Here is a 114,461-nt window from a genome sequence, read left to right on the forward strand (position 1 = left end):
CTGCGCCGCATTGAAGTGGGCGACCAGCCGTATGCCGCCAAGGACGAGGCCATCCACTATGTAGACGCCATGCCGGACGGGATGTACCGCCAGTACACCTCCATCCAGGAATGCAAATCCGTTATCACCACGCCGTCGGCCGGCCAGCGCCTGCTCGATACGGGCTTCTACAATATCACCGGGCTGGCCTGGTCCGGGCGGGGCAAGATCAAGCGCGTGGACGTGTCCGCCGACGGCGGCCGCAACTGGCGCACGGCGCGCCTGGAGTCGCCGGTGCTGTCCAAGTGCCTGACGCGCTTCAATATCGACTGGACCTGGGACGGCGCGCCGGCCGTGCTGCAAGCGCGCGCCATCGACGAAACCGGCTATGTGCAGCCGAAGATCAACGAGCTACGTGCTGTACGCGGCACGCGCTCCATTTATCACAACAACGCCATCCAGTCGTGGCAAGTGGCTGTGTCCGGGGAGGTGTCGAATGTCCAGGTTTATTAAAGCCGCCGTGGCGCTGCTGTGCGCCGCCGCTTCATGCACGCTGCTGGCCGCGCCGCCCTATGCCAACGTTGGCCGCAGCGCCACGCCGCAGGAAGTGGCTGCGTGGGATATCGACGTGCGGCCGGACTTCAAGGGCCTGCCCAAGGGTTCGGGCAGCGTGGTCAAAGGCATGGAAGTCTGGGAGGGCAAGTGCGCTTCCTGCCACGGCACGTTTGGCGAATCCAACGAGGTGTTTACGCCAATTGTGGGCGGCACAAGCAAGGAAGATGTCAAGTCCGGCCGCGTGGCGTCGCTGCGCGACAACAAGCAACCGCAGCGCACCACCATGATGAAGGTGGCAACCGTCTCCACACTGTGGGACTATATCAACCGCGCCATGCCGTGGACCGCGCCCAAGAGCCTGACCACCGAGGAGGTGTACGCGGTAACCGCCTACATCCTGAACCTGGCGGAAGTGGTGCCGGACGATTTTGTACTGTCGGATAAGAATATCGCCGACGTGCAGGCGCGCATGCCGAACCGGAACGGCATGACGCAGGCGCATGGCATGTGGGACGTGAAGGGCAAGGCCGACGTGCGCAGCACGGCCTGCATGAGCAACTGCGGCGACGTCAAGCTGCGCTCGGAACTGCCTGCGGCGGCGCGCAATGTGCATGGCGATCTGTCGGCGCAGAACCGCAGCTTTGGCGCGGTGCGCGGCGTGGACACCACGCAGCCCGCGCCGACGGCGGCGCTGGCCGGCAAGGCGCCCGTGGCTGGCGCTGGCGCCCCGGCTTCCGCTGCTGCCTCCGCTGTGGTTGCCGCGGCGCCCGCAAAGGCGAATGCTGGCGCTGGCGCTGGCGCTGGTGCGCAGGCGCTGGCCAGGCAGAACGCCTGTATGGCTTGCCACGGCGTGGGCAACAAGATTGTCGGCCCTGCGCTGCGCGACATCGCGGCCAAGTACAAGGGCGACGCGGGTGCGGCGCAGCGCCTGGCAGGCAAGGTGAAGGCGGGCAGTTCCGGCGCCTGGGGACCGGTTCCCATGCCGGCGCAGGCCCATTTGAAGGACGAGGACATTGCAGCAATCGTCGGCTGGATACTGGACGGCGCGAAATAAGCGCAATCAGTTAGCAGCCGGATTTATAACAACGGAGACAACTATGAATCAGAACCGACGTGATGCCCTGCGCATCGCTTCCATCTTCGGCCTCGCGGTGACGGCCGGCCTGCTCAAGCCGAGCGACGTGTTCGCGGCCGACTGGCAGGCGAGCATGTTCGACGCCAAATCGCTGGACGCGGCCTTGAAAGCCATGGGCGGCGACTCCTTCGGCGCCAGCGCCGACGTGGCCATCACCGGCCCGGACATCGCCGAAAACGGCGCCGTGGTGCCGGTGTCGGTGTCGAGCAATGTGCCGAACACCGAGATGATCGCCATCCTGGTTGAAAAGAACCCCAATCCGCTGTCGGCCAGCTTCAAGATCCCGGCCGGCACCGAGGCCGCCGTGAGCACCCGCGTCAAGATGGGCGGCACCTCGAACGTGCACGCGCTGGTCAAGGCGGACGGCAAGTGGTTCGTCGCCAGCAAGGAAATCAAGGTCACCCTCGGCGGCTGCGGCGGCTGATTAACCCAATATAAGGAAGACATCATGGGCAATCCAATGCGCATCCGCGCCAACGCCACCGGCGACACGGTGGAAGTAAAAGTACTGATACGCCACGACATGGAAACCGGCCAGCGCAAGGACGCGGCCGGCCAGGCCGTGCCCGCGCACTTCATCCAGACCCTGGTCGCCACCTGCAAGGACAAGGTTGTGCTGGACGCGCAATTTGGCACCTCCATCTCCAAAGATCCCTTCCTGTCCTTCAAGTTCAAGGGCGGCGCCAAGGGCGACAAGGTCGCCATCAAATGGACCGACAACAAGGGCGACAGCCGCACCGACGAAGTAGTGGTCGCCTGACCGGGCAGCGGCAAAAACAAGACCAGCAACATCAGCAACACCAGCAAGTGGCGCAGACCACCCACCTGACAAGAAACGGAGATGCAATGAAACGAACGAGCTCCTGCCTGATGGCCGCACTGGCCCTGTCCGCGCTGGGCACAGCCCTGGCGCAGACATCGGCCACCGATGAAATCGCGAAGTACCGCCAGCTGCTGGCCGACGGCAATCCCGCCGAACTGTGGGAGATGCGCGGCGAGGAACTGTGGAACAAGAAGGACGGCCCGCGCGAGGCCACGCTGGAAAAGTGCGACCTGGGCAAGGGGCCGGGTGTGCTGAAGGGCGCCTACGTTGAATTGCCGCGCTACTTCAAGGACGTGAACAAGGTGATGGACCTGGAGCAGCGGCTGGTGCACTGCCGCGTCACCCTGCAGGGGCTGACGCTGGAGCAGGCCACCAAGACGCCGTTCGGCTCCACCGCCAACCAGTCCGATATCGAGGCGCTGGTGTCCTACATCACCGCCCAGTCCAAGGGCATGAAAATGGCCGTCTCCACGCGCCACCCGCAGGAAAAGGCGGCTTACGAAATCGGCAAGAAGATGTTCTTCTACCGTGGCGGCGCGCACGACTTCGCCTGCGCCACCTGCCACTCGGCGAACGGCCAGCGCATCCGGCTGCAGGAGCTGCCGAATATCCTGAACAAGTCCAACGCGCAGGCGGCTTACACCACCTGGCCGGCGTACCGCGTGTCGCAGGGCGAGGTGCGCACCATGCAGCACCGCCTCAACGACTGCTTCCGCCAGCAGCGCTTCCCCGAGCCGGTGTACGGCTCGGACCTCATCACCGCGCTGACCATGTTCCTGGCCAAGAACGCCGACGGCGGCACCTACAACGCACCAGCGCTGAAGCGCTAAGGAGACCAGCATGATCCATAGCGTGAAACACAGTGTATTGATGCTGGCGTCCGCAGCCGCCCTCGGACTGGCGGCCCAGCCGGCGCTGGCAGCCGACTACGGCAAGCAGGCGCACGAGCTGATGAAGGCGGACTTCCGCTCCAAAGGCCCGGCCACCGTGGAGGGCGTGCTGCAGCAGGACGAGGCGCAGCGCCTGTGCAGCGAATATCCGTCGCAGGACAAGCGGCCCAAGAAGCTGGCGGCCAAACTGGAGGCCGACCAGCTCAAGCTGGTGAAGTATCCGTCCGACGACAAATTCCTCGGACGCTGGCAGGAAGGCGAGAAAATTGCGCAGAGCGGCCGTGGCATGCAGTCCTCCGACAAGGTGGGCTCGCCGAACGGCGGCAATTGCTACGCCTGCCACCAGTTGAGCAAGCAGGAAATCTCGTTCGGCAACATCGGCCCGTCGCTGTACCAGTACGGCAAGCTGCGCGGCCAGAGCGAAGCGATATTGAAATACACCTGGGCCAAGGTGTACAACTCGCAGGCCTACAACGCCTGCTCCAATATGCCGCGCTTCGGCCACAAGGGCATCCTCGACGAACAGCAGCTGAAAGACGTGATGGCGCTGCTGCTGGACCCGGATTCCCCGGTCAACAAGGACTGACGGCATGGGCATGAATCGACGCGACTTCGTCCAGGTGCTGGGCATCGCCGCCGCCGGCGGCATGGCGATCAATTCCCGTGGCGCGCTGGCGGCGCAGTCGGCCGACGTGCTGTACAAGCTGCCGCGCTACGGCAATGTGCACTTCATGCACTTCACCGACTGCCACGCGCAGCTCAAGCCGGTCTACTTCCGCGAGCCCAGCGTGAACCTGGGCCTGGGCGACGCGCAGGGCAAGATGCCGCACCTGGTGGGCGACCACCTGCTGCGCGCGGTGGGCGTGCAGCCGAACACGCCGGAAGCCTATGCCTTCAGCAGCCTCAATTTTGAACGCGCCGCAGCGACCTACGGCAAGGTGGGCGGCTTCGCGCACCTGGCTACGCTGGTCAAGCGCGTCAGGGCATCGCGTCCCGGCGCTCTGCTGCTGGACGGCGGCGACACCTGGCAAGGCTCGGCCACCGCGCTGTGGACCAAGGGCCAGGACATGGTGGACGCCTGCCTGGCGCTGGGCGTGGACGTCATGACGGCGCATTGGGAAATGACGCTGGGCGACAAGCGGGTGCAGGAAATCGTCGACAAGGACTTCAAGGGCAAGGTGGATTTCGTCGCACAGAATATCAAGACGAATGACTTCGGCGACCAGGTGTTCAGCCCCTACACCATGAAGGAGATGAACGGCGTGCAGGTGGCCGTGATAGGCCAGGCCTTCCCGTACACGCCCATCGCCAACCCGCGCCACTTTATTCCCGACTGGAGCTTCGGCATCCAGGAGGAGAATATGCAGAAGACCGTGGACGAGGCGCGCGCCAAGGGCGCCAAGGTGGTGGTGGTGCTGTCGCATAACGGCATGGACGTGGACTTGAAGATGGCTTCGCGCGTGCGCGGCATCGACGCCATCATGGGCGGGCATACGCACGATGGCATGCCTGCGCCTGTCATCGTCAGCAACGGCGGCGGCAAGACGCTGGTGACCAACGCCGGCAGCAACAGCAAGTTCCTCGGCGTGCTGGATTTCGACGTGCGCGGCGGCCAGGTGCAGGGCTACCAGTACAAGCTGATGCCGGTGTTCTCGAACATTCTGCCGGCGGACAAGGAAATGGACGCGCTGATCAGTCGCATCCGCGCGCCGTATGAAGGCAAGCTGAATGAGCGGCTGGCGGTCACTGAGGGCACCTTGTACCGCCGGGGCAATTTCAACGGCAGCTTCGACCAGCTGATCGTGGACGCGCTGATGGACGTCAAGCAGGCGGAAATCGCGTTCTCGCCTGGCTTCCGCTGGGGCACGTCGCTGCTGCCGAACAGCCCTGTACTGATGGAGCACCTGATGGACCAGACCGCCACCACGTATTCGCACACCACGGTGTCCGAGTTGAGCGGGGCGACCATCAAGACCATCATGGAGGACGTGGCGGACAATCTGTTCAATCCGGACCCGTACTACCAGCAGGGCGGGGACATGGTGAGGGTAGGGGGCATGACCTATGCCATCGACCCGAATGCGAAGATGGGCGGGCGGATACAGGACATGCGCCTGAACGGCAAGCCGATCGACGCGGCCAAGGTGTACAAGGTGGCCGGCTGGGCGCCGGTGGCCGAGGGCGCCAGCGGCGAGCCGGTGTGGGACGTGGTGGCGACCTGGCTGCGCAGCCAGAAGACGGTCAAGCCGCGCAAACTGAACGCGCCGCGCCTGATCGGGGTACAGGGCAATCCGGGCTTGCTGTCATGATGCGGAAGCTGGCGGCCTGGGTGCTGGCTTGCCTGCTGATGGCGTCTGCCGTCGGCGCGCATGCCGCCGCCAGCCTGCCGGCTTTCAAAACGCTTGAAGGCAAGGTGGTGAAGCCTGGCAGTTTGGCGGGCAAGACGACGGTGGTTGCGCTCTTTTCCAGCACCTGCCCGTTCTGCGCGAACGAGGCGCCCAAGCTGCAGAAGCTGTACCGGGAAAACCGGCAGGTGCTTGAGGTTGTCGCCGTCAATATCGAGGCGGGCGATCCTGCGCAGGCGGCCAAGGCCGCCGCGTGGGTGAAGCGGTTCGGGCTGACCCATCCGGTTACGCTGGACTACCGGGCCTTCGAGGCCGTGCTTGGCAAGCTCAAAGGCATTCCGGCGCTGTATGTGTTCGACCGGCAGGGCAAGCTCGCAAGGAGCGAAATAGGCGAGATGCTCGATGAGGATTTCGACGATATCGCGCGGGACGCGCAGCGTGCCGCCACCGCAGCCGCCCATGCGAATGAACCAGCGGTCCCGCTTGCGTCCGACCTGCGGCGTGACGCGCAGCTTGCGGCGCGTGCGGGCCTGCCGCTGGCGCTGTTCTTCACGCTGCCGGACTGCCGCCATTGCCACACCGTTCGCCACAGCTACCTGGCCCCTTTGCCGGGCAGCGCCTACGTCATCCGGGAAATTGAAGTCAGCGGCAGCCGCGCCGTGACCGCGCTCGATGGCGCATCTGTCACCCATGCCGCGCTGGCCAAGCGCTTCGGCGTCCAGTTTGCGCCGACCGTGCTGTTTGTCGGCCCCTCCGGCGAGGAGCTCGCGCCGCCGCTGAAGGGCGGCGACACCGCCGGCATGTACGGCGCCTACCTGGACGCTCGTTTCGCCACCGCCAGGCAGGCTATCAGCGCCTCCGCCACTCCCGCCAAGGAAGGAAAAGCCCCATGAAGAACGCCATCGCCAGCATGCTGGCCGCCGCAGTCCTGCTGGGCGCACACGCGACCGCATCGGCCAGCGATGCCAGCTACGCCATCCGTCTGATGACGCCGGAAACCGCGCTCAAGGCCGCGTCGGCAGCGCTGGCGTCCTGCCGCAGCGCCGGTTTCCAGGTGGCCGTGGCCGTGGTGGACCGCAGCGGCTTGATCCAGGCCGTGCTGCGCGACCGCTTTGCCGGCGCGCACACGCCGGAGACTGCCATCAACAAAGCCTGGACCGCCGCCAGCTTCAAAATGAACACCACTGCACTGGCGCAGGCCACGCAGTCCGGCTCCGCGTCGAGCGGCATCCGCCAGATACCGCGCGTGACGGCGGTGGGCGGGGGCTTGCTGATCGAGGCTGCGGGCGCGCCATACGGCGCCATCGGCGTCTCCGGCGCCCCGGCCGGGGATCTTGACGACAAATGCGCCCGCGCAGGGCTGGACGCCGTCCTGGATGACCTGAATCTCTGATTGCGCCGCGCAGCGCTTGCGCAGTTCGCGTCCAGCCACTATTCTCGCTGTTTGTTTGCCAGATAAGGGCGCGGCCATGCGCAGCACCATCCGAATCCATGCCATTTGCCTGGCCGCCGCTTGCTGCCTGGCCGCCGCCGCGTGTACAACCGCTACGGTCACGACCGGCGCCGCAGCCGTGCCGGCGCCACAATCCGCCAGCCAGGCCGCCGGCATCACCTGGGCACGCAAGGTGCAGCCCGGCGTGACGGTGACCGAAATCGAAGAAGCCTTCGCCAGCGTCGCTGCGGAGGACAATATCCGTGCGGTGGGCGAACTGGCGCTGTCCAGGGAGCTGGAACTGCGCTCCGGCCAGCCCGGCAAATTCCTCAAGGTCTATTCCTATTGCGACCCGGCCGCAGCCCGCCTCATGGTCGACTTCAATCCCAGCATGTCTGCGCTGCTGCCATGCCGGATCTCGGTGGTCGAGCAGGAGGACGGCCTGTGGATCTACACCATGAATATGGATATGCTGATCGGCATGCAGGGCACGATGCCGCCGCCGGTTGCCGAGACCGCGCGGCGCGTGCGCGCCAGCATCCTGAAAATGCTGGACCGCGGAGCGCGCGGCGAATTCTGACGGGAGCCACTACATGTATATTCCAGCCCACTTTGACGAGTCCCGCCCGGAAGTGCTGCACGACTTTATCCGCCAGCATCCCTTCGGCATGCTGGTGACGCACGGCGCGGCGGGGCTGGACGCCAACCACCTGCCGTTCGAACTCGACCCGGCAGGCGGCGAAAAAGGCGTGCTGGCCGCGCACGTGGCGCGCGCTAACCCGGTCTGGCGGGAATTGTCCGGCGGCGGCGAGGTACTGGTGGTTTTCCGCGCGGGCGACGCCTACATCTCGCCCAACTGGTATCCCAGCAAGCAGGAAACCCACAAACAGGTGCCGACCTGGAATTACATGGTGGTCCATGTCCACGGCAGGGTAACGGTGCGGGATGACGAGCGTTTTGTGCGCGGCGTGGTCGGGCGCCTGACCCGCACCCATGAAGCCAGCCAGCCCCAGCCCTGGAAGATGGCCGACGCCCCGAAAGACTATCTGGAGCAGATGCTCAAGGCCATTGTCGGCCTGGAGATAGAAATCACCCGCATCGAAGGCAAGTACAAGCTCAGCCAGAATAAGGATGTCAAAGACATAAGTTCAGCGGCCGCAGCGCTCCAGGCGCAGGGCGAGCAGCTGGTCAGCGCCGCCATGCTGGCCGCCGTCAAGGACTAGGACAGGCGGCCAAAGGTCAGGAACAGCCACGCCGCAGTAATCACCACCATGCCGGAAATGGTGACGCAGGACCAGGTGAAGAACCAGGCCGACAGCAAAGTGGCCTGCAGGGCGCGCTCGAACAGGAAGCCCAGCGCGAAATCGAAGGCCGCCACGACGGACCAGCGCCGCAGATACACCGGCAGGTAGCGGCTCATAAACCGGTTGTGCTGCAGCGCGGCGTGCCGTTCAAACAGATTGCGGGCGGCGCTCACGTCCCTGAATAGCCAGTCAAAGAACATGAAGCGATAGAGCAGGGTCCGGAAGGGCATCGCAGGACTTGCGGCTTCCTCTTGCTGCGGCGCGTCATTAGACATGTGTCCTCCAATGCAATCAAGTTCGGCATCTGTCGACCATGGCTCCAGCGTATCACGAAGCTGGCCGCTGCCGGGGTGCGGAAGCCAACATATCCGGTCGGCAGTTGCGAATTTGCGCTACCGTATTAAATATTGCCCATTTAGCCACTATTGCCGGGATGGCGGCGATTCTGATCCAGCTCCAAGGCGGGAACCCGCCTCCGGCACCCGCGCCGCGCTTGCCAAAAACCCCGTTTTCAGAGTAGAATTTCGGGTTGCTTGAATTTGGTTTTTGAGCAACGTAATAAATCCTTAATTTTTTAAACGCGAATCCGGTCGCCAAGGGTGCCTGTCAAAGGGTGACTGATCGGATTCCAGACCCAAACCCTGGAGCTAATATGTCCGTAACTATGCGTGAAATGCTGGAAGCCGGTGTCCACTTCGGTCACCAAACCCGTTTCTGGAACCCAAAGATGGCTCCGTTCATCTTCGGCCACCGCAACAAAATCCACATCATCAACCTGGAAAAAACCATGGGCATGTACCAGGAGGCGATGAAGCACGTTCGCCAACTGGCATCGAGCCGTGGCACCATCCTGATGGTGGGCACCAAGCGTCAAGCGCGCGAAATCATCGCTGCTGAAGCGCAACGTGCTGGCGTTCCTTACGTTGACCAGCGTTGGCTGGGCGGCATGCTGACCAACTTCAAAACGATCAAGACCTCGATCAAGCGCCTGAAAGACATGGAAGCGCAAGTCGAAGACGGTTCCGTTGAGAAGCTGTCGAAAAAAGAAGCGCTGATGTTCAGCCGCGAGATGATCAAGCTGCAAAAATCCATCGGCGGTATCAAGGAAATGGGCGGCGTTCCTGACGCAATCTTCGTCGTGGACGTTGGCTACCATAAAGGCGCCATCACCGAAGCCGCTAAACTGGGCATCCCAGTTATCGGCGTGGTCGATACCAACCACTCCCCAGAAGGCGTAACCTACGTCATTCCAGGCAACGACGACTCCTCGAAAGCGATCACGCTGTACGCTCGCGGTGTTGCCGACGCTATCCTCGAAGGCCGCGCGAATTCGAGCGCCGACGTGCTGGAAACGATCAAGGCCGCAGCTGGCGACGAGTTCGTAGAAGTCAGCGAACAAGCCTAATTGGCCGCCTGCCGCAAGGCAGGCATCCAAGCAGCAAATCAGTAGTTTAAAAGGGGTGGCATCTGCTCCCCCTTTTTTTTAACGACAGCGTATGGGCGTGCCGGCTTGCGAGCCACCCCATACCACTCACCGAACACACAGGAGAATTACATGGCAGCTATTACTGCAGCGATGGTAGGCGAACTGCGCGCGAAAACCGACGCGCCTATGATGGAATGCAAAAAAGCTCTGACCGAAGCCGAAGGCAATATGGACAAAGCGGAAGAGCTGCTGCGCGTTAAGCTGGGCGGCAAGGCTTCCAAAGCATCGTCGCGCATCACCGCCGAAGGCGTGGTGGCAACTTACATCGCCAACGGCGTTGGCGCGCTGATCGAAGTGAACTCCGAGACCGACTTCGTTGCCAAGAACGACGACTTCCTGAACCTGGCCAACACCGCGGCCCGCCTGGTTGCTGAAAACAACCCAGCCACCGTGGAAGCCCTGCTGGCCCTGCCAGCCGGCGAAGGCAAGACCCTGGACGAAGTGCGTACCGCCCTGATCGGCAAAATCGGCGAAAACATGTCGATCCGCCGCTTCCAGCGTTTCGAAACCACCGCCAAGCTGGCGTCGTACCTGCACGGTACCCGCATCGGCGTGATGGTTGAGTTCGAAGGCGCGGACGACCAGGTAGGCAAAGACGTGGCCATGCACATCGCTGCAATGAAGCCAGTGTCGCTGTCGGCTGACCAGGTTCCTGCTGAACTGATCGAAAAAGAGCGTTCGGTTGCCCAGGCTAAGGCGGACGAAGATGCAGCCCAGGCCGCAGCCGCCGGCAAGCCAGCCCAGTCGGCTGACATCGTTGCCAAGCGTCTGGAAGGTTCGGTACAGAAGTTCCTGAAAGAAGTGTCCCTGCTGAACCAGGCCTTCGTCAAGAACGACAAGCAAACCATCGAAGCCATGCTGAAAGCCAACAACGCATCCGTGAAAGCGTTCACGATGTACGTGGTAGGCGAAGGCATCGAGAAGAAGGTGGACGATTTCGCTGCTGAAGTTGCAGCGCAAATGGCTGCCTCCAAAGGCGCATAATTAAAAGCGGGCCGCAAGGCCCGTTTTTTTAAGCCCAAACCACTCGCTGCCACGCAAGCGGGTGGTGCAGTAACCGGCGGTACAGGTATCATAATGTTACCAGCCGGCAGAACGACCCGAATAAACCCAACTAAGGAGCCCCAGCTCATGTCAAAACCAGCCTACAAGCGCGTCCTCCTCAAATTGTCCGGTGAAGCCCTGATGGGCGACGATGCCTACGGCATCAACCGCGGCACGATCGAGCGCATGGTGGCCGACGTGGCCGCTGTCGCGAACCTGGGCGTGGAAGTGGCGGTGGTGATCGGCGGCGGCAATATCTTCCGTGGCGTTGCGCCCGGCGCCCAAGGCATGGACCGCGCCACTGCGGATTACATGGGCATGCTGGCCACCGTGATGAACGCGCTGGCCCTGGGCGACGCGCTCAAGCACGCCGGCGTGACCGCGCGCGTGATGTCGGCCATCGGCATCGACCAGGTGGTCGAGCCCTATGTGCGCCCGAAAGCGCTGCAATACCTGGAAGAGGGCAAGGTTATCGTGTTCGCCGCAGGCACCGGCAACCCCTTCTTCACCACCGACACCGCCGCAGCCCTGCGCGGCTCGGAAATCAGCGCCGAAATCGTGCTGAAAGCCACCAAGGTGGATGGCATCTACACTGCCGACCCGAAAAAAGACCCGAACGCGACGCTGTACCATACCATTTCGTTCGATGAAGCCATCGCCAAGCACCTGCAAGTGATGGATGCCACCGCATTCGCACTGTGCCGCGACCAGAAATTGCCGATCAAAGTGTTCTCCATCACCAAGCCGGGCGCGCTGATGCGCGTGATTCTGGGCGAGGATGAGGGTACACTGGTTCACGTTTAATTATTTACCAAGATATACAGGAGCACAGCATGTCCGTAGCTGACGTTAAAAAGAACGCGCAAGACCGCATGATCAAGTCGATCGACACGCTCAAGGCCGACCTGGCCAAAGTGCGTACCGGCCGCGCCCACACCGGCATTCTCGACCACGTGATGGTGGAGTACTACGGCAACCCAACCCCGCTGAGCCAGGTGGCCAACCTGACGCTGGTGGATGCGCGCACCATCGGCGTGACGCCGTTCGAGAAGAAGATGGGCGCCACCATCGAGAAAGCCATCCGCGACGCGGACCTGGGCCTGAACCCGTCCTCGCAGGGCGACCAGATCCGCGTGCCGACCCCGGCCCTGACCGAAGAGCGCCGCAAGGAGATGGTCAAGCTGGTCAAGAGCGAAGGCGAAGACGCCAAGATCGCCGTGCGCAACATCCGCCGCGACGCCAACGAATCGCTGAAAAAGCTGGTGAAGGACAAGGCCATCTCGGAAGACGACGAGCGCCGCGGTTCGGACGACATCCAGAAGCTGACCGACAAGGCCATCGTCGACATCGACAAGCTGCTGGTGGAAAAAGAGAAAGAAGTGCTGACCGTTTAAGGCCAGGCTGCCAGCAGCCCGGTTAGTATCGATATAGGGGATGGGCCGCGCAAGGCGGCCTGTCCTCATTTATGGCGACACCTTTTTGGCTTTAGAGTTCATGAAATATTCGAGTTCGACGACTGCGGTTCCGGATGCGCCCAAGGTGCCCCGCCACGTTGCCATCATCATGGATGGCAATGGGCGCTGGGCCACCAAGCGCTTCCTGCCGCGTGTCGCCGGCCACGTCAAAGGCGTGGAAGCGGTGCGCAATGTGGTGGAGGGCTGCGCGCTGCGCGGCGTGGAATACGTGACCCTGTTCGCCTTCAGTTCCGAGAACTGGCGCCGGCCGGAGGAGGAGGTGTCGCTGCTGATGCGCCTGTTCGTCACCGCGCTCGAGCGCGAGGTGTCCAAGCTGCACGCCAACAACATCCGCCTGAAGGTGGTGGGCGACCTGAGCCGCTTCGACGAGAAGCTGCGCGGCATGATCTCCGCCGCCGAACGCAAGACCGCCAACAACACCCGCCTGACCGTCACCATCTGCGCCAACTACGGCGGCCGCTGGGACATCATGCAGGCGGTCGGCAAAATGGTGGCGGCCCATCCCGGCGCGGCCGACTTCAGCGAAGAACAGCTGGCGCCGCACCTGGCCATGGCCTACGCGCCCGAGCCGGACCTGTTCATCCGCACCGGCGGCGAGGAACGCATCTCCAACTTCCTGCTGTGGCAGCTGGCCTACACCGAGCTGTACTTCACCGACACCTATTGGCCCGATTTCACCATCGAGAGCCTGGACGCGGCCATCGCGTCTTACCAGAACCGGGAGCGCCGTTTCGGCCGCACCGGCGACCAACTGGCAGAAAAGACCACCTGATGCTGAAAACCCGCATTATCACCGCCGTCCTCCTGCTGGCCGTCCTGCTGCCGGTGCTGTTCTTCAACTACTACCCGGCCGTGGCCGTGGTGGTGCTGGCGTTCTTCGGCGCGGCGGTGTGGGAAAGCTTCCGCCTGTTCAAGTCGCCCCGTCCGCTGCTGTCGGCGGTGATCTGGGCGGCCGCCTTCGGCTACACCTTTTTGCTGCACGGCCTGACTGGCCCGGTCACGTTCTGGCTGCTGCTCGGCTTCGCCATCTGGCTGCTGCGCTTCACGCCCACGCTGTACACCGGCCTGCCGCCGCTGGAAGGCATGGGCAACACCATGCTCAGCCTGGTGTACCCGATCACGCTGGTGAGCTGCTTCGTCGCCATCCTGGCGCTGTACCTGAAGTCGCCGCTGTTCCTGATTTCCGCCATGGCGCTGGTGTGGATCGCCGACATCGGCGCCTACTTCAGCGGCAAGGCCTTCGGCAAGCGCAAGCTGGCGCCGTCGATTTCGCCGGGCAAGTCATGGGAAGGCGCCATCGGCGGCGCCATCGCTGTGGTGCTGCTGTCGGCGCTGACGGTGCTGCTGGCGCCGTCCGTGGGCTGGCTGCAGGGTACTTTCGTGGTCGACCTGCAGGCCAAACGCGGCTGGGGGCTGACGGTTGTTATCCTGGTGGTGATCTGCGCGTTCAGCGTGATCGGCGACCTGTTTGAATCCATGCTCAAGCGCCGCGCCGGCATCAAGGACAGCAGCAACCTGCTGCCGGGCCACGGTGGTGTGCTGGACCGTATCGACGCGCTGGTGCCGGTGCTGCCGCTGGCCGCGCTGATTGCTGGCTGGGCCTAACCCGCCAAAATTGGCCATAGACTGGGCCACAGAAGGAAGAAGTATGCAACGCATCACCATATTAGGCGCCACCGGCTCCATCGGCGTGTCCACGCTGGACGTGCTGGCGCGCCACCCCGGGCGCTACTCGGTCTACGCGCTGAGCGCGCACAGCCGCGTGGAGGAACTGGCTGCGCAGTGCGCGCAATTCAAGCCCGCGCGCGCCGTGGTCGGCACCGCCGCCGCCGCCGCCCAGCTGCAAGCGCTGCTGCAGGCGCAGGGCCTGCGCACCGAAGTCGAATACGGCGAGGCCGCCCTGTGCGCCATCGCCAGCGCCGCTGAAACCGACACCGTCATGGCCGCCATCGTCGGCGCCGCCGGCCTGGCGCCCACCTTGGCCGCCGCCCGCGCGGGCAAGAAGGTGCTGCTGGCGAACAAGGAAGCGCTGGTCATGTCCGGCCAGCTGTTCATGGACGCGGTGCACGAGAGCGGGGCGGTGCTGCTGCCCATAGACAGCGAACACAACGCCATCTTCCAGTGCCTGCCGCAGCACTACAGCCGCGTGCCGGGCGCCTCCGGCGTGACCAAGATCCTGCTGACCGCGTCCGGCGGCCCCTTCCTCAAGCGCGCCGTCGACACCCTGGACACGGTCACGCCCGACGAAGCCTGCAAGCACCCGAAATGGTCCATGGGCCGCAAGATTTCGGTCGACTCGGCCACCATGATGAACAAAGGCCTGGAAGTGATCGAGGCGCACTGGCTGTTCGGCGCCAGCGCCGAGCAGATCGAAGTGGTGATCCATCCGCAGTCCGTGGTGCACTCCATGGTCTCCTACAACGACGGCTCGGTGCTGGCTGAGCTGGGCAACCCCGACATGCGCACCCCGATCGCGCACGCGCTGGCCTACCCGGAGCGCATCGCCTCCGGCGTGGCGCAGCTGGACCTGGCGCAAGTGGGCACGCTGCAGTTCGAGCGCCCCGACTTTGTGCAGTTCCCCTGCCTGGCGCTGGCGTTCGACGCGCTCAAGGCCGGCGGTACCGCGCCCGCGCTGCTGAACGCGGCCAACGAGGTGGCGGTGGCCGCCTTCCTCGACAGCCGCATCGGCTTCCGCCAGATCGACCGCGTGATCGCGCAGGTAATGGACGAGCTGCCGCACGGCGCGGCCGCCAGCATCGCCGCCGTGATGGAGCAGGACGGCCTGGCGCGCGCCGCTGCCGAACGTATCATCACCGGCCTGCGCGCAAAATGAACCTGCTCACGACCCTGCTGGCTTTCGCGGTCGCGCTGGGATCGCTGATCATCTTCCATGAGCTGGGCCACTACTGGGTGGCGCGCTGGTGCGGCGTGAAAGTGCTGCGCTTCTCGGTCGGCATGGGCAAGGTGGTGTGGTCGCGCCGCATCGGCCCGGACCAGACCGAATGGGCCGTGTCCGCGCTGCCGCTGGGCGGCTACGTCAAGATGCTGGACAGCCGCGAGGCCGACACCGGCCCGCTGTCCGACGCCGACAAGCTGCGCGAATTCACGCGCCAGAACGTGTGGAAGCGCATCGCCATCGTGGCGGCCGGCCCGCTGGCCAACTTCCTGCTCGCCATTTTCCTGTTCGCGGGCCTGTACATGGCCGGCATCGCCGAACCTTCGTCCAAGATTGCGCCGCCCGCCAGCGACAGCGCGGCCTATGTGGCCGGCCTGCAGGGCGGCGACATCGTCACCGCCGTGAACGGCGAGCGGGTGCGCGTGTGGTCCGACCTGCGCTGGGCCGTGATCCAGGCCGCCATCGACAAGCGCGGCATGGAGCTGGACGTGGACCGCCCCGGCAGCGGACGCCGCACCCTGCGCGTGCCCGCCAGCGCCATGGACGGCATGGACCTGGAGTCCGACGTGGCCGGCAAGCTGGGCTTCGGCCTGGCGCGCCCGCCCGCGCTGCTGGGCGAGATCCTGCCGGGCAGCGCCGCCGAACGCGCCGGCCTGCGCAGCGGCGACCTGATTACCGCCATCGACGGCAAGCCGCTGCAGGACTGGGTGGACTTCATCACCGTGGTGCGCGCCTCGAACGGCAAAGCGCTGGCGATGCAGGGCCTGCGCGGCGGCCAGCCGTTCGAACTGAGCGTGACGCCGGAGGTGGAGCGTAAAGGATCTGTAACAGTCAGTAAGATCGGCGCTTACGCCGGACAGGGCCCGGATATGATCGAAGTGACCGCCGGGCCGGTGGAGGCGGTGGGCAAGGGCGCCGCCAAGGTGTGGGACACCAGCGTGCTGACCTTGAAAATGATAGGGAAAATGGTGGTGGGCGAGGTCTCGTGGAAGAATGTCACCGGTCCCATTACGATCGCCGATTATGCCGGGCAAACCGCGCGGATAGGCGCTGCCAGCTACCTGAGCTTCATCGCGTTTATTAGCATCAGTCTCGGGGTGATGAATTTGCTACCGATTCCCGTTCTTGATGGTGGACTTTTACTGTATTATTCGCTGGAAGTTTTAACCGGGCGTCCTGTGCCGGAGCGTTTCGGCGAGATAGCGCAGCGACTGGGCGTTGGCCTGCTGGTGACATTAATGGCACTGGCGGTATTTAACGACGTGGTGCGCCTGCTTTAAATGTAGTTCCGTGATTTGAGCCATTGAATACCGCCAATGAAATTATATTCTGACCGTTTTGCCTTGCCTTCCTTTCGCCGCAGCCTGATCGGCGCCGCCGCCCTGGCACTCTGCTCCGGCAGTGCGTTCGCCATCAATCCATTCGTCGTGAAGGACATCCGTGTCGAAGGCATCCAGCGCACGGAGGCAGGCACGGTGTTCAGCTACCTGCCTGTGCGCGTGGGCGAAACCTTCGACGACAAAAAGAGTGTGGCCGCCATCAAGGGCCTGTACGGTTCCGGCATCTTCAAGGACGTGCGCCTGGAGCAGGACGGCGACGTGCTGGTGGTGATCGTCGAGGAACGTCCCGCGATCGCCAAGGTGGATTTCACCGGCACCAAGGAATTTGAAAAAGACATGCTGGTCAAGGCGCTGAAGGACATCGGCGTGGGCGAAGCGAAGACTTTCGACAAAGCGTCGGTGGACCGCGCCGAGCAAGAACTCAAGCGCCAGTACCTGTCGCGCGGCCTGTACGGCGTGAAAGTGACCACCACCGTGACCCCGATCGAGCGCAACCGCGTCAACATCGTGTTCGCCGTGGACGAGGGCGAAATCGCCAAGATCAAGCAGATCAACATCGTCGGCAACAAGGCCTTCTCGGACAAGGAACTGCGCGAGAACCTGGCGCTCAACACCGGCGGCTGGTTCAGCTGGTACACCAAAGCCAACCAGTACTCCAAGACCAAGCTGACCGGCGACCTGGAATCGCTGAAGTCCTTCTATCTGAACCGCGGCTACATCGAGATGCAGGTCGAATCGACCCAGGTATCGATCACCCCGGACAAGAAGGACATCTACATCACCATCAACGTGAGCGAAGGCGAGAAGTACAAGGTCGCCGACTACAAGTTTGAAGGCGAGATGTTCGGCCGCGAAGACGAGCTGCGCCAGCTGGTGCTGCTGCGCAAAGGCGAAATCTATTCCGGCGAGCGCCTGACCGCCACCAACAAGCTGATCACCGACCGCCTGGGCACCTTCGGCTACGCCTTCGCCAACGTGAACGTGGACCCGCAGATCGACCGCGAAAAGCGTGAAGTGAGCTTCACCTTCCTGATCGACCCGGGCAAGCGCGCCTATGTGCGCCATATGAACATCGCCGGCAACACCAGCACCCGCGACGAGGTTATCCGCCGCGAGTTCCGCCAGTTCGAGTCGTCCTGGTACGACGCCAACAAGATCAAGCTGACCCGCGACCGCGTGGACCGCCTGGGCTACTTCAAGGACGTGACCATAGACACCCCCGAAGCGCAAGGCACTTCGGACCAGGTGGACGTGCAGCTGACCGTGGTGGAAAAACCGACCGGCAACTTCCAGATCGGCGGCGCGTTCTCGCAGGCGGAGAAGTTCACCTTCTCGGCGTCGATCCAGCAGGCCAACTTTGCCGGCTCGGGCAACACCGTCGGCATCAACCTGAACACCAGCAAGTACAGCCGCACCATCGAGTTCTCGAACACCAATCCGTACTACACGGATGATGGCGTGAGCCGCTCGTTCGACCTGTACATCCGCACGCTGAACCCGCCCGCGCTGAACATCGGTTCCTACACGATCAAACAGCACGGCGGCCGTATCAGCTGGGGTGTGCCGTTCTCGGAAGTGGACACCGTGTTCTTCGGCGCAGGCCTGGAACGCTCGTCCATCACCACCGACGAGACCAGCCCGATCCGCTACCAGGACTACGTGCGCGACATCACCGGCAATCCGGTGGGCACCGCCAAGACCATCGCCGTGCCGCTGACCGCCGCCTGGGCGCGCGACAGCCGCGACAGCGCCTTGACCCCGACCATCGGCCAGTACCAGCGCATCAACCTGGAACTGGACGTGGTGGGCCAGTCGAAATACTTCCGCGCCGTGTACGAGCACCAGCTGTTCAAGCCGCTGCACCCGAAAATCACGCTGGCCCTGAAGGGCGAGATCGACTACGGCCACGGCATCGGCGACAAGCCCTACCCTGTGTTCAAGAACTTCTACGGCGGCGGTATCGGTTCGGTGCGCGGCTACCTGAGCTCCTCGCTCGGTATCGTCGACACCCGCTATGGCGACGCCCTGGGCGGCGCCTCGCGCCTGATCGGCAATGCCGAACTGCAGATGCCGTTCCCTGGCTCCGGCCAGGACCGCAGCCTGCGCTGGTTCGGCTTCCTCGACGGCGGCCAGGTTTACCAGGAAGGCCAGAAGATGCGCATCTCCGAGCTGCGCTTCTCCACCGGCTTGGGCGTGAACTGGATTTCCCCGGTGGGCCCGCTGAAGTTGAGTTATGCTAAGCCTTTGAATGCCAAACCCGGCGACCGCCTGGAACGTTTCCAGTTCCAGATGGGTAACGGGTTCTAATACGGAGAAACACCTTGAAGACTGCTTCCGCTACCGCATCGGCCAAGGCCGCCAAATACCTTGCCGTGCTTGCACTCGGCTTGAGTGCTTTGGCGCCGGCGCAAGCGCAGTCGTCCAAGATTGCGTGGCTTAGCACCGAGCGGATTTACAACGAGTCGCGTCTGGCCAAACTGGCCGGCGACAAGCTGGCCGAGGAGTTCAAAGGACGCGAGAAAGCCATGCAGGACCTGGCCTCGCGCCTGAAAGCGGCCTCGGAGAAGCTGGAAAAAGAACTGCCCGCGCTGGGCGAAGCCGACCGCGTGAAGCGGCAGCGCGAGTACTTCGAGCTGGACAAGGAGTTCCAGCGCCGCCAGCGCGAGTTCCGCGAGGATTTGAACCAGCGCACCAATGAGGAGCGCGCCGTCATTTCCGACAAGGCGACCCTGATCATCAAGCAGCTGGCGCAGACCGAAGGCTTCGACATCGTGCTGCAGGACGCGGTATGGGCCAGCCCGCGCATCGACATCACCGAGAAGGTGCTGGCGGCGCTCGACAAAAACAAATAAACATAGATTGGAACACCCCGATGGGCACTCGACTAGGAGAATTGGTCGAACGCTTGGGCGGGCAGCTGGTAGGCGATGCGGCGCTGGAAGTATCCGGCATCGCGCCACTGGCGGACGCCGGCGTTTCGCACATCAGCTTTCTCAGCAATAGCAAATTCCGCGCGCAGGCCGGCCAGAGCAAGGCCGCCGCCCTGATCGTCTCCGCACAGGACGACGAGACCGTGGCCGCGACCTACCAGGGCGCGCGCATCATCGTCAAAAACCCCTATGTGTACTTCGCCCGCGCGGCGCAATACTTCGAGTCGCTGACGGCCATCGTGCCCGAGCCGGGCGTGCACGCCATGGCGGCGGTGCATGCCACGGCCAAGGTGGACCCGACGGCGCATATCGGCCCCTTCGTGACGGTGGAGGCGGGCGCGGTGATCGGCCCCGGCGCCGTGATCGACCACGGCTGCTTCGTCGGCCGCGACGCGCAGGTGGGCGAGGGCACGCACTTCTTTGCCAACGTGACTTTCCATGCGCGCTGCGTCATCGGCAAGCGCGGCATCATCCATTCGGGCGCCGTGATCGGCACCGACGGCTTCGGCTTCGCCAACGAGGGCGGCGTCTACATCAAGATCCCGCAGACCGGCCGCGTGGTCATCGGCGACGACGTGGACATCGGCGCCAACACCACGGTGGACCGCGGCGCGCTGGCCGACACCATTATCGAAGACGGCGTGAAGCTGGACAACCAGATCCAGATCGGCCACAACTGCGTGATCGGCGCGCACACCGCCATGGCCGGCTGCGTCGGCGTGGCGGGCAGCGCCGTCATCGGCAAATACTGCACCTTCGGCGGCGCCGCCATGGTGCTGGGCCACCTGAAAATCGTGGACGGCGTGCATGTCTCGTCCGGCAGCATGGTATCGCGCTCGATACTGGAGCCGGGCCAGTACACCGGCTTCTATCCGTTGGCAAAAAACGCCGATTGGGAAAAATCTGCCGCCATAGTCCGCAATTTGCCGGGAATGCGCGATAAAATCCGCGCGCTGGAAAAAAACATTAAAACTAAAGAATAATCATGACCACTACCGAATTGAACACCCCCAAGACGATGGATATCTGCGAGATCAAGGCCTACCTGCCGCACCGCTATCCGTTGCTGCTGGTTGACCGCGTTCTGAACTACGAAGAGAACAAGTCCATCACCGCCATCAAGAACGTCACCGTCAACGAAGAGTTCTTCAACGGCCACTTCCCGCACAAGCCTGTCATGCCGGGCGTGCTGATGATAGAAGCGATGGCGCAGACCGCCGCGCTGCTGTCGTTCAAGTCCATGGGCATCAAGCCGGACGAGAACTCGGTGGTCTACTTCGTCGGCATCGACGGCGCGCGCTTCAAGCGCCCGGTCGGCCCTGGCGACCAGCTGAAGATGGACGTGGAAATCCTGCGCGTATCGCGCGGCATCTGGAAATACAAGGCGGTCGGCAGCGTCGACGGCCAGACCGCGGTGGAAGCTGAACTGATGTGCACCATCCGCAGCACCGCCGACGCGAGCCAGCCAGCGGGGCAGTAATGAGCAACATTCACGCAACCGCCATCGTTGACCCGAAAGCGCAGCTCGACAGCAGCGTGACGGTCGGCCCGTACTCGGTGATCGGCCCGAATGTGAGCATCGCGGCAGGCACCAAGGTGGGACCGCATGTGGTAATCGAAGGCCACACCACCATAGGCCGCGACAACGTGCTGTTCCAGTTCTCGTCCATCGGCGCCGCGCCGCAGGACAAGAAATGGGCCGGCGAGCCGACCCGCCTGGAGATCGGCGACCGCAACACCATCCGCGAATTCTGCACCTTCAACACCGGCACGGTGCAGGACAAGGGCGTGACCCGGCTGGGCAACGACAACTGGATCTCGGCCTACGTCCACCTGGCGCACGACTGCGTGGTGGGCAACAACACCATCTTCTCGAACAACGCCCAGATCGCGGGCCACGTGGAGATAGGCGACTGGGTCATCATGAGCGGCTTCGCCAATGTGCACCAGTTCTGCAAGATCGGCGCGCACGCCTTCGTCGGCATGAGCACCAGCCTGACCCAGGACGTGCCGCCCTTCGTGCTGCTGAACGGTAATCCGGCGGCGGCGCACGGCGTCAATATCGAAGGCCTGAAACGCCGCGGCTTCACGCGCGAGCAGATCAACGCCATCCGCGCCGCCTACAAAACGCTGTATCGCTCCGGCCTCACGCTGGAGGAGGCCAAGGCTGCCATGATCGAACAGGAGAGTGCCCTGGCCGAGGACGTGGCAGTGCACGCGCGCGCCATGCGCGAGTTCCTCGATACGGCGAATCGTGGCATCGTCCGCTGACATATCGGTAGCCATCGTCGCCGGGGAACCGTCCGGCGACGTGCTGGCCGCGCGCCTGCTGTCCGGCCTGCGGCCGCAGCTGCCGCAGGCGCGCTTCCACGGCATTGGCGGCCCGGCGATGATGGAGCACGGCTTCGAGTCGCAGTGGCCCATGGACAAGCTGACCGTGCGCGGCCTGCTGGCCGTGATACCCCGCTACCGCGAAATCAAAGGCATACAGAACTCCCTGCGCGACCAGCTGCTGGCCCAGCGGCCGGACGTCTTCATCGGCGCCGACTACCCGGGCTTCAACCTGGGGCTGGAAATGCAGCTGAAGGCGGCCGGCATTCCCACCGTGCACTACATCGGGCCGCAGATCTGGGCCTGGCGCGGCGGGCGCATCAAGAAAATCATCAAGGCGGTGTCGCACATGCTGGTGGTGTTCCCCTTCGAGGAGGAAATCTACCGCAAGGCCGGCGTGCCGGTGAGCTATGTGGGCCATCCGCTGGCCGAGCTGGTGCCGCTGGTGCCGGACGAGGCGGGCGCGCGGCGCCTGCTGGGCCTGCCGGAAGTCGCCAACGTGGTCACCATCATGCCGGGCAGCCGCATGTCCGAGATCAAGTACAACACCGTTGCGTTCATGAAGGCGGCGCGTTTGCTGCAGAAGCGCGACCGTTCGCTGAAGTTCGTCGCGCCGATGGCGGGCGAGAAGCAGCGCCAGTACTTTTTGCAGCTGGTGGAGGAAGCCGGCCTGCAGGACGTGGAGATCAAGCTGCTCGACGGCCAGTCGCACACCGCCATTGCGGCGGCGGACGCGGTGATGGTCGCCTCCGGCACGGCGTCGCTGGAAGTGGCGCTGTTTAAAAAGCCGATGGTGATCGCTTACAAGATGATGGCGCTGGAATGGCAGATTTTGCGGCATTTTGGCTACCAGCCGTGGATAGGCCTGCCGAATATCCTGGCGCGCGACTTCCTGGTGCCGGAGCTGCTGCAGGACATGGCCAGCCCGGAAAACCTGGCCGAAGCCATGTGGCGCCAGCTGAGCGACGCGCCGCACCGCCTGCACCTGGCGGAGCGCTTTACAGAAATGCACCACAGCCTGCTGCGCAACAGCGCGCAGGAAAGCGCGGCGGCAGTCATGAAAGTATTGAAGAAATGAAGAACCAACAAGCCGGCCTGTTCGACGATCTGCCCCGTTCGCTGGAGGAAATCATCTGCGGCGTGGACGAGGCGGGGCGCGGACCGCTGGCCGGCCCGGTCTACGCCGCCGCCGTCATCCTGCATCCGGAGCGCCCGATCGAAGGCCTGCGCGACTCGAAGAAGCTGACCGAAGCCAAGCGCGACGCGCTGGCGCCGCTGATCAAGGCACAGGCGATGGCCTGGGCCATTGCCGAGGCGTCGGAAGCGGAAATCGACAAGATCAACATCCTGCAGGCGAGCATGCTGGCCATGAAGCGGGCCATCGAGGCGCTCAGCGTTTCGCCCACGCTGGCCCTGATCGACGGCAACCGCTGTCCCGTGCTGAAAATCCAGGCCATCGCCATTATCGGCGGCGACGACAAGGAAGACGCCATTTCGGCCGCCTCCATCCTGGCCAAGACCGCGCGCGACGCGGCGCTGGTGCAGCTGCACGCCGCCTATCCGCAGTACGCCTTCGACCAGCACAAGGGCTACGGCACCGCGCTGCACCTGGAGCGCCTGCGCGAGCACGGCCCTTCGCCGGTGCACCGCCGCTCCTTCGCGCCCGTGCGCGAACTGCTGTTTGTTAAAGATTTGCTATGAAAACCATCACCTCGCGCGACAACGCGCAATACAAAGACCTGAAGCACCTGGCCACCAGTTCGCAGGCCCGCAAAAAAGCCGGCCAGACGCTGCTGGACGGCGTGCACCTGTGCCAGGCCTACCTGGAACTGCGCGGCCTGCCGGTGCAGTGCATCGTCAGCGAAACTGCGCTGAAGAACCCGGAAGTGGCGGACATCGTCGGCAAAATCGAGCATCAGCGCGGCCATACCATCGCCTTGCCGGACGCGCTGTACAACGCCGTCAGCCAGGTTGAGCACGGCGTGGGCGTGATGTTCCAGATCGACACGCCGGAACGCGCCGTGCCGGACGCCATGACGGTGTCCGCCGTGCTGCTGGACAATGTGCAGGATCCCGGCAACGTGGGTTCCATCCTGCGCAGCGCGGCTGCGGCCGGCATCAAGCAGGTGTATTGCAGCGGCGGCACGGCATTCTGCTGGTCGCCGAAAGTGCTGCGCGCAGCCATGGGCGCGCACTTTGTGCTCGACATCTTTGAAAACGTGGACCTGGCGCCGCTCATGGCCGCCTCCAAAATCCCCACGCTGGCCACCAGCGGCTACGCCAGCACCCGGCTCTACGACGCCGACCTGAGCAAGCCGGTGGCATGGGTATTCGGCCATGAAGGGCAGGGTGTGGCGGACGATCTGCTGTCGCTGGCCACGCAAACCGTCGTCATTCCCCACTTGGGCCAGGTGGAGTCCCTGAACGTTGCCGCATGCGCGGCAGTATGCTTTTTCGAGCAAGTCAGGCAGAATCAGCAATAATTAAAAAGTTTCTCTGGAGCAGGCATGGACATCGCGCAGTTGCAGTTTCTGGTAGCTGAAGGGGAGCCCGGCCAGCGCCAGGCGCTGGTGGACATGCTGCGCCGGCTAGGCGCCACGCAGGTTGCCGACGCCCCGGACGGCCACGCCGCCCTGCGCCATCTCAGCACCGGCTTCGTTCCCGCAGTCAATATCGCCATTCTCGACCTGGCTTTGCCGGGCATGGATGCGCTGGAATTGATACGCCGGCTGGCCGAAGCGGGCAGCCGCGCCGGTATTATTGTTGCAGGCGCGCAAAAATCCGATGTGCTGTTCTCGGTGGAAACCATGGCCCAGGCCTATGGCGTCGATTTGCTCGGCGCCATCGCGAAACCGGTGGGCGAGCAGCGGCTGCAAACCCTTATCGGCAATTACAGTGTTCCCGGCGTATCCACGCAAGGCCAGGGCGGACCGAGTTTCGGTTTTGCCGAGGTGGGGCGCGGATTGCAGGCGCGTGAATTCGATCCTTTCTTCCAGCCCAAAATAGAATTGGAAACCGGCCAGGTAAAAGGGCTGGAAATGTTTGCCCGCTGGCGCCATCCCGAACTCGGCGTATTGGGGCCGGCCGCATTCATGCGCGCATTGGAAGAAAATGGCCGCATCGATTTTCTCGACTGGAGCATGATAGAGAAATCGGTCGCCGCCTGCCGTTCGCTGCACGATAAAGGCATTCCGATTTCCGTTTCCATTAATGTGGACCAGGCGACCCTGGCGCATCCGCAATTCGTGGCGCAAATGGAAGCCTGCCTCGCGCGCCACCGTATTCTGGCCGATTATATTACTTTTGAAATGACCGAGTCGGCTGTATTATCCGCCGAGCCGCATTTCCTGGAACGGCTGCTGCGCTTGCGCATGCAGGGTTTCGGATTGGCTATCGACGATTACGGCACGGGCCGATCCAATCTTCAATTGCTGGCGGCGGTGCCATTTACTGAATTGAAAATCGACCGCAGTTTTGTCGATGGCGCCTCCCGCAAGCGCGCCATTAGCACCGTGTTGAAATCCTGTTTAACCCTGGCGCGCAGCCTGGACCGCCGTTCGGTCGCAGTCGGCGTTGAAACCAAGCAGGATTGGGATTTCCTCCAAGGCCTGGGCTGCACCTATGCCCAGGGTTATTACATCGCAAAGCCTATGCCGGTCGAGGAATTCCCCGATTGGCTGAACGACTGGCGCCAGTTCTTCTGATTCCCAAGTAGTCCCAGGTATTGCCGGAGCGGCCGCAGAGATGCGGCCGCCGTCGTTTCATAGGCAGACTAAGCCAGTTTCTGGCTTGAACAAGCCAGTTTCGGGCGTGAGGGAGGCGCGAACGCAGACCCTGGCGGCGCTTGCGCGGCGTTTATGAATATCGATTTGGGGAGGGGGTATTGCGGAGAGTGCTGCTGAATGGCGCCGCCGGCTGCGGCGGCGCCTGGTAATGCGGATTAGTAATCGCGCCGGTTCGGCTTGATTTCTTGCAGTATGGTGGTCGAAATCTCTTCGATCGATTTGGTGGTGGAGGACAGCCAGCGTATGCCTTCGCGCTTCATCATCATTTCCGCTTCATTGACCTCGTAGCGGCAGTTTTCAATGGACGCATATTTACTGCCGGCGCGGCGCTCGTTACGGATTTCCGCCAGGCGTTCCGGCGTAATGGTCAGGCCGAATATCTTCGATTTGAATTCATACAGCGACGACGGCAGCTTGCCGCGCTCGAAATCGTCCGGAATCAGCGGGTAATTCGCCGCTTTAATTCCATATTGCATCGCCAAATACAAGCTGGTAGGAGTTTTTCCCGAACGCGACACGCCTACCAAAATAACATCCGCCGACGACAGGTTCTTATGCGACTGCCCGTCGTCGTGCGCCAGCGAGAAATTGATCGCCTCGATGCGGTTTTTATATTCTTCGCTGTCGACGATATTGTGCGAGCGGCCGATGGTGTGCGTCGACTTGACGCCCAATTCCTGTTCCAGCGGCGCAACGAAGGTCTGAATCAAATCCATGTGCATGCCGTTGCACTTGCGGATTACCTCGGACAGGTCGTTCTTTACCAGCGTGGAAAAGATAATCGGACGCTGGCCGTCGGCTGCTGCGGCTTCATTAATCTTGCGGGCCGCGTCATACGCCTTGTCCAGCGTATCGATAAAGGGCAGGCGGATCTGGCGGAAGCGCAGTTCAAACTGGGTCAGCACCGAGTGGCCGAAAGTTTCAGCGGTAATGCCGGTGCCGTCCGAGACGAAAAAGACGGTACGCGCGGCGGCGGGTAGGGGCGGACGTTGTTCTTGTGTCATGGGGGAGTGCTCAGAGCTATGTTGTGAATCGTCAATTTGCGCCGCAGGCTGTAGAATGCACAGCAACAGTAAGATTGTGCTGCACGATGCCAAGAATAACAAGAATCAATATCGGCCAGCCTGCGTCAAGATTTCTATCATCAGTAAGGGTGTCACTATGACTAACGCAGCATTGAAGGAGCAGCAGAACGGAGACGCAGTCTACGTTGCCTCGTTTGAAAACTTGCGCATGACGGATGTTGAATCCGTCGGCGGCAAGAACGCCTCCCTGGGCGAAATGATCAGCCAGCTGGCTGGCGCGGGCGTCCGGGTTCCGGGCGGCTTCGCAACGACGGCGCAAGCCTTCCGCGACTTCCTGTCGCACAGCATCGACGGCGGCAAGCCGCTGGCCGAGCGCATCGCCGACCGCCTGGACGGCCTGAATATCGACGACGTGCGCTCCCTGGCGCAAGCCGGCGCCGAAATCCGCCAATGGATCGTGGACACCCCGTTCCAGCCTCGCCTGCAGGCTGAAATCGAGCAGTTCTACGCCCGCCTGGTGGCCGACTCCGAAACCGAGATGTCCTTTGCCGTGCGCTCCTCCGCCACTGCGGAAGACTTGCCGGACGCGTCCTTCGCTGGCCAGCAGGAGTCCTTCCTGAACGTGGTCGGCATTGAAAACGTGCTGGACGCGATGAAGCACGTGTTCGCTTCCCTGTACAACGACCGCGCCATCTCCTACCGCGTGCACAAAGGCTTCACCCACGCCGAAGTGGCGCTGTCGGCCGGCGTGCAGCGCATGGTGCGCTCGGACGTGGGCGCCGCGGGCGTGATGTTCACCATCGACACCGAATCGGGCTTCAAGGACGTGGTCTTCATCACCTCCAGCTACGGCCTGGGCGAGACGGTGGTGCAGGGCGCGGTCAATCCGGACGAATTCTACGTGCACAAGCCTATGCTGGAGCAGGGCAAGTCGCCTGTGATCCGCCGCAACATCGGCTCCAAGCTGATCAAGATGGAATTCACCGCCGAAGCCAAAGCCGGCCGTTCCGTCAAGACCGTGGACGTGCCTATCGAAATGCGCAACCGCTACTCGCTGAACGACGCCGAAATCGTCGAACTGGCGAAGTACGCCGTCATCATCGAGAACCACTACCAGCGTCCAATGGACATCGAGTGGGGCAAGGACGGCCGCGACGGCAAGCTGTACATCCTGCAAGCGCGTCCGGAAACCGTGAAGTCGCAGCAGAAGGCCACCGACGCGCAGCAGCGCTTCAAGCTGAAATCCACCGGCACCGTGCTGACCTCCGGCCGCGCCATTGGCCAGAAGATCGGCGCCGGTCCCGTGCGCGTGATCCGCGACCCGTCCGAAATGGAGCGCGTGCAGCCGGGCGACGTGCTGGTGGCCGACATGACCGACCCGAACTGGGAACCGGTCATGAAGCGCGCTTCCGCCATCGTCACCAACCGTGGCGGCCGTACCTGCCACGCGGCGATTATCGCGCGTGAACTGGGCGTGCCTGCGGTGGTGGGCTGCGGCGACGCGACCGACATCCTGAAAGACGGCACCTTCGTGACCGTGTCCTGCGCCGAAGGCGACGAGGGCAAGATCTACGACGGCCTGCTGGAAACCGAAGTGTCGGAAGTGGCGCGCGGCGAACTGCCTGCGCTGAAAACGAAGATCATGCTGAACGTGGGCAACCCGCAACTGGCCTTCGACTTCCAGTCGGTGCCGAACGCCGGTGTGGGCCTGGCCCGCCTGGAGTTCATCATCAACAACAACATCGGCGTGCACCCGAAAGCCATCCTGGAATACCCGAACATCGACGCCGACCTGAAGAAGGCCGTGGAGTCGGTGGCGCGCGGCCACGCTTCGCCGAAGGCGTTCTACGTGGACAAGCTGGCCGAAGGCATCGCCACCATCGCCGCCGCGTTCTGGCCGAAGAAAGTCATCGTGCGCCTGTCGGACTTCAAGTCCAACGAGTACAAGAAGCTGATCGGCGGTTCGCGCTACGAGCCGGACGAGGAAAACCCGATGCTGGGCTTCCGTGGCGCGGCGCGCTACCTGTCGGCCGACTTCGCCGGCGCCTTCGAAATGGAATGCGCGGCCATGAAGCGCGTGCGCAACGACATGGGCCTGACCAACGTGGAAATCATGGTGCCCTTCGTGCGCACCCTGGGCCAGGCTGAGAAAGTCATCAACCTGCTGGCCGCCAACGGCCTGAAGCGCGGCGAAAACGGCCTGCGCGTCATCATGATGTGCGAAGTGCCTTCGAACGCCGTGCTGGCCGACCGCTTCCTGGAGTTCTTCGACGGCTTCTCCATCGGTTCCAACGACCTGACCCAGCTGACCCTGGGCCTGGACCGCGATTCCGGCATGGAACTGCTGGCGGCCGACTTCGACGAGCGCGATCCTGCCGTGCAGGCGCTGCTGTCGCTGGCCATCCAGGCTTGCCTGAAGCAGGGCAAGTACATCGGCATCTGCGGCCAGGGTCCTTCGGACCACCCCGAGCTGGCCGTGTGGCTGATGGAGCAGGGCATCGAATCGATGTCGCTGAATCCGGACTCGGTAATTGATACTTGGCAGAAACTGGCAGCATTGCAATAAAACAAGTTGACGTGAAGGCGATTTGAGTTAGACTGGAGTTATTGGAACGTTTAGCAAAAAATCATCAAAACCTTACACATTGCAGCAAGAACCCTCGTCGCCTTCGCAGGCAGCGGGGGTTTTTTATTTTTCACAACGAGGAGGCATCATGTCTGACTGGAGTATGTGGCTGCTGGCGGCGGGCGTGCTGGTGGTGCTGGAACTGCTCACCGGCACGTTCTACCTGCTGATGATCGCCATCGGCATGGCCACCGGCGCGGCGGCGGCGTTCGCGGGCGCGTCCGGCCCGCTGCAGACGGTGGTTGCCGCCGTGGTGGGCGTGCTGGCCACGGGGCTGCTGTACCGCAGCAAGTACGGCCGCCAGAGCGGTGTGGACGCGGCGCTGGACCCGAATGTGAACATGGACATCGGCCAGACCGTCAGCGTGCCGGCGTGGCAGGACGGCGTGGCGCGCGTGATGTACCGGGGCGCGCTGTGGGACGTGGAACTGGCGCCGGGCGCAGCGCCGCTGGCCGCGCCGGGGCTGTACACGATACGCGAAGTGCGGGGCAGCCGGCTGATCGTCGGCGCCTGAACCTTGAATCTGCTAGTCAACAACGTGGAGAATTAAATGGAAATCGGCATAGGCAACGTCAGCTTTGTCATCTTTATCCTGTCGCTGGTATTCGTCTTCAAGACCATCAACGTGGTGCCGCAGCAGCATGCCTGGGTGGTGGAACGGCTGGGCAAATACCACGCCACGCTGGGGCCGGGGCTGAACATCGTGGTGCCCTTCGTGGACCGCATCGCCTACAAGCACGTGCTCAAGGAGATCCCGCTCGATGTGCCGCCGCAGGTCTGCATCACGCGCGACAACACGCAGCTGCAAGTGGACGGCATACTCTACTTCCAGATCACCGACGCCATGCGCGCCTCCTACGGCTCGTCCAACTACATTTCCGCCATCACGCAGCTGGCGCAAACCACCTTGCGCTCGGTGATCGGCCGCATGGAGCTGGACAAGACCTTCGAGGAGCGCGAGCACATCAACACCGCCATCGTCAACGCCATCGACGAATCTGCCGCCAACTGGGGCGTGAAGGTGCTGCGCTACGAGATCAAGGATTTGACGCCGCCGGCCGAGATTTTGCACGCCATGCAGGCGCAGATCACGGCCGAGCGCGGCAAGCGCGCGCTGATTGCCGCCTCCGAAGGCCGCAAGCAGGAACAGATCAACATCGCCACCGGCGAGCGCGAGGCCTCGATTGCGCGCTCGGAAGGTGAAAAACAGGCAGCCATCAACCGCGCGCAGGGCGAAGCGGCGGCGATTATCGCCATCGCCGACGCCACCGCCGGCGCGCTGCGCGAAGTGGGGGCCGCCATCCAGTCCCCGGGCGGATCCGACGCGGTGAACCTGAAAGTGGCCGAGCAATACGTGGAAGCCTTCTCTAAACTGGCCAAGACCAACAACTCGCTGATCGTCCCCGCCAACCTGGGCGACATGAGCGGCCTGATCGCCACCGCGATGCAGGTGGTGAAGACGCAAAAGAGCTAGGCTCCCGGCCTGCTGTCCGTATTGGGCTGGCTGCTAGCGGTGTTTCTCTTATATCCCGAATCGTATATCGAACCCGCAGCCGCCGGCCCCGAGCCAGAGTTGCAGCAGCGCTGCCGGAAAGCGCTGAGCACCCAGCGCACCCCTTAGACGCAATGAATCCTGATTTCATGCTGGCCTGCTTTTTCGCCTTTGCGATATGTGAATGAGCAGGATTTCAGCTTGTCCGGGAGCGGCTTCGAGAGCGTGACTTCATTGTGGGTGCCGTAGCCGCACTCTAGCCACTTCCCGTTTGGAAAAGGTCTATCAAGGTCATACGTGTATGACCATTCCTGTTTGCCGGGCTTGCTGGTAAATTCAGCAAGATCCCCGCGCATTTCGGGCGGGCCGCTGATTGGGGCTGCAGAGTTTAGAAAGAGCTCGGATCTTAAGGTAGAGGTCCAGCCGGGGACCTGCGCCGTAGAGATGGAAATGGATAACGGGCAGCTGACCGGTACCGGCGCCGCGATGGCAGCGTGAGCCGTCGCGGCGACGAGGAGGCTGAAGATTGTCGGCGTGTTCATCGCACTCATTCGATTACAAAAAAGGCGTCGGCATTATCGCTTCCGTGGCGCACCCGCATATAGATGCACGAATGCGACACATTGATGCGAGCTAATTAGTTCCCCTTTGTTTCCCGGTTCGAAGCGAACCTGAGTCAGTTTGGGTCTCGGCGGGGCGGGCGGTTTTGGTGAAAGTCAATGAAGATGCTTGGTCTCTGTCTCCGTTTGACCGACGTCATGTGGTGAAGACACAAGGGCTTGACCGATAGCGGTCTGCCCGTTGGAGATGGCCATGCCGGCATGGGGCGCCGGCACAGCCTGGTAAGCCTATCTTATTGCGGAAGGCCTTCGACGATGCGGAAGTCGCGTTCGGCGCCGTCGCCCAGCGCTACCAGCGATGCCGCGTAAGCCGGACTGGCATACGCTTCACGTGCCGCTTCGATGGAGGGGAACTCGATCACCACCGTCAGTTGCTGCACGCCGTCCTCTTGCACCTCCGGCCGCGCGTTGAACACCAGCGCGCGTCCGCCGGCCGCTTCGATCGGTGGCCGCGCCAGTTCGGCGTAGGCCTTCACTTTCGCCTGGTCCGAGATCGACCGGTACGCGACTACCCAGTATGCTTTTTTCATGCTGCTCTCCTTACCATTTGCCGTTGTGGGCGCCGCCATCGACGCGCAGCACTTCGCCGCTGACTTGCTTGGCTTCCGTCAGGTACACCACGGCTTGCGCGATGTCTTCAATGCTGGCGGTTGCATTGTTCGGCGCCAGCGACTTCAGGAAGTCGGACGGGATGCCGCTGGTGAGCGGCGTGTCGACGATGCCGGGCGCAACCACGTTGACGCGGATGCCTTGCGGCGCGAACTCGGACGCCAGGCTGCGCGTCACGGCCTCGATGCCGCCCTTGGTGATCATTGGCACGGCGGCGGTCAAGGCGCGGTTCGGGCTGCCGACCAGCGTGCTCGAGATGCCGACTATGCTGCCGCCGCGTTCCTGCGCCAGCATCTGCTTGATGACCAGTTGGCTGATGTACAGGTAGCCCTCCAGGTTGGTGTGCGACAGCGCGGCGAAGTCTTCCGGGGTGTAGTCGAGGAAAGGCTTGGCGATGAAGATGCCGGCATTGTTCACCAGGCCGTTGATGCCGCCGAACTGTTCCACGGCGGCCGCTACCACCTTGGCGGCGGTCGCGAACTCGCCGATGTCGCCATCCACCAGCGCCAGGTGAGCGGACGGTTTGAAGGCTTCGGATTTGCTGATGCTGCGCGAGGTGGCCACCACGTTGTAGCCGCGCGCCAGGAATGCTTCAACAATGCCTGCGCCTATGCCTTGGGAGGCGCCGGTCACGATGATGGTTTTCTGCTGTTGGGTCATGCTGTGCTCCTGATGGGTGGTTGATGATATGAACTTTACTTCCAACCCGGCGGCCAATAAAGGCCTCCCCAGGAGCTACTGTTATTACATGGTGTAATGAATTTCCTGGGCGCTGCTGCGGCTGGCCAGGTATTCGGACATCCAGTACAGCAGCGCCAGGCCGGGGAAGGCTGCGCCGGCCAACAGGGCGGCGTGCCAGCCGTAGCTTGCGTAGACCCAGCCGCCCAGCGCTGAACCGAGCGCACCGCCGGCGAAGAACAGCGCGAAGTACAGGCCGTTCAGGCGGCTGCGCACTTCGGCGCCCAGGCTGAAGATGGCGCGCTGGCCCAGCACCAGGTTGGCCGCCACGCCCATGTCGAGCACGATGGAGGCCACGGCGAGGATGGCCAGCGACACATTGCGCATGGCCACCGATTCCGGCGCAAACAGCGGCAGCAGGAAGCTGGCTATCCCCAGTACCAGCGCGGCGGCGGTGGCCATCAGCGTGTGGCCCGAATCGGCCAGCTTGCCGGCGATGGGCGAGGCGATGGCGCCCGCCATGCCGACCAGGGCGAACACGGCCACGCCGGTTTGCGACAGGTGGAAGGCGGGCGTGGCCAGCATCAGCGGGGCGACGGTCCAGAACAGGCTGAAGGCGCCGAACAGGCCAGCGTGGTAGGCGGCGCGGCGGCGCAGCACGGGCTGCGTCAGGAACAGTTGCCACAGCGAAGCCATCAGCTTGCGGTAGGGGACGGGCGAAGCCGGCACGCGCTCGGGCAGCTTGCGCCGCAGCACCGCAGCCAGCACCACGATGGCGACGGCGGCGCCGCCAAACACCACGTGCCAGCTCGACGCGTCCGCCACCAGGCTGGCCACCGGCCGCGCCAGCATGATGCCCATCAGCAGGCCGCTGACGACCTTGCCCACGGTCTGGCCGCGCGTGGCTTCCAGCGACAGGTGGGCCGCGAACGGCACCAGCACTTGCGCGGCTACCGAGCCCAGGCCGATAGCCAGCGCGGCGGCGAGGAAGCTCCAGGCGCTGGTGCTGCTGGCGGCGGCTGCCAGCGCGGCGGCGGTGAACAGCAGTGCGCCGACCACCAGCTTGCGGTTTTCCAGCAGGTCGCCGAGCGGCACCACGAACAGTAGTCCTATCGTATAGCCCGCCTGCGTAAGCGTGACGATCAGGCCGGCGGCTTGCGGCGACAGCCCGGTGGCCGCGCTGATCGGCCCCACCAGCGTTTGCGCGTAGTAGAGATTGGCGACGATCAGCCCGCAGGCGATCGCCAGCAGCCAGACCATGCCTTTGGAAATGTCCTTGTTCATTTTTGCCTCTCAGAATGGGTATTCGATGCAGTCCATTCTAGGCAGAAGCCGTGTCCAGATAATTAGGGCATAATCCTCATACACTTTTCACTTAATCTGAACAATGGATAGGCTAAAAGCCATGCAAACTTTCGTCCGCATCGTGGAAGCGAACAGCTTCACGAAGGCGGCGGAGACGCTGAACCTGCCGCGCGCGGCGCTGACGGCCACCATGCAGAACCTGGAGGCCTTCCTTGGCACCCGGCTCCTGCAGCGCACCACGCGCCGCCTGTCGCTCACGCCGGACGGCGCGGACTACTTCCGCCAGTGCGTGGAGATCCTGGGCGCGGTGGAGGCGGCCGAGGCGGGCTTCCGTGGCGCCAGCGCGGGCCGGCTCAGGGGCAAGCTGCGCATAGACCTGCCGGGCACGCTGGGCCGCCGCATGGTGATGCCGCGCATCGCCGAGTTCTGCACCGCCTATCCCGAAGTCGAGCTGGTGCTCAGCCTGACCGACCGCATCGTGGACGTGGTGCAGGAAGGCGTCGATTGCGCGCTGCGCGTGGGCCAGCTGCAGGATTCCTCGCTGGTGGGGCGCCAGATCGGCAGCATGCGCTTCCTGACTTGCGCCGCTCCCGGCTATCTGGAGCGCCACGGCGTGCCGCGCACGCTGGACGAACTGGCGCAACACAAGGCCGTGGTGCACTTTTCCGGCCGCACCGGCCGCGCCTTCGACTGGGATTTCCAGGTCGATGGCAAGGTGGTGAAGGCCGATATGGCGGGCGCCATCTCCGTCAACGACGCGGACGCCTATCTGAGCTGCGCCTTGCAGGGCCTGGGCCTGGCGCAAGTGGGCGCCTACCAGGCGCGTCCGCATTTGCGGGCCGGCGAACTGGTCGAGGTGCTGCCGGCCTGGCCGCCCGTGCCCATGCCGATTTCGCTGCTGTACCCGCAAGGGCGCATGGCCGCGCCCAAGCTGCGCGTGTTTGCGGACTGGCTGAGCGGCCTGTTTCAGCAAGAACCGGATCTCCGGCTGTGGGAAGTGTAATAACATGGCGCCTATCGTAAATTCAGGCAGACAGGAAAGAATATGGGTACTTGGGCGGTAGGCGCATTCGGCAACGACTTCGCGCTGGATTGGGCGCAGGATCTGCAGGAATCGAAGGACTTGTTCTTCATCGAGGACACGCTGAACAACGTGCTGTCGCCGGACAGCGCGGAGTATCTGGAGGCGCCGTTCGCGGCTGAGGGTCTGGCGGCCGTCGAAGTGCTGGCGCGCCTGTACGGCAAGCCCGGTGAGCAGGATGAAAACACCGCCGACGTGGACGCCTGGGTGGCGGAAGTGAGCCAGAAGACCACCAAGCGCCGCACGGATTTGATCGAGAAATCGCAGCGCGCCATCGCACACATCCTGTCCGAGCGTTCCGAACTGCGCGAATTGTGGCAGGACAGCGAGCACTACGATGACTGGCGCGCGGCGGTCACGGATCTGCAAGCGCGCATCGCCGGCGCCGTGCAGTAGCAAAAATTGCAATTGCCGATACGGCCTGCCCCTGCAACATAATGCGACGCTTTGTATCGTAATGTTTGCCATTGCCCCAGCACAATGGCAAAGTGTAGCTTGTCGACAATAAAGAAGCAGAGCATATCGTGGGGACCACGCTTTACACGGCCAGCGTGCCGGTGTTCATACATTATCTGCAGCAGTTGCATGCAACGCTGCGCGTGGCTGAGAATCATGGGCGGCGCACCGGCCGCGCACTGGTGGGCGCGGCGCTGGCGGAAGGGATGTTCCCCTTCGCCCAGCAGGTAACCACGGCCTGCACCTTCGCCGTGCGCGCCTGCTGCCCGCTGCTGTCGGCGGACTTGCCGGTGCTGGGCGGCGGCGACCAGGACTGGGACCAGCTGCGCGCCCGCATCGCCGCCACGGTCGATTTCCTGGAAGATGTGCCCGAAGACCGGATCGACGCGGCTGAGGACATGCAGGTGGTCACCACGGCCGGCCTGGTGTCGCCGGTGTTCTCCGGGCGCGACTACGTGCTCTCCTATGCGCTGCCGAACTTCTTCTTCCACCTCGTCACCGCGCACGCCATCCTGCGCAGCCAGGGCGTCCCCGTGGGCAAGGAGGACTTCGACGGCTACCACCAGTACCAGGCCGGTTTCAGCTTCCCTCAGGCGAAATAAAGCGCCTTGGGTTAGCATGGCGGCATGCAGATCTATTCCGAACACGAAGCCAGCGCCGGCGTCGCCGCGCTGGACGGCTTCCTGGCGCGCCATGGCAAGGTGCTGGTGCTCACCGGCGCAGGCCTGAGCACCGCTTCCGGCATTCCCGATTACCGCGACAAGGACGGCGTGCGGCGCGGCCGCGCTCCCGTGCAGGGGCCGGAGTTCCGCCGCTCGGACGCCGTGCGCCGCCGCTACTGGGCGCGCAGCATGGTGGGCTATCCCACGCTGGCGCAGGCCGCGCCGAACGACGGCCACCGCGCGCTGGCGGCGCTGGAGCATGGGGGCAGGGTGGCCGGGGTCATCACGCAGAACGTGGACGGCCTGCACCAGCGCGCGGGCAGCCGCAATCTGATCGAACTGCACGGGAATATACACGGCGTGGTGTGCCTGGCATGCCAGGCGCAGTATGCGCGGGCGGAGATCCAGCACCAGCTGCTGCGCGAGAATCCGCAACTGGCCGCCGCCGACGCCCAGCCGCTGCCGGACGGCGATGCGCAACTGGAACCGGAGGCGCTGGAGCACTTCCTGGTGCCGCACTGCGCCCGCTGCGCAGGCGTGCTGCAGCCGGACGTGGTGTTCTTCGGCGACACCATCCCCAAGCCGCGCACCGAAGCGGCCCTGCAGGCCATGGCGGACGCGGACGCGCTGCTGGTGGTGGGTTCGTCGCTGATGGTGTTTTCCGGCTTCCGCTTCTGCAAGCTGGCCGCCGAGACGGGCAAGCCCATCGCCGCCATCAATGCGGGCGTGACGCGGGCGGACCATCTGCTGTCGCTGAAAGTCGCCGCGTCCACCGAGACGGTGCTGCCTTTGCTGGCTTAGCGCTGGCGCGGCCTACAGCCGCATCATCGGCAGCGGGCTCAATGGATGGCTGAGCAGGCGCCGCCAGGACAGCTGCAGCAGCCGCTTGTGGAAGCCCGCATCGGGAAAGGCGCCGAACACTTCGCGCAGGAAGGCGCGCGGCAGGCCGTGGGATACCACGCCGTGCGTCACGTCCACCCAGTCCGCGCGGCGGAAGGTTTCCACCAGCGGCGGCGTGCCCGGCGCGCAGCGCGTGATCTTGTGGTGCTGGCCTATCATGCCCAGCACTTCGCCGCGCCAGCCGCTCAAGCCCTTGCTGTCCAGGTAAGCGGCGGCCAGCATCTCGGATGGGGGCAGATAGTCGAAGGTGCGCGCGGTCCAGATGCCCAGGTCGTGGAAAGCCACCGCAATGGCCAGCTTGGGCGTGCGGTCCGGCTGCGCGGGCGACAGGGCAGTACAAAAATTGAGCACGCGGTATGCGTGGTTGCGGTAGGCCTGCAGATCCAGGCCCAGCGCAGTTTCATGCTCTTGCAGCAGATCGTCCAGCAGCTCAACCCGGGTGGCGATCATGGGCGGCGCTGCTTAGTGCTGCATCAGCATCGAGCGGACGATGCCTTCCTTGGCCAGCGCGTAGTCATGCGCGGCCAGCACCAGGTTGGTGTTGGGCTGGATGACCTTCACATTGACGAACACCATGTCGCTGGTCTCCGCATAGGAACCCACCACGATGGCTTGCGCATTGTGCTGCTGCGCCACCTGGCCGATTTCCCGGGTGAGCATCAGCTCCCCCTGGCCGCGCTTCAGGTAGACGCTGGTGCGCAGCTTCATCTCCACCATGCTCAGGTTGCCCTGCGACAGGCGGGTGGAGATCTGCTCGGACACCAGGCGGCCCAGCGTGGTGGTCTGCTCCAGCGCGTCGATATTGACCACGGTGGCCATGATCAGCGGCTTGTCCGCCAGCAGCTTGCCGCTCAGCTGGGACAGCAGCGTGTCCGCCGCCTTGTAGTTGGACGCGATGAACTGGTTGGACGACACCGTGGCGTAATTGGTTTCTTCCTTGGCCGGGGTGCTGGAGCAGGCGCCCAGCAGCAGCGGCAGTGCGGCAGCGCACAGCATGGCGCACAGCGGCGCGAGTTTGCGCATTATCGGTCACCCTTGACTTGGAACGTTTTCAACAACCTGGATTCTGGCGGCGCTTCCGGCGGAATGCCGTACAGGGTGCGGTCGCTGTCGGCCACGTAGTAGGCCGAGCTGTTGCGCGCATAGTAGCGGTACTGGTCGGACACGGACACGGTCACCAGCAGCTCGGTCTGCGGCGTGGAGCCGGCGTCGAACTTGGCGTGCTGGTACTGGTAGGCGTCGTAGGCGGCCACGCCGGCGATTACGCCAAGCACGGGCTTGACGGCGGTAAGCGCCAGCACGCCGGTGGCGATGGCGGTCGGTTCGCCCGGATAGCGGTACTGCGTGCGGCCCGGCGCGAAGGTCAGCGCCTGCACGTCGATATCGATCTTGAAGGAGCCGGCCGGCGTGCGCGACACCACGTGGCCGTCGCGCACCAGCGCCGACACCAGCTGCGCCGACAGCGCGCGCTGGAACGGCGACGCTTGCGGCGGCGGTTCGGCGATGAAGAAGGGGCGGGGCGGGCTCTTTTTCAGGTCCGCCGCCAGGCCCTGCTCGATGTGCTGGGCGATGGCGGCCCAGTGCGCGCTCGCTTGCAGCGTGTACTGGTTGCTGGTTGGGAAGTTATTGGCGACCGGGGCCGGGCTGTACGGCGTTTGGGGAATCTGCCGCCCGGCGCAGCCGGCCAGCAGCGCGCCGGAAATCAAGATTGCTGCCGTTTTCGTCACCATTTTGTCCTCGCCTCGTGAATTAGTGCTGCCACGCCAGTTTACCATGACAGTTTCTAGATAGAAATGTCTGCGGCGGTGAAACCCGGCGCGGCGGCAACGCCGTGGCGCATTAGCGACGGTGCTGCTTCATGGCCGAGGCCACTTCGCGGGAGGCATCGCGGTCTTTCTCGGTGGCGCGCTTGTCGTGCTGCTTCTTGCCCTTGGCCAGGCCGATCTCGCATTTCACGCGGCCGCCCTTGTAGTGCAGGTTGAGCGGCACCAGGGTGTAGCCGGAGCGCGTGGCCTTGCCGATCAGCTTGTCGAGCTCGTTACGGTGCAGCAGCAGCTTGCGGGTGCGCACCGCCTCCGGGCTGATGTGGGTGGACGCGGTGGGCAGGGCGCTGATATGGGCGCCGAACAGGAACAGCTCGTCGCCCTTGATGGTGACGTAGGCTTCCTTGATCTGCACGCGCGCGTCGCGGATTGCCTTCACTTCCCAGCCTTCGAGCACCAGGCCCGCTTCATAGCGGTCCTCGATGAAGAAATCGTGAAAGGCTTTTTTGTTATCGGCAATAGTCATGGGTGGTGGGTAAAACAGTGCGGGTCGGTTAAACTACGGTTTCGCCGCGCGCGGAGCGCGGATAAACCAACATCATAGCAAACGGTAACACAATGGCAGTAGTGCACAAGTCGGTTATCCTGGGCTACAGCGCGGAACAGATGTTCGAGCTGGTGGCCAAGGTCGAAGATTATCCCAAATTCCTGCCTTGGTGTGGGGGCGTTGACGTGCGCGAGCGCGGCGAGAACACCGTGGTGGCCAGCCTGGCCATCCATTACCACGGCATCCACCAGAGTTTTACCACGTCCAACGTGAACACGCCGCCGCACAGCATGAAGATGAAGCTGGTGGACGGCCCTTTCAAGACCCTCGACGGCACCTGGACCTTCAAGCCGCTGCGCGAGGACGCCTGCAAGGTCGAACTGGACCTGCACTACGAATTCTCCAGCCGCCTGCTGGAACAGGTGGTCGGCCCCGTGTTTGGCATTATCGCCAACAGCATGGTCGACTCTTTCTGCAAGCGGGCCGACACGGTTTATGGCGGCTGACCAGATCAACGTCGAGGTGTGCTACGCCACCAGCACGCTGCAATTCCGCCGCGCGCTGCGGCTCGAGGCCGGCGCCACCATCCAGCGGGCGCTGGACGTGAGCGGCCTGGCGCTGGAAGTGCCGGGCGTGGACCTGGCCGTGATGGCGGTCGGCATCTACGGCAAGAAGAAGACGCTGGACACGGTGCTGCGCGAGCACGACAGGGTGGAAGTCTACCGCCCGCTGATCGCCGACCCCAAGAACGCCCGCCGCCGCCGCGTGCGCAAACCCGAATAGCGCGCCGCCCTCATGCGCCTCGCCATCCTGCTGTTTCTGCTGCCGCTGCTGCTGGCCGGCGTGGCGCTGTGCGTCTACCGCCTGTGGTTCAAGCTATGCAGCGTGCGCACGCAAGGGCGCGTGGTGGGAACGGTGGCGCGGCCCTGGAAGTCCACCGATCCGGACAACGAAGGCATCCACTACCACAGCGTGATCGCGTTCCAGGTTGGGCAGGATAGCCACCAGTTCGAGAGCAGCTGGCAGCACAGCGAGCCGCAGCCTGTTGGCCTGCTGGTGAACGTCGAGTACCGCGCCGCGCGGCCTTCGATGGCGCAGGAGAACGGCGGCTGGCTGATGTCGGCCATCGTCTTGCTGATGGGCGTTTGCATGGCTTGCTTCGCCGCGCGCGTGCTGGCCGACCTGCTGCGATAACGGCGCTCAGCGCGGAATGCGCGCCGTGAACACGGTGCCATTCGTGCTGTCCGATTCCACTTCCAGCGTGCCGCCGTGGCCCACCGTGATTTCGCGCGCGATGAACAGGCCCAGGCCTATGCTGCGCGGCGAGCGGCCGTTGCCGCCGTCGTCGCTGGGCAGGCGCACCATGGGATCGAAAATCGCCTGGCGCGCCTCGGACGGTATCAGCTGGCCGAAGTTTTGCACCGTCACGACCACCGCATCCGCTTCCCCGGCCGCCCTTATGGTGACGGGCGCGCTCAGGTCGCGGTACTGGGCCGCGTTGTTCAGCAGATTGGACAGCACCTGCTGCATGCGGTGCCGGTCGAACTGCGCGTGCAGGTCGCCGGAGGCGGTGAATTCGAACGGGCAGCCTGGGTGGACCGCGCGCGCGTTCTCCAGCGCCGCCTGGCATATTTCGGCCAGATCCATCATCTCGGCGGCAATCGGAATTTCGCCGTCAAGCTGCACGCGCGCGTACTCCAGCAGGTCGTTGATCATGGACGTCATGGACGCCACCCCGCGCTGCACTTTCTGCCCCACCTCGCGGCTCTTTTCCGGTTCCAGTGCACAAGTGGACAGATAGGAGCCGGCCAGCGAGATGGTGGCCAGCGGGCTGCGCAAGTCGTGGCCGAGGATGGCCAGGAAAGTGTCGCGCGCGGCCTGTGCCCGGCGGGAGTAGGTGACCACCGATTCGGCCAGCGCCTGGTCGATGGCTTCGTTGAAGCGCACCATATCGCTCGCCATGGTCTCCGTCACCGCCGACAAGTGCGGCAACCACAGGCGCAGCACGGTGGCGCGCAGCGCGCGGAATTCGGCCGTCAGCTGGATCAATGAAAAACCGCTCAGCTGGCGCAGGGTGCCGTGGGTGGCGGCCGCGCTCTCCGGTCCGGACGCTTCCGGCGCCAGGCCGCGCGACTTTTCCCGCTGCTGGTGCGGCGTCTGGGCCGTTTCGATCTCGGCGGCGATGGCGGTGAGGATGAGTTTCGCGTGGTCCCTGAGAGCCAGCGAAGACATGTGGCTGGCCGACGGCCCCTGGGTACGGGCGAACGCTTCCCATTCAGCCAGTATGCCCTCCAGGTGCTGCGTGATAAACAGGGAAAGTCGCATGAAAGGGCATTGAGGCGTTTAGTTGAGGAATCATAACCCATATGTGAGGCCGCGCACGGAGAGCGGGCGCGGACCAGGCTAGGGTGGCCGATTCAGAACCTGCCGAGAGACCGCCATGGATCAGCTCAAACCCGCCGCCGAACTCGCCGCAGCCGCAAGCAAGCCCTATCCGAACGACAGCGCCGAATACCGCGCTGCCCGCACTGCGCTGCTGGCCGAGGAGATCGAGCTGCGCCGCCACATCGAGCGCGTGGCGGCGCAGCGGCGCGCCTTGCCGCCGGGCGGCGTAGCGCCCGATTACCTTTTCAAGAATGAAGACGGCGCCACCGTGCCGCTGGCCGCGCTGTTCGGCCGGCACGACACGCTGGTTACCTACTTCTGGATGTACGGTCCGCAGCGCGAGCGTCCATGCCCCATGTGCACCGCCTTTCTCGGCGCGCTGGACATTCCCGTGCGCGACATCTCGCAGCGCGTGGCGTTCGCGGTACTGGGCCGCTCGTCGGTGGAGCGCCAGCTGGCCTTCGCGCGCGAGCGAGGCTGGCGCAACCTGAAGTTCTACGCTACCTCCGGCGACGAATTTGCGCGCGACTATCGCGGCCTGGCGCCCGATGGCAGCGAATGGCCCGCGCTGGACGTATGGGTGAAGGACGGCGCGAAGGTGCGCCATTTCTGGGGCGCCGAGATGGGCGGCACAGAAGACCCGGGCCAGGACGCGCGCGGCGCGCCCGACCCCACGCCGCTGTGGAATATTCTCGACCTCACGCCGGGCGGGCGGGGCAGCGGCTGGTATCCGGCGCTGGCCTACGATTAGCGGCGCAGCTTGCCGCGCACGTCGACCGTGAATGCGGGCAAATGCAGCTGCACCGCGGCGGCCGGTGCGTCGGCGGCGCTGGCCAGCGTGACCATATAGCCGCCTTCCGCGACGCGCCAGGTCTTGCTGGCACTGTCGTAGACGCCCAGCAGGCGCGGATCTATCTTTAGCGTTGCGGTGGCGCCTGCGCCCGGCTGCAGCGCCATCTTGTCCCAGCCGCCCAAACGCTGCGGCGCTTCCCAGCCGCCCGCCAGCGGCGCGACGTAGATCTGCGGCACGGCCTTGCCGGCGCGCGCGCCGGTGTTCCTGACGCTGAACGTGACCGACAGCGCGCCGTCCTTGAATTGCGCCGCCAGGCCGCTGTAGGCGAAGCTGGTGTAGGACAGGCCGTGGCCGAAGGCGAACAGCGGCTTGCGGCCAGTGAGGTCGTGCCACTTGTAGCCCACCGCCGCGCCTTCGATATTGTAGTCAGCCCGCTGCTGGTCCGCCTCGATGGCGGGGCGCGGCAACTGGGCCTCGGAGGCGGGGAAGGTGGCGGGCAAGTGGCCGGAGGGATTCACCTCGCCGCTCAGCACACGGGCGATGGCCACGCCGCCGCGCGTGCCGGGATACCAGGCCTGCAGCACCGCGCCCACGTTCGCCAGCCAGGGCATGGCGACCGGGCCGCCGGTTTCCAGCACCACCACCGTGCGCGGATTGGCGCGCGCCACGGCGGCGATCATCTCGTCCTGCCCGTCCGGCAGCGACAGCGAGGGCGCGTCCACGCTTTCGGCGGTCCACTGCGTGGCAAAGACGATGGCGACGTCGCTCGCAGCCGCCAGCGTGGCGGCAGCGGCGATATCCTTGCCGTCCAGGTAGGCCAGCCGCGCCTTGCTGCGCGCGGCCAGCGCCTGCATGGGCGAGGAGGGATGGTAGACCATGGGGCCGGGGAACTCGGCCGGGCCTTCGTTGGGCACCGCCATGCCGCCGTGCGCATGGACCTGCGACGAGCCGCCGCCCGACAGCACGCCCTTGTCCGCATGGCCGCCGATGATGGCGATGGAGCGCGCGCCGGCGGCGAGCGGCAGCAGCGCGCCGCTGTTCTTCAGCAGCACCATGGCTTCCTCGCTGCCGGCCTGCGTCACGGCGGCGTGCGCGCCGAAGTCTATGCTTGCTTCCGGTTCGATTCCAACCGGGTGGTCCATCACGCCATGCTCATACATGGCGCGCACGATGCGGCGCACCATATCGTCCAGCCGCTGCTGCGGCACATGGCCGTTGGTCACCGCTTCGCGCAGCGCATCGCTGAAATAGGCCGAGTGGTCGAAAGGCCAGCCGGACTGCTGGTCCAGCCCTGCGTTGGCGGAAGGGATGGTGGAATGCACCGCGCCCCAGTCCGACATCACATAGCCCTTGAAGCCCCAGTCCTGCTTGAGCACTTCGTTGAGCAGGTAGGGGTTTTCGCAGGAGTACACGCCGTTCACGCGGTTGTAGGCGCACATGACGGAGCCCGGATCGCCGCGCTCGATGGCGATCTGGAAAGCCAGCAGGTCCGACATGCGGGCGGCCGCGTCGCCCAGCTCCGAACTGACGGTGAAGCGCTTGGTCTCCTGCCCGTTGTAGGCGAAATGCTTGACCGTGGCGATGATGTGGTTGGACTGGATGCCGCGTATCTGCTCGCCCGCCATCACGCCGGCCAGCAGCGGGTCCTCGCCCGCGTATTCGAAATTGCGGCCGTTGCGCGGGTCGCGCATCAGGTTCACGCCGCCGGCCAGCATGACGTTGTAGCCGGACTGGCGGGCTTCCTTGCCTATCATGGCGCCGGCCGCGTAGGCCAGCGCAGGGTTCCAGGTGGCGGCGGTGGCCAGGCCGGAGGGCAGGGCGGTGCGCCCGTAGGGCTGTTTGGAACTGCTTTGCGTGGCCACGCCCACGCCCGCATCCGCCTGCCATTGCGGCGGCAGGCCAACCCGGGCCACGCCGGGCACGTAGCCGGCAGAGTCGCGCCGCGATTCTTTCGGCGCAATGTGGTTCTTCGGTTTGAAATCGGTGGCGAAGTAGCCGAACACGGTCTGGATCTTTTCCTCCAGCGTCATGCCCTCCACCATGCGGGCGGCGCGCTCGTCCGCGCCGGGTGCGGCCTGCGCGGGGCAGGCCAGCGCCACGGCCGCGAGGAAGGCCAGCAGGCCCCCGCTTGCAACTGCGCCTGCCGCCCGGGCCGTCATGCCGGAACGAACACGTTGAGGTTGTAGGTGGCGCCCGGCGTGATGTCCTTGATGTGGGCGGACGGCAGGAACTGGCCGGCATGCGTGACCATCACTTCCTTCACGTCGGTACGGCGGATGTCGAGCACGAACTTGGCGCCACGGAACAGGCGCGTCACCTTCATGCCGTTCCAGCCCTTGGGCAACTGCGGCTTGATGCGCAGGCCTTCGGCGTCGCCCTGCAGGCCGCACAGGCCTTCGATAAAGCAGCGGTAGGCCCAGGACACGGTGCCGGTGTTGAACAGCTGGCTGGAGCGGCCCGCCTGCTTGGGGTACTGGTGCCAGGCGCCGCGATAGTAATTGGGAATGAACACCGGCAGCTGGCCGCGCTGCAGGTAGTCCGCCTCGGTGGGGCCGGGTATCATCTGGCGCAGCAGCTTGTAGGCGCGGTCGGACTCGCCCACGGTGTACAGGCTGTAGATGTAGAACACGGACGCGTGGTTGTACACCGCACCGTTTTCGGCCGAGCCGGGATGCTTCTGCGTGACGCGGCCCACGTCCTCGCGCATGGCGCTGAACGGCGGCGCAAACATGGCCACGCCATACGGGGTGCTGAGCTGCTCATCCACCTGCGCCAGCATTTTCGCGCGCTGCTCCGCGCTGGCCGCGCCGCCCAGGATGGACCAGGCTTGCGGATTGAGCCAGATGCGGCCTTCCTTGTCCTTGCTGGTGCCGAAGGTGACGCCGTCGTCGGTAATGCCGCGCGAGAACCAGTCGCCGTCCCAGAAGTGGGTGTTGGCGGCGGCGTTCACCTCGGCCGCGCCTTCGCGGTAGCGCGCTGCGCGGTCTTCGCGGCCCAGTTGGGCGCACATGTCGGCCCACAGGTTCAGGGCGTAGGCGGTGGCCACGGTCAGCCAGCCGGACACGCCCTTGCCCTTGTAGCCCACCATATTCATCGGATCGCACCAGTCGCCCTGGGCGATGAAGCTCAGGCCGCGCTCGTCGCGCGCTTCCAGCAGCCAGTCCATGGCGCGGCTGATGCGCTCGAACACGGTCTGCTCCACGCCGTCCTCCGCGCCGCGCACCGGCGTGCGCAGCATGGCGTAGTCGCCGGTTTCGTCCAGGTAGGTTTTCAGGCACACCGGCAGCCACACGCAATGGTCGGTGTGCGGCACCTGGTTGATGTACTTCAGCTCCGCGCCTTCCACCAGCAGGATCCCGTCCGGCATGGCGCCGTTGGCTTCCTGCTGCGACAGCGCGTGCAGGAAGGCCGCACGCGCCACCTGGGGCTTGATGAAGCTCATGCCCATATTGTCCTGCAGGTAGTTGCGGGTCTGCGGGTCGGTGGTCAGGCGGTTCACGTCGCCGTGGTAGTAGACCTGGCGCGCCAGCCAGTTGTTGACGAAGTTGTCCAGTTCCGCGTCCGGCGTTTCTATCTGCAGCACGCCACGGCCTTGCTCGATGTACCAGGCGTAGTCGCGCTTCGCTTCGGCAAAGCCGGACTGGCTCAGGTATTTGCCGCGCATGGCGCGGATTTCCGCGTCGTCGAAAGCCGGGCCAAAGATGAAGCGCAGATCGCGCTCGCCACCTGCGTCCAGGGCCAGGCGGTACTGCACGGCGGCCGTCGGCGTTTCATAGCGCGCGTCGCTGCGCTCCAGTTCTTCGCGCTGGATGCCGGACGGCGCGTGCAGCCCGCCTTCGCCCTCGAAGGCCTGCTGCATGGTCTCCCAGGAATCCGGCGGCGTCTCGCACAGGAAATAGGTGCGGTCCTTGAAGAATTTGTTCTTGAAGTAGTCCGCCACCTTTTGATACGGGGTGATGCAGCTGGCCACCACGCCGCCCAGGTCCACGCGGTATTCGGCGGACTGGTTCATCCACGACATGTAACCGATGGGGAAGTAGGGGTAGACGCTGATCCTGCGCGGGCGGCCCGACAGGTTCACCACCTTGACCGACCACAGCTCCACCACGTCCTGCGTGGGCAGGCTCAGGGTCAGCTCCACGCGGATGCCCAGGTGCTCCACCGTCCATTCGATATCGCTCTTGCCGACCGAGAAGCGGAAGCTGTCCACCGGCGCGCGCACCGGCTCGTAGGGCGCGGAAAACAGCTCGCCGCTTTCCTCGTCCTTGATGTACACGAAGCGGCCCGGATGGTGGGCGTAGTAGTTCTGCTCCGGCTGCATGAAGGTCTTGGCCTCCAGGTTGGGCGCATAGGCGTACTTCGCGGGTTCCGGCTGCATGAACTGCGCGGTGGCGTAGCCGCGGCAGGTCACTTGTATCATCATTTTCTGGTTCCACAGGAAGCCGCCCGCCTTCGGCATGGCCGTCGGGCTGGTCAGTTCATAGCGGTCGCCATCGTGGGTTGGGCGTAGCATGGGTATCTCCGGTATATCTGTAAGCTTAAACTTCCGCCTTGCGGGCGGCCAGTTCAGACTGGATCTGCTCCAGTTTTTGTTGATCAAGGTTGTAGAAGAACATCACGGCCACGGCGAGCGCGGCGAAGAAGGCCGGGATCAGCGACATCAGCCACACGATGCCCGCCTGCGAGCCGGTGGACTGCGCCGCGTTGGGCACATAACCCAGCGCCGTGAACAGCGAGCCGATGACCGCCACGGCCAGCGCGGTGCCCAGCTTCTGCGAGAAGGTGGCGGCGGCAAAGGTCATGGCGGTGGCGCGGCGGCCGGTGCGCCATTCGTTGTAGTCGGCCGTGTCGGCATACATCGAGAAGGCCAGCGGCGACTTGGGGCCAAGCACGAAGCCGAGCGCGATCTGCAGCGCGAACATCAGCCAGACCTGGTCCTTTTCGACAAAGAAGAAGGCGCTGGAGAGCACGGTGGTGCAGCTCATGAGGATGATGAGCAGCTTCTTCTTGTCGATAAAGCGCGTCATCAGCGGCGTGAGCGAGGCTCCCGCCGCAGCGGCCAGCATATAGGCCGGGACGAAGCTGGCCATGAGCTCGGGGCGGCCGACGTAGTACTTGAAATAATAGGCGGCGGTGGAAGTGCGCAGCGTGATCGTCATCATGATGACCAGCGCCAGGAAGAACAGCACCAGCCAGGGGCGGTTGCGGGCCAGGTCCTTGATGTCCTGCGCCACGTTGCTCTTTTGCGCAGCGGCGGGCGCGATGCGCTCGCGCGTGTTGGCGAAGGTGAGCACGAACAGCGCGGTCGCGGCGATGCCCCAGGCCAGCATGGTGAGCTGCCAGCCTTGCTTGTCGTCGCCGCCGCCCAGCAGGCGCACCATGAAGGGCGTGGCGGCGGTCACCAGCGTGCTGCCGGCGAAGGCGAAGATGAAGCGCAGGCCGTTGATGGTGGAGCGCTCCTGCGGATCGCCGGACATCACGCCGGACAGCGCGTTGTAGGGGATGTTGATGGCGGTGTAGCACACCATCATCAGCAGATAGGTGCCGTAGGCCCAGGCGGTCTTGCCGTCGTGGTCCAGGTCCGGCGTGGTGTAGGTGAGCACGGCGGCGGCGGCCAGCGGCACGGCCATCCACACCAGGTAGGGGCGGAACTTGCCGTAGCGCGTGGTGGTGCGGTCGGCCAGCGCGCCGATCAGCGGATCGGTGAAGGCGTTGACGATCTTGATCATGAACAGCATGGACGCCGCTGCGGCGGCCGAAATGCCGAATACGTCGGTGTAGAAGAACAGCAGGAAGGTGGCGATATTGGTCCAATAGAAATTGAAACCCATATCGGCAATGCCGTAGCTGAACTTCTCGCGCCACGACAAGGGAGTGTTGAGTACTGCAGCCACGGAGTGCTTTCGGTGATGGGGGACGGGCAGTTTAATCCATAGGCGGAGCAGCGGCGGGTTACGGCTGCGCGTAACCCGCCGTGCCGGAGCCGATCAGAAGTCGGCGGTCAGGCGTGCGCCGAAGGTGCGCGGCGCCAGGTACATCGCTTGCCATACCGGACGGTCGCTCGCTGCCGGCGGCAGGTTGACGATGTTGACGGTGGTCTTGACGTCCTTGTTCTCCAGGTTCTGCACGAAGGCCTCAACCTGCCAGTGCTTGTCGCCAGCCGGCTTGTAGCGCACGGTGAAGTCGCTGCGGGTGTAAGCCTTCTGGCGGTCCGGCGCGCCGTCGTTGAACACGTCCAGCCAGCTCGCGGTCTCGTAGTGCGTGTTGATGCGCGGCGAAATGCGGGCGCCGCTATCCAGGTTGAAGTGGTGCTGGTAGCCCACGTTCAGCGAGAAGTGCGGAGCGTGCGGCAGCTCGTTGCCCTTCAGGTCGCGCACCTTGCCGCCGTTCGGGCCGGGCAGGTTGTTGTAGCTGGAGTTGTTCGGGTCCGCCGTCAGCAGCGTATCCATCTCCGTGCGCTGCAGCGACATGGCCACGTTCAGCGTGTCCACCGGCGTGACGCGCGCCGTCAGCTCGCCCTCGATGCCCTTGGCCGTTGCGCCCTTGGCATTGGCGGTCAGCAGGAAGCTGGCGCCGTTGGGGAAGGTGGTCGGCACCGAGATCTGGTAGCCCTTGAAGTCGGCGAAGTAGATCGAGGTGGCCCAGGTGACTTTGCCGCCCATCAGCTTGCCCTTGGCGCCCAGCTCGTAGCTGGTAAGCGTTTCAGGCTCGGTGTGCACGCCGCCGTCGGTCAGCACGCCGGACTTGTAGCCGGTGCTCACGCTGGCGTAGGCCATGATGTCCTTGGTCACGTCATAGTCCGCCTTCAGCAGCCAGGTCGGCTTGCTCCACTTCTGCTGGCCTTCGTTGTTCAGCGCAGGCTTGCCGTCCGGGCCGATGACCGACGGGTTGGGCACGAATCCCACGGTGCGCGGATCGTCCTGCGGCGTGATCGGCAGGCAGGCCTTGGTGGTGCCGGGCTGCGTGGTCGGGCAGTAGAAGTTCACGCCGCCGCGGTTGTGCTTCTCGTCGAAGGTCTTGCGCAGGCCGCCGGTGATGCGCAGGGCGTCCGACACGTTCCAGGTATCCTGCGTGAAGAAGGCGTGCGACTTGACGTCCTGGTTGGGCTGCACGAAGCTGTTCTGCGTCAGCGCAGGCCAGCCGCACGTGGTGCAGCCGTAGCCCACCTGGGTGCCGGACCATGCCGGCTGGTCCAGGCGGATGCCGGCCTTTTCGTGGAACACATAGGCGCCCACCAGCCAGTCCACGGTCTTCTTGCCGGAGGACTTCAGGTTCAGCTCTGCGCTGGCGTTGGTGTAGTGCTCCCAGTTGATGCGTGTGTTGCGCAGCACGCCGCCGGTGGTGTTACTGGTCGGGACGGTGTAGCCGCCGCGCGCGTCGAACTGCATGGCGCCGTCGGTGCGCTGGGCGCCGGCGATGAAGGCCAGGTCGATGTCCTGGTTCACGCTCCAGTCGGTGCGGGTGCGGATGGTGTCCACTTTGCGGTGCAGATACGGCGCGATCTGGATCAGGGCCGACCACAGCTTCTCGCCCGGACGCGGTTCCTGGTTCAGGTTCATGGACGGCGTGCCGTCGTCGCGGAAGGTCTCGAAGGACAGGTCGGTGCGCAGGTTGCTGGTCGGCTGCCAGGCGGCGGACAGGCGCAGCGCCTTCTGGTCCTGGGCGTTGTACTTGTCGCCGCTGGTGACGAAGGCGTTCTTGTCCAGGCCCGGCGTGTTCGGCGGCTGCTGGTAATCCACATAGCCGTTGTGCGACTCGCCGGCGTAGGCCACGCGCAGCGCGAAGGTATCGGACACCGGCAGGTTGTACATGAAGCGCGTGCCGGTGCGGTTGTAATTGCCCAGCGTGATCTCGGCGCTGCCTTCGCTCATGCCGAACTTCGGCTTGGCGGACACCATGTTCACCGCGCCGGCGGTGGAATTGCGGCCCCACAGCGTGCCCTGAGGGCCGCGCATCACTTCCACGCGGTCCATATCGTACAGCAGGGCGGTGGCGCCTTCCGCGCGCGGCGAGTAGACGCCGTCCACGTAGACGGACACTTCCGGGTCGGCCTGCTCGGTCTTGGCGCCATCGTTGCCGATGCCGCGCATGGTCAGCAGCAGCACGGCGTGGTCGCCCTGGCTGGTGGCCTGGAAGCTTGGGGACAGGTGGGTCATGTCTTCCAGGTTCTTCACGTGCGCGTCGTCCAGCGCGGCGCCGCTCAGGGCGGTGACGGCCAGCGGGGTTTTCAGCAGCGAGGTGGAACGCTTGGTCGCGGTGACGATGACTTCCGCCACGTTGCCGCTGTCGGCAACGGCCTTGGACGCGGCGGGCGCGTCGTCGGCAGCGTAGGCGCCGGACACGTGCGCGGCCATGGCCAGCAGGGAAGTGGTCAGGATTGTGTGGCGTGAAATATGCATTTCGTCTCCTTGTTGGATGTAGTTATGGATTGCTGTTGAGAATATCGGTGATGAGCTGCGGCAGATCCTTGCGGATATCCAGCGTGATGCCGGCCTCGTCGGCTTGCAGCGGTTCGAGCACGTTGAGCTGGCTGTCCAGCAGCGACAGCGGCATGTAATGGTTGATGCGGGCCAGCATGCGGTTGGCGATCAGCTCGCGGTCGCCGGCCAGGTGGGCGAAGCGCAGCTCCGGATCGCCCTCGCGCAGCAGGTCGCGGTAGCGGCGCTTCAATGCCGAGCACGACAGCACCAGGCTGGCTCCGGTTTCGCGGGCGTTGCGGATCTCGGCCATGAGCTGCAGCAGCCACTCGGCGCGGTCGGCGTCGGTCAGCGGCGTGCCGGCCGACATCTTGGCCACATTGGCCGGCGAGTGGAAGGCATCGCCCTCCAGGAACTTGGCGCCGATGCGCTCCGCCAGGCGGCCGCCCACGGAGCTCTTGCCACAGCCGCAAACCCCCATCACCACCCAGCGCGTCGATTTCGTTTTTTCAGTCATATAGGCCCTTTTTGGTAGCGCTATCTGTTAGCGCTATCAGTGGGCCGGATTGTAACGCTGCGACAAAAAATGTAAAGCGAATTCGATGCTGCATCGCACAACGCAGGCGGCCTGAGCCGCATTCGGGGTCAGACCCCGAATGCGGCTCAGCTTGGATGCGTGAGCGGCACGGGCAGGCGCTTTCGCGAGCTCTGCCGCACTTGGGGTCAGACCCCGAATGCGGCTCAGCTCGGATGTGGGGGAGGCGGGGTCAGGCGCTTTCGCGGGCCATGAGGGTGAAGCCGAGGTCGATCTGGGTGGCGGGCGGCTGCTCGCCGCGGATGACGCCGCGCAGCAGGCTGGCCGCTTCGAAGCCGACGCGGTAGCGCGGCGTGCCTATGGTGGTGACCGACGGGTTCATCCAGGCGGAGGCGGGCAGGTCGTTGAAGCCGCAGATGGCGAGCCGCTCGGGTACGCTGATGCCGCGCCGCTGGCATTGGTAGATGGCGCCGTGCGCCAGGTCGTCGTTGCAGCAGAAGATGGCGTCGCAGTCGGGCGTGACGGCCAGCATGCGGCCGACCAGCTCGGCGCCCAGCGCGATCGTCGACGGGTCGGCCACCATCAGCTCCAGCCTGGGGTCGGCCAGGCCGGCTTCTTCCATGGCCTTGCGGTAGCCTTCGGCGCGCTTGATGGTGCGCTCGTCCAGCTGCGCGCCCATGAAGCCGATGCGCTTGTAGCCCTTGTCTATCAGGTAGCGCGCCATGGTGTAGCCGGCCTGCACCTGCGAGAAGCCGACCGACAGCTGGCCCGGGCTGGCCGACAGGTCCATCATCGACACCACCGGCACGCGCGAGGTGTCCAGCATTTTCTGCACGCCCTTGCTGTGCGACAGGCCGGACAGCAGGATGCCGTCCGGATTCGATTGCATATAAACGTTGAGCAGCTTTTCCTCCTCGGCGTCCGAATAGCGGGTGTTGCCGATGAGGATCTGGTAGCCGTAGGGGTCGAGCGCGTCCTGGATGCCGGCCAGCACCGCCGTGAACACGGCGTTCGACAGCGACGGCACCAGCACCACGATCACGTTTGAACGCGCCGAGGCCAGCGCGCGCGCGGCGCGGTTGGGCACATAGCCCAGTTCTTCCACCGCCAGCTCGACCCGCGCGCGCAGCATGGGCGACACGAGTTCGGGCTGGCTGAGGGCGCGCGATGCGGTCATGGTGGCGACGCCTGCGCGTGCTGCAACTGCTGCAAGGGTGACTCGGCCGCTGGCGCGGCTCTTGCTGTTGTGTGGTTTGGTCATCCGGTATTTTTCTTGGTTTTTGGTAGCGATAACATTATTTTATACTGCGGCGGGCCATTTATTTAGAGCAATTTGCCAAAGTTTTCTGCGCCCGCTTGGCGCGTTCGGCGCGCTGCTCGTCGGTGAGGAAGCTGCGCTCGCCGTTTTTGTCGTATTCGGTCATGCGGTTGCCGGAGTTGAGCGCGGCCTGGTTGCTGCGCGCGGCGTCGCAGTTGGCGCTGCGCTCGGCCTGCTGCGCGGTTTCCTGTGCGGCCTTCTGCTCGGCGGCCTGGCTTTCGGCTTTGCGCTTGGCGAACTCGGCATTGCGCTCGGCCAGCGTGGGCGGGCGCTTCACCTTGGCTTCGGCGCCTTCCGGCGCAGCTTCGGCCGAACCTGCGGCGGGCGCTGCGGCAGGCGCGGCCGGCAAGGCGGCATTGCCGCCCTGGCCGCGCGGCTGCTTCAGGATGCGGTTCTGCGGCACCGACGGCGGCGGCGGCTGGTCGGACAGCTGCTTCAGGCCTTTGTCGTCCAGCCACATATATTGGGCCTGGGCCAAAGCGGGCATGGCCAGCAGTGCCAGCAATCCCATCAGCGGCGCGCAGGCCAGTCGGTAGTGTTTCATAGTGGCTAGGTCCCTTTATCTCTTGCGGCAGATTCTCCATGTATTCCCGGCAGTGTCAACCCGCGCCGCCATTTTTCCCGGGGGTAAAGACGTAGAGCGTGACTTACTGTATAATCGACTTTTGCGCCTATAGGAAATCGTACTATGCGTTTACTTCAAAAAGCACTCACGTTCGATGACGTGCTCCTCGTCCCTGCGTACTCCAATATTCTGCCTGCGGATACGTCTCTCAAAACTCGCCTGACCCGCAACATTTCGCTGAATATTCCGCTGCTGTCGGCCGCGATGGATACCGTTACCGAAGCCCGCCTGGCCATTGCCATGGCACAGGAAGGCGGCATCGGCATCATCCACAAGAATCTGAAGCCGAAAGACCAAGCCCGCGAAGTAGCGCGCGTAAAGCGTTTTGAAGCAGGCGTGCTGCGTGATCCGATCACGATCCCGCCGGACATGAAGATCCGCGAAGTCATCAAGCTGACCGAACAGTACGGCATTTCCGGTTTCCCCGTGGTTGAGGGCAACCAGGTGGTGGGCATCATCACCAACCGCGACCTGCGCTTCGAGCAGGAGCTGGACGCCGAAGTACGCGCCAAGATGACCCCGCGCGACAAGCTGGTCTACGTGAAAGAGGGCGCCGATACGGCCGAGGCCAAGCGCCTGATGAACAAGCACCGTCTGGAGCGCGTGCTGGTGGTGGACGACGCCTTCAACCTGCGCGGCCTGATCACCGTGAAAGATATCCAGAAGTCGACCGAACACCCGAACGCCTCCAAAGACCAGCACGGCAAGCTGCTGGTGGGCGCGGCCGTGGGCGTGGGCGCGAAAGATGAAGAACGCATCGAGCTGCTGGTTGCCGCCGGCGTGGACGTGCTGGTGGTCGACACCGCCCACGGCCACTCGCAAGGCATCCTGGACCGCGTGAAGTGGATCAAGACCCGCTTCCCGCACGTGGACGTTATCGGCGGCAACATCGCCACCGCAGCGGCCGCCAAGGCGCTGGTGGAATACGGCGCGGACGCGGTCAAGGTCGGCATCGGCCCGGGCTCCATCTGCACCACCCGTATCGTGGCCGGCGTGGGCGTGCCGCAGATCACCGCGATCTCCAACGTGGCCGAAGCGCTGGCCGGCACCGGCGTGCCTTGCATCGCCGACGGCGGCATCCGCTTCTCGGGCGACATCTCCAAGGCACTGGCTGCGGGCGCGTCGACCGTGATGATGGGTTCCATGTTCGCCGGCACCGAAGAAGCGCCGGGCGAAGTGATCCTGTACCAGGGCCGTTCGTACAAGTCCTACCGCGGCATGGGTTCGCTGGGCGCGATGTCGGACGGCTCGGCCGACCGCTACTTCCAGGACGCCACCATGAAGGCCGACAAGTTCGTGCCTGAGGGTATCGAAGGCCGCGTCGCCTACAAGGGCAGCGTGCTGGCGATCATCTTCCAGCTGGTCGGCGGCGTGCGCCAGTCCATGGGCTACTGCGGCTGCGCCACCATCGACGAGCTGCGCGAGAAAGCGGAATTCGTCGAGATCACCTCGGCCGGCATGCGCGAATCGCACGTGCACGACGTACAGATCACCAAGGAAGCGCCGAACTACCGTTCGGGCGAATAAAGCTTCCCTCAAACGCCGGCGTGCTCCGCCGGCGTTTTCATATTTCCTCTTAGTTTCTAGCGCTCATCCATGCACTCTAAAATCCTCATTCTCGATTTCGGTTCCCAGGTTACCCAGCTGATCGCCCGCCGCGTGCGCGACTCCGGCGTGTTCTCCGAAGTCTATCCCTACGACATCGGCGACGACTTCGTGCGCAACTACGGCGCCGCCGGCGTGATCCTGTCGGGCAGCCACAATTCCACGCTGGAAGGCGACTCGCCGCGCGCGCCGCAAGCCGTGTTCGAGCTGGGCGTGCCGGTGCTGGGCATTTGCTACGGCATGCAGACCATGGCGGCCCAGTTGGGCGGCAAGGTCGAGAACGGCCTGGTGCGTGAATTCGGCTACGCCGAAGTGCGCGCCCGCAACCACACCAAGCTGCTGGACGGCATCAACGACTTCGTCACGCCGGAAGGCCACGGCATGCTGAAAGTGTGGATGAGCCACGGCGACAAGGTGCTGGACATGCCGCCGGGCTTCAAGCTGATGGGCGACACGCCAAGCTGCCCGATCGCCGCCATGGCGGACGAGGAGCGCAACTTCTACGGCGTGCAGTTCCACCCGGAAGTGACGCACACCGAGCAGGGCAAGGCCATGCTGGGCCGCTTCGTGCACGAGATCTGCGGCTGCAAGTCGGACTGGAACATGCCCGACTACATCACCGAGGCGGTGGAGAAGATCCGCGCGCAAGTGGGCACGGACGACGTGATCCTGGGCCTGTCGGGCGGCGTTGACTCGTCCGTGGCCGCCGCGCTGATCCACCGCGCCATCGGCGACCAGCTGACCTGCGTGTTCGTCGACCACGGTCTGCTGCGCCTGAACGAAGGCCAGATGGTGATGGACATGTTCGCCAAGAACCTGGGCGTGAAAGTCATCCGTATCGACGCGGAAGACCAGTTCATGGGCCATCTGGCCGGCGTGACCGATCCCGAGCAGAAGCGCAAGATCATCGGCCGCGAGTTTGTGGAGGTGTTCCAGGTCGAATCGGGCAAGCTGGTCAACGCCAAGTGGCTGGCGCAAGGCACCATTTATCCGGACGTGATCGAGTCCGCAGGCAAGGGCAAGAAGGGCCAGACCATCAAGTCGCACCACAACGTGGGCGGCCTGCCGGACACCATGAAGCTCAAGCTGCTTGAGCCGCTGCGCGAACTGTTCAAGGACGAAGTGCGCAAGCTGGGCGTGGCGCTGGGCCTGCCGCATGACATGGTCTACCGCCATCCCTTCCCGGGCCCGGGCCTGGGCGTGCGCATCCTGGGCGAAGTGAAGAAGGAATACGCCGACCTGCTGCGCCAGGCCGACGCCATCTTCATCGAAGAACTGCGCAACACGCCTTACGAGTTCGTGGCCGGCCAGGCTGTGAACACGGAAGAGCTGCCGAAGAACTGGTACGAGGCGACGTCGCAGGCGTTTGCGGTGTTCCTGCCGGTGAAGTCGGTGGGCGTGATGGGCGACGGCCGCACCTACGAATACGTGGTGGCGCTGCGCGCCGTGCAGACCCAGGACTTCATGACCGCGCACTGGGCGCACCTGCCGCACGCGCTGCTGGGCAAAGTTTCCAACAGGATCATCAATGAAGTACGCGGCCTCAACCGTGTCGTCTACGATATTTCCGGCAAGCCACCAGCGACGATCGAGTGGGAATGATTTCAGATCCGGCAGCGTAACGCAGCTGCCGGCGTCCCGCAGAGACTAAGCCCCTGATTTCAGGGGCTTTTTTTTCATCTCTCTGGCAAAAGCTGGCAGGAATTGGCAAGGTCAAGCAAAACCGTTTGATGGCACTCAAGATGGCATGAGCTGGAAGGCTCATGATTGACGGTGGCATACCATCATCACGGTTTTAGCCTGTTTGCTGGTATTTTTGCGGGTATTTTTGATGCTAAATGATTGATTTTATTGTGAAAATTGGCGTTCATTTCTGACGCTCGAAATGCTGGTACTGGAGGGGCACATGCTAACCGACACCAAGCTAAGAAATTTGAAACCGGCGGAGAAGATGTACAAGGTGAACCGGCCCGGGATTTTGAGAGGCTCCTGGGTTTGAGTCAGGCCGAGATGGCTTGGCTCGAAAGTTGACGATAGTAATTCATTTCAGCTTCTGCCGGCGGGATGTGGCCAAGCGGCTCCAGCAACTGGTGATGATTAAACCAAGACACCCATTCCAACGTGGCCAGTTCGACGGCTTCGCGGGTCTTCCAGGGAGCGCGGCGGTGGATCAGTTCGGCCTTGTACAAACCGTTGATCGTTTCGGCTAAGGCGTTATCGTAGCTGTCGCCCTTACTGCCAACCGATGGCTCGATACCGACTTCGGCAAGGCGTTCGCTGTACCGAATCGACACATACTGCGACCCCCTGTCGCTATGGTGGATCAAGGCGTCGTCACGCTCTGGCTGCCTGGCGTAAAGGGCCTGCTCCAACGCATCGAGCACAAAGTCTGTGCGCACCGAACTGCTCACGCGCCAGCCGACGATGCGGCGCGCGAACACCTCGATGACGAAGGCTACATAAACAAAGCCCTGCCAAGTCGATACGTACGTAAAGTCCGACACCCACAGCTGGTTAGGGCGATCAGCCCGGAATTGGCGATTCACCCGATCCAATGGGCAAGGCGCGGCAGCATCGCTGACCGTGGTGCGCACGACCTTGCCGCGTACCACCCCGCGTAGCCCAGCCCGGCGCATCAAGCGCTCCACAGTGCAGCGAGCCACCTCAAAGCGCTCGCGCAGCAGTTGGCGCCAGACCTTCTCGGCACCGTAGACACGGAAGTTGGTTTCCCACACACGGCGGATGTGAGAGCTCAAAAAGTCATCACGGTGGGCGCGGGCACAGCGCAGCGCCGGATTGCGCCGCAGAGCGGCGTGACGCCAGTAACTAGACGGGGCTACTTGCAGCAAACTGCAAAGCCGCTCGACACCGTACATGCTGCTGTGTTGACCGATAAAATCCATCAAGGCTTGAAGCGGCGGTCGAGCTCCGCCTGGGCGAAAAAAGCACTGGCCAGGCGCAGGATTTCATTGGTCTTGCGCAGTTCCTTCACTTCTCGCTCCAGGGCACGGATTCGTTCTTGCTCGGCGGTTGTTGGCCCGGCACGCAGGCCGGAATCAGCTTCATGCTGCCGTACCCAACGCCGCAGGGTTTCTGGCGTACAGCCGATCTTGTTGGCGATGGACGTGATCGCGGCCCACTGCGAATCGTGTTGGCTGGCCGATTCCTCGACCATGCGCACCGCGCGCTCCATCACCTCGGGGAATATCGTGCAGATTTCTTGTTCATGGCTCCATTCTCTCAAAGATTGGAGCCTCCCAGATTTCCGGGCCGGTTCAGAACATGCCTGGCGTGACGTTTAAGGAGCTTCTCTGTGGTTCGCCTGAACGCTTTCTTCCCTGGTGAGAGATTGACAGCATTGAGCCGCCAAGCGTCATCTTCCATTCTTCCGACCTGGTGATGAGCGCACCTAACTTGCTTGGCCCCCATGTAACCACTGATTGACCTTTGTTATCAAAACCTGAATACCAAATGTTACCACCTTGCATCATTTTTGAGGGCTTACGTGTTGGCGCTGATTGAAAACTGACCCACCCTGCTGATTGAATTTTGATCCAGGGGCGGGGCGCCGCGTTGCTGCTGTGCTGGAAGCGATAAGAGTCATTCCCCGTCTCGACAATGTGGCAGTGGTGCGTCAATCGATTCAGCAGCGCCGTGGTCATCTTGGTGTCGCCGAACACGGCCGACCATTCCGCTGTCAATGTGATTATTGGTGAGATTTGACGGTGCCCTATCGATTACAATGATTGAGTTTCCGATGCGCAATAGGCTGTGCCATAACGGCGATTCGCATGCTGTCTCTCAAATTCGCCATATCAAAATTAATGAAACCCCAAAACTGCCGTTGCGCGAGGGCGGTGTGCGCTTGAGGACCGCGCGTAGGGTGGAAATGGTGCTGTTCATGGACGGGTATTGAAAACATTCCGGAATCGAATTCAACGTCCCTCAAAATCTGTTAGATCACTTCAAACGAAATTTCCTCACATTATGCAGTTGCTCGACGATCCGTTAAAACTTGTTGCTCCAGCAATTGTTATTGCTGTCCTGATTTACCTATTTTGGCAGTTTTGGCATCGCTATCGCAATCCCGCAAAAGAACTTGCAAAAGCACTTGGCGAGAGTGCGGTACAGATTCACAACATAAAGAAGCTTGCTAGGTCAGCCCGCCGGGAAGCCGCAGGGCAGGTCTTCGAACAAAGCGTATTTCGGCACCAATGGAACGAATTTCAGGAAACGCTGCACGATCAATTTACTGAACATGGCGGTGAGCGTGTCATTTCGCAGACCCGTGCGACGGTTCCCGCTTCTCTGTATTTCTCTACCCAGAGCATCATCGACACGCCATTGCGGACCGAGTACTTCCGACACTTACCCGGCATCATGACCGGCCTCGGCATCATCGGGACATTCTTGGGCTTGATGTTAGGCTTGGGACAGTTTGATCTGGGCGCGCCTGAGAAGGTGCAGGAGAGTGTAACTGGGCTGATCCACGATGTGTTCTGTGCATTCATTGGTTCGCTTTGCGCGATTGCCTGCGCAATGGCCGTGACCCATATCGAGAAGGAATGGCTGCGCGTATGTTACGAGCGGCTTGAGAAGATGATCGATGCGGTAGATGGTTTGTTCGATGCAGGCGTCGGCGAAGAATACCTTGCCGATCTGGTGCGCACTAGTCAGGAAAGCTCTGTCCAAACACGGATGCTGAAGGACAGCTTGGTCACCGACCTGCGGGAAATGCTACAGAATCTGGTGGAGACCCAGGTTCGAGAAAACCTAAAGCTGGCTGAGACGCTGAGCGGCAGTTATCGCGAGTCTGGCACTCTGCTAGCTAGCCAGATCAGCGATAGTATCGAATCCAGCTTCCGCGACCCCCTGCAGCGCATAGCCGACTCAGTATCGGCCGCCAGCGGTGATCAGTCCCAGATGGTTGGGACTATGCTGCAAGACGTTCTCGTTGCGTTCATGGCCAAGTTGGAAGGCACTTTCGGGCAGCAGTTCCAAGGCATGTCGGCCATGTTGGAACAGTCGGTGGGCACTATGCAAAGCATGCAAAGCGGACTGGCCGCGCTGGTCAACGACTTGCGCAGCGCTAGCGAAGAGTCGAGCCAGGCAGTGTCACAGCAGTTGGCCAAGACAATACAGAATATGCACAGCAGTCAAGAGGTCATGCAGGCCTCGCTGGACCAGATGGTGAGAACGTTGGGTACCGCAGTCGACAGCATGGGCAACCAGGGTGTCGAGGCCGGCAGCAAGATCGCGGCGCAGTTGGAGCGAATGTATGCGGACGGGGAGTCTCGCCAGCAACAGATGGCGGATCAGATGGAGTCTTTCGTTCAGCAGCTCCGCGATAGCGTCGGCCGCGGCCAAGCAGACACTATCGATCAGATTGCTGGCACAGTTCGCCAGTTGGAGAAGCAGATGCAAACGATGATCGATGGCGTTGGTCAATCGATCACGCGTGCCCAGGAAGATGGGTTGCGCAGTGTGTCCAGTGCCTCGGATGCGCTCACTGAACGTATCGAAACTATGTTCGCCACTCTCGATAATGGCCGAGTGGAGATGGACCATGCTGCGCAGACTGCGTTGCATACTTTCCAGGAGCAGGCCACTTCCGCCCTATCAGGCTTGAGTGCAGAAGTACGCTCACTGGTCGAACTGGTGGAGCGTGAACGGCACGCCATGCGGCAGACCATCGATTCACTTGGAGGCCAGACTGAGCGTAGCCTTCTGGGAATGCAGGCCGGTGCCGACAAGATGCGCTTGGCTGCGGACCGCTTCGACGTTGCCGGTGCAAACATTCACGACACGTTGCAGTCAAGCGGCGAAATGGTCTCCGCCCTGCGGGCTAGCTCGGTTGAAGTTGCGGGTACCACTCGAGACCTTGCTTCTGTCGTAGCTGACTATCGCGCCAGTCGCGACGTAACTGTGCAAAACATGCAGACCCTGCAAGCTGTTATTGAGACTGCGCAGAGGGAGGCAACGTTGCGTGAAAAGGCTGTCGGGGACTTGATGCGTTTAAGCGAGCAGATTCACAAATTGAACCACGAAACGAATGAGTACCTGGACCAGGTATCAGGTGTGCTTGGGCGTAGTTTCGATGAATTCGGAAACGGGGTTGAACGCACATTGGCGAAGACCATGGGGGCGCTTGACGCCGAGTTGGACAAGGCAGTCAGGTCACTTGCCGGCGGCGTCGAGACGGTATCGGAGCATATCGAAGATTTGTCGGATGTGCTGGGCAAGGCGTCGCTTCGCGTTGTTAAGGGATAACGATGTTCGGGATGCGCGTCGGTAGTACGCAACGACCTAAGGCCGAGGGTGAAAAACCGTTCTGGATCTCCTACGCCGACCTGATGACGGCTCTGATGATTCTATTTTTAGTTGTCATGCTTGCTTCGTTGATTCTGATGACGAAGCGAATCGCGGCGGCTGAACAGGGTGAAAAAGCGCGCGCTGCCGACATCAGCAGCATGTGCAAGCGCCTACAGTTAAAAGCAACGGAACTAAATCGCCACATACATGTGGACTGCAAAGACAATCGCATCAATTTCGGGGAGGCTGGGCGGTTTGGCCATAACGACTACCGGCTCGGGCCTGACGGTCAGCTGGCCTTGCTCCAGGTTGTTCCATTGGTCATCGAGACTGCGGCCAGCGAGGAGGGGAAAAGATGGTTCAAGCAAGTCCTCATTGAAGGCTTCACGGATACCGACGGGTCGTATTTGTACAATCTGCACTTGAGTTTGCAACGCTCGGAATGGGTCATGTGCACCATGCTCGATGACCGGTCTTCCGCAAAAGCGAAGCTCAGCAAAAATGAGCGACGGCAAATTCGTGAGCTATTCCTGACAGGCGGCGTGTCCTTCAATAATGCGAAGGACAGCAAGGAGGCCAGTCGTCGAGTTGAGCTGCGGCTGCAGTTCTACGGATTGAAGGATACTGCACCCGCCGAGCGCCCGACCGCATTCGAGGGGGAAGGAGCTGAAAAATGCCTCCTGCAGTGAACGCTCCACGCGGTACACTGCTGCAATCGCTGTCGCGTGATCTAGCCCGCCCGTTGCAACGCTTTGGACGCGATAGTGACGGCATCATGGTGCCACTGCCGGCACCTAACAAGCTCAGAGCACAGGCGGAACGACTTTCGCTTTTATTCGAACAGGGAGCCCCCCTGGCTCCGCCCCTTCAGCAGCGAATTAATGCGCTGGCGCGCCTGCGTCGCGGCGCAGTCGACCTCTCGCGGCGCGAGTGGGGACTGATCACATGGGGACTTTGCGACGACTGCGGCGCCAGTGGATTGCCAATTGAGGAGCAGCCACTGTTCGATGCCGTCATTGCGCATGTCGACAATTGGATCACATCTCAAGAGGTGCCGCGCAAAGGCTGGTTCGGCCTGCTCAATAGTTATTTCTCGTATCAGCGGTATGCTGAGGAGAGCCGCAACTGGCTGAGGTTGCGGCATGTCTTGGTGCGTGCGTTGCCGATCCTGCTCGCGGGGCTTAAACGGCCTAAACTTTGGTCCAGAATGCTTGCAGCGCACCCTGATATTTTCACGGACGACGCAGGGCATACCCTGCATCGAACCATCTTTTTCGGCACTCAAAGTGAACAAAATGAACTTGACGCAGGTTTGCCGATTCCGGAGAGTAGTTGGTTGTGGCGCCGCATTGTCGCCCGCCAGATCAACTACCTGAATGCATTGGGCGATTCGGAATTCATGCAGCTGATTCCTGCAATGTTGAGTTTCCTCGGTACCAAGCCTCTGTACGCAGACCATATCATGGCGGCACTGCTAACTCGTTATTGCCAGTCAAGTCAACGCGCGGAAACGCACGAGCTGTTAAAGAACGAATCGTTTGCACGGTGGGGCAACCCGCAGTTGCGCGGATCCACACGATGGGCCAGTGTCGAGGCGCCCGTGCGAAACATGGTATTGCGCTGGTTCGCGAAAGACGACCTCGAGCACTTCTTCAGCCTCTTGCAGGGCAATGGGCAGGTTGACCAAGCGCGCCTGCGTTATTGGTTGCGATTCGTCGACCAAATATCGTACACGCGGATTTTGCTTGGAGCAGAGGCCATGACTAGTCCGGATCCCGAGTTTCGAAATTTCCGTGCAAAAAATGCTGCGCGCTGCGGCCAGCTCACGGGTGGGCCAAGTCACAACAACGCCTTTGTCATGCGCATCAATGACCACTACATCGTGGAATTTTCCGGCACCGGCAACGCCTGTTACGCCTATGCTGAGCAACAAGTACCTTTCAAGCCCAATGCGCGAACTCTGCATACCATGCACGACCTGAAGCATAAAATGAAGGACGCCTATGGACAGGTGACAAATACGATCACCCATAGAGGAAGCTGGCAATGGAGTGCGGACCAGTTCCTTGCGCATCGAGGCATCCGGCCGGGAATGGCCGGCCAGGCAGAAGCTGTTGAGGTGCAAAGCTATCAGCCGAAATTTATTGTGCCGAGCATACCACTGGCCAATGAATCCCTCGTCAAGGCCCTGGCTCCCCCCGAGCCAGCGACGAAGGTCCTGGATTTATCCAACTCCGTTCCACCGGAGGAGACAGTCAAACTAGCGTCTACCTCATTTCTGCCGGCAAATTCCAAGCCTTCTCTGTCAAGCGCTGTAAAAATTGCCGTTGAGTTAGCACGTATAAATCGTGTCAAGGTACAGGACAACCTCGCGAAAGGCGGCGCCTTTTGGGTGCTAGCGAATGACCCAAAATCGGTGTTGGGGCGCGAACTTGTTCAGCTCGGAATGACCTTTAACCCAGGTAAAGGATTTTGGATCAAATGAGCTTTTGGAATATATTTTCTGGGGGTAAGGCGAATCCGCCTGCCGTCGCGACGCGCGCTGCGCCGCTGGCACTTTCTTTCGAGGAAGAGGGTGTCATCTACGCACCTGTGACGGACGCAGATTTAGCTGACAGCGGCCTTGCCAACCGCAGCGCAATGGCTTACCTGCGTCAGCTTGAACAGGAAGGCTGCGTGACGCTTTTGGTTGAGGACTGGTTGCTTCCCTGGGAGCAGATTTACAAATTACTCCAAGATCCAGAGCAAAGCGGCGGTTTGGCTCTGCTTGCGCTCCCCCCAATATCGGCTATTACTCCCGTCTTGGCCAGCACTGGCAGCCTGTCGGATGCCACTTTTAAAGTGACAATCCATGGGTGGATCGATGAGCATGGTGAGCTGATTGGTCCCACCTTGCCGCGCCAAGGTGCGGTATGTATGCTCCACTCCGAGCAAGTGCTTCTGCCCGAGTCAGTTTGGCGTCTGGTGAGTGCAGTTAGGGAAATGCAGCGCGCACAACAGATCGCGGCCGGTGAGAAGACCAATCAGCTTGGCTGGGCTGCCATTCGTAAGCTAGCCAAGCAGGCCAACGCACGGATGGATGGATTCCTGGCCCGTACTGTGGTGTTACGCCCAGACGCACTGAAACTACATCTAAACCGACAGCTGATCGGCGGCGAGCAGGTGATTGAGGTAACCCCCGAATTTGCGGAGCAACCAGCGGGTTGGCTAAGCTCGTTTGACCGACTCCAGCGAGTGCCGGAGCGATACGTTATATCAGATTCGGATGGCGGCATAACGCATGTGCTGATCACGCCAGAGGTCAAAGCTATATTGGATGAGGTGCGTTCGATGCCAGGGCGCCGCGTATCGGGCGAGAAAGCTTCTCTATTCCTGAAGAATCCATACGCATTCCTAGGCGCTGAGGCAGCCGAAGTGCTCGACCCGGACGAGTATGACCGGTCGCTGGAAGAAGCGGGCATTTACTTCTACCACTTCGCTGTCGAACCGAAATTCGCGCTTGATGGAACACTGGTGACCATAAATCTGATTTTGTCGGCACCGTCGGAGAGCGTGCCTCCGGTCACACTGGATCTCAGCGACCCGATCAACATGGGTAGATTCGTTAACGAAGTGGGCCACAACTTGATCGCCGAACTTCCCTGTGCATGCTGGAAGGGATATGAGCTCGACCTGTCTGGGTTCGGTCAAAAGGATCTGAGCGATCTTGAACGGCTGCAGCAGCGTTGGGCCCAGCAGATGGCGGGTCAGGACCTGGGCGGTATCCTCGACTTGGACCAGTACGGTGATCGAGTGGTCGGCATAGGTCCAGCTCAAAAGGTCGTCTCGCCATATCTGCAAAAATCATCTTCTGAGAGTTGGCTTCCTGAGAGCTTGTTGAACGACCTAGGAATGGACGGGCAGTTGCTCAGCAAATGGGATACATCAAACCAAGCGCATTTTGAACAATTCAAGAGCAACATCGCGTCAGCCACCGCAGCTGGCGAGCCAACGGCGCGCCTACCCGGCCCGGAGCTTGAGATTGAACTGCTTACCGCACAACGGATCGCCACGGTGTGGGGAGAGCGATTCAAGGAGATCAACGAGCCAAGTTCACCGAAGGACACCGAGCGCAATGTGCTGCTGGTTGCGGGCAATATCGACGAGGTGGATTACGGGCAGAGCCGTGGGGAATTGATCCGTCTCGGATTGGCAGCCAGCCCGGACCTGCCCACATCCTTGCTCCCATCGACGGTGCTACGAGAGCACCAGCTGAAAGGCGTCGGCTGGTTGCAGCACCTTTACGGGCTGTCACCGCAGATCACATCGGGTTGCATCCTTGCCGACGACATGGGGCTCGGTAAGACTTTGCAATTACTGGCGTTCATTGCGTGGTATCTGGAGAACGAACCTGACGGCCCGCCGGTGCTGATCGTCGCTCCTGTATCTCTGCTCGACAACTGGGAGCGGGAGATGCGGAATTTTCTAATTGCGACGGTCGCTGACGAAGCGCTCAAGCTGTATGGACAGGCTCTGCAACATGCTCGCACTCACAAGAGTGAAATCCCAACAACAGTCCGCGCGCTCGGCATCCAGAACTTGCTCCGTTTCGGCTGGCGCCAGAATAAGCGAGTTGTGCTGACGACATACGAGACTCTGCGCGATCAGGAATTTTCGCTGGCACGGCAAGAGTGGGGCGTTGTAATCTGCGACGAAGCGCAGAAGATCAAGAACCCGGCGGCGCGCGTTACCCAGGCTACGAAAGCACTGAAAGCACGTTTTCGAATTGCCTGTACCGGCACGCCCGTTGAAAATTCGTTAACAGATCTTTGGTGTCTGTACGACTGGGTCCAGCCCGGTTTGCTCGGTTCGCTAAACGAGTTTGGTCGCAACTTCCGGCGCCCGATCGAAACGCGTGACGAGCAGGGCCTGGCTGCCCTCGATGAGTTGAGGGCGATAATCGAGCCGCAGTTGCTGCGCCGGACCAAGCAGGATGTGGCAAAAGAGCTTCCTGCAAAAATCGAGGACGCTGGCTGCAAGGCATTGCAAATGAGCGACCTCCAAAATCGGTTGTATCGCTCCGAGATTACAAGCTACCATGACAAGCGTCAGCTGCAGGAGCACCTCGGCGAGCAAAGCGCCATGATGCTTGGCTTGCTGCATACACTGAAGCTCATTTGTGCCCATCCACATTCTGTCCGGCCGGAAGGGGCACCGATGGCGGCATCGCCGAAACTTCGCTGGACCATACAGAAGCTACAGGCGATTAAGGCGCTTGGCCAAAAGGCAATCATCTTTACGGAGCTGCGCGACATTCAGCGCACGCTTCAGTTGGCGATCGTTGACGAGTTCGGGTTCAGGCCGGAAGTGATCAATGGCGATACGAATGCGTCTGGTGAACGTGGGCCAACGCGCCAGAAATTGATCGACCGTTATCAGCAGCAGCCCGGCTTCGGCGTAATTATTTTGTCAACCACGGCGGTAGGCTTCGGTGTCAACGTCCAGGCCGCGAACCATGTAATCCATTTCACCAGGCCATGGAACCCTGCCAAGGAGGACCAAGCCACTGACCGTGCCTACCGCATAGGACAGGAGCGGGATGTGTACGTCTACTATCCGACTGTGGTGGCGGACGGTATAACGACCTTTGAGCAAACCCTTGATCAACTGCTCACCCGTAAACGTTCGCTCGCCACGGACATGCTCAACGGCAGCGGTGATATCGAGATTGCAGAGTTCTCAAATACTTTGTAACCTCAACATAGAAACACCCGGATTTTCACCATTATTTGCATAATGGTGAAAATCCTGTTCCTCGTTAGCGCAGTCTTATCAGTTTCTGATATGAAACGTGTACTTTTGCTGGGGGGCACAGCGATATTATCGCCGTCGAGTACACTGTATTGCGTCGCCAAGCAGTGGAAACCACGACCCAGGGTTCTACCTCGCGACACGAACACAGTTGTCCTCATGACCTGGAGGCAGGGCCCGAGCGGATGCTAACAAAGGCGATGGCCTCCGTTCTCACCGCTGTTGCTAGTGTACAATTGGACCCAACTTCAAGGCCGGTATTCCGGCCTTTTTCAATCTAGGCGAAACCGGTTAACTGGTACCGCCGACGGACTTTAATTTATTGCGAAAATGGCAACCAAACTTACGCTCGAAGCCCTCGAATCATGGCTGTGGGAATCCGCAAATATCCTGCGCGGTTCCATCGACTCATCTGACTTCAAGAACTACATCTTCGGCCTGCTGTTCCTGAAGCGCTTCAACGACGTATTCGACGAGCGGGTTTCCCAGTTGATGCAGGAGGACGGCCTGAGCGGCAAGGAAGCAGAGGACGAGGTCGTAGACAAGTGGGGGCACTTCCCACTGAGCGCCCGCTGGCCTGACCTGATTGCCCGTACCGAGAACATCGGTGAGGCGCTGGACAAAGCCTTCGCCACAATCGAGGCAAACAACCCTGAACTGCAACATGTGCTTACTGCCACCCAGTACGGCGATAAGCGCGTGCTGTCGGACGCCACCTTGCAGCGCCTGCTGCGACACTTCAACCAGTACAAGTTGGGTAATGCCGACCTGTACAAGGCCGACATGCTGGGTGACGCTTACGAGTACCTCATCAAGCAGTTCGCCGACGACGCAGGCAAGAAGGGGGGCGAGTTCTATACCCCCAAGGCGGTGGTGCAACTGGTGGTGGAACTCATCGACCCGCGACCGGGCCATGCCGTATATGACCCCACCTGCGGCAGCGGCGGCATGCTGGTGGAGAGCGCGCACCACGTCGCCAATCTGCCGGATGGCACCATCATGGGGAAACCCAATGTGCTGCTGTTCGGTCAGGAAAAGAACCTCGGCACGTGGGCCATCGCCAAACTTAATCTCTACCTGCACAACATGCGGGCTGAGATTGAACGGGGCGACACGCTGGTCGAACCCAAGCACCTTGACGGCGATTACTTGAAGACCTTTGACCGGGTGATTGCCAATCCGCCGTTCTCCGCCAAGTCATGGTGGTCACCACTAGAACTTGCCAATGAGGCGGAGCAGGAGGGCGATAAGAAGATCAAAGCTCCTAATTACAAACAGGTCAATGACCCCTATGGCCGGTTTGTATATGGCATTCCACCGCGCGGTTACGCCGACCTCGCCTTCGCCCAGCATATGCTGGGTAGCCTAAAAGCTGATGGTCGCATGGGCATCATTCTGCCGCATGGGGTGTTATTCCGTAGCGGAGAAGAAGGCAAGATTCGTGAGGGATTGCTATTCGGCACCGACGCTGCCCATGGCAGCCAACCCGGCGACCTGATTGAAGCCATCATTGGATTGCCGTCGGCACTGTTCTACAACACTGGAATCGCAGCGTGTGTGCTAATTCTGAACAAGCAAAAGCCGAACGCGCTGAAGGGCAAGGTCATCATCATCGACGCCAGCCAGGATTGCCTAGCAGGCAAGGTTCAAAATACCCTCCGCGCCGAGGACATCGACCGCATAGTTTGCGCTCATAAGTCAGCCTTTGACCAACAGACCGAACTTAATAATTATTGCCGAGTCGTAACAATTGACGAAATTCGCGGCAACGATGGGAATCTTAATATTGTCCGCTACATCGACAACGGTGATGCCGAAGAAATTGTGGATGTGGCCGCGACGTTGGAGCATCTAGCTTTGCTGGCTGAAGCTGAGGGTCAAATTGATGCGAGGCTGAATAAATATCTGGTGGAGCTGGGGTTGGTGGAGGCTGGGGCATGAAGGTGCCGGTGAAGTTAGGGCTTCAGCAGCTTCCGGCTGGCTGGGCGATGAAGTCGATTGGCGATGTATTGAACGTTGTGGAACGCCCGGTGAAAATGGCCAGCGACCAACAATATCGGCGGGTCACCGTGAAACGCCGCCATGGTGGAATTGAGTTTCGAGACGTGCAGCTAGGGCGCGACATTAAGGTAAAAAATCAGTATTTGATAAAGGCTGGGGACTTTCTAATTTCGGAACGGCAAATTGTGCACGGTGCTTGCGGCATCGTGCCAACTAGCCTGGAGGGGGCACTTGTCTCCAACGAGTATCTCGTCCTTGAACCCCGTGCAGGTTTCGGAGTTCGCTACTTCAGTTATCTGGTTCAACTTCCGAAGTACGCTAGGTTATTTCTTCTGTGCAGCCAAGGTGTAGACATTGAGAAGTTCCTATTCAAGTCCAAGGACTGGCTCAAGAAAGAAATCCCCGTCCCTCCATTCTCTGAGCAGGAGAAAATCGCAGCTATCCTTCGGGGCGTGGACGACAAGCTGAATGTGATTGCCCTCCAGATTCAAGCCACGCAATCCCTCAAGCAAGGCTTGATGCGAACTTTGTTTAGCCGAGGTGTCGGCACTCCAGATGCTTCCGGTCGTTGGATTGCGCACTCTGAGTTCAAGGACAGTGAACTTGGCGAGATTCCGGTCGCGTGGGACGTGAAGGCGCTCGAGGAGCTTTCAGACTCAATTACAGTGGGTATCGCAACCTCTACGACTGAGCACTATGTCGAAGATGGCATCCCTCTCATTCGCAATCAAAATATCAAGCGAGATTTTTTGGATATGACTGACTTATTAAAAATCTCTGAGGTCTTTGATGGGAAAAACAAGAGCAAGAGAGTTCAAGGAGGCGACATTTTAACCGTTAGAACAGGTTATCCGGGTGTCTCTTGTGTAGTACCCGAAGGACTTGGGTACTTGCAAACCTTTACTACGCTCATCACTCGTCCGAAACAAAAGTTAATCAGCCCGCACTTTGCCTCACGTTACTTTAATTCACCACAAGGTAAAGGGCTGATGCTGCACCAGGCAGCCGGAGGGGCGCAGCAAAATATCAACGCGGGAAACCTGAAGAAGCTATTGGTTCCAGTGCCATCGCTTGTTGAGCAGCGACGGATTGCCGAAATTCTCGCGGCTGTAGATGTCAAGTGCGACAGTCTTGCCGACAAGAATAGGCATTATCAAGCACTTAAACGCGGCCTCATGCAAAAACTGCTAACGGGTGAGTGGAGTGTATCGCTGTATGAGCGCCAAGATATTGCCATCGCCGCCTAATTAGGTAGACCAAGAAAACGTACTGAAAGGACGTATGCATGGGGGATGCAGAAAAATCAGGAGTCGAAATTCCGGCAGTTAAGTCACTTGTAAAGCTAGGCTACATACATTTTCCCAGCAGCAAAGTGGAAGTCGAACTGCGTCATCTGGCCCCAGTACTTGAAAGCGTTCTTCGCCCTAGACTTCTGGCGCTGAACCCATGGTTGCAAACCGCTCCTGGCGGTGTCGGTGCGGCGTTGATTGAACTACGCAAGCGCGTGACCGACGACCTGCTGCCCGCGAACAGGATGTTCTGGGAGCAGGCGCTACATCGCTCCGACATCCAAGTGAAGCATGCCGACGGCAGATTGCGCAGCGTGCGTTTTTTCGACACGACCATGGCCGCCAACAACGACTTCCACGTGGTTGACCAGTACGTCGGCAAGAATGCCGACGGTGACCTGTACCGCCCCGACCTGCTGTTATTCATCAACGGTCTGCCGCTGGCCATCATCGAATGCAAGGCCAGCCATCACCGATTGGATGAGGCGCTCGCGCAACTGGACGGTTACCAAGCCAGCTTCCCGGCGCAGTTCGTATTCAACCAAGTCTGCGTGGGCCTCAACCGACGTGAGGGCTTGTATGGGGCCATACTGACCAAGCCCGCCTTCTATGCGAGATACAGGTTGCAGGAAGCTGAACTCGCGGCCGTGGTCAGCGCGCTGGGTTCTGACCCGAGCGAACAAGACCAGTTGCTGTGGGCGCTGTTCGAGCCGACACGTTTTCTCGAACTTATTACCCATTTCGTACTGTTTGAAGCCCGCGACGGCAAGACAGTGAAGAAGCTGCCCCGTTATCAGCAGTGGCGAGCAGTACGTAAGACCATCTCTCGACTGACGGCACCCAAGCCCATGGGCGGTGTCGTGTGGCATACGCAGGGCAGCGGCAAGTCGCTAACCATGGCGCTGCTGGCGCGGATGCTGCGTGCCGACAGCACTGGCCTGAACAACCCTACCGTGCTGGTGCTTACCGACCGTAAAGACCTCGACAAGCAAATCTTCGACACCTTCCACGCCGTGGGCATCAAGGCCATTCAGGCGGTGTCGGTCGATGGGCTGGTCAAGCTGCTTGGTAACGATTACGGCAGCGTGTTTACCAGCACCGTCCAAAAGTTCCAAGAGAGCGAACAACCGAGCGATACCGGCAACGCGCCCCCAGATGATGACGACATCCTGCAAGCGACCCGGCATAGACGGGTGCGTGAGGGGAAGGACTTCTTCATGGTCGTAGAGCGCAATCTCCACTTCGGCCAGTGTGACGCCGATGGCGTGATGCTTGATGCAAAGTGGGAAGAAGTCAGCCGGGAGAAGGTCAACTTCCGGGTACTGAGCGCCAAACCCAACTTCTACGTGTTGGTCGATGAAGCACACCGCAGTCAATATGACTTCCTTGCCGCCTTCATGCGCGCCAGCCTGCCGCATGCCAAGTTCATCGCCTTCACCGGCACACCGCTGCTGAATGACGACAAGCACACGCTGGCCGAATTTGGCGGCGACGCTTACATTGACGAGTACCGGCTGCATGAAGCGGTGGCAGACGGTGCGACCCTGCCCATCAAGTACCAAGATGCATGGGTGGCACTGGCCCCCAACGCCAAGCTCGACCAAGCCTTCAAAGACCAATTCTCCAAAGAGAATGAAGCCAGACAGCAGGCACTGAAGAAGGAACTGCTGGCCAGATGGCGGCAGGCAGGCGACCGCATGGAACAGGTGGCGACGCATTTGGCAGAGCACTTTGTCGCCAACGTGCAGGCCAAGGGGCTGAAGGCCATGCTGGTGTGCGATGGTCGTGATATGGCTGTGCGCTACAAGGACTTGCTCGATGACTTGATGAAGGAGCGCAAGGCCAGCGGCCTGCCAACCTTCGAGAGCCGGGTAGTCATCTCGCTCGCCAGCGTGACCGCATCGCGGACAGGCTTAACGGTGCAGGAGGAGGCTGCCGAATACAATCTTGACCCAGAGCAGATTCAGACCATCGAAGAACGCGTCAAGGGCGAACTTAAGGCTGGCAAACAGCCGGTCGCACTACCAGCAGAGCAGGTTGCGAACTTCGTCAGCAAGCTTTTCCCGCTACCGTATGGTGATGAAGGAAAGGGGCGGGATGGTCAGCCGCACGCAAACAATGTCGGTCTTATTATCGTGTCCGATATGCTGTTGACGGGCTGGGACGCGCCGATTGTCGGCACCATGTACCTTGACAGGCCGTTGAAGGAACACACGCTGTTGCAGGCGATTGCGCGGGTCAATCGCACTATGGCTGGTAAAAATGCTGGCTACATTGTCGATTATCACGGCGTGGTGGAGCACCTCGACCACGCCCTGAAGATTTACGGAGGCGAGGTCCAACCAACCCAAGTCTGGGAAGGCGTCGAGAGTGAACTGCCAAAGCTGCAAGCAACACTCGACCTCATCCTTAAGCTGCTGCCGAAGAAGCATGACCCGGTCGGGCAACGTGAGGATTACAAGGATGACGCTGAGCGCTTCCTTGACCCTACAAGCAGGCTGGATGCGGTGGAGGACTTCTTGGAATTGGCCAAGCGGTTCAACCGCAGCATCGACATCATCCTGCCCGATGTGCGCGGCGTGCCCTTCAAGCCATACTTCACACTGTTTGCAGAAATCCGTCTGATGCTGCGTGACAAGCTGCCCGGCAACACCTACCGGGAGCGCATCACGAAGCTGGAATCGGTCCTGTTGCAGCAGTTGCTGGACGAATACATCGACGCCAGCCCGGCCAAAAGTCTGCTGGGCAAAGAAGTGTCGATTCTGGATGCCAGCGACATGGCCCGGTTGAAGAAACTTGCCAGTCCCGGCAGTCAGGCGCTGGTCATGAAGAACCAGTTGAAGCACACTATTGTCACTGGTAGAGACAAAGACCCTGCCTTCTTCGATAAGCTGGCTGAGGAACTGGAGAAGCTGCTGGCGGAAGAAGCCGCTGGCCGTATCAGTCAGGCCCAATTTTTGGAACAACTCGACCTGTTCGGTCAGCGTATCAAAGACAAGGACAACACCGGCTTCGTCCACCCTGCCCACTCGGCGGTGTATCACTACTTGGCCGCATTGCTGTCGGAGGAAACCGCGAGGGTGGCAACGACCAAGCTCTTTGAAGATATTAACCTGAGTAGCGCGATGTCAGCCGGTAACTGGAAACAGATGCATGACCTGCACCCAGAAATTCGCGACCTGCTCCGCAAGTTGCTGATGCCATTGGCCGGTTGGGAGCGCTCGGTTGCCAGAGACCACTCCGCCCGAATTTTAGACATTCTCCTTAAGAACTGACTATGCCCCTCTTGCAGTACGGCCAAACCGTCATCGACTGGCGATTCCAGCCGGACGCCAATTTGAAACGGCACTATGTGACCGTGGAGCGGGGTCTGCCTGTGCTGTTACGTGGGCCAGTTGTCTCAGAGCAGGAACAGGAAGCCCTTGTGCGTCGTCGTGCACGCTGGATTCGGGACAAGCTAGAGATGGTGAATCTGACGCAGTCCGACGACGACATAGTGACGGGGAGCCGTCTGCGCTATTGTGGTCGCACCTACTTCACCGAGGTACGCCACGTGCCGGGCCTCATCAAGCCCCGCCTGACCTTTACGGCGTCGCGCTTCGTTGTCGAGAACCCGAGCGGCATCAGTATTCAGCCTGCTGCCCTGGAGCCCGTGCTGGAATCTTTCTACCGCGACCGCGCACATGAAAAGCTGCTGGTTCGGGTACGCCATTGGGAACGGCAAACTGAACTGAAGGCGCGGGGGGCTCGGGTCCGCCACTTCCAGAGCCGGTGGGCCAGTTGCAATGCGCAGAACGTATTAGAGTTTCACCCACGTGTAATGGAGTTACCCTCGAGCGTTCAGGATTACGTGATTCTGCACGAACTCTGCCATACGGTGGAGAAGAATCACACGAAGGCGTTCTGGGCCTTGGTGGCGCGGCACATGCCAGAGTGGATGCGACAGCATGAAGTGCTGGAACGGGCCGTGTTTGGGGGAACAGTTTGACTGGAGGGGGAACCAATACAAATTGTTTCTTCGTTCCCGTTATCAGTAGAATCAGCTAGGGATAGCACCGCTGCTTGGAAATACGTAATTTGATGCACTTCACCGTGGTGGTATCAGTTTGCGCCTTTGGCTTGGATTTCACCATTATCTGCATAATGGTGAAAATGGGCCACGCTCAAGCTGGGATTTACTCAAAGGAAGCGCCCGACCCCTGCATTCCAGGCGACCGGAGCGGGACAGACTTCCAGTCTGCGCGAACAACCTGATGGTAATTGGGATCGCGGACGGGGGCCGGTCGATGCCGAAGGCAGGGCTGCGGAGGTGGCGGACTGGAGAAACGACGTTGCGCCGCCTTGCAGATGCTTGCGCACTGCCGCGCCGACGTTGGCACTTGTATCGGCACGGTTACCGCGACGGTCAGCGTACAAAATGATTGATTAAATATTTGAAGAGGCGGTAAAACTACATGGCTGTAACGACCCACTGAATTCCTGCTCACGTCGTAATTGAGGAAATTGACGGTGGGTACAAAGATGGGCTGCACAATTATTCATCAATTCATTTTTTAGGGGCAGTCGACAGGGACGCCGTCGGAGTCGGAGAAGTCGTACTATTTACTTGAGCTGTGGCGATAGGAGCGATAACTACGCTTGCAATTGGTCCTGGCTTGGGAAATAGAAGCTCAGCGCCGGTGAGACTCTTCTTGAATGTTCCGGTAATGGAGAGACTATCTAATGCAATTTCATCAAAGGTTTTTTTTGATTTTTCAGTCATGATTCCCTCACTTGGTGATGTTTAAATTACTCATGGCAATGACGATGCCAAGAATAACAGTTAGCATAACTGCTATTCCAAAAAAAATCTTCGCTGCAAAATCTAGTGCGTCAAGTAACGAACTGTCGGCATGTTCATTTTGAGCAAGCCTCATCGCATAAGGTTTGTTCTTTTGAAATACAGCCAACAATAAACTAGTAGTCACGATGAAGCAGACAATTGCCGCGATAAAAAGAAGAAGGATCGGTAGAGTTTTTACTTTTTCTATTAGGGAAACCAACAAGGCGATTCCTCCGCCCGACAAGGTGAACATACTTTTATCAAACTCTAGCGAAGTGTTAAACCACGCATTAACACCCGCAGCGTAGTATTCCACACTCTTTAGCTTAAGCACGTCATCCGACAACTGCAGTTTTACGGCAGCTAGTTCTAATTGCAAGGCGGCAACTTCCGCATCTGAGAGTGGTGTAGTCATAAAGCAATTTTAGCTCAAGTTATGGATCATGGGGAGATTTTGACATCTGAATCGCTACCAGGTCTGTTCTCTGCTAGAAGTTCTCGAACCCATCCCTTTATACGTAAGTCGGTTCATTCGTAAGGGGGCTCGAAAGACCTCTTTTTCTCGAAGTCGGCTCTATATAAATCAACGACTTACAATGTGAAATGCTGAAAGCAGCAGGGCGAGGAGCCCTTTTGTCGAAAAATCGAGGTATTTCCTAAATATCTTGATCCGGTTGGCTGTATCTGGCTGTTGTGCTGGACCTGTACGCGCGCAAGGTGGTCGGTTGGGCGATGGCGCCGAGTATGCCCGCCAAGCTGGTTTTCGATGCCTAGAACATGGCCATCCAGCAGCGGAGGCCCAGGCCAGGCCTGATCGTCCATTCGGACCGGGGCAGTCAATACGCCAGCGAGCTTTACTAGGATCTGTTGGCCGAGCATGGTTTCGTTTGCAGCATGAGCCGGAAAGGGAACTGCTGGGATAACGCCGTGGCAGAGCGCTTCTTCTTGACCCTTAAAACGGAGGGCGTCTGGCAGCGCCAATACGCCAATCACGGCGAGGCCAAGATTGACATCACCGACTACAGCGTCGGCTTTTATAACTGCAAGCGCATCAACTCAGTACTGGGCAATATGCCGCCCACCGTCTATGAACGAAAAATGGCAGTACATGAACCTATCGTTGTGTCCGAAATTACTTGACCACTGCAATCTTTAGGCACTTCCAATTGTTAAACTTGTCAGTAAGCTGAACAATGCAATTACTTTCAGTCAATTTGGGGAAAATTTGGGGCAATGGAAAATCATTTAAGATGCCTTCAGCGCATTCGCCACCAGAAGTAGGGCGGTTTTGCCCCGCGCTGTCGTAGGTGATGGTGATCTATGGTTACGCCGGTGCCGGTTCGAAATTTGCACGCATTGGCTTCCTTGAAGCGCAGGTGTAAGATTATGTGATTAGATCTATGGCTTCCGCCCACAATCCACCTGCCGCTCCCCGCTGGTACTGTGGATGGTATTGCCGAGATAGAAGTCGGGAAATTCTTTGGATTTCAATCGCTTACGTCATCGGGCGATCATCGAGGGGGAATGATATAAGCCACCGAAAGCCCGTGACTACACGGGCTTTCTTTTTTGCTGCAGCGTGCTAGCGCCAGGACAGTGTCCCCATGTTCGAAGAATAGCTTTGGGCCGGGCCGCGCCGGCCCAGCCAGCCCACCAGACCCAAGCCAACCAGCAGCATGCCATATGTTGCTGGTTCCGGCACTGGCGAAGGAATCATCAAGGCGAGTGTGCAACCGAGGTCGCCGCAGATTTCCGCCCCAACCGTACCGTTGTCGCTGATGGCGAACACCTGGGTGAGCGTGGAGCCGGTTGTCTGCGAGACTACGAGACTCAGATCCACCACCTGACCGAGCCTGTCGTACAGCATGAAGCCTTCATTAGACTCGCCGAGTATGGTACCGGTACTGTTCATGTCGGCCACCGAGCGCGTGAAAATCCCGCTCAGGTCCGTCGTCACGCCGTTGTGGTAAAGGAAGCCCTTGGCCGTGCCATTGGGGAGATAAGCTGTCCCGAGCACCGATCCGTCGTCGGCGATACTCAAAGCGGCGCTGGATGTGGCGCCCGACGGCACGCCGAGGTCGGTCATGACGCCGTCTTTGTATATGAAGGCATGCGTGGCGTAACCGGAGTCGCTGGTGTGCGAATTTCCAACGATCGCGCCCGCGTCGTTGATGTCGGTGGCAAACGAATCGCGGCCGCCCAGGGTGCCCAGCTCGGTTGCTGCGCCATCGCTGTAGACCATGGCGCGGTAACTGAACACTCCGGTATTCATGGCGTAGCCCACGGCCACGCCGTGGTTGTTGATGGCAAGCGCAGTGGATGAGCGGCCATCGTTGAGCAGAGTCGTCGTCTGTCCATTGGCCAGCAGCGCGGCCATCCCGCCGGGCGCCGTGCCTGCCATGACCCCGGCATTGTTAATCGCATGGATATTGGCGAGCTGGCTGCCGAGGTAGGAGGCCCCGTGCTTGTCGTATAGAAAGGAGGTTCCTGGCAATTCCGGCCCAAAGCTCACATACCCGGTTACCTGATTGCTGTTGTTAATGGCGGAGATCGTGCCACCGGAGCTGTACTGCCACTCCGTCATGATGTTGATGTAGTTGAACGTGTAGGGCGCGGCCTGGGCCATGGCTGGCAATAACAAGGCCAGCACTACTGCTTGCGCACGCGCGGCGCGACTTGCAAGTTTCATGTCCATCTCCTGTTCAGGGTCCTTCGCGGGTGGACAGACAATATTAGCGGGCCGGACCAGCGCATGATTGCTTTGTTGTCAGGTTTTCCTATTTATTCGCGTTGTGATTTTCTGTGATAAGTGTGCGCACCAAATGGTGCTATTGACACTGCCTCTCAGCGTCGCCAACCGGATGTTGCCGTTTTGCTAGCATGTCGTAAGGGAAGGTGGTATCGTGGCGAACTATTTCCCACCGTTATTGTCTCTATCCGCTTATGCATACGTCGTCCCGTCCGACTCTGTCCGTCCTTTCTTCCACTATCGCCGCGCTCCTGCTGAGCTGGCAAGCGCAGGCTCAAACCACTGAGGCCGCGCCGCCGAAAGCCAGGGAGGAGGCGAAGCCGCCTGCGGCCAAGCTGGCCGCGCAGCCCGCGGCTCCCTCCGACACCCCGCAGCCAGTGGTGCCGCCGGCGGCCGTGGTGAATGTGGTCAGCGAGCGCCAGAGCAACCGCATCGACCGCCAGGTGTACGACGTCAAGGCCGACGCCAGCACGGCGGGCGCTTCCGTGGGGGATGTGCTCAACAACGTGCCGTCCGTGAGCGTCGATCCGAACGGCACCGTGCGGCTGCGCGGCAGCGAGCGCGTGACCGTGCTGGTCGATGGCAAACCGACCGCCCAGATGCAGGGCGAGAACCGCGCTGCCGCCATCAATGCGCTGCCGGCGGAGAACTTCGAGTCGGTGCAGGTGATTAACAACCCCGGCGCGGAATTCGGCAACGAAGCGGGCGGCGGCCCCATCCTCAACCTGATCTCGCGCCGCTACACCAAGCCGGGCGGCAATGGCACCGTCGCCGGCAACGTCGGCCCGGCGGGACGGAAGAACGCCTTCGCCAACGGCAGCTACAGCGCCGGTTATGCGTCGGTGAACGGCACGTTCAACTACCGCCGCGACGGCAACGAGACCGACACCGACAGCACGCGCGAGCGCATCGATCCGGCGAGCGGCAGCGTGAGCCGTTTGCACCAGACCGCACAGCGCAGCGGACTTACCGACTTCATCCAGGGCGGCATGGGCGGGCGCTACAATTTCAATGAGCGCGACACGCTGACCGGCTCGCTGTCCTTGAATAAGCGCGGCAATGATTCCCGCAGCAGCGAACACCTGACGGACTTCGGCACCGGCAGCGCGCCCCTGGTCGATTACCTGACCCGCCGCAGCGCCAGCGGCGACGCCCTCAACCACGAAGTCGTGGCCGGCTGGGAGCGGCGGTTCAGCACCGACGGTGAAAGCCTGAAGGCCGATCTGCGCCATTCGTCCAACACCAACAATGTGGACACGGCGGCCATGTACCAGCCCGTGCTGTTGCCTGCCGCCGGCGCGCCGTTGCTGCGCAACTACACCCAGAACGTGGAAACCCGCGTGCGCCTGACCGACCTGAGCACCGATTACTCGGGCAAGGCCGGCCCCGGCTTCCTGACCGCGGGCGGCCGCTGGCAGCGCACGCGCCAGGCCAGCGATTACCGCTACCTGTTCCTGGACAGCGGCGCATTGGACACCAAGCGCAGCAATCTGTTCGAGCTGGAGCAGGATGTCACCGCCGCCTACTCGACCTATGAGCTGCCGATCAATGCGCTGTGGTCCTTCAAGGGCGGCCTGCGCGTGGAGCATACCGAACTGAACCTGGATCAGGTGACCACCAACGTCCAGGCCGGCAACAGCTACACCAACTACCTGCCGAGCCTGTTCCTGACCTATAAGCTGGACAAGTTCTCCAACCTGCGTTTCTCGTACTCGGACCGCATCTCGCGCCCGGCCTCGGGCGACCTCAACCCCTTCGTCAACTACGTCAACGAATACGCCGTCACGTCCGGCAATCCGCGCCTGCATCCGGTCAAGCTGCATTCGCTGGAGCTGGGTTACGAGACCAAGATCATGGGCCTGATGCCGGCCAGCCTGCGCGGCTACATGCGCCACGAGTCGGACGTCATCACCGAGCGCCGCACCTTCATCAGCCCCACCGCGCTGCTGACCACCAAGGAAAACCAGGGCGACCGCCAGGCCGGCGGTGTCGAGTTCTCCATCATGGCCATGGTGCCGCCGAACATGAAGTGGAACGGCATCTCGCTGCCCGCCATCCGCTTCATGTTCAATGGTAACTGGGGCTTTATCGAGCAGGACCGCCTGGGTACGCTGGGACCGACCGGCGAGAAGCGCCGCACGCCGTCGCTGCACCTGCAGGGCGGGGCGCAGTGGACGATCACGCCGGAAGACACGCTGACCTTCATGACTTTCCGCCAGGGCAAGCAGCTGTCGGGCGAAGGCTACCGCGAGCCGTTCAGCATCGTGAACCTGGCGCTGGAGCACAAGTTCACGCCGCGCCTGTCGCTCAATATCCGCGCCAATGATGTGTTGCAGACCACCGACCAGCGCTTCCGCGTCGACACCGCCACCCTGCGCGAGCGCACCGGCGTGCAGGTGCACCAGCGCCGCCTCTACATGGGCCTGCGCTACACCTTCGGCGGCGTGACCGGCAACGATGCGGTGCGCAATGCGATGCAGGCGGCCGGCGTGAATCCGGACAGCCAGGCGGCGAAAGACGCGATGCGCATGATGCAAGGGCAGCAAAGCCAGCAGGGCCAGCAGGACAAGCCGACCCAACCGGAGAAGCCTGCGCCTGAGAAAAAGAATTAAGGGGAAGGGCGGCCCTGCCTGCCGGCTGGCAGGGCCGGGCGCCTTCAGGGAAGGCTCAGAACTTGTACTGCAGGTTGGCGAACATCGAGCGGCCGCGCGGGTCGCCGTAGGTCGGATCCCAGGTCACTTCAAAGTAGCGCGACTGGTTGGTGAACGGCGGCGGCGTGTCGGCAATGTTGATGACGCCGGCGCGCAGCTTGAGCTGTTTGGTGAACGCGTAGCTACCCGTCAGATCCCACAGCGAATAGGCTTTCACCTTGCGGTCGTTCCAGCCCGGGTCGGCCAGGCCCGGCACGTTCTGGTCGAGATAGCTGGAGAAGAAGGTGTTGCCCAGGCTCAGGTTGACCGGGCCCTGGGTCCAGTCCAGATTGACCTTGTGGCGCCAGCGCTGCACGGCCTTGTCGTCGCGGAACACGCCCAGGCCATCGGCCATCGGCGAGTTCGGATCGGACTGGAATTTGTACTGGGTGACCAGCGTGCCGTTCAAGCTGGCGCTGAAGCGGCCCATGGAGGTCGCGTCGCCGCGCCAGTTCACCGCCATATCGAGGCCAGAGGTGTTGAGCTTGCCACGGTTCTCTTTCTTGAACTGCAGGTAGGAAACCAAACCGTCCTCGTCGCGCACCACGATTTTCGGATCGTTGTAGTAGACCGGGTTGTCGAACACGGTCTGCTCGCCGATTTCCGAAATGATGTCGGACTTGCGGATAATCCAGTAGTCCAGGCTGCCGTTCCAGTTCGTGTTCGGTTCCACCACCAGGCCGGCCGAAAACTGTTTGGACTTTTCCGGCTTCAGCTTTGGGTTGCCGTAGCGGTCCAGATCGAACTGGGCAACTTCACCCGACACCGGGTCTTTCACGAAGCTGGCCGTGGTGCCGGAACGTACCGGCAGGAACAGTTCGGCAATCGACGGCGCGCGGAAGCCGGTGCCGTAGGAAGCGCGGCCCAGCACTTCCTTGTTCGGACGGTAGCTCACGGCGATTTTCGGATTGGTGGTGCTCAGTTGCGGCGCGGACAACTTGGTCAGCGGATCGTGCACGGCCTTGTAGCGGTCATGGCGGATCGCGAACTGGCCTTCCCATTCCTTGCTGAAGGGCGCATTGATCTCCGTGTAGATGCCGGCGATGTCGCGCGAGTTGGACGAGTCGGCCAGCAATTCGTCGGAGCTGGCGCGGTCGCCCTGCACGTCGTTGGTGCGCAGCGCTTCGGTGGAGGTGAACGCGGTCTTTTCGCGCCGAAGTTCGGCGCCCACGGCCAGCATGACATCGCCGCCGGGCAGCGCCATCAGCGAGCGCGTCAGCTTGCCGTCGACGCTGTCGCTGGTGCCTTTGGAAATGCGCGCCGCGCCGTTGATCTTGATCGAATCCATGAACTTGCGGCCCGAGTCGTCCGTGGCCGGGACAAAGGGGTTGTACTTGCCGCTGGCGATGCCAGCCAGCATTTTGGTGCGCGACACCCAGCCATCGATATCCAGGTCGGTGGCCTTGTTCACGCTGTGGTTGTAGGCCGCGTCGTATTCCCAGTCGCCTGCCTTGCCGGTCGCGCCCACCACGAATCGCGACGCTTTGCTCGTCACCTCCGAGGTGCGGCGGCCGGCGTCCGACAGGCGGAAGCGGAAGGTGACCGGGGTGGTGATGCCGGTCTTGGCTTGCAGATCGGCTGGCAGGAGGATGCCGTTGCTGGCGCTGATGCTGCTGGAGGTGGCGGGAGAGGCGGCGTAGCTGGTTTCGGCTTTGCTCAGCAAAACTTCCGCAAACACTTGGTGGTTGTCGCCCACCAGCGCGGTGGCGCGGCCGACGAAGCTCTGTTTTTTCGATTCCGGATAGACTTCCGAGTCGCCCATATAGTTGAACGAGCAGCCTTCCGAGCCGCCGGGGCCGAGCGGACGCACCACGTTCGGACTGCCGTTCACGCAGCTGCTCCTGCCGAAATTGACGCGCCGCCCCTGCGATGGCACATAGGTGCCGCCGGGGCCGGCGCCCTTCAGGTAGCCCGATTTGTTCAGGGTCGCCAACTGGGCGGCAGTCAGGTCGACGTTGGCCGGGAAGGAGTAGCTCGACAGCTGCGGCGACAAGCGGTCGGGCAGGCTGTATTCCTGCATGAATTCGCGTTGCGAGCTGGCCAGCCGGTCCGTCTGCTGCAGGTCCAGCGCGCCGAACACATTGAAGCGGTCGGTGCTCAAGGCGCCAAAGCCGCCGGACAGCGAAGCGGACTTTTTGCCGCCGCCGCCTTCGTCGGTGCCCAGCGCATACAGGCTGGCATCGCCGCCCTGGTAATCCTTGCGGGTGATGAAGTTGATCACGCCGCCCATGGCGTCGGTGCCGTAGATCGCCGAGGCGCCGTCCTTGAGCACTTCCACGCGCTGGATGGCACCGGCCGGAATGTTGTTCAGGTCGACGCCGGAATTGTCGCCGGGGCTGGCGAAGTTGGCCATGCGGCGGCCGTTCAGCAGCACCAGCGTGCTCGAGACACCCAGGCCGCGCAGGTTGGCGCCGTTAAAGCCGCGCTGGCCGCCCATGACGTCGCTGACGCTGGCGCCGTCGGTCAGGCCGCCCACATTCGAGGAAATCTTTTGCAGCAGTTCGGCTGCCGTGGTCACTCCGGACTTGTCGATATCTTCGCGCTTGATGATTTCAACCGGCAGCGCCGCCTCGCCCTCGATGCGCTTGATACTGGAGCCGGTGATTTCCACGCGCGGCATGGTTTGCGCGTAGACGCTCAAGCCCATGCTGCCAAGCGCGAGCAATACGGCATGGGTGCAGCGGGAGCGGCGGAATGCAGACGCCTTGTGCGTGCCAGGTATTTTCATGCGATCAGTCCTCGTAAGTGGTTTCAGTGCCTGAGCGTTGTGCGGCGCGCGGGCGGCAGGGCCTGCGCGGCTGGCTCAGTGTAAAAGCCGCGTCACATTGTTGCAAAAAAAGCAGCTAGCATGTGTTGCGGGCTTTCCACAATACGAGGTCTAATTCAGAAGGCGCGGACGTAGTTGAGGGGCGTATGGTCGGCCAGTGCGCGGCTGTTGACATTGCCGAGTTTCCACACGTAGTCGCGGACGTAGTCCACGTGAGCGCTCGCGCGGTCTATCTCGATGGGCTGGAAGATGCGTTCATCGGTCCATGTCTGGCGGGCGCCTTGCCGGTCGATATAGCGGATGGCGCCGACGTGTTTGTAGCCGATCAGGTTGGGCGGGATCATCGTGACGACGTCGCAGCAATTGACGAAGCGCCGGACCCGTTGTTCCGCGAAGGATTGCGCAAAAGCCGGATTGCCGACGCGGGGCGAACCAAAGGTGATCAGTGTCGCCTGCGGGCAGAGCGCCGCCGCCAGGGTGGCCAGGGCCGCGCCAAGGCTGTGTCCGGTGAGCCAGAGTTTGGCGCCCTTGTGTCCTTCCAGCCAAGGCAGGATATCTTTGTCCCAGATACTGTCGAGTGCGTAGGCGAATCCGCTGTGCACCGCAGCCTCTCCGGGGAGGCCGCGCCACCGGCGCAGGATGAGGTCGGCGTCGGTGCCGATATCGGTCGGGTCGTCCGGTTGCGTGCCGCGAAACACAAGAAACACGTCGCCGCCCGGCTTCAGGGCGGCAAAGGCTTGGGTTCCCGTGCCGGAGTCGTAAAAGTGCTTCGCATACTGCAGGCCGCCGCGTTGCAGGGCTTGCTGCAGTTCTTCCAGTCCCTCGCCGGATTGTTCAAACCGGATGTAGGCCAGCCGGGACAGTTCCGCACAAACGCCATCCTCGTCGAGCGGTTTAGGACTGGGAAAAACGGTGGGCTGCGATTCCGGATGCAGCAGCGCTTGGCGGCTGGGCGCGTAAGGGATCATGTTTTCTCCGTTTGCAAAGTCGGCCAGTCGCCTAATGCCAAATGGCCTTGGTGCGTGACAGCCATTCTTCCCGTTCGTCCAAGCCGGTTAATCCGCCGTTGATTTTAAGCGTAATGCCCCGGACGTCATCTTTGTCGGCGAGGGCATTGCAGCCTTTTTCGGCCCACTCGGCGGCGGCGATCCATAAGCACCAATTCGCATCGACTACGCTATCGGGAAAAGTAACGAAGTCAGGTGCGTGCGGTAGCCTTTTCCGCAGTTCGACGGTTGCGTGGCGATAGCTGTCTTTCCCCGTCAATTGCATCGGCCCGCGCCCCCGGTAGGTGTAGCCATCTCCCGGCGCGGTATTGCCCATGCGGTTGCCATACACTTCATTGGCCAGTTTTTCAGGGTTGTGGGCAAACAGCGCGGGATCCAGTGGACCCTTGGGTTTGAACCTCTTTGGCCAGACCACGCTCAAACGCTGGGCGCTATAGTTGAGATTTTCAAACTGTATCGTCAGTCCGCCGGATTCGTGCAGTATCTGGGCCATGAAATGCGCCAGCCGCAGCGCGTTGTCCGAGATGCCGTAAAAGTCGATGACAGCCTGTCCCTGCTGTACCGCATCCCGGTAGCTGGAACGTATGCTGGGCGCGAGCTTCGATACCTGTGCAACACTTATTGTGACCATGGCCGCCTTCTCCTCAGAGTACGTTGTCCTTGCCCAGAGAATCCCCCTTGCGCGAAAAATACTCGACGTCGATGCGGGTGGGGGCTGCTTCGATCCTGACGAAATTATCTTCGGAATAAATTGCAGACGGCGTGTTCACCTTCCATTGGCTGCCGGTGTCCGTGTTGAGAAATTTGTCGAAGCCAAAATCGCCCCGGTCCATATGCGGATAGGGCCAGAAAAATGACGAGGAGACGAGCTGGCGGATATAAATACCCGCCCCGAGATCCACTTTGCAGGAGAATGAGCAGTGCACATCGCCCGAAACGAACACAACATTCGGAATGCGGTGGGTGATGACATGGGAGATGATGGTGTCGCGCTGGGCGATGAAGTTGCCCCATTTATCATCCCTGTCGTTGATCAGGTCGGGAATAAAGGGAACGGACGACACAATGAATTTGATGCGGCCGCTGCCATCGTTCAGCCACGCCAGCAGCGCATTCAACTGGGTGTCCTTAACCATTTGCACTGCACCCTTGGCCAGGCTGCGCTCGGTACGCGCATCCATCACAAACCAGTCGGCGCAGCCATCGCTGAATTGATACCAGAAGTGGGTCAGCGTGCCTGAAATCCGGCCGTCGGGCGTCGCCTGGAACAGCGGGCCGTGGCTGCATTGATAAATCTGGTAAGCGTGAATCGCGTTGGGGTAGAGGGTCAGGCGGTCCTTGGTGCTGGCCTTGCTGGGCCAGTTGTCCTCGATTTCGTGATCGTCGAGTATCATATAAGTCGGCACTTTGCCCATCAGCTCGCGGATACCCTGCTGGCCAAAGACGGTACGGTAGCGTTTCAGGAACTGGTCTATTTTTTCGTCTTGTCCGAAGAAATTCAGGTCGTCCGCGTAAATCTGGTCGCCTATCATCAGCAGGGCATCCACGCCGAGACCCTGGCTGATTTGGCGGGCGATGGTTTGAAACGTCTTGTCGCCCCGGTCATCGAATATGCTGCCGCCAAACAGCCGCAACAGATAGCGGCACGAGCCGACGACATAGGCGCGTGGGGCCTTGCCCGGCGCGGCGGCGCTGACAAAGGATGAAAACTGCGTGTGCCATTCCAACTGGTCTTCCAGGAATTTTTTTACGCTATCGAGTTCTTCGTCGGCAAAGAACCAGCCCGCGCGATATTCGTAGCGGGTATGTTCATCCAATCCGCTCAGCGAGAAAACGCCGGACATATCGAAATGCGGCTCGAGCTTGTTGAAAATCGGCGCGGACCAGGAATTCGTGCCTGGCAGGCGATATTGCACGACACCGAAACAGCGCCGCGCAGTATCGCCCTGGCTTTCAAATTCCCCGCGGAGCCAGATGCGGGTTTCGGTAGCCGTGGTGTAGCCAATGATGGGGCCAAGCGTGGGATAAGCGACTTTCATGGCGAGCCTCTTAAAGTCCTACGTCTATAGGAGCATTCCTACAACGTATTATGCCCACGAAAAATTGCCCGGTTTCTCACCAATAGTAACAATGCTATTCCCCGGTGTTGCCGGCGGTTTCAAAGGCCAGTTCGTAGTGCAGGCTGAATCCGGCAAGTGCCCCGCGTATGGCGGCGTTCAGTTCGGGAAGCTGGTCCGCGCTGGCAACGGCGCGAATGCGGGCCAGCGGCGCCGGCGCCGGGACGCAGCACCACGAAGACCACGGGCAGCTCGCCGGCATAGGCGTCCGGTTTGCCCACTGCTGCGGCGAACTGGACTGCGGGATGCCGCATTGCCATACACGGCACGGCGGACCCGGTGGTGCCGTTTGCGCAATCGGCGGCGCTGCATGAGGCGCTGTCGCGCGCCGGCGTACGCAAGTGCTCTTGCCGCTGCCGGGGGCCAACCACGGCCAGTTCTCCGCGCGGGCTGCGCGCTGTTGCGATATTTTGCAAAGACGCTTATGAAAATGCCATGCGCAGGAGGCGCCGTCTCAGCTCCAGGACGATAGGCTCGGTGGAATCAGCAGCAGCAAGGCCATGGCCACGTAAGCCAGCTGCAGCGGCAGCAGCCATCTGGCCCAGGTAATCCAGGGCACGCGCGCCAGCGCAAGCACGCCGACGGTGATGCCGGAGGTGGGGATGATGGCGGTGGTCAGCTCGCCGAACTGGAAGGCGAGGACGGCGGTCTGGCGCGTGATTCCCACCAGGTCCGCCAGCGGCGCCATGATGGGCATGGTCAGCGAGGCCTGGCCGGTACCGGAGTGGATGAAGAAGTTGATCACGGTCTGGATGCCGAACATTTTCTGCGCGGCGAACACGGGGCTGGAGGACTGCACCAGCGGCATCAGGCCGTGCAGCATGGTGTCGATGATGTTGGCGTCGCGCGCCAGTATCATGGTGCCGCGCGCCAGCGCGATGATCAGCGCGGTGCCCACCAGGTCGCGCGCGCCGTGCACGAAGGCCGCCACCAGCCCGTCCGAATCCAGGCCGCCGATTACGCCGATGACGATGCCCATCACCAGGAACAGCGCGGCGATCTGTTCTATATACCATCCGAACTGCACTACGCCCAGCACCATGCCCGCGAGCGATGCGGCGAATACCCACAGTACCAGCTTGTGTTTGGCCGTCATGCCTTCCAGTCCAGCCAGGCCGCCCTGGTTTTCGGCGCGTTTTTCCAGGTCGAGCAGGTAGGTGGGGCTGAGTTGCGGGTGGCGCTTGATGCGGGCCGCGTACCACATAAGGAAGAGCGCGGTGATGGCCGTGGCCGCCAGCCAGCAGATCAGCCGGTAGTGCAGGCCGGAGAACACCGGCACGCCGGCGATGCCTTGCGCGACGCCGACGTTGAACGGATTCAGGAAGGCGGCCCCGAAGCCGACCTGCGAACCGAGGAAGGGAATCGATACGCCGGTGATGGTGTCGTAGCCCAGCGCGAGCGCCAGCGGCACGAAGATGAGGATGAAGGGAATCGCCTCCTCGTTCATGCCGAATGTCGCACCGCCCAGCGAGAACAGGGTGATGAAGACCGGGATCAGCGCAGCGCGCACAAAACGCGAGTGCTCGTGCGCGCGGGCGATGGATTTGATCAGCGCGTCGATGGCTTCGGTCTTTTGCAGAACGGCGAAGGCGCCGCCGACGATGAGGATGAAGCCGATGATCAGGCCCGCTTCGGCAAATCCCTTGATGGGCGCCATCAGCAGCGCGGGCAGGCCTTGCGGGTTGCTGTCGATGTAGTGGAAGGTGGCCGGGTTGATCAGCTGCTTGCCGTTGACCAGGTGGGTGTCGTATTTTCCGCCCGGGATAATCCAGGTGGACAGGGCGATCAGCGCCAGGATGGCGAAGACCAGTACGTAGGTGTTGGGGAGGCGCAGTTTCATGGCATTCCTATTGGCTGAGCAGGTCGCCGGAGCGGAACGCCTGTGCGCCCGCCACCTTGCCGATGTTCCAGCCGCGCAGCACATGGCGGTGCGCGCTGCGGGCGAAGAATACGCCGTCCACGGTGCAGCGCACGGTGGTGGCGGCGCCGCTGGCGGGGTCGATGATGTCCGCCAGCGCGTCCCCTGTGCGCACCCGTTCGCCCAGGGCGCGGGTGTACACGAGCACGCCCGCGTGCGGCGCCAGCAGGGCCTCAACGCCTTCCAGCGGTGTGGCGGCGCACAATGCCAAAGGCAAAGGCGAGGACAGGGCGTCCGTTTCGCCGGCCAGCACACCCTCGCCCGCGAGGAAGCGCAGCAGCGCGTTCGCGTCCTGCTGCGCCAGCTCGTAGCCCACGTCCATTTCTCCGCGCAGCTCAACCGTGGCGGCCATGCAGGCCGGCGGAATGGGGATGGCGTCGCCGAAGTGGGCCTGCAAGTCCCACCACAGGCGGCTGCACGCTTCATCGAATGGATCGCCGCCGGCGGCGGTGGACAGCAGCACGGCGTGTGCACCTGTCAGGCGTGCCAGCGGCGCCACCGCGTCCGCCAGCGGCGTGCCCGCGTAGATATGGAGCACGGCCTCGTTGTCGCAATGCAGGTCCAGCACGATGTCCGCGTCGATGGCCATTTCCTGCAGCAGTTTTTTATGTGCCTCGCCGTCCGAACGCGGCTGCCATGCCGCCACCGACTCCAGCGCGGCGCGGCGTATGGCGCGCACATTGTCTTCGGCGTTCGCGCCCAGCAGGCCGTGCAGCGCCACTTTCAGGTCCTCCGCCACATGCTTGTACGCCCGGTTGAAGTTGACGCCCGTGCCCAGGTCGAAGCGGCCGAACGGCGCGCCGTGGATAGCTTGCGACAGGCCGATGGGATTGGCCGCCGGCACCAGGATGATTTCGCCGCGCACCTTGCCCGCCGCCTCCAGCGCCTCCAGCTGCTTGCGCAGGAACTGCGCCACCAGCATGCCGGGCACTTCGTCGGCATGCAGCCCCGCCTGGATGTAGGCCTTCCTGCCGCTGCCCGGCGTGCCGAAGCGGTAAGTGGTGAGCTCGAACCGGGCGCTGCTCTGGGGCGCCGAAATAATGTGTTTTTCTGTTCGCATGGTGTGCCTTGTTGTTGACCTGGAGTGGTGAAGTGCGGCCGATTATGTAGCAGTTTTTTCACAAAGTAAATTCATGTAAATAAATTTACAGAAAATGTTTGAGTTTTGTTTTTGTTATGCGTACAGTTGCGCTATCGATGATCGCAACAGGAATACGCCGCATGAAAAAGTCCGTCCACGAATCGCAGTCGCCCGAAGTGGCCTTCGCCCATTCGGAGCTGGGCCAGGCGCTGATACGCGTGCTGGGCGAGGGGTCTTCCTCCTACCGGACCATTGCGGACTACCTGCTGCGCAACCAGGTGCGCGTGACGGCGCTGGGCATTGAAGAACTGGCCGAGAGCTGCCAGGTGTCCACCGCCACCATCAGCCGCTTTGCGCGCGACATCGGCTTCAAGAACTACGCGGCCATGCGCGGCGCGGTGGCCGAGGTGCTGCAAGGAGTGCTGCAGCCGGTGGAAAAGCTGCGCAACAATATAGAGCGGCGCGAAGGCGCGGCGTCGCCCGCCACCGAGAGCCTGGAATTCGCCGCCGCCAATATCGGCGCCACCGGCAAGGGTTTGTCGCTGACTGAAATGGACAAGGTGGTGCACAAGCTGACGCGCGCAGGCACGGTCTATGTGATGGGCTTCGGCCTGTCCACCCACCTGGCGGGCCTGCTGGCCATGCACCTGCAGCCTTTCTGCCCGCACGTGGTGGAAGTGGCGGGGCACGGCGGCACCGAAGTGGCGGCCGGCCACCTGGCCACCATCACCGCCAAGGATGTGCTGATCGTGATTTCTTTCCCGCGCTATGCGCTGGACGTGATAAGGCTGGCCAATTTCGCGCGCAGCCGCCAGGCCAGCATTGTTTCGCTGACGGACTCGCCGGCCTCGCCGCTGGCTGAGCTGGCGGACCACGTGCTGTACGCGCAGAGCAGCCATCCGGTGCTGCCCAGCAGCTCGACGGCGGCAGTGGCGCTGATCGAAGCGCTGGTGGTGTCGCTCATGGTTTCAAACAAGGACAATGTGGAGAAGGCCGCCCGCCTGACCGAAGCAATTTCGGCCTACCTCTACGGCGCCGACGCGGCCTTGCCCGCGCGGCCAAAAAAGAACGCCAGATAAGAGGCGCAAGCGGTTCCAACAGCGGTATCCACAACTAAAATCCAAGGGAGTTGCAATGAGTCTGTGTCACGAGACGGGCGGAGCTATGCCCAAAGCAAATGTGCTGTCCTGTTCCATACGCCTGGCCTTGGCCGTCGGCGTCGGGGCGGCTGCCGCCGGCGCCCATGCGCAGAGCGCCGCGCCGGCCCAGGCGATCCAGCGGGTGGAAATCACCGGCTCCTCCATCAAGCGCATCGACGCTGAAACGGCGCTGCCGGTGCAGGTGATCAAGCGCGAAGACATCGACAAGTCCGGCGTCACCACGGCGGCCGAGCTGCTGAAGAACATCAGCGCCAACACGGCGCCGCTGTCGGACGGCGCCAGCATCACCGACGGCACCTCGGGCCAGCGCGGCTTCAACGGCGCCAACCTGCGCGGCATCGGCGTGTCGTCCACGCTGGTGCTGCTGAACGGCCGCCGCCTGGCCAACTTTGCCTCCCCCGGCGACAACGCGGGCGTAGACCTGAACAATATCCCGGCCGGCGCCATCCAGCGCGTGGAAGTGCTGAAGGACGGCGCTTCGGCCATCTACGGCACCGACGCCATCGGCGGCGTGATCAATTTCATCACCCGCAAGGACTACACGGGCCTGGACCTGAACGCTTCGGCGGCAGGCACGCAGGAAGGCGGCGCGGGCAAGCGCACGGCCAGCATCAGCGGCGGCTTCGGCAGCCTGGCCACGGACCGCTTCAACGTGTTCGGCGTGCTGGACGTGCAGAAGCTGGACTCGCTGCGCTCCGGCCAGCGCGACTTCATCAAGGAGCGCCCGCTGGCGGCCAATCTGCCCGCGCTCATGTCCAGCAACACCTATCCGGCCAATATCGACATCTCGTCGGCGCAGCGCAATGCGCTGATCAAGGCCGGCGTGCTGGCCGCAGGCAGCACCGCCACCCGCATCAATCCGGCCGCGCCGGACTGCGCGCCGCCGGCCACCGTGTACGCACCCTCCGGCCCTGGCGGCAAGCTTGGTTGCAGCTACGACTACATGGAAGACACCGAGATCTACCCGGAAGCGAGCAAGATCGGCTTTGTCGGCCGCGCCACTTTGCAGCTGGGTGCGGACAACCAGCTGTTCTTCGAGCTGGTGCAGTCGCAGGCCGAGAGCCGCTACGTGCTGAGCCCCAATCCGCAGCGTATCCGCAACCTGCCGGTCAGCCTGCTGCCGGAAAAATATCGCGCCGCGCTCACCGGATCCGGCCTGCCGACGACCTTCAGCGGCATCCGCTACCGCATGACCGAAGCGGGCAACCGCAGCAACGAAGTGACCAGCGACGCGCAGCGCCTGGTGCTGGGCGCGAACGGCACCCTGGGCGGCTGGGACTACGACGCAGGCCTATCCCGCGCCGAGAACAAGGCGGTGGACGAATATGTGGACGGCTATGTGCTCTACGACCGCTTCGAGGCGGGCGTGCGCTCAGGCGCCATCAACCCATTCGGCCCATCCAGCCAGGCCGGGCGTGACCTGATCAACAGCATCAAGGTGAACGACGAAGCGCGCAAATCCAAGGGTACGTCGACCGCGCTGGACGGCAAGTTGTCCAAAGCCCTGATGGCGCTGGAGGGCGGCGACCTGGCCCTGGCGCTGGGCGCCGAACTGCGGCGCGAACACACCACGTTCACGCCGTCCAAGCTGCTGCTGTCGAATAACATCGCGGGCGACCGCGATTCCGGCCTGGCCGCAGGATCCACCACCGACCTGAAGGCCACGGACGACAGCCGCACCGTGCGCTCGGCCTACGCCGAAATCAACGCGCCGCTCACCAAGCAACTCGAAGTGCAGGCCGCGCTGCGCCACGACCGCTACAGCGAAGTGGGCTCCACCACCAATCCCAAGCTGGGTGTGCGCTGGCAGCCTGCGCGCGAACTGGTGCTGCGCGGCTCGGCCGGCACCGGCTTCCGCGCGCCGTCGCTGGCGGACCTGAAGCGTCCCACCACCTACGGCAGCGCGTCCAGCTTCCTGACCGATCCGCAGTGCGTGAAGCAGGGCCTGGACAGCATAGACGGCTGTACCGACCAATGGCCGGTGGAGCGCCGCTCCAATCCAAACCTGAAGCCGGAGAAGTCGCGCCAGTTCTCGCTGGGCGCGGTGCTGGACGCGGGCGCGGGCCTGTCCTTCAGCGCCGACTACTGGAACATCCGCAAGTCCGACGTCATCAGCACGCTGGGCGAGCAGATCATCGTCGACAATCCGGCCAAGTACAACGGCAAGTACATCCAGCGCGACGCGGACGGCTTTATCACCAACATCCTGCTGCAGAAGGAAAACCAGGGCAGGCTCAATACCGCCGGCCTGGACCTGGGCTACGACTACAAGGGCGCGCAGACCAGCGTGGGACGTTTCAGCAATAATTTGAGCGGCACGCTGATCGTCAAATATGACCGCCAGTTTGGTCCCCTGGAGGCTACCCGCAGCAACCTGGGCCTGTTCCTGAACGACCAGGTGATACAGCGCTGGCGCCACCGTATCAGCTTCGGCTGGGACCAGGGGCCGGCGAGCCTGACGCTGGCGAACCAGTTCTCGTCCGGCTACCAGGACCAGAACACCACGTATGACCCGGCCAGCGACAAGGTGCTGCCGTCGCGCCGCGTGAAGGCCTATTCGCTGTGGGACCTGACCTCCAGCTGGAGCCTGAGCAAGCAGCTCAAGCTGCGCGCCGGTGTGCTGAACCTGGCGGACACGGCCCCGCCGTACTCCAACCAGGCTTACTACTTCCTGGCTGGCTATGATCCGACCTACACGGACCCGCGCGGACGCAGCGCTTTTGCCAGCGTGAGCTACAGCTTCCGCTAGAATGGCAGACCGCGCCGGCGGCTCCGCCGGCGCGGCTTAATCTAGGAGAACCGGATGGGTATCAAGTTTGCTGGCCGCGCTGTACCGGCCATGGCGGCGATGTTGGCATGCCTGCTGCTGCCGGGCGCGGCGTTCGGGGCGGAGGCGGCCGCCGCTGCTGCTACCGTTGCTGCTGCATCGGTGGAGCAGGCCGCTGCGCCCGCCGGCACGCTGGTGATCGTGGGCGGCGCGCTGCGCGCCGACAATGCCGACGTCTGGTCCCGCATCGTGGCGCTGTCCGGCGGACCGGGCGCGCGCATTGCCGTGCTGCCCACCGCCGCAGGCAATCCCGCCCGTTCCGGCGAGCAGATTGCAGCCGCGCTGCGCCGCTACGGCGCCGATCCGTTCATCGCCCCCATTGCGCCGCGCATGGCAGGAAGCGACTACCGCCAGGCCGCCGAGGACGCGGCGCTGGCGCAGCGCATCCGCGAATCCGGCGGCGTGTATTTCGCCGGCGGCGACCAGGGCCGCATCACGCAAGCGCTGCTGCGCGCCGACGGCAGCAGGACGGCGGCGCTGGAGGCGATGTGGGACATGTACCGCCGTGGCGGCATGGTGGCAGGCACCAGCGCCGGCGCAGCCATTATGAGCACCACCATGTTCGACGACGCGCCGCCGGTGTGGGAAGCGCTGCGGCGCGGCCTGCAGCCGGAAAAATCGCTGTCGCCGGGCCTGGGCTTCATCGGCGGCAGCGTTTTCATCGACCAGCATTTCCTGATCCGTGGACGGCTGGCGCGCATGGTGCCGGCTATGATGAACAAGGGCTACCGCGTGGGCTTCGGCGTGGACGAGAACAGCGCGCTGGTGGTGCGGCAGCAGCGCCAGGCCGAGGTGATAGGCTACAAGGGCGTGCTGATGGTGGACCTGTCGGAAGCGGCGGCTGCGCCGGTGGCCGGCGTATTCGGCGCGCGCGCGGTCAAGCTGAGCTACCTCGATCACGGCGACCAGCTGGACCTGGCCACGGGCGTGCACAAGCCCGGGCCGGACAAGGAGGCAGCCATTGCCGCAGGCGATCCGCCCTCGAACAAGGGGCCGCTCTACAGCAACGACATCCTCGGCAACAACGCAGTGCTGGACCTGATGGAGCGCCTGGTCGACAGCGACCAGCAGGAAGCCTTCGGCCTGGCCAGCGGCGATCCGCGCAGCGCGGCGCCGGAAACCGCGTTCGGTTTCCGTTTCACGCGCACGGCGCAGACGCGCGCCTATCCTTCATCCACGTCCTCCGCCTACTCCATCCGCGACGTGCTGCTGGACATCGTGCCTCTGCCCATGCGGCGCGATCTGCAGTCGCGCTGACCGTGGCTGCGCAGCAGGGGCTGGATGGCGTGCGCCGCGATCTCGACTTGCCCGCGCAGCTGGTTCGCCTGGGCCAATACGCTCTTTGGCGAGATGATCCTCAAAATCCTCGACAAGCGTCCTGGCATGCTGGCTTGAGCGGCGCCGTGCGGCTTGCGAGCGGCGATCCGAACCTGAGACAATACTGCTTTGTCCACCAGTGCCCGGCCGTGGCTTGAAGGTAAACCGATGTTTGAGCAGGATCTTTTTGGGGACGTGCCAGCGCCCGCTCCCCGTGTTCGCCAGCCCCGTGCACCGGTTACAGGGCCGAAGCATTCCTGGTTCTTTGCCGTGCGTCCTGCTCCTGAGGATGCCGCGCGGATCGATGCGTTTGCGCGCAGCCTGCTGGCGGCGCATGGCGTTACCGGCAAACGCCTGGGGCCGGACCGGCTGCATATCAGCTTGGACGCGGTGGGCGACGACATAGCCGCAGCCGAGCTGGATGCGGCATGCCGCGCGGCGGACGCCGTGCAATTGTCCGCCTTCGATCTGCGCTTCGACTCAGCCCTCACGTTCTCCGGTCCCCAGGGGCCGCTGGTGCTGCTGGGCGGGAAAGAGGAGGGCGGCCTGGGCGGCGTGCACAGGCTGCGCACGGTGCTGGGCTGCGCCATGGCGGACCAGGGCTTCAAGCCGTCGCGCTCCTACGAGCCGCATATGACGCTTTGCTATGACCCGCACCATCGCCTGCCGGCCACGCGCATTGAACCCATCGGATTCCGCGCCGCCGAATTCGCCCTCGTCAAGAGCCACATCGGCCTCTCCCGGCATGAAGTGGTGCGCAGCTGGGCGCTCGCAGCGGGGCGTTGACGCCCTGATTCCTGCAGTTCGTCGCATTGCCCGCTGGCCGCAGCTTGCAAAAAATATATTATGATTCCCGGGCTGTCCGCATGGTGCGGACCCCGCCTCATTCCAAGGAGTCAATACATGTTCAAGCCCTCGGCCATTTTCGTCGCCACGCTGATCCTGCTGCAAACGCCCTACCTCGCCGCCCAGGAGGCGCCGGTGGCCGCAGCCGCAGCTGAACCATCGTTCGCCGAGCGCTTCGACGCCGTCATCGGCTCCAACTACAAGGCCACCGATCCCGGCATCACCGTGCTGGTGGCGCGCGATGGCAAGCCGCTGCTGCGCAAGGCCTACGGCATGGCCAATATCGAGAAGAAGCAGGCGATGACGCCGGAGATGTCGCTGCGCCTGGGATCGATCACCAAGCAGTTCACCGCCGTGTCCATCCTGATGCTGGCCGACGAGGGCAAGCTGTCGGTCCAGGACGACATTACCAAGTATCTGCCGGATTATCCGACCAAGGGCAAGAAGATCACGATTGAACATCTGCTGACGCATACCTCGGGCATCGTCAGCTACACCAGCAAGCCCGGTTTCATGGCCGCCATGAACACCGACCTGACGGTGGCGCAGATGATAGACACGTTCAAGAACGACCCGCTGGAGTTCGAGCCGGGCACCCGCTACGCCTACAACAACTCGGGCTATTTCCTGCTCGGCGCCATTATCGAAAAGATTTCCGGCCAGAGCTACGCCAAGTTTGTCGAGCAGCGCATCTTCGTCCCGCTGGGCATGGCCCAGACCGCCTACGAAGGGTACGAGCGCACGCCGCCGCTGCGCGCGGCCGGCTACAGTAAGAAGGGCGACGCCTTCGAGCCTTCCGCGCCGCTCAGCATGGCGCTGCCGTATGCGGCGGGCTCCCTGGTTTCGACCGTGGACGACTTGAACCGCTGGGACCAGGCGATCGCGCAGGGCAAGCTGCTCAAGCCGGCCAGCTGGAAAATGGCCTTCACCCCGTACACGCTGGCGGACGGCAAGTCCACCAACTATGGCTATGGCTGGGCGATCGGCAATCTGAAGGGCAGCCCGATGATGGGACACGGCGGCGGCATCAACGGTTTCGCCACTTACGCCCTGCGCCTGCCGCAGGAGAAGGTGTATGTCGTCGTGCTGGGCAATGCCGATTCCGGCAACGTTGCGCCGGAGATGATGGCCATGAAGGCGGCCGCGCTGGTTATCGGCAAACCCTACACCGAGTACAAGGAGATCACGCTGGACGCCAAGGCGCTGGCGGCCTTCGCCGGCGTGTACGGCGGCCCCGGCCCTGAAACGCGCACTATCCGCGTCGAGAACGGGCGGCTGTCGATGGCGCGCAGCGGCGGCAGCACCACGCTGCTGCGGCCGCACTCGGAGAATGGCTTCTTCGTCGGCAAATCGCTGATCACCGCAGATTTTGCGCGCGACGCCAAGGGCGCCGTGACGCAGGTGACCGTGTCCCGGGACGGCAATTCTACCGTCTATCCGCGCACCGGCGACGCCGCCGCGCTGCCGGCGCGGGTTGAAGTCAAAGTGGCGCCGGCGGTGCTGGACGGCTATGTCGGCAAATACCAGCTGGCGCCCAACTTCATTATCGAGGTGCGGCGCGAGGGGGAGAAGTTCATCGCCCAGGCCACCAACCAGCCGCCGTTCGAATTGTTTGCCACTAGCGACACAAACTTTTTCGTCAAGGTGGTGGACGCCCAGGTCAACTTCACCAAAAACCCGGACGGCAGCCATGTGCTGGTGCTGAACCAGGGTGGACGCACCATGCCGGCGCCGCTGGTTAAATAGGCTTGGGCGCCACGAAGGCCACGCACTCCTCGAATGAGCGCAAGTCCATGTCGACGGCGGACTGGATGGCGGCGACGGTACCGGCCATTTCGTCGGCCGGCAGGAGTATGGCCGCCACCAAGGCTTGCGGTAGCAGCGCGCGCAACGCGCCTATGGCTTGCAGCCACGCCTCCAGTTCCTCCGGCAGCGGACTGGGAACGATCACCGTCGATATCAGCGCGGCCTTGCCGGGATCGTGTTCTTCGTAAGGCAGGGGCAGGGCGACGCTGCGCGCGTCGATGCCGGCCTCGCGCAGTGCGCGCGCCAGCAGTTCGCTGATCACTTCGTCGCGCTCGGAGGGCAGGCCGGCGCACAGCACAATGGAGCGCTGCGGCACGTCGAGCGAGCCTTGCCAGCGGCCAAGGCGGGCTTCGCGCAGCCGCCGCAGATGCGCGCCGACGTTGGCGTCCAGCAGCGAAATGCGGCGCCGGCTGCGGCCCGGCGCCGCGCCGCTGGGCGCCAGCGCTTCCGCCACTTCCGCCACCGTGGAGCGCAGGTGGTCCTGCTGCCTGGCGTCGATGAGGCCGAGCCGCAGTTCGGTGGCTGCCAGCCCCAGGCCGGGCACCAGGATCTGATCGCAATAGCGCGCGAAGCTGGCGCGCCGCAGCAGCGCGGCGGCGTCGCGCAGAATGGCGCCGGTCTCGCCGGACAGGGCGCGTTGGAAGAAGCGTTGGGCGGCCGTCACGTCCGGCGCCTGCCCAAACAGGATGGCCAGCGGTTCCAGCGCCCGCACGTGGCGTCCCGCCACCACCAGGCATACCGTCAGCGGCGTGGAGATCAGCAGGCCCACCGGACCCCATACCGTCCCCCAGAACAGCGCGGACACCACCACCGCCAGCGGCGACAAGCCGGTGCTGTGCCCATACACCTTGGGCTCGACCAGGTGCGCGACCAGCAGTTCCAGCACGCCGAAGGTGGCAAGGCAGGAGAGCGCGAGGCGCCAGCCGGGGTCAATGGCGGCGGCGAAGCAGGCGATGGCGGCGCCGGCGGCCAGCGCGCCGGCATAGGGAACAAAGCGCAGCACGCCGCACAAGGCGCCCCATAGCAGGGCATGGGGCAGGCCGAGCGCCCACAGCGCCAGGCCGATGGCGGCGCCGAAGCAGATATTGACGACGAACTGGCAGAAAAAGAAGCGCGACACGCCGCGTGCCGCGTCGGCCAGCGCGCGCACCGTGCGGCTCACGTCGCCCTGGCCCGTCAGCCGGATCAGGCGGTCCTGCAGCGACTCATGCTCCAGCAGCATAAACATCAGCAGCACCAGCACCAGGCCGGCCTCGCCCAGCGGCGCCCAGGCCAGCGTGGCCACGTGGGCCAGCGCGTCGCGCGGTACGGCGGCAGGCGGGGCGGGCGGGGCGGCAGCGGGGGCAGGGGCAGGGGCAGGGCCGGAAGCCGCGCCGGGCGCCTGCAGCGGCGCCACCGCGTCCAGGCCGGCCGTCACATGCGCGAACGGACGTTCCACGGCGGCCCGCAGCTGCTCCGCCTTCAGCTGGATGGCGGAACGGTACTGCGGCAGCTCGGCGCTCACGCTCACCAGCTGCGTGGCCAGTATCAGGACGGCGCCGGCCAGGCCGCCGCCTGCCAGCAGCAGCGCGGAGATCATGGCGGGCAGGCGTCCCATGCCAAGGCGACCAAGGGAGCGGATCAGGGGCGCGGCCACCAGGCTCAGGATGGCGGCCAGGGCAAGCGGCTGCAGGACGGCGCGTCCAAAGTGGAGCGCCGCCAGCAGGCAGCAGGCGCTGAGGACGGTGGATGCGGGCAGGCGCGCGGCGGGTGAAGGGCTGACGGAGAGGGGCACGGGGTGGAAAGCGGCATGGAGAAAGGCTTGCAATCATAATGACGCATACGTCATTTTGCAAGCGGAATGCCATTTCATATTGACTTTAATGTCATCATGACATAGCATTCGTTTGTGCCGGAAACGCGGCACAGTCACTGCATTGAGAGATTCTGCCATGTCATCAACCGTTGGACGCCAGGTGCGGCCACCCTGCCTGCGGGAGTGCTGGCTATGAAACTACGCCGCGTTACCTTCGGCTTTTCCGGTATTGCGCTGCTGTCGCTCGCGCTCAATGCGGCCTTGCTGGGGCTGATACTGCGCACCCATGGCGAGGCGGTGCGCGCCCAGGAGCAGCGCCAGCGCGCGCATGCGCTGACCAACGGCCTGCAACAGGAAGCTGGGCAGCTGGCCACCTATTGGAAGGACGTTGCGGCCGGACGCCCCGCGTTGCGGCGGCAGTCCGCCGGAGGCGGCTTTTCCGCAGCGGCGCGCCTGCCTGCGCAGGGACTGGGCGCCGCCGAGTTGTCGGCCCTGGCGCGCGTGCAAGCCGCAACGGCCGCTCTTCAGCGCCTTGATCTCCAGGCCTTCGATGCGGTGCGCGGAGCAGGCAGCCGCGGCGCGCGGCTGGAACTGGCGGGCGCCCTGGTGCACAGCGGCCCATACCAGCAACTCCAGTCCACCCTTGCGGATGCGCTGGCGGAGCTGGCCGGCGCTACGGAACTGCGCACGCGCGCCCAGCTCGAGGCTGCGCAGCAGCGGCTCGACTATCTGATCACCGCCACGCTGGCCTGCCTGCTGGGCTGCCTGGCGCTGGTGCTGGCCGCAGCCTGGGTGCTGCAGCGGCAGGTGCTGCGGCCGATACGCGCCTTGTCGCGCGCGGCGGCTGCGCTGGCCGCAGGCGATTACAGCGTGCGCGTGGGCGGGCCTGGGGCGTCCGAGGAACTGGGCGACGCGTTTGGCGTGCAGGAACTGGCGGCGCTCGGCAGCGCCTACAACGGCATGGCCAGCGCCATCGAACGCGACTTGCATCAGCGCGCCACCGTGCAGCAGGAACTGGAGCGGGCGCGCCAGTATTCGGACGACGCCAGCCGCGCCAAGTCCATGTTCCTGGCCAATATGAGCCACGAAATCCGCACGCCCATGAACGCCATTATCGGCATGGCCTATCTGGCCCTGCAAAGCGGGCTGACGCCGCGCCAGCACGGCTATGTGGCGCAAGTGCACCAGGCCGCGACGGCCTTGCTGGCCTTGTTGAACGATATCCTGGATTTCTCCAAGGTGGAGGCGGGCAAGATGGAGCTGGCGCCGGCGCCGTTCCAGCTGGAGCAAGTGCTGGCCGACGCCCTGGCGCTGGTGCAGCCGCGCGCGCAGGAAAAAGGGCTGGAGCTGGTGCTGGACCTGGGCGAGCGCGAGCTGGTGGCCGGCGGCGGCATGCTGGTGGGCGACGCGCTCCGCCTGGGCCAGGTGCTGACCAATCTGCTGTCGAACGCGGTGAAGTTCACCGAGCAAGGCAGCATCCGGCTGCTGGTGCAGCTGGAGCGGCAGGAGCAGCGTGAGGCCGGCAAAGTGGCACTGCATTTCACCGTGCGCGATACCGGCATCGGCATGGACAGTGCGCAGCTGGGCCGCCTGTTCCAGGAGTTCACCCAGGCCGACGGTTCGGCCACGCGCAAGTATGGCGGTACGGGCCTGGGCCTAGCCATTTGCCACAAGCTCGTGGGCCTGATGGGCGGGCGCATCTCGGCCGACAGCCGGCCGGGCGACGGCGCACGTTTTTCCGCCGTGGTGCCTCTGGAGCGCGCACCGGCCGGCCCGGCGCCGGAGCCGGTCTTGCCACCAGCCGTTGCCGGGCTGCGCGTGCTGGTGGTGGACGATCTCCCCGCTGCCCGGCTGGCGTTGCAGAACCTGTTGCGCGCTGCGGGCGTGGACGGCGCGATCGACGTGGTGGCGGGACTGCCCGCTGCGCGTGCGCGGCTGGAAGCAGCGCAGCAGTGGCGCCGTCCCTATCAGCTGTTGCTGCTGGACTGGGACTTGCCGCAGCAGGACTGCGCCGCCTGGCTGGCGGGCATGGCGGCCGAAGGGCTGCCGCTGCCGCCCGTGGCGGTGCTGACCGTGGGCGATCCGGCGCTGGCCGAGGAGGCTTGCACGGCGGCGCATTTGCAGGGCTGCCTGGCCAAGCCGGTGCAGCCGGCCGGTTTGCGGCTGCTGCTGGCCGGCGTGCTGGGTGTGGCGCTGCCTCTTCCTTTGGCCCAGGCTGCGCGGGCGCCGGGTTTGCATGGCATGCGGGTGCTGCTGGTGGAAGACCAGCCGGCCAATCGCCAGGTGGCCTGCGAGCTGCTGGCCATGCAGGGTGTGCAGGTGGACGCGGCGGAACATGGGGCGGCAGCGCTGGAGCGCTTGCGGGCTTGCGGCCCGGGGCATTTCCACGCAGTGCTGATGGACGTGCAGATGCCCGTGATGGACGGGTATGAGGCCACGCGGCAGTTGCGGCAGGACCCGCGCTTTGCAGGCTTGCCCGTCATTGCCATGACTGCCCATGCCCTGGCCGAAGAACGTGAGCGCTGCGCGTCAGCCGGCATGACCGGCCACCTCTGCAAACCGGTTGAGCCGGCCGCGCTGTACGCTGCGCTGGCGCGGCACTTTGACGGCGCGGAGCTGAATCACTTTGCCGGTCCATTACCGCAGCCGGCGCAGCCGCAGCCACCGCAGCCGCCGCCGGATACAGGGCGGCTGGCGGCGGTACCGGGACTGGACGCGGCGGCAGGCTTGCGGCGCGCAGGGGGGCAGCTTGCGCTGTATCGCAGCCTGCTTGCGGATTTCGCACTGGAGTACGCAGGCTTTCCCGCCGCGCTGGAGGCACATCTGGCGGACGGCAGCTGGCAGGAGGCCGAGCGCCGGGCGCATACGCTGCACGGCCTGGCCGCCACACTCGGGGCGGAGCGGGTGGGCGCGCTGGCAGCGCAGCTGGAACGCGATTGCCGCGCGGGCGCGGGAGCGGCAGCCAACGCCAGCCTGGCGGGTCTGGCGCCGCCGTTGCTGCAACTGGCGGCGGCGCTTGGCGATACGCTTGATGCGGGGCCTGCGGCCGCCGCCGACGTGTCCCAGGATACGGCGCGGCTGCCGGCCGGCGTGTGCACCGCAGCGACGGGCGCGCAGTCCGCCCCGCCGGACGATTGGCTGCCGGGCTTGCGCGCCATGCTGGCGGCGTGCGACAGCGGTGCGCTGGCGCTGTGGGCGGCCTGCCGGCACGAAGGCGAAAGCCTGCTGGGGCGGGCCGCCGCGCGCCGCCTGGGCAGGGCGCTCGACCAATTTGACTTTGACCAGGCGCTGGCGGTGTTGTCCGCCGCGCCGCAACCGGAACCTGCATCATGACCGCTTTCCCCGACTTGCCGCCGCGCGCTACCGTGCTGGTGGTGGACGACACCCCCGCCAATCTGAGCTTGCTGGCCAGCCTGCTGCAGGGCGAATACCGTGTGCTGCTGGCCAATAACGGGCACAAGGCCCTGACCCTGGCGCGCACCGAGGCGCCGGACCTGGTGCTGCTCGACGTGATGATGCCCGGCCTGGACGGCTACGAAGTGTGCCGCCGGCTGAAGGCCGAGCCGCAGTTGGCGCGCGTGCCGGTGCTGTTCCTGACCGCGCGCGCAGGGCAGGAGGACGAGGAGCGCGGCCTGGCGCTGGGCGCGGTGGACTTCATCCACAAGCCCATCAGCCCGCCCATCGTTGCGGCGCGCGTGAAGGCGCAGCTGGCGCTCAAGTCCTGGCAGGACCACTTGCAGCGGCGCGTCGACGAAGGCCTGGCCGACATCCACCAGCTGCAGGACGCGTCCATCGACGTGATGGTGTCGCTGGCCGAATTCCGCGACGAGGACACCGGCAACCACGTGCGCCGCACCTCCGAATTCGTGCGCCTGCTGGCCTGCGAGCTGGCGCTGCTGCCTGCCTACGCGGACGTGCTGACGCCGGCCACCATCGGTCTGATGGCCAGGTCGGCTCCGCTGCACGACATCGGCAAGATCGCCATTCCCGACCATATCCTGCTCAAGCCGGGCAAGTTCGAACCGCATGAATGGGCCGTGATGCAGACCCACGCCCAGCGCGGCTGCGACATGCTGGCGCGCGCGGGGCGCCAGATGGGGGCGCGCGGTAAATTCCTTGAACTGGCCATGCAGATCGCCGGCGGCCACCACGAGAAATGGGATGGTTCCGGTTATCCGCGCGGCCTGGCCGGCGAGGCGATTCCGCTGGCGGCGCGCCTGATGGCGGTGGCCGACGTGTTCGACGCGCTGATGGCGCGCCGTCCCTACAAGGAGCCCATGCCCGCCGCGCAGGCGGCCGAATTCATCGTGCGCGGACGCGGCGCCCACTTCGACCCGGCCGTAGTGGACGCCTTCGTGCGCATCCTGCCCGCCTTTGAGGAGGTGGCGCGCCGCCTGGCAGACCCGCACGAGGAAATCGCGGTCCTCAAAGCAGCTTGATGATGCGCAGCTGGGTAAAGCTGCCATGCTTGGCGTGCCGCGACGAGGTGGTGTCGATGTACTGCAGCGTGATCACCGCGTCCAGCACGGGCACCTTGGTGGTGAAGTAAGCGCCCGCGTTGGTGGAGCGGAAGCGGCTGGCGCCGAAGGGGTTATTGTCGTCGTCCTGGTACTGCTGCACGCGCAAGGCGTGCAGGCCGACCACGCCGATCGGCGTCATATAGCCGGCCGCCAGTTCCAGCCCGGCCCAGTTGCCGCTGCGTAGCTGGTTGTCGCGGTTGCGCGTATTGAGGCCGAGCGACAGCTTGGCGCCCAGCGCCACTTGCGGCGTGGGCAGGTAAGCCACTTGCAGCGCCGGGCGCAGGGTGCGGAAGTTGCCGGTGCCGGTGTCCGGGTCGGGCGCGGCGTTGTATTTTCCGGTGGGGAGCACCAGCGCTGCGCCCGCCAGCACGCGCCACTGCTCGCGTACCAGCTGCCAGCCCATCATGAGTTCGGCGTCGCCGGCCCCATGCAGCGCGCCCGAGCTGGCGGCGCCCTGGCCGGCCAGGCCGGCCTGGTACTGGCTGTTGAACTGTCCCGCCACGCCGGCCTGCACCGCCGGCGGTACGGCCCCCGGCCAGGATAATGCGGGCGTGGCGCCGTTCAAGCCGATCTGCTGGTCCTTGCGGATGAAGGGCAGGTCGATCACGGTCAGCAGCCGTCCGCCGCCGTACTGTGCTGCGCTCACATAGGCGACCGCCACGTCCCAGCGCGTCATGGCCCCGTAGCCATGCACCGTTGCGCGCGTGGCGCCGTAAGAGGGCTGCAGCGCGCCCGGCAGGCCGGGCACGGCCAGCGTGGCGCCCGGCAGTGTCAGCACCAAGTCCTTGCCGTCGTCGCCCGACACGCGGCGCACCGGCACGCGCGTGAGCGCCGTGCCGATTGCCCATCCGGTCTGGTCGGGCGGGGCGAAGATTTCGCCGCCAAGGCTGCCGGCCAGGTTGTAGCGCGGTTCGAAGCCTTCGGCGGCATGACCGGCCGCGCTGGCTGCCAGCAAAGCCAGGCCTACGCTTTTATTTTTCAGGCTCATGCGTGTCTCCTTCATCGTTGTTATAAATCGTTGGTAAAAAAACCGCCGCCGTCCGTTGAGCTGAACGGCGGCGGGAAAAGCCCCCGCCGGCGGAGCGTCACCCGGCCACGGCGGGGGCCAAGGGAGCAGTGGCTGCGGCCTGGCGGCCCAGCAAATCCAGCGTGTCGCGCACCAGCGCATCAAGCGCGGCCAGCGGCCCGTCATCCAGCACCACGCGGTCGGGGCGCACGGCGGCCACCCATCCCACCGGCGCGGCGCCAGGCACCAGGTTGCCGCTCATGTCCTCCCACGCGCCGCCGCCCAGGCCAGCCTGGCCGCGATGGCCCAGCGCCACGATCTGGCCGCCGGCCGCGCGCCAGGCGGCCTGCAGCTGCGGGTCCAGCCGCGCGGCCGGATCGCAGCCGAAGCCCACCAGCGTGAGCGCGTTGCCCAGGCCCTCGTCGCTGGCCACGCAGGGTGCGCCGGCGGCGCGGCGCAGCCAGCCTTGCGGCAGCTGGCCGCCGCGCAGCAGGCGGGCGCCGCCCCGGCCGCGCCGGAACAGGCCGTGCTTGAAGCGGTTGGCGGGCTTGAACTTGAGTTCCTCGAACACGGCGCGGGTGGCGGGAAAACGGTGCAGCACGCCCATCAGGCCGTGCACCAGCAATGCCGTGGCGCGGTTGCGGGGCATGACCAGCGCGCCCATCATGCGCGCCATATTGATGATGGCGCGCGCATGCGGGCGGCGCTCGGCGTCGTAGCTGTCGAGCATGGACAGCGGCGCGCGCCCCTGCGCCACCCAGGCCAGTTTCCAGCACAGGTTGGCCACGTCGCGCAGGCCGGCTACCAGGCCCTGGCCGACGAAGGGTGGCGTGATGTGGGCGGCGTCGCCGGCCAGGAACACGCGGCCCTGCGAAAAGCGGTCCACAATGCGGGCATGGAAGCGGTACACGGCGGTGCGTTCGATGCTGCATTCGCTGGCGTCGCACCAGGGGGCGAGCAGCTTGCGGATGGTGTCCGGGTGCTCCATCTGCTCGCGCGTCTCGCCCGGCAGCAGCATGAACTCCCAGCGCTGGCGGTTGCCCGGCGCCGGCATGTGCGGCGAGGGGCGGCGCGGGTCGCAGAAGAATTCAATGTGCTCGATTGGAACCGGGGCGTTGCGCACGTCCACCACCAGCCAGTCCTGGGTGAAGCTCTTGCCTTCGAAGCCCATGCCGAGGTGGCGGCGCACGAAAGAGCTGGCGCCGTCCACTCCCACCAGGAAGCGCGACTGCACCGTGGCAAGCGAGCCGTCGGCTTGGCGGATAGTGGCGCGCACGCCGTGTTCGTCCTGCGTGTAGTCCACCAGTTCGGCGCCCAGCGCGGTTTGCACGCAGCCGTACTGGCGCAGCCGGTCGCGTAGCACGCGCTCGAGTTCCGGCTGGTAGAAGGTGACCAGCTGCGGGTGGCAGTCGATCTGTCCGGCCGTGTTGGCGCGCGCGTACTGGCCGAACAGCGGCGAGTGCATCTGCACCTCGGCCACGGCGCAGGTGGCGAAGGCGCCGTCCTCCAGGCCGGCCATCTGCAGGATGCGCAGCGCTTCGTTGTCCAGCACGATGGCGCGCGGCGCCATGAAGATCTCGGCAGCCTTGTCTATCACCAGGGTGCGCAGGCCGTAGCGGCCCAGCAGATTGGCGGCGGTGGCGCCGACCGGACCCATGCCGCACAGCAGCACGTCGACGGTGGCGGGCAGTTGCTGGCTCATGCTGCGTCCTTTCCTGCCTGCGGCAGCAAGTCGAGGGGGAAGGGGAAGGCCGACAGCAGGCTGCGCGCCAGTTCCGCATCGGCGCCGGCGCAGCGCAGCCGCACCACGGTGCCGCGCGCCGCATCGGCCTGCACCGCCAGCTCGCCGGCAATGCCGTTGGCGGCCAGCAGCTGGCCCAGCACGTGTTCGGCGGCGCGCAGGCGCAGTTCGGCCTTGGCCAGCTTGCCCACCGCCGTCAGCGGCAGCTGCGCCAGCACTTCCACCCGCACCGGGGCTGCGGCGCGTTCGGGCACCAGTTCGCGCGCGGCGGCCTGCAGCGCCTCAGGCGTGGCCGCGAGGCCCGGTTTCAGGGTCACATAGGCCACCGGCAGTTCGCCGGCGCGGGCGTCGGGCTGGCCCACTGCGGCCGCCAGCGCCACGGCCGGATGGCGCAGCAGCGCGTCCTCTATCATGGCCGGGTCGATATTGTGGCCGCCCCGGATGATCAGGTCCTTGGCGCGGCCGGTCAGGTGCAGATGGCCTTCGCCGTCGAGGTAGCCCAGGTCGCCCGTGTTGAGCCAGCCGGGTTTGAGCCAGATGCCCGCGTTGTCGCGCTCGCGCAGATAGCCGGGGAAGACGTTGGGGCCGCACACGCCGATCACGCCGACCTCGCCTTCATGGCAGGGACGCGTGGCCAGCCCGTCGGCGTCCACCTGCCAGGCTTGCAGCGCCTGGTGCGGCAGGCGCAGGCCGACGCTGCCCGGGCGGCGCTGCACGCCGGACGGATGGATGGCGGCGATGCAGGCCGTCTCGGTCAGGCCGTAGCCTTCGCACAGCGGAATGCCGGCCACCGCTTCGAAGCGGGCCGCCACGTCGGGCGGCAGGGGCGCGGCGCCGCAGAAGGCCTGGCGCAGCGAGGAGATGTCCGCGCCGCCCAGCGGCAGGGCGGCCAGCGCGGCGAAGATGGTGGGCACGCCGCTGAAGGTGGTGGCGCGGAAGCGCTGCACCAGCTGCCAGAAATTGGCCAGCACGCCGGGGCCACGGTAGCCCTGCGGCGTGAGCAGCACCACTTCCCAGCCGGCGTGGAAGGCGCCCAGGCCGGTGACCATGGCGCCGTTAACGTGAAACAGCGGCAGGCCGCACAGCACCACGTGCGGGTCCGGCTGCAGGCGCGCGAGCATGGCCGCCACAAAGACCTCGTTGCGGTGCGTGTGCTGCGCCACTTTTGGCAGGCCGGTGGTGCCGCCGGTGTGGAAATAGGCGCATACGTCGTCCGGCGCCGGCGGGCGCGCGCACAGCAAATGCGACGCGGGCTGCCGCTCCATAGCGGCGGCGAAGGACAGCAGGCGCAGGTCCGGGCGCGGCGCGGGAAGCGCCGCCGTCGCTGCTTCTGCTGCCTCTGCCGCCTCTGCTGCGCCGTTCCCGTCCATGCCCGCCACGTAGATGGTGCGCAGGGTTGGGCAGCGCGCCGCCACGGCCATGGCCTTGTCCCATATGTCGCTGCCGGCTTGCGGCGCCGTCGTCACCAGCGCCTCTGCGCCGGTGGCCTCGATGATGGAGGCGATATGCGCCACATCCAGCATGGGGTTGACCGGCGCGGCGATGCCCGCCGCCTGCGCGCCCCACAGCGCGTAATGGGTTTCGGGCAGGTTGGGCAGCAGCAGGGCCACCGCCTTGCCGCGCCCGATGCCGGCGCTGTGGAAGGCGTTGGCGGCTCGGGTGACCCGTTCGAACAGTTCCTGGTAGCTCACGGCGGACGCCGGCGCGCCGGGCTCGCCGCTCGGCAGAAAATGCAGGGCGGTGCGCTGCGGGTGGCGCGCGCCGGCCTGGCGCAGCAGTTCATAAGTGGTGTGCTGGGGCAGCGCGTCTTGCCAGCCGGCCGCTTCCATTGCGTGCACGTCGGCCAGCGAGCGCACGGGGGCGCGCGCCGCTGCGGCGCTGGTGGTGGGGTGGTCCATTGTTTGTCTCCTTCTGGTTTGTTCAAGTCATATAGGGAATCAGGATGGCGCGGCCCGGCAGCTGCTGCTCCACGTGGCGGTGGGCCTCGGCCGCGCGCGGCAGCGTGAAGCGCACCGTTTTGGTGGACTGCTGCAGGTGCGGCGCAAGTTCGGCCAGGTGGGCCAGGGTGGCGGCGTCGGGCCGGAACACGGTCCAGGCGTAGTGCGCGCCGTCCGGCACGCGGGCCGACATGCGGCGCTTTTCCAGCCAGGCCCCGCCCATGCCCCCGGCCAGTCCCTTGCTGTCGAGCAGGCCGAGGAAGGGATGGACGGTGGTGGCGTGGCCCAGCGCGCCGGGGGCGAGCAGGTCCAGCAGGGCCGCCTCGTCGTCCCAGCTGCCGAAGTTCAGCGTGGCGCTGAAGTGGCAGGGCAGGGCGCGCAGCGGCGTGGTGCGGCGGTCCAGCACCGTGGCCGCGCCGGCCTGGCGGCAGGCTTCGCGCCGGGCGCCGGCCACGGCGGTCACGCGCGCGCCCATGGTGTGCAGCATGCGCAGCGCAATCAGGCCCAGGCCGCCGGAGGCGCCGTGCACCAGCACTTCGCGTCCGTGCACGCTGCTGCGCGTGATGCCGGCGCCGGCCAGCGCGCGCGAGACGGTGAGGAAGTTGTAGGGCAGGGCGGCCAGCTGCTCGGGCGGTACGCCCTGCGGCTGGTGCTGCGCCATGGCGGCGTCCACCACCACGTGGGTGGCGTGGCTGCCCTGGCTGGAGGGCGGCTTGGCGCCGAACACGGCGTCGCCTTCGCGGAAGGCCGTCACGCCGCGTCCGACGGCGCATACGGTGCCGGCGAAGTCGTTGCCCAGCACCAGCGGCAAGCGCGCCGCGCCCAGCAGCGACAGCAGGCGGCGGCCGTAGCCGGCGCGGCGCCGGGTGTCGATCGGGTTGATCGACGCCGCGCGCACCCGCACCACGATCTGGCCGCGTCCCGGAACCGGCAGCGGAAGGCTGCGCATCTGCAGCTGCTCCGGGCCGCCGAACTGGCCGAGCACGGACGCCAGGCCGTTGCCGTTGTTGGCGCCGTAGCTGGCGGCGCTCATGGCGCCACCACGCGGTTGCGCTGGCAGCCCAGGTCGAGCGCGCCGTCCTCGCTGCCGATTTCGGCCGTGATCACGTCGCCCGGCTTCAGGTAGGCGGGATTGTCCATGCCCTTGCGGATGAACAGGCGCCACTTGGCGGCGTCCGACAGCAGGTGGCGCATCACCCACATGGCCAGCTTGCCAGGCGCCCGCGCGGCGCAGCCGGACGGCGTGCCGGTGGCGATCAGGTCGCCGGGCTGCAGGTCGTGCAGGGCCGACAGCTCGGTGAGGGTCTGGTGCGGCTTGAAGATCATGTCGCCGCAGTAGGCGTCCTGGCGCAGCTGGCCGTTCACCTTCAGGCGCATGCGCAGTTCGGGCCAGCGCCGCCACTCGTCCGGCGAGAGCAGCAGCAGGAAGGGGCCGGTGGGACCGAAGCCCCGGTAGCTCTTGCCTTTGTAGAACTGGGCCTGCGGCAGCTGCACGTCGCGCGCCGAGATGTCGTTGACGATGGTGACGCCGGCCAGCCATTCGTGTAGCCGGTCCGCCGCCACCGCGACCGGCCGGCCGACCGGACGGCGCAGCACCAGGCCCAGCTCCACTTCGTAGTCGAGCAGGCGCACGTGGGCCGGACGCACGATGTCGGCGTCGGCCGGGGCCAGGCAGGACGGCGCCTTGGTGAACAGGGTGTTGAAGGGAATGCGCGACGGGTCCATGCCGGACTCGCGCACATGGCTGGCGTAGTTGATGCCCTGGCAGATGAACTGGCGGTCCGCGCTGACCGGCGACAGCAGCGCCAGCGCGTCCAGCTCCAGCGTGGCCTGGTCCGGCGTGCTGGCCCAGGCCTGGTCCAGGCCTTCGGTGACGAAGCCGGCGGTGCCGGCGTAGCGCTGCGGCAGCAGCGCCACGCGCCGGCCGTGCACCACGCCCCAGGCGGGGGCGTCGTCGTGCAGAAAATGAATAACTTGGACAGCCATACAGTACTCCTTGAATATGCGGTATGCGTAGAAAGGCGCGGCCCGGCCTTACAGCCAGGGGCGCGCGTTTGCCATGGCGCCGCCCAGCAGCTTGAGGCGGCCCAGCGACAGGCGGCCCCGCAGCAGCAGGCGCAGCACCTTGACGATGGTGCCGAGATTGCGCTGCACGCCCATGGAGGCGGGCACGTCGTCGCCCCAGGCCCAGATGCCGGACAGCTCCAGCGGCACGTAGTGGGTTTCATGGCTGGCGGTGAACATGTCGCCGTCGGTGTAGTGCTCGAATTCCATGCCGTCCGGGTCGTACCAGTAGTCGAACAGCTGGCTGCCCAGGATGTGGCGGCCTATGCCCCACATGTGGCGGTGCCCCTGGGCGCGCAGCACGTTCTGGCCCTGGCCGAGCGCATCCAGGTCGACCACTTCGTAGGCGCTGTGCTCGTACTTTTCCTCGATGCCGCCGGCCAGCACGAAGCTGTGGTGGTCGGCCGGGGTGTCGCCCAGGTCGAGCCGGAAGAAGGCCAGGTTGGGCGAGCCGTCGGCCAGGTACTGCACGTCGGTGGGGATCAGCCCCAGGTGGCTCATATACCAGGCGGCCATGCCGGCGAAGTCCACCGTCTGCAGCACCACGTGGCCCAGGCGCGCCACGGCGGCCGGTTCCAGCGGCGGGCGCACGGTGGCGTTCACGCGGCGCACGTCGCCGTGGCTGTTGGTCTGCGTGTGCAAGGGCGCGCGCAGCGGCAGCGCGGCCACCCGGTCCTGGCCGGTGACCAGCCAGAGCAGGTTGCCGGCCGGGTCCACCAGTTCCAGGCCGCTGCCGCCGCCGGGAATCTCGGCCGATTGCAGGCGCCGCGCGCCGCCCTGGGCTTCCACTATTTGCAGCTGGGCCTGGGAGGACACCGTGAAGGCCGCGCCCAGGTAGCGCGAGCGGGGGCCGGGCCGCGCCAGGTAGATGGCCGGCGCGCTGCCGTGGCCGCGCATCTGCAGCTGGCCGTCGCTGCGCGCCACGCGCAGCATGCCGAAGTCGGTGAGGAAGGCCTGGGCCGCGTCCAGGTCCGGCTTTTCGAACATCAGAAAAGCCAGGGACTCGGCCTTGGCCAGCGCCGCCGGCCGCTGCAGCGGCACTATGCCGTCCGGCAGGGCGCTTTGCGGATAGGACGGCGGCGTGCGCAGCGCGGCCGGGTAGGTTTGTTTCATGGGGGTCTCCTGTCTGATCCGCAGCACACAAGGGCTGCGGGTTTGTTTGCAATAGTGACAGTGCCGTCATAATGACTGGTGTGTCAAATAGAATTTGCGTACAATGGCCGCGAAGGACAACCATGACTACAGACGAAACACAGAACCACCGCACCCGCGTCGCCGCCAAGCGGCGCGAGAAAACCCGCGCCAGATTGCTGGAGAGCGCGCTGCTGGTGTTCGCCCAAAAAGGGCCGGGCGCCGTGATCGAAGACGTGATTGCCCGGGCGGGCATGGCGCGCGGCTCGTTCTACAACTACTTCCGCACCAATGAGGAATTGCTGGCCGCCGTGGCCAATGAGATCAATGACGAACTGCTGCGCGCCATCGATCCGGTGGTGCTGCGTTGCGACGACCCGGCCGAGCGCATCGCCTGCGGCACCCGGCTGCTGCTGCACGCGGTGCGGCGCTTTCCGCTGTACGGCAGCTTCATGGCGCGCCTGCCTTTCCCGGCCGCCAACAGCAGCCTGCTGGGCGCGCGCTTTCTGGCGCGCGACGTGGAGCAGGGCGTGGCGGCGCGCCGCTTCGGCGACATCGGCCAGCGCGTGGGCGCCGACATGCTGGTGGGCGTGATGCTCAGCGCGGCCTGCTCCACGGCGCGCGAACCGCTGGCGCCGGACTATCCGGACGCCAGCGCGCGCGCCATGCTGCGCGCGCTGGGGCTGCCCGAGGCGGAGGCGGCGCGGCTGACGGCGCTGCCGCTGCCGGCCTTCGAACTGCCGCAGGCCTCGCTGCTGCGGCGCACCCAGCTTTTCAGCGGCGAGGCCGATCTGGTATGATCGCGTTTTCGTCAAACTGACAGCTAACTCAACCTTACCCGGAGCGCCCATGGCCGACAAACCCACTGACCACCGTCCCCGCGTGGCCGCCGAGCGGCGCGAGCGCATGCGCAGGCGCCTGATCGAGAGCGCCATGATCGTGTTCGCCGACAAGGGCGTCGGCGCCAGCGTCATTCCCGACGTGGTGGCGGCGGCCGAGGTGTCGCAGGGCTCGTTCTACAATTATTTCCGCACCAACGAGGAACTGCTGGTGGCCGTGGCCGATGAGCTGAGCGGCGAAGTGGTGCAGCTGATCGAGCCGGTGGTGGGCGGCGTTGCCGACCCGGCCGCGCGCGTGGCCACCGCCTTCCGCTGCTATCTGCACCTGGCGCGCAGCAACCGCCTGCTGGCGCGCTTCCTGGCGGCCGCCGGCATGCGCATGCTGGTGCAGAACAACGCCACCTTCCGCTACCTGCCTGCCGACCTGCAGGAAGGGCAGCAGCAGGGCGTGTTCGCGCCCGGCCCGCTCGAGATCCTGCTCGACCTGGTGGGCGGCGCCGGCATGGCGGCGCTCGACCGCATGGCGCGCGGCCGCGTGGCCAAGGACTATCCGGACCAGATCGCGGCGGCCATGATGCGCATGCTGGGCATGGGCATGGAGCAGGCCGCGCAGCTGACCACGGGCGCCTTGCCCAAGCTGGTGCCGGCCGCCGATTCCCTGCTGGCCCGCGCCCAGGCCCGCGCCGCCGCCCAGGCGCCGGCTGCTGCCTGAGCGGCCCCTCTCTCCCTCCGCGCTTCTCCCCCTTCCTTCGCTGCCGTTCCGGTTTTTTCCGGCTGGCCCGTGCCCCCGCACGGCGCCGGCCGCGCCGTGCTTGCCGATCAAACTGTATTCAATGTCAATCTGTATTAAACGTCATAATGACAATTGCGTCGTTATGGTATATAGTTCAGATCACCTGACATTGGAGGACTTTTCAAGTGAACCTGAATTTTAGAAAAGCGGCCCTGGCCGCAGCGCTGGCGGCCCTGCTGGCCGGCTGCGCCAAGGAAGCGCCGCCCCGGCACGAGGAAGTGCGCCCGGTGCGCACCATGGTGGTGGGCGAAAGCAGCGGCACCGTAGGCGCCAGCTACTCGGGCGAGATCCGCGCCCGCTATGAAAGCCAGCTGGGCTTCCGCTTCGGCGGCAAGATCGTGGCGCGGCTGGTGGAGGTGGGCAGCCATGTCAAGCGCGGCCAGCCGCTGCTGCAGCTCGATCCGGCGCAGGAAACCCTGCAGCTGGCCGCCGCCAGCGCCGAGGTGGACGCGGCGCGCAGCCGCGTGGGCCAGGCCAAGGTGGACGTGCAGCGCGCCGAGAGCCTGCTGGCGCGGCAGTTTGCCTCGCAGGCCGAGGCTGACCACCAGCGCCTGGCGCTGCAGCAGGCCGAGGCGCAGCTGCGCGCGGCGCTGGCGCGCCAGCAGCTCAACGCCAACCAGCGCGGCTACACCACCCTGGTGGCCGACCGCGACGGCGTGGTCAGCGCGCTGCGCGCCGAAGCAGGCCAGGTGGTGGCCGCCGGCCAGCCGGTGGCCGTGGTGGCGGCGGACGGCGAGCGCGAAGTGGTCATCAGCGTGCCCGAGGCCCGCGTCGAGGAACTGCGCCGCGCGCGCCAGCTGCAGGTGGGCGTGTGGGCGCATCCGGGCAAGAGCTGGGGCGGCACGCTGCGCGAGCTGGCGCCGGACACCGACAGCGTGACGCGCACCTATTCCGCCCGCATCGCCATTGCCGATCCCGATCCGGCGCTGCTGCGCCTGGGCATG

Annotated in this window: 95 protein-coding genes, 3 pseudogenes and 1 other annotated feature (2 of these 99 cut by a window edge); of the genes and pseudogenes, 61 read left to right on the forward strand and 37 right to left on the reverse strand. The window is 63.6% G+C overall.

Going from position 1 to position 114,461, the window contains the following annotated elements; all coding sequences use genetic code 11:
- From soxC to AC07S4_RS03005, 11 genes are all read left to right on the forward strand, one after another.
- A protein-coding gene (gene soxC / locus AC07S4_RS02955; RefSeq protein WP_494985168.1) for a sulfite dehydrogenase crosses the window boundary here: on the forward strand, positions 1-492 show its end. The gene continues 861 nt to the left of window position 1, outside the view; 492 of the gene's 1,353 nt are visible here — the last part of the coding sequence; its start codon lies beyond the left edge, outside the window; its stop codon occupies positions 490-492.
- Positions 476-1,588, forward strand: coding sequence for a c-type cytochrome (locus AC07S4_RS02960; RefSeq protein WP_494985169.1), 1,113 nt, complete (start codon positions 476-478; stop codon positions 1,586-1,588). Before soxC ends, AC07S4_RS02960 begins: the two co-directional genes overlap by 17 nt.
- A 43-nt stretch (positions 1,589-1,631) precedes the next feature.
- Positions 1,632-2,093 (forward strand): thiosulfate oxidation carrier protein SoxY, encoded by a 462-nt coding sequence (soxY, locus tag AC07S4_RS02965; RefSeq protein ID WP_494985170.1) that lies wholly within the window; start codon positions 1,632-1,634, stop codon positions 2,091-2,093.
- A 24-nt stretch (positions 2,094-2,117) separates the two neighbouring features.
- A complete protein-coding gene (soxZ, locus tag AC07S4_RS02970; protein WP_161073131.1) occupies positions 2,118-2,429 on the forward strand; it encodes a thiosulfate oxidation carrier complex protein SoxZ in 312 nt (103 codons plus the stop codon).
- 110 nt (positions 2,430-2,539) lie between these two features.
- On the forward strand, positions 2,540-3,322 hold the full coding sequence (gene soxA / locus AC07S4_RS02975; RefSeq protein WP_228896708.1) for a sulfur oxidation c-type cytochrome SoxA: 783 nt from the start codon (positions 2,540-2,542) through the stop codon (positions 3,320-3,322).
- A gap of 10 nt (positions 3,323-3,332) precedes the next feature.
- On the forward strand, positions 3,333-3,968 hold the full coding sequence (gene soxX / locus AC07S4_RS02980) for a sulfur oxidation c-type cytochrome SoxX (RefSeq protein ID WP_494985171.1): 636 nt from the start codon (positions 3,333-3,335) through the stop codon (positions 3,966-3,968).
- A gap of 10 nt (positions 3,969-3,978) precedes the next feature.
- Positions 3,979-5,691, forward strand: a complete 1,713-nt coding sequence (gene soxB / locus AC07S4_RS02985) for a thiosulfohydrolase SoxB (RefSeq protein WP_494985605.1) — start codon at positions 3,979-3,981, stop codon at positions 5,689-5,691.
- A complete protein-coding gene (locus tag AC07S4_RS02990) occupies positions 5,688-6,620 on the forward strand; it encodes a thioredoxin fold domain-containing protein (protein WP_494985172.1) in 933 nt (310 codons plus the stop codon). Before soxB ends, AC07S4_RS02990 begins: the two co-directional genes overlap by 4 nt.
- Positions 6,617-7,120, forward strand: coding sequence for a GlcG/HbpS family heme-binding protein (locus tag AC07S4_RS02995; protein WP_494985173.1), 504 nt, complete (start codon positions 6,617-6,619; stop codon positions 7,118-7,120). The genes AC07S4_RS02990 and AC07S4_RS02995 overlap by 4 nt, the downstream gene beginning before the upstream one ends.
- A 76-nt stretch (positions 7,121-7,196) precedes the next feature.
- Positions 7,197-7,739 carry a DUF302 domain-containing protein gene (locus tag AC07S4_RS03000; RefSeq protein WP_494985174.1) on the forward strand — a complete coding sequence of 181 codons (543 nt, stop codon included), beginning with the start codon at positions 7,197-7,199 and terminating at the stop codon, positions 7,737-7,739.
- A gap of 13 nt (positions 7,740-7,752) precedes the next feature.
- A complete protein-coding gene (locus AC07S4_RS03005; protein WP_494985175.1) occupies positions 7,753-8,382 on the forward strand; it encodes an FMN-binding negative transcriptional regulator in 630 nt (209 codons plus the stop codon).
- On the opposite strand, the gene AC07S4_RS03010 is transcribed toward AC07S4_RS03005, so the two are convergent.
- Complete coding sequence (locus AC07S4_RS03010; protein ID WP_494985176.1) at positions 8,379-8,738, reverse strand: hypothetical protein; 360 nt, start codon at positions 8,736-8,738, stop codon at positions 8,379-8,381. The genes AC07S4_RS03005 and AC07S4_RS03010 overlap by 4 nt on opposite strands.
- A gap of 377 nt (positions 8,739-9,115) precedes the next feature.
- On the opposite strand from AC07S4_RS03010, the gene rpsB reads away from it, so the two are divergent.
- The 17 genes from rpsB (at position 9,116) to AC07S4_RS03095 (ending at position 25,669) form a co-directional block, all read left to right on the forward strand.
- On the forward strand, positions 9,116-9,868 hold the full coding sequence (rpsB, locus tag AC07S4_RS03015) for a 30S ribosomal protein S2 (RefSeq protein ID WP_494985177.1): 753 nt from the start codon (positions 9,116-9,118) through the stop codon (positions 9,866-9,868).
- Positions 9,869-10,018: 150 nt separating this feature from the next.
- Positions 10,019-10,933: a translation elongation factor Ts gene (tsf, locus tag AC07S4_RS03020; protein ID WP_057157158.1), complete on the forward strand. Its 915-nt coding sequence runs from the start codon at positions 10,019-10,021 to the stop codon at positions 10,931-10,933.
- A 147-nt stretch (positions 10,934-11,080) separates the two neighbouring features.
- Positions 11,081-11,797 carry a UMP kinase gene (gene pyrH, locus AC07S4_RS03025; RefSeq protein WP_494985178.1) on the forward strand — a complete coding sequence of 239 codons (717 nt, stop codon included), beginning with the start codon at positions 11,081-11,083 and terminating at the stop codon, positions 11,795-11,797.
- Positions 11,798-11,826: 29 nt separating this feature from the next.
- On the forward strand, positions 11,827-12,387 hold the full coding sequence (frr, locus tag AC07S4_RS03030) for a ribosome recycling factor (RefSeq protein WP_494985179.1): 561 nt from the start codon (positions 11,827-11,829) through the stop codon (positions 12,385-12,387).
- Positions 12,388-12,487: 100 nt separating this feature from the next.
- Positions 12,488-13,240, forward strand: coding sequence for a polyprenyl diphosphate synthase (gene uppS, locus AC07S4_RS03035; RefSeq protein WP_161073141.1), 753 nt, complete (start codon positions 12,488-12,490; stop codon positions 13,238-13,240).
- The gene (locus tag AC07S4_RS03040; RefSeq protein WP_494985180.1) at positions 13,240-14,073 is read left to right on the forward strand and encodes a phosphatidate cytidylyltransferase; all 834 of its coding nucleotides are present in this window, start codon (positions 13,240-13,242) and stop codon (positions 14,071-14,073) included. Before uppS ends, AC07S4_RS03040 begins: the two co-directional genes overlap by 1 nt.
- Before the next feature lie 43 nt (positions 14,074-14,116).
- Complete coding sequence (gene ispC / locus AC07S4_RS03045) at positions 14,117-15,301, forward strand: 1-deoxy-D-xylulose-5-phosphate reductoisomerase (RefSeq protein ID WP_494985181.1); 1,185 nt, start codon at positions 14,117-14,119, stop codon at positions 15,299-15,301.
- Positions 15,298-16,644 (forward strand): RIP metalloprotease RseP, encoded by a 1,347-nt coding sequence (rseP, locus tag AC07S4_RS03050; RefSeq protein WP_494985182.1) that lies wholly within the window; start codon positions 15,298-15,300, stop codon positions 16,642-16,644. Before ispC ends, rseP begins: the two co-directional genes overlap by 4 nt.
- A 36-nt stretch (positions 16,645-16,680) precedes the next feature.
- Entirely contained in the window at positions 16,681-19,011 is a 2,331-nt protein-coding gene (bamA, locus tag AC07S4_RS03055) for an outer membrane protein assembly factor BamA (RefSeq protein ID WP_494985183.1), read from the forward strand.
- A 14-nt stretch (positions 19,012-19,025) separates the two neighbouring features.
- Entirely contained in the window at positions 19,026-19,556 is a 531-nt protein-coding gene (locus AC07S4_RS03060; protein ID WP_161073146.1) for an OmpH/Skp family outer membrane protein, read from the forward strand.
- Between the two features lie 20 nt (positions 19,557-19,576).
- Positions 19,577-20,617, forward strand: a complete 1,041-nt coding sequence (gene lpxD / locus AC07S4_RS03065; RefSeq protein WP_494985184.1) for a UDP-3-O-(3-hydroxymyristoyl)glucosamine N-acyltransferase — start codon at positions 19,577-19,579, stop codon at positions 20,615-20,617.
- Positions 20,618-20,619: 2 nt separating this feature from the next.
- A complete protein-coding gene (gene fabZ, locus AC07S4_RS03070; protein ID WP_494985185.1) occupies positions 20,620-21,114 on the forward strand; it encodes a 3-hydroxyacyl-ACP dehydratase FabZ in 495 nt (164 codons plus the stop codon).
- A complete protein-coding gene (gene lpxA / locus AC07S4_RS03075; RefSeq protein WP_494985186.1) occupies positions 21,114-21,905 on the forward strand; it encodes an acyl-ACP--UDP-N-acetylglucosamine O-acyltransferase in 792 nt (263 codons plus the stop codon). The genes fabZ and lpxA overlap by 1 nt, the downstream gene beginning before the upstream one ends.
- Positions 21,889-23,043, forward strand: coding sequence for a lipid-A-disaccharide synthase (gene lpxB, locus AC07S4_RS03080; protein WP_494985187.1), 1,155 nt, complete (start codon positions 21,889-21,891; stop codon positions 23,041-23,043). Before lpxA ends, lpxB begins: the two co-directional genes overlap by 17 nt.
- Positions 23,040-23,666: a ribonuclease HII gene (gene rnhB, locus AC07S4_RS03085; RefSeq protein ID WP_494985188.1), complete on the forward strand. Its 627-nt coding sequence runs from the start codon at positions 23,040-23,042 to the stop codon at positions 23,664-23,666. Before lpxB ends, rnhB begins: the two co-directional genes overlap by 4 nt.
- Positions 23,663-24,448: a TrmH family RNA methyltransferase gene (locus AC07S4_RS03090; protein WP_494985189.1), complete on the forward strand. Its 786-nt coding sequence runs from the start codon at positions 23,663-23,665 to the stop codon at positions 24,446-24,448. Before rnhB ends, AC07S4_RS03090 begins: the two co-directional genes overlap by 4 nt.
- 24 nt (positions 24,449-24,472) lie before the next feature.
- A complete protein-coding gene (locus AC07S4_RS03095) occupies positions 24,473-25,669 on the forward strand; it encodes an EAL domain-containing response regulator (protein WP_494985190.1) in 1,197 nt (398 codons plus the stop codon).
- Positions 25,670-25,905: 236 nt separating this feature from the next.
- Here AC07S4_RS03095 and ppsR read toward each other — a convergent pair whose 3' ends face one another.
- Positions 25,906-26,754: a posphoenolpyruvate synthetase regulatory kinase/phosphorylase PpsR gene (ppsR, locus tag AC07S4_RS03100; RefSeq protein ID WP_494985606.1), complete on the reverse strand. Its 849-nt coding sequence runs from the start codon at positions 26,752-26,754 to the stop codon at positions 25,906-25,908.
- A gap of 157 nt (positions 26,755-26,911) precedes the next feature.
- Between ppsR and ppsA the strand changes: the two genes are divergently transcribed.
- The 3 genes from ppsA (at position 26,912) to AC07S4_RS03115 (ending at position 30,875) form a co-directional block, all read left to right on the forward strand.
- Complete coding sequence (gene ppsA / locus AC07S4_RS03105) at positions 26,912-29,341, forward strand: phosphoenolpyruvate synthase (RefSeq protein ID WP_494985191.1); 2,430 nt, start codon at positions 26,912-26,914, stop codon at positions 29,339-29,341.
- A gap of 148 nt (positions 29,342-29,489) precedes the next feature.
- Complete coding sequence (locus AC07S4_RS03110) at positions 29,490-29,915, forward strand: NfeD family protein (RefSeq protein WP_494985192.1); 426 nt, start codon at positions 29,490-29,492, stop codon at positions 29,913-29,915.
- 36 nt (positions 29,916-29,951) lie between these two features.
- Complete coding sequence (locus AC07S4_RS03115; RefSeq protein ID WP_494985193.1) at positions 29,952-30,875, forward strand: SPFH domain-containing protein; 924 nt, start codon at positions 29,952-29,954, stop codon at positions 30,873-30,875.
- A gap of 143 nt (positions 30,876-31,018) precedes the next feature.
- Here AC07S4_RS03115 and AC07S4_RS03120 read toward each other — a convergent pair whose 3' ends face one another.
- The 4 genes from AC07S4_RS03120 to AC07S4_RS03135 all read right to left on the reverse strand — a co-directional run bounded on the left by AC07S4_RS03120 (position 31,019) and on the right by AC07S4_RS03135 (position 34,084).
- On the reverse strand, positions 31,019-31,435 hold the full coding sequence (locus tag AC07S4_RS03120; RefSeq protein ID WP_494985194.1) for an STY0301 family protein: 417 nt from the start codon (positions 31,433-31,435) through the stop codon (positions 31,019-31,021).
- A gap of 311 nt (positions 31,436-31,746) precedes the next feature.
- The gene (locus AC07S4_RS03125) at positions 31,747-32,043 is read right to left on the reverse strand and encodes a DUF1330 domain-containing protein (protein WP_494985195.1); all 297 of its coding nucleotides are present in this window, start codon (positions 32,041-32,043) and stop codon (positions 31,747-31,749) included.
- Between the two features lie 10 nt (positions 32,044-32,053).
- Positions 32,054-32,782, reverse strand: a complete 729-nt coding sequence (locus AC07S4_RS03130; RefSeq protein WP_494985196.1) for an SDR family NAD(P)-dependent oxidoreductase — start codon at positions 32,780-32,782, stop codon at positions 32,054-32,056.
- An 84-nt stretch (positions 32,783-32,866) separates the two neighbouring features.
- On the reverse strand, positions 32,867-34,084 hold the full coding sequence (locus tag AC07S4_RS03135) for an MFS transporter (RefSeq protein WP_494985197.1): 1,218 nt from the start codon (positions 34,082-34,084) through the stop codon (positions 32,867-32,869).
- A 121-nt stretch (positions 34,085-34,205) separates the two neighbouring features.
- Between AC07S4_RS03135 and AC07S4_RS03140 the strand changes: the two genes are divergently transcribed.
- The 4 genes from AC07S4_RS03140 to AC07S4_RS03155 all read left to right on the forward strand — a co-directional run bounded on the left by AC07S4_RS03140 (position 34,206) and on the right by AC07S4_RS03155 (position 37,105).
- Positions 34,206-35,108, forward strand: coding sequence for a LysR family transcriptional regulator (locus tag AC07S4_RS03140; RefSeq protein ID WP_494985198.1), 903 nt, complete (start codon positions 34,206-34,208; stop codon positions 35,106-35,108).
- 42 nt (positions 35,109-35,150) lie between these two features.
- Positions 35,151-35,582 carry a DUF4259 domain-containing protein gene (locus AC07S4_RS03145; RefSeq protein WP_494985199.1) on the forward strand — a complete coding sequence of 144 codons (432 nt, stop codon included), beginning with the start codon at positions 35,151-35,153 and terminating at the stop codon, positions 35,580-35,582.
- 128 nt (positions 35,583-35,710) lie between these two features.
- Positions 35,711-36,244 carry a DUF1993 domain-containing protein gene (locus AC07S4_RS03150; protein ID WP_494985200.1) on the forward strand — a complete coding sequence of 178 codons (534 nt, stop codon included), beginning with the start codon at positions 35,711-35,713 and terminating at the stop codon, positions 36,242-36,244.
- Between the two features lie 24 nt (positions 36,245-36,268).
- The gene (locus AC07S4_RS03155; protein WP_494985201.1) at positions 36,269-37,105 is read left to right on the forward strand and encodes an NAD-dependent protein deacetylase; all 837 of its coding nucleotides are present in this window, start codon (positions 36,269-36,271) and stop codon (positions 37,103-37,105) included.
- Between the two features lie 12 nt (positions 37,106-37,117).
- Here the strand turns inward: AC07S4_RS03155 and AC07S4_RS03160 are convergent, their stop codons facing one another.
- The 4 genes from AC07S4_RS03160 to smpB form a co-directional block, all read right to left on the reverse strand.
- On the reverse strand, positions 37,118-37,654 hold the full coding sequence (locus AC07S4_RS03160) for a hypothetical protein (RefSeq protein WP_494985202.1): 537 nt from the start codon (positions 37,652-37,654) through the stop codon (positions 37,118-37,120).
- 12 nt (positions 37,655-37,666) lie between these two features.
- The gene (locus tag AC07S4_RS03165; protein WP_494985203.1) at positions 37,667-38,227 is read right to left on the reverse strand and encodes a FlgO family outer membrane protein; all 561 of its coding nucleotides are present in this window, start codon (positions 38,225-38,227) and stop codon (positions 37,667-37,669) included.
- Positions 38,227-38,934, reverse strand: a complete 708-nt coding sequence (locus AC07S4_RS03170; RefSeq protein WP_494985204.1) for a hypothetical protein — start codon at positions 38,932-38,934, stop codon at positions 38,227-38,229. The genes AC07S4_RS03165 and AC07S4_RS03170 overlap by 1 nt, the downstream gene beginning before the upstream one ends.
- 109 nt (positions 38,935-39,043) lie before the next feature.
- Entirely contained in the window at positions 39,044-39,493 is a 450-nt protein-coding gene (gene smpB / locus AC07S4_RS03175) for an SsrA-binding protein SmpB (protein WP_161073168.1), read from the reverse strand.
- Between the two features lie 92 nt (positions 39,494-39,585).
- On the opposite strand from smpB, the gene AC07S4_RS03180 reads away from it, so the two are divergent.
- Genes AC07S4_RS03180 through AC07S4_RS03190 form a run of 3 tightly spaced genes read left to right on the forward strand, consistent with a single transcriptional unit; the run spans position 39,586 to position 40,708 of the window.
- Positions 39,586-40,020, forward strand: a complete 435-nt coding sequence (locus tag AC07S4_RS03180) for a type II toxin-antitoxin system RatA family toxin (protein WP_161073169.1) — start codon at positions 39,586-39,588, stop codon at positions 40,018-40,020.
- Complete coding sequence (locus tag AC07S4_RS03185; protein WP_494985205.1) at positions 40,010-40,297, forward strand: RnfH family protein; 288 nt, start codon at positions 40,010-40,012, stop codon at positions 40,295-40,297. Before AC07S4_RS03180 ends, AC07S4_RS03185 begins: the two co-directional genes overlap by 11 nt.
- 12 nt (positions 40,298-40,309) lie before the next feature.
- The gene (locus tag AC07S4_RS03190; RefSeq protein ID WP_494985206.1) at positions 40,310-40,708 is read left to right on the forward strand and encodes a hypothetical protein; all 399 of its coding nucleotides are present in this window, start codon (positions 40,310-40,312) and stop codon (positions 40,706-40,708) included.
- A 6-nt stretch (positions 40,709-40,714) separates the two neighbouring features.
- Here AC07S4_RS03190 and AC07S4_RS03195 read toward each other — a convergent pair whose 3' ends face one another.
- A complete protein-coding gene (locus AC07S4_RS03195) occupies positions 40,715-41,839 on the reverse strand; it encodes a sensor histidine kinase (protein ID WP_494985207.1) in 1,125 nt (374 codons plus the stop codon).
- 115 nt (positions 41,840-41,954) lie between these two features.
- On the opposite strand from AC07S4_RS03195, the gene AC07S4_RS03200 reads away from it, so the two are divergent.
- Complete coding sequence (locus AC07S4_RS03200) at positions 41,955-42,650, forward strand: DUF899 family protein (RefSeq protein ID WP_494985208.1); 696 nt, start codon at positions 41,955-41,957, stop codon at positions 42,648-42,650.
- Here the strand turns inward: AC07S4_RS03200 and AC07S4_RS03205 are convergent.
- The 7 genes from AC07S4_RS03205 to AC07S4_RS03235 form a co-directional block, all read right to left on the reverse strand.
- Positions 42,647-44,851: a glycoside hydrolase family 3 C-terminal domain-containing protein gene (locus AC07S4_RS03205; RefSeq protein WP_494985209.1), complete on the reverse strand. Its 2,205-nt coding sequence runs from the start codon at positions 44,849-44,851 to the stop codon at positions 42,647-42,649. The genes AC07S4_RS03200 and AC07S4_RS03205 overlap by 4 nt on opposite strands.
- Positions 44,848-47,205, reverse strand: coding sequence for a GH36-type glycosyl hydrolase domain-containing protein (locus AC07S4_RS03210; RefSeq protein ID WP_494985210.1), 2,358 nt, complete (start codon positions 47,203-47,205; stop codon positions 44,848-44,850). Before AC07S4_RS03210 ends, AC07S4_RS03205 begins: the two co-directional genes overlap by 4 nt.
- Positions 47,206-47,230: 25 nt before the next feature.
- On the reverse strand, positions 47,231-48,586 hold the full coding sequence (locus tag AC07S4_RS03215) for an MFS transporter (RefSeq protein ID WP_494985211.1): 1,356 nt from the start codon (positions 48,584-48,586) through the stop codon (positions 47,231-47,233).
- 93 nt (positions 48,587-48,679) lie between these two features.
- The gene (locus tag AC07S4_RS03220) at positions 48,680-51,091 is read right to left on the reverse strand and encodes a TonB-dependent receptor (RefSeq protein ID WP_494985212.1); all 2,412 of its coding nucleotides are present in this window, start codon (positions 51,089-51,091) and stop codon (positions 48,680-48,682) included.
- A 22-nt stretch (positions 51,092-51,113) separates the two neighbouring features.
- Positions 51,114-51,626, reverse strand: a complete 513-nt coding sequence (locus AC07S4_RS03225) for a gluconokinase (RefSeq protein WP_494985213.1) — start codon at positions 51,624-51,626, stop codon at positions 51,114-51,116.
- A gap of 250 nt (positions 51,627-51,876) precedes the next feature.
- Entirely contained in the window at positions 51,877-52,905 is a 1,029-nt protein-coding gene (gntR, locus tag AC07S4_RS03230; protein ID WP_494985214.1) for an HTH-type transcriptional regulator GntR, read from the reverse strand.
- Between the two features lie 58 nt (positions 52,906-52,963).
- Positions 52,964-53,506, reverse strand: a complete 543-nt coding sequence (locus AC07S4_RS03235) for a DUF4124 domain-containing protein (RefSeq protein WP_494985215.1) — start codon at positions 53,504-53,506, stop codon at positions 52,964-52,966.
- 144 nt (positions 53,507-53,650) lie between these two features.
- On the opposite strand from AC07S4_RS03235, the gene guaB reads away from it, so the two are divergent.
- Complete coding sequence (gene guaB / locus AC07S4_RS03240) at positions 53,651-55,114, forward strand: IMP dehydrogenase (protein WP_494985216.1); 1,464 nt, start codon at positions 53,651-53,653, stop codon at positions 55,112-55,114.
- Positions 55,115-55,183: 69 nt separating this feature from the next.
- Complete coding sequence (guaA, locus tag AC07S4_RS03245; RefSeq protein WP_494985217.1) at positions 55,184-56,794, forward strand: glutamine-hydrolyzing GMP synthase; 1,611 nt, start codon at positions 55,184-55,186, stop codon at positions 56,792-56,794.
- A 398-nt stretch (positions 56,795-57,192) separates the two neighbouring features.
- On the opposite strand, the gene AC07S4_RS03250 is transcribed toward guaA, so the two are convergent.
- Both AC07S4_RS03250 and AC07S4_RS03255 read right to left on the reverse strand, forming a co-directional pair.
- A protein-coding gene (locus AC07S4_RS03250; RefSeq protein WP_494985607.1) for an IS3 family transposase occupies positions 57,193-58,385 on the reverse strand; the annotation gives its coding sequence in 2 pieces (ribosomal slippage) (positions 57,193-58,139 and positions 58,139-58,385; 1,194 coding nt in all).
- Positions 58,024-58,140, reverse strand: a sequence feature (AL1L pseudoknot). (Overlaps the previous gene by 117 nt.)
- 382 nt (positions 58,386-58,767) lie before the next feature.
- Positions 58,768-58,887: pseudogene (locus AC07S4_RS03255) on the reverse strand (ATP-binding protein); the annotation flags it as partial.
- 292 nt (positions 58,888-59,179) lie between these two features.
- Here AC07S4_RS03255 and zorA point away from each other — a divergent pair.
- The 8 genes from zorA (at position 59,180) to AC07S4_RS03295 (ending at position 74,572) form a co-directional block, all read left to right on the forward strand.
- On the forward strand, positions 59,180-61,462 hold the full coding sequence (gene zorA / locus AC07S4_RS03260) for an anti-phage ZorAB system protein ZorA (RefSeq protein ID WP_494985218.1): 2,283 nt from the start codon (positions 59,180-59,182) through the stop codon (positions 61,460-61,462).
- A gap of 2 nt (positions 61,463-61,464) precedes the next feature.
- Complete coding sequence (zorB1, locus tag AC07S4_RS03265) at positions 61,465-62,193, forward strand: type I Zorya anti-phage system protein ZorB1 (protein WP_494985219.1); 729 nt, start codon at positions 61,465-61,467, stop codon at positions 62,191-62,193.
- Positions 62,178-63,989, forward strand: coding sequence for an EH signature domain-containing protein (locus tag AC07S4_RS03270; protein ID WP_494985220.1), 1,812 nt, complete (start codon positions 62,178-62,180; stop codon positions 63,987-63,989). The genes zorB1 and AC07S4_RS03270 overlap by 16 nt, the downstream gene beginning before the upstream one ends.
- Complete coding sequence (locus tag AC07S4_RS03275) at positions 63,986-67,237, forward strand: DEAD/DEAH box helicase (protein WP_494985221.1); 3,252 nt, start codon at positions 63,986-63,988, stop codon at positions 67,235-67,237. The genes AC07S4_RS03270 and AC07S4_RS03275 overlap by 4 nt, the downstream gene beginning before the upstream one ends.
- A gap of 387 nt (positions 67,238-67,624) precedes the next feature.
- Positions 67,625-69,235: a type I restriction-modification system subunit M gene (locus AC07S4_RS03280; RefSeq protein WP_494985222.1), complete on the forward strand. Its 1,611-nt coding sequence runs from the start codon at positions 67,625-67,627 to the stop codon at positions 69,233-69,235.
- Entirely contained in the window at positions 69,232-70,542 is a 1,311-nt protein-coding gene (locus AC07S4_RS03285; protein ID WP_494985223.1) for a restriction endonuclease subunit S, read from the forward strand. The genes AC07S4_RS03280 and AC07S4_RS03285 overlap by 4 nt, the downstream gene beginning before the upstream one ends.
- Positions 70,543-70,580: 38 nt before the next feature.
- On the forward strand, positions 70,581-73,859 hold the full coding sequence (locus AC07S4_RS03290; RefSeq protein ID WP_494985224.1) for a type I restriction endonuclease subunit R: 3,279 nt from the start codon (positions 70,581-70,583) through the stop codon (positions 73,857-73,859).
- A 2-nt stretch (positions 73,860-73,861) separates the two neighbouring features.
- A complete protein-coding gene (locus tag AC07S4_RS03295) occupies positions 73,862-74,572 on the forward strand; it encodes a YgjP family zinc-dependent metalloprotease (RefSeq protein WP_494985225.1) in 711 nt (236 codons plus the stop codon).
- 558 nt (positions 74,573-75,130) lie between these two features.
- Here AC07S4_RS03295 and AC07S4_RS03300 read toward each other — a convergent pair.
- Complete coding sequence (locus tag AC07S4_RS03300; protein WP_494985226.1) at positions 75,131-75,346, reverse strand: hypothetical protein; 216 nt, start codon at positions 75,344-75,346, stop codon at positions 75,131-75,133.
- 7 nt (positions 75,347-75,353) lie between these two features.
- Positions 75,354-75,821, reverse strand: a complete 468-nt coding sequence (locus AC07S4_RS03305; RefSeq protein WP_494985227.1) for a hypothetical protein — start codon at positions 75,819-75,821, stop codon at positions 75,354-75,356.
- Positions 75,822-76,075: 254 nt separating this feature from the next.
- Between AC07S4_RS03305 and AC07S4_RS03310 the strand changes: the two are divergent.
- Positions 76,076-76,546, forward strand: a pseudogene (locus AC07S4_RS03310) (IS3 family transposase); the annotation flags it as partial.
- A 442-nt stretch (positions 76,547-76,988) separates the two neighbouring features.
- Here the strand turns inward: AC07S4_RS03310 and AC07S4_RS03315 are convergent.
- Positions 76,989-78,095: a PEP-CTERM sorting domain-containing protein gene (locus AC07S4_RS03315; protein WP_494985228.1), complete on the reverse strand. Its 1,107-nt coding sequence runs from the start codon at positions 78,093-78,095 to the stop codon at positions 76,989-76,991.
- Between the two features lie 254 nt (positions 78,096-78,349).
- On the opposite strand from AC07S4_RS03315, the gene AC07S4_RS03320 reads away from it, so the two are divergent.
- Complete coding sequence (locus AC07S4_RS03320) at positions 78,350-80,767, forward strand: TonB-dependent receptor domain-containing protein (RefSeq protein WP_494985229.1); 2,418 nt, start codon at positions 78,350-78,352, stop codon at positions 80,765-80,767.
- 55 nt (positions 80,768-80,822) lie between these two features.
- On the opposite strand, the gene AC07S4_RS03325 is transcribed toward AC07S4_RS03320, so the two are convergent.
- The 7 genes and pseudogenes from AC07S4_RS03325 to AC07S4_RS03355 all read right to left on the reverse strand — a co-directional run bounded on the left by AC07S4_RS03325 (position 80,823) and on the right by AC07S4_RS03355 (position 89,714).
- Positions 80,823-83,573 (reverse strand): TonB-dependent receptor, encoded by a 2,751-nt coding sequence (locus AC07S4_RS03325; protein ID WP_494985230.1) that lies wholly within the window; start codon positions 83,571-83,573, stop codon positions 80,823-80,825.
- A gap of 155 nt (positions 83,574-83,728) precedes the next feature.
- A complete protein-coding gene (locus tag AC07S4_RS03330; RefSeq protein ID WP_494985231.1) occupies positions 83,729-84,580 on the reverse strand; it encodes a lipase family protein in 852 nt (283 codons plus the stop codon).
- Between the two features lie 31 nt (positions 84,581-84,611).
- Complete coding sequence (locus AC07S4_RS03335) at positions 84,612-85,250, reverse strand: glycoside hydrolase family 19 protein (RefSeq protein WP_494985232.1); 639 nt, start codon at positions 85,248-85,250, stop codon at positions 84,612-84,614.
- Positions 85,251-85,263: 13 nt separating this feature from the next.
- The gene (locus tag AC07S4_RS03340; RefSeq protein WP_494985233.1) at positions 85,264-86,658 is read right to left on the reverse strand and encodes an alkaline phosphatase D family protein; all 1,395 of its coding nucleotides are present in this window, start codon (positions 86,656-86,658) and stop codon (positions 85,264-85,266) included.
- Between the two features lie 227 nt (positions 86,659-86,885).
- Positions 86,886-86,987, reverse strand: a pseudogene (locus AC07S4_RS03345) (AMP-binding enzyme); the annotation flags it as partial.
- A gap of 203 nt (positions 86,988-87,190) precedes the next feature.
- The gene (locus tag AC07S4_RS03350) at positions 87,191-88,576 is read right to left on the reverse strand and encodes a YfcC family protein (protein WP_494985234.1); all 1,386 of its coding nucleotides are present in this window, start codon (positions 88,574-88,576) and stop codon (positions 87,191-87,193) included.
- Positions 88,577-88,583: 7 nt separating this feature from the next.
- Complete coding sequence (locus AC07S4_RS03355) at positions 88,584-89,714, reverse strand: succinylglutamate desuccinylase/aspartoacylase family protein (RefSeq protein ID WP_494985235.1); 1,131 nt, start codon at positions 89,712-89,714, stop codon at positions 88,584-88,586.
- A gap of 161 nt (positions 89,715-89,875) precedes the next feature.
- Here AC07S4_RS03355 and AC07S4_RS03360 point away from each other — a divergent pair, with 161 nt between their 5' ends.
- From AC07S4_RS03360 to AC07S4_RS03380, 5 genes are all read left to right on the forward strand, one after another.
- The gene (locus tag AC07S4_RS03360; protein WP_494985236.1) at positions 89,876-90,814 is read left to right on the forward strand and encodes a MurR/RpiR family transcriptional regulator; all 939 of its coding nucleotides are present in this window, start codon (positions 89,876-89,878) and stop codon (positions 90,812-90,814) included.
- Positions 90,815-90,899: 85 nt separating this feature from the next.
- Positions 90,900-93,644 carry a TonB-dependent receptor gene (locus tag AC07S4_RS03365; protein ID WP_494985237.1) on the forward strand — a complete coding sequence of 915 codons (2,745 nt, stop codon included), beginning with the start codon at positions 90,900-90,902 and terminating at the stop codon, positions 93,642-93,644.
- Between the two features lie 54 nt (positions 93,645-93,698).
- Entirely contained in the window at positions 93,699-94,979 is a 1,281-nt protein-coding gene (locus AC07S4_RS03370; protein ID WP_494985238.1) for a cyanophycinase, read from the forward strand.
- A 330-nt stretch (positions 94,980-95,309) separates the two neighbouring features.
- The gene (locus tag AC07S4_RS03375) at positions 95,310-95,825 is read left to right on the forward strand and encodes a 2'-5' RNA ligase family protein (RefSeq protein ID WP_494985239.1); all 516 of its coding nucleotides are present in this window, start codon (positions 95,310-95,312) and stop codon (positions 95,823-95,825) included.
- Positions 95,826-95,942: 117 nt separating this feature from the next.
- Positions 95,943-97,631: a serine hydrolase gene (locus AC07S4_RS03380; protein ID WP_494985240.1), complete on the forward strand. Its 1,689-nt coding sequence runs from the start codon at positions 95,943-95,945 to the stop codon at positions 97,629-97,631.
- On the opposite strand, the gene AC07S4_RS03385 is transcribed toward AC07S4_RS03380, so the two are convergent.
- Positions 97,624-99,498 carry an AI-2E family transporter gene (locus AC07S4_RS03385; RefSeq protein WP_494985241.1) on the reverse strand — a complete coding sequence of 625 codons (1,875 nt, stop codon included), beginning with the start codon at positions 99,496-99,498 and terminating at the stop codon, positions 97,624-97,626. The two genes, AC07S4_RS03380 and AC07S4_RS03385, sit on opposite strands and share 8 nt — an antisense overlap.
- Before the next feature lie 180 nt (positions 99,499-99,678).
- On the opposite strand from AC07S4_RS03385, the gene AC07S4_RS03390 reads away from it, so the two are divergent.
- Together AC07S4_RS03390 and AC07S4_RS03395 are read left to right on the forward strand one after the other, a co-directional pair.
- The gene (locus AC07S4_RS03390; protein WP_494985242.1) at positions 99,679-102,819 is read left to right on the forward strand and encodes a response regulator; all 3,141 of its coding nucleotides are present in this window, start codon (positions 99,679-99,681) and stop codon (positions 102,817-102,819) included.
- Entirely contained in the window at positions 102,816-103,925 is a 1,110-nt protein-coding gene (locus AC07S4_RS03395) for an HD domain-containing phosphohydrolase (protein WP_494985243.1), read from the forward strand. Before AC07S4_RS03390 ends, AC07S4_RS03395 begins: the two co-directional genes overlap by 4 nt.
- Here the strand turns inward: AC07S4_RS03395 and AC07S4_RS03400 are convergent.
- The 6 genes from AC07S4_RS03400 to AC07S4_RS03425 all read right to left on the reverse strand — a co-directional run bounded on the left by AC07S4_RS03400 (position 103,912) and on the right by AC07S4_RS03425 (position 111,867).
- Positions 103,912-104,994, reverse strand: coding sequence for a transporter (locus tag AC07S4_RS03400; RefSeq protein WP_494985244.1), 1,083 nt, complete (start codon positions 104,992-104,994; stop codon positions 103,912-103,914). The genes AC07S4_RS03395 and AC07S4_RS03400 overlap by 14 nt on opposite strands.
- Before the next feature lie 97 nt (positions 104,995-105,091).
- Complete coding sequence (locus AC07S4_RS03405; protein ID WP_494985245.1) at positions 105,092-106,714, reverse strand: bifunctional 3-(3-hydroxy-phenyl)propionate/3-hydroxycinnamic acid hydroxylase; 1,623 nt, start codon at positions 106,712-106,714, stop codon at positions 105,092-105,094.
- A complete protein-coding gene (locus AC07S4_RS03410) occupies positions 106,711-108,651 on the reverse strand; it encodes an acyl-CoA synthetase (RefSeq protein WP_494985246.1) in 1,941 nt (646 codons plus the stop codon). Before AC07S4_RS03410 ends, AC07S4_RS03405 begins: the two co-directional genes overlap by 4 nt.
- A gap of 22 nt (positions 108,652-108,673) precedes the next feature.
- Entirely contained in the window at positions 108,674-109,723 is a 1,050-nt protein-coding gene (locus tag AC07S4_RS03415) for a quinone oxidoreductase family protein (RefSeq protein WP_494985247.1), read from the reverse strand.
- Entirely contained in the window at positions 109,720-110,676 is a 957-nt protein-coding gene (locus AC07S4_RS03420; RefSeq protein ID WP_494985248.1) for a fumarylacetoacetate hydrolase family protein, read from the reverse strand. Before AC07S4_RS03420 ends, AC07S4_RS03415 begins: the two co-directional genes overlap by 4 nt.
- A gap of 48 nt (positions 110,677-110,724) precedes the next feature.
- Positions 110,725-111,867 (reverse strand): VOC family protein, encoded by a 1,143-nt coding sequence (locus AC07S4_RS03425; protein WP_494985249.1) that lies wholly within the window; start codon positions 111,865-111,867, stop codon positions 110,725-110,727.
- A 122-nt stretch (positions 111,868-111,989) separates the two neighbouring features.
- On the opposite strand from AC07S4_RS03425, the gene AC07S4_RS03430 reads away from it, so the two are divergent.
- From AC07S4_RS03430 to AC07S4_RS03440, 3 genes are all read left to right on the forward strand, one after another.
- Positions 111,990-112,685, forward strand: coding sequence for a TetR/AcrR family transcriptional regulator (locus AC07S4_RS03430; protein ID WP_494985250.1), 696 nt, complete (start codon positions 111,990-111,992; stop codon positions 112,683-112,685).
- 49 nt (positions 112,686-112,734) lie between these two features.
- Entirely contained in the window at positions 112,735-113,436 is a 702-nt protein-coding gene (locus AC07S4_RS03435; protein ID WP_494985251.1) for a TetR/AcrR family transcriptional regulator, read from the forward strand.
- A 206-nt stretch (positions 113,437-113,642) separates the two neighbouring features.
- A protein-coding gene (locus tag AC07S4_RS03440; protein WP_494985252.1) for an efflux RND transporter periplasmic adaptor subunit crosses the window boundary here: on the forward strand, positions 113,643-114,461 show its 5' portion. It continues 270 nt past the right edge of the window; the window shows 819 of its 1,089 coding nt (coding positions 1-819); its start codon is at positions 113,643-113,645; its stop codon lies beyond the right edge, outside the window.

The organism is Pseudoduganella sp. GW821-FHT05F09 (assembly GCF_059419605.1).

What these genes read in the sequence shown, in the direction of transcription:
- AC07S4_RS02960 (WP_494985169.1), top strand. Translation starts at nt 476, where the DNA reads ATGTCCAGGTTTATTAAAGCCGCCGTGGCGCTGCTGTGCGCCGCCGCT.
- soxY (WP_494985170.1), top strand. Translation starts at nt 1,632, where the DNA reads ATGAATCAGAACCGACGTGATGCCCTGCGCATCGCTTCCATCTTCGGC.
- soxZ (WP_161073131.1), top strand. Translation starts at nt 2,118, where the DNA reads ATGGGCAATCCAATGCGCATCCGCGCCAACGCCACCGGCGACACGGTG.
- soxA (WP_228896708.1), top strand. Translation starts at nt 2,540, where the DNA reads ATGGCCGCACTGGCCCTGTCCGCGCTGGGCACAGCCCTGGCGCAGACA.
- soxX (WP_494985171.1), top strand. Translation starts at nt 3,333, where the DNA reads ATGATCCATAGCGTGAAACACAGTGTATTGATGCTGGCGTCCGCAGCC.
- soxB (WP_494985605.1), top strand. Translation starts at nt 3,979, where the DNA reads ATGAATCGACGCGACTTCGTCCAGGTGCTGGGCATCGCCGCCGCCGGC.
- AC07S4_RS02990 (WP_494985172.1), top strand. Translation starts at nt 5,688, where the DNA reads ATGATGCGGAAGCTGGCGGCCTGGGTGCTGGCTTGCCTGCTGATGGCG.
- AC07S4_RS02995 (WP_494985173.1), top strand. Translation starts at nt 6,617, where the DNA reads ATGAAGAACGCCATCGCCAGCATGCTGGCCGCCGCAGTCCTGCTGGGC.
- AC07S4_RS03000 (WP_494985174.1), top strand. Translation starts at nt 7,197, where the DNA reads ATGCGCAGCACCATCCGAATCCATGCCATTTGCCTGGCCGCCGCTTGC.
- AC07S4_RS03005 (WP_494985175.1), top strand. Translation starts at nt 7,753, where the DNA reads ATGTATATTCCAGCCCACTTTGACGAGTCCCGCCCGGAAGTGCTGCAC.
- AC07S4_RS03010 (WP_494985176.1), bottom strand. Translation starts at nt 8,738, where the DNA reads ATGTCTAATGACGCGCCGCAGCAAGAGGAAGCCGCAAGTCCTGCGATG.
- rpsB (WP_494985177.1), top strand. Translation starts at nt 9,116, where the DNA reads ATGTCCGTAACTATGCGTGAAATGCTGGAAGCCGGTGTCCACTTCGGT.
- tsf (WP_057157158.1), top strand. Translation starts at nt 10,019, where the DNA reads ATGGCAGCTATTACTGCAGCGATGGTAGGCGAACTGCGCGCGAAAACC.
- pyrH (WP_494985178.1), top strand. Translation starts at nt 11,081, where the DNA reads ATGTCAAAACCAGCCTACAAGCGCGTCCTCCTCAAATTGTCCGGTGAA.
- frr (WP_494985179.1), top strand. Translation starts at nt 11,827, where the DNA reads ATGTCCGTAGCTGACGTTAAAAAGAACGCGCAAGACCGCATGATCAAG.
- uppS (WP_161073141.1), top strand. Translation starts at nt 12,488, where the DNA reads ATGAAATATTCGAGTTCGACGACTGCGGTTCCGGATGCGCCCAAGGTG.
- AC07S4_RS03040 (WP_494985180.1), top strand. Translation starts at nt 13,240, where the DNA reads ATGCTGAAAACCCGCATTATCACCGCCGTCCTCCTGCTGGCCGTCCTG.
- ispC (WP_494985181.1), top strand. Translation starts at nt 14,117, where the DNA reads ATGCAACGCATCACCATATTAGGCGCCACCGGCTCCATCGGCGTGTCC.
- rseP (WP_494985182.1), top strand. Translation starts at nt 15,298, where the DNA reads ATGAACCTGCTCACGACCCTGCTGGCTTTCGCGGTCGCGCTGGGATCG.
- bamA (WP_494985183.1), top strand. Translation starts at nt 16,681, where the DNA reads ATGAAATTATATTCTGACCGTTTTGCCTTGCCTTCCTTTCGCCGCAGC.
- lpxD (WP_494985184.1), top strand. Translation starts at nt 19,577, where the DNA reads ATGGGCACTCGACTAGGAGAATTGGTCGAACGCTTGGGCGGGCAGCTG.
- fabZ (WP_494985185.1), top strand. Translation starts at nt 20,620, where the DNA reads ATGACCACTACCGAATTGAACACCCCCAAGACGATGGATATCTGCGAG.
- lpxA (WP_494985186.1), top strand. Translation starts at nt 21,114, where the DNA reads ATGAGCAACATTCACGCAACCGCCATCGTTGACCCGAAAGCGCAGCTC.
- rnhB (WP_494985188.1), top strand. Translation starts at nt 23,040, where the DNA reads ATGAAGAACCAACAAGCCGGCCTGTTCGACGATCTGCCCCGTTCGCTG.
- AC07S4_RS03090 (WP_494985189.1), top strand. Translation starts at nt 23,663, where the DNA reads ATGAAAACCATCACCTCGCGCGACAACGCGCAATACAAAGACCTGAAG.
- AC07S4_RS03095 (WP_494985190.1), top strand. Translation starts at nt 24,473, where the DNA reads ATGGACATCGCGCAGTTGCAGTTTCTGGTAGCTGAAGGGGAGCCCGGC.
- ppsR (WP_494985606.1), bottom strand. Translation starts at nt 26,754, where the DNA reads ATGACACAAGAACAACGTCCGCCCCTACCCGCCGCCGCGCGTACCGTC.
- ppsA (WP_494985191.1), top strand. Translation starts at nt 26,912, where the DNA reads ATGACTAACGCAGCATTGAAGGAGCAGCAGAACGGAGACGCAGTCTAC.
- AC07S4_RS03110 (WP_494985192.1), top strand. Translation starts at nt 29,490, where the DNA reads ATGTCTGACTGGAGTATGTGGCTGCTGGCGGCGGGCGTGCTGGTGGTG.
- AC07S4_RS03115 (WP_494985193.1), top strand. Translation starts at nt 29,952, where the DNA reads ATGGAAATCGGCATAGGCAACGTCAGCTTTGTCATCTTTATCCTGTCG.
- AC07S4_RS03120 (WP_494985194.1), bottom strand. Translation starts at nt 31,435, where the DNA reads ATGAACACGCCGACAATCTTCAGCCTCCTCGTCGCCGCGACGGCTCAC.
- AC07S4_RS03125 (WP_494985195.1), bottom strand. Translation starts at nt 32,043, where the DNA reads ATGAAAAAAGCATACTGGGTAGTCGCGTACCGGTCGATCTCGGACCAG.
- AC07S4_RS03130 (WP_494985196.1), bottom strand. Translation starts at nt 32,782, where the DNA reads ATGACCCAACAGCAGAAAACCATCATCGTGACCGGCGCCTCCCAAGGC.
- AC07S4_RS03135 (WP_494985197.1), bottom strand. Translation starts at nt 34,084, where the DNA reads ATGAACAAGGACATTTCCAAAGGCATGGTCTGGCTGCTGGCGATCGCC.
- AC07S4_RS03140 (WP_494985198.1), top strand. Translation starts at nt 34,206, where the DNA reads ATGCAAACTTTCGTCCGCATCGTGGAAGCGAACAGCTTCACGAAGGCG.
- AC07S4_RS03145 (WP_494985199.1), top strand. Translation starts at nt 35,151, where the DNA reads ATGGGTACTTGGGCGGTAGGCGCATTCGGCAACGACTTCGCGCTGGAT.
- AC07S4_RS03155 (WP_494985201.1), top strand. Translation starts at nt 36,269, where the DNA reads ATGCAGATCTATTCCGAACACGAAGCCAGCGCCGGCGTCGCCGCGCTG.
- AC07S4_RS03160 (WP_494985202.1), bottom strand. Translation starts at nt 37,654, where the DNA reads ATGATCGCCACCCGGGTTGAGCTGCTGGACGATCTGCTGCAAGAGCAT.
- AC07S4_RS03165 (WP_494985203.1), bottom strand. Translation starts at nt 38,227, where the DNA reads ATGCGCAAACTCGCGCCGCTGTGCGCCATGCTGTGCGCTGCCGCACTG.
- AC07S4_RS03170 (WP_494985204.1), bottom strand. Translation starts at nt 38,934, where the DNA reads ATGGTGACGAAAACGGCAGCAATCTTGATTTCCGGCGCGCTGCTGGCC.
- smpB (WP_161073168.1), bottom strand. Translation starts at nt 39,493, where the DNA reads ATGACTATTGCCGATAACAAAAAAGCCTTTCACGATTTCTTCATCGAG.
- AC07S4_RS03180 (WP_161073169.1), top strand. Translation starts at nt 39,586, where the DNA reads ATGGCAGTAGTGCACAAGTCGGTTATCCTGGGCTACAGCGCGGAACAG.
- AC07S4_RS03185 (WP_494985205.1), top strand. Translation starts at nt 40,010, where the DNA reads ATGGCGGCTGACCAGATCAACGTCGAGGTGTGCTACGCCACCAGCACG.
- AC07S4_RS03190 (WP_494985206.1), top strand. Translation starts at nt 40,310, where the DNA reads ATGCGCCTCGCCATCCTGCTGTTTCTGCTGCCGCTGCTGCTGGCCGGC.
- AC07S4_RS03195 (WP_494985207.1), bottom strand. Translation starts at nt 41,839, where the DNA reads ATGCGACTTTCCCTGTTTATCACGCAGCACCTGGAGGGCATACTGGCT.
- AC07S4_RS03200 (WP_494985208.1), top strand. Translation starts at nt 41,955, where the DNA reads ATGGATCAGCTCAAACCCGCCGCCGAACTCGCCGCAGCCGCAAGCAAG.
- AC07S4_RS03205 (WP_494985209.1), bottom strand. Translation starts at nt 44,851, where the DNA reads ATGACGGCCCGGGCGGCAGGCGCAGTTGCAAGCGGGGGCCTGCTGGCC.
- AC07S4_RS03210 (WP_494985210.1), bottom strand. Translation starts at nt 47,205, where the DNA reads ATGCTACGCCCAACCCACGATGGCGACCGCTATGAACTGACCAGCCCG.
- AC07S4_RS03220 (WP_494985212.1), bottom strand. Translation starts at nt 51,091, where the DNA reads ATGCATATTTCACGCCACACAATCCTGACCACTTCCCTGCTGGCCATG.
- AC07S4_RS03225 (WP_494985213.1), bottom strand. Translation starts at nt 51,626, where the DNA reads ATGACTGAAAAAACGAAATCGACGCGCTGGGTGGTGATGGGGGTTTGC.
- gntR (WP_494985214.1), bottom strand. Translation starts at nt 52,905, where the DNA reads ATGACCAAACCACACAACAGCAAGAGCCGCGCCAGCGGCCGAGTCACC.
- AC07S4_RS03235 (WP_494985215.1), bottom strand. Translation starts at nt 53,506, where the DNA reads ATGAAACACTACCGACTGGCCTGCGCGCCGCTGATGGGATTGCTGGCA.
- guaB (WP_494985216.1), top strand. Translation starts at nt 53,651, where the DNA reads ATGCGTTTACTTCAAAAAGCACTCACGTTCGATGACGTGCTCCTCGTC.
- guaA (WP_494985217.1), top strand. Translation starts at nt 55,184, where the DNA reads ATGCACTCTAAAATCCTCATTCTCGATTTCGGTTCCCAGGTTACCCAG.
- zorA (WP_494985218.1), top strand. Translation starts at nt 59,180, where the DNA reads ATGCAGTTGCTCGACGATCCGTTAAAACTTGTTGCTCCAGCAATTGTT.
- zorB1 (WP_494985219.1), top strand. Translation starts at nt 61,465, where the DNA reads ATGTTCGGGATGCGCGTCGGTAGTACGCAACGACCTAAGGCCGAGGGT.
- AC07S4_RS03270 (WP_494985220.1), top strand. Translation starts at nt 62,178, where the DNA reads ATGCCTCCTGCAGTGAACGCTCCACGCGGTACACTGCTGCAATCGCTG.
- AC07S4_RS03275 (WP_494985221.1), top strand. Translation starts at nt 63,986, where the DNA reads ATGAGCTTTTGGAATATATTTTCTGGGGGTAAGGCGAATCCGCCTGCC.
- AC07S4_RS03280 (WP_494985222.1), top strand. Translation starts at nt 67,625, where the DNA reads ATGGCAACCAAACTTACGCTCGAAGCCCTCGAATCATGGCTGTGGGAA.
- AC07S4_RS03285 (WP_494985223.1), top strand. Translation starts at nt 69,232, where the DNA reads ATGAAGGTGCCGGTGAAGTTAGGGCTTCAGCAGCTTCCGGCTGGCTGG.
- AC07S4_RS03290 (WP_494985224.1), top strand. Translation starts at nt 70,581, where the DNA reads ATGGGGGATGCAGAAAAATCAGGAGTCGAAATTCCGGCAGTTAAGTCA.
- AC07S4_RS03295 (WP_494985225.1), top strand. Translation starts at nt 73,862, where the DNA reads ATGCCCCTCTTGCAGTACGGCCAAACCGTCATCGACTGGCGATTCCAG.
- AC07S4_RS03300 (WP_494985226.1), bottom strand. Translation starts at nt 75,346, where the DNA reads ATGACTGAAAAATCAAAAAAAACCTTTGATGAAATTGCATTAGATAGT.
- AC07S4_RS03305 (WP_494985227.1), bottom strand. Translation starts at nt 75,821, where the DNA reads ATGACTACACCACTCTCAGATGCGGAAGTTGCCGCCTTGCAATTAGAA.
- AC07S4_RS03315 (WP_494985228.1), bottom strand. Translation starts at nt 78,095, where the DNA reads ATGAAACTTGCAAGTCGCGCCGCGCGTGCGCAAGCAGTAGTGCTGGCC.
- AC07S4_RS03320 (WP_494985229.1), top strand. Translation starts at nt 78,350, where the DNA reads ATGCATACGTCGTCCCGTCCGACTCTGTCCGTCCTTTCTTCCACTATC.
- AC07S4_RS03325 (WP_494985230.1), bottom strand. Translation starts at nt 83,573, where the DNA reads ATGAAAATACCTGGCACGCACAAGGCGTCTGCATTCCGCCGCTCCCGC.
- AC07S4_RS03330 (WP_494985231.1), bottom strand. Translation starts at nt 84,580, where the DNA reads ATGATCCCTTACGCGCCCAGCCGCCAAGCGCTGCTGCATCCGGAATCG.
- AC07S4_RS03335 (WP_494985232.1), bottom strand. Translation starts at nt 85,250, where the DNA reads ATGGTCACAATAAGTGTTGCACAGGTATCGAAGCTCGCGCCCAGCATA.
- AC07S4_RS03340 (WP_494985233.1), bottom strand. Translation starts at nt 86,658, where the DNA reads ATGAAAGTCGCTTATCCCACGCTTGGCCCCATCATTGGCTACACCACG.
- AC07S4_RS03350 (WP_494985234.1), bottom strand. Translation starts at nt 88,576, where the DNA reads ATGAAACTGCGCCTCCCCAACACCTACGTACTGGTCTTCGCCATCCTG.
- AC07S4_RS03355 (WP_494985235.1), bottom strand. Translation starts at nt 89,714, where the DNA reads ATGCGAACAGAAAAACACATTATTTCGGCGCCCCAGAGCAGCGCCCGG.
- AC07S4_RS03360 (WP_494985236.1), top strand. Translation starts at nt 89,876, where the DNA reads ATGAAAAAGTCCGTCCACGAATCGCAGTCGCCCGAAGTGGCCTTCGCC.
- AC07S4_RS03365 (WP_494985237.1), top strand. Translation starts at nt 90,900, where the DNA reads ATGCCCAAAGCAAATGTGCTGTCCTGTTCCATACGCCTGGCCTTGGCC.
- AC07S4_RS03370 (WP_494985238.1), top strand. Translation starts at nt 93,699, where the DNA reads ATGGGTATCAAGTTTGCTGGCCGCGCTGTACCGGCCATGGCGGCGATG.
- AC07S4_RS03380 (WP_494985240.1), top strand. Translation starts at nt 95,943, where the DNA reads ATGTTCAAGCCCTCGGCCATTTTCGTCGCCACGCTGATCCTGCTGCAA.
- AC07S4_RS03390 (WP_494985242.1), top strand. Translation starts at nt 99,679, where the DNA reads ATGAAACTACGCCGCGTTACCTTCGGCTTTTCCGGTATTGCGCTGCTG.
- AC07S4_RS03395 (WP_494985243.1), top strand. Translation starts at nt 102,816, where the DNA reads ATGACCGCTTTCCCCGACTTGCCGCCGCGCGCTACCGTGCTGGTGGTG.
- AC07S4_RS03400 (WP_494985244.1), bottom strand. Translation starts at nt 104,994, where the DNA reads ATGAGCCTGAAAAATAAAAGCGTAGGCCTGGCTTTGCTGGCAGCCAGC.
- AC07S4_RS03405 (WP_494985245.1), bottom strand. Translation starts at nt 106,714, where the DNA reads ATGAGCCAGCAACTGCCCGCCACCGTCGACGTGCTGCTGTGCGGCATG.
- AC07S4_RS03410 (WP_494985246.1), bottom strand. Translation starts at nt 108,651, where the DNA reads ATGGACCACCCCACCACCAGCGCCGCAGCGGCGCGCGCCCCCGTGCGC.
- AC07S4_RS03415 (WP_494985247.1), bottom strand. Translation starts at nt 109,723, where the DNA reads ATGAGCGCCGCCAGCTACGGCGCCAACAACGGCAACGGCCTGGCGTCC.
- AC07S4_RS03420 (WP_494985248.1), bottom strand. Translation starts at nt 110,676, where the DNA reads ATGGCTGTCCAAGTTATTCATTTTCTGCACGACGACGCCCCCGCCTGG.
- AC07S4_RS03425 (WP_494985249.1), bottom strand. Translation starts at nt 111,867, where the DNA reads ATGAAACAAACCTACCCGGCCGCGCTGCGCACGCCGCCGTCCTATCCG.
- AC07S4_RS03430 (WP_494985250.1), top strand. Translation starts at nt 111,990, where the DNA reads ATGACTACAGACGAAACACAGAACCACCGCACCCGCGTCGCCGCCAAG.
- AC07S4_RS03435 (WP_494985251.1), top strand. Translation starts at nt 112,735, where the DNA reads ATGGCCGACAAACCCACTGACCACCGTCCCCGCGTGGCCGCCGAGCGG.